The organism is Micromonospora sp. NBC_00421 (genome assembly GCF_036017915.1).
GTDB lineage: Bacteria > Actinomycetota > Actinomycetes > Mycobacteriales > Micromonosporaceae > Micromonospora.
In genome coordinates, this window is the sequence record NZ_CP107929.1 from 5,861,834 (window position 1) to 5,976,276 (window position 114,443).

General features: G+C 71.9%; 101 protein-coding genes and 3 pseudogenes (2 of these 104 running past the window's edge). 41 read left to right on the forward strand and 63 right to left on the reverse strand.

Annotated elements, in window-relative coordinates; genetic code table 11:
• Positions 1-2,133, forward strand: partial view of a transglycosylase domain-containing protein gene (locus OHQ87_RS25070; protein ID WP_328341742.1) — the 3' portion only. Its footprint begins 822 nt before the window's first position; the window shows 2,133 of its 2,955 coding nt (coding positions 823-2,955); its start codon lies off the left edge, out of view; the stop codon is at positions 2,131-2,133.
• Between the two features lie 178 nt (positions 2,134-2,311).
• Entirely contained in the window at positions 2,312-3,820 is a 1,509-nt protein-coding gene (locus OHQ87_RS25075) for a glycosyltransferase family 87 protein (RefSeq protein WP_328341744.1), read from the forward strand.
• Between the two features lie 196 nt (positions 3,821-4,016).
• Here OHQ87_RS25075 and OHQ87_RS25080 read toward each other — a convergent pair whose 3' ends face one another.
• Together OHQ87_RS25080 and OHQ87_RS25085 are read right to left on the reverse strand one after the other, a co-directional pair.
• Complete coding sequence (locus tag OHQ87_RS25080) at positions 4,017-6,257, reverse strand: hypothetical protein (RefSeq protein WP_328341746.1); 2,241 nt, start codon at positions 6,255-6,257, stop codon at positions 4,017-4,019.
• Positions 6,258-6,263: 6 nt separating this feature from the next.
• The gene (locus OHQ87_RS25085) at positions 6,264-7,046 is read right to left on the reverse strand and encodes a deoxyribonuclease IV (protein ID WP_328341748.1); all 783 of its coding nucleotides are present in this window, start codon (positions 7,044-7,046) and stop codon (positions 6,264-6,266) included.
• Between the two features lie 642 nt (positions 7,047-7,688).
• Here OHQ87_RS25085 and rpsF point away from each other — a divergent pair.
• The 4 genes from rpsF (at position 7,689) to rplI (ending at position 9,337) form a co-directional block, all read left to right on the forward strand.
• Positions 7,689-7,979 (forward strand): 30S ribosomal protein S6, encoded by a 291-nt coding sequence (gene rpsF, locus OHQ87_RS25090; protein WP_067301247.1) that lies wholly within the window; start codon positions 7,689-7,691, stop codon positions 7,977-7,979.
• A 79-nt stretch (positions 7,980-8,058) separates the two neighbouring features.
• Complete coding sequence (locus tag OHQ87_RS25095) at positions 8,059-8,595, forward strand: single-stranded DNA-binding protein (RefSeq protein ID WP_176739072.1); 537 nt, start codon at positions 8,059-8,061, stop codon at positions 8,593-8,595.
• Positions 8,595-8,876: a 30S ribosomal protein S18 gene (gene rpsR, locus OHQ87_RS25100; protein WP_328341755.1), complete on the forward strand. Its 282-nt coding sequence runs from the start codon at positions 8,595-8,597 to the stop codon at positions 8,874-8,876. Before OHQ87_RS25095 ends, rpsR begins: the two co-directional genes overlap by 1 nt.
• Positions 8,877-8,890: 14 nt before the next feature.
• On the forward strand, positions 8,891-9,337 hold the full coding sequence (rplI, locus tag OHQ87_RS25105; RefSeq protein WP_328341757.1) for a 50S ribosomal protein L9: 447 nt from the start codon (positions 8,891-8,893) through the stop codon (positions 9,335-9,337).
• A 205-nt stretch (positions 9,338-9,542) separates the two neighbouring features.
• Here rplI and OHQ87_RS25110 read toward each other — a convergent pair whose 3' ends face one another.
• Positions 9,543-11,207: a hypothetical protein gene (locus OHQ87_RS25110; RefSeq protein WP_328341759.1), complete on the reverse strand. Its 1,665-nt coding sequence runs from the start codon at positions 11,205-11,207 to the stop codon at positions 9,543-9,545.
• A 399-nt stretch (positions 11,208-11,606) separates the two neighbouring features.
• Between OHQ87_RS25110 and dnaB the strand changes: the two genes are divergently transcribed.
• A complete protein-coding gene (gene dnaB / locus OHQ87_RS25115) occupies positions 11,607-13,955 on the forward strand; it encodes a replicative DNA helicase (RefSeq protein ID WP_442930596.1) in 2,349 nt (782 codons plus the stop codon).
• A gap of 150 nt (positions 13,956-14,105) precedes the next feature.
• Here the strand turns inward: dnaB and OHQ87_RS25120 are convergent, their stop codons facing one another.
• The 4 genes and pseudogenes from OHQ87_RS25120 to OHQ87_RS25135 form a co-directional block, all read right to left on the reverse strand.
• On the reverse strand, positions 14,106-14,537 hold the full coding sequence (locus OHQ87_RS25120; RefSeq protein WP_328341761.1) for a TFIIB-type zinc ribbon-containing protein: 432 nt from the start codon (positions 14,535-14,537) through the stop codon (positions 14,106-14,108).
• A gap of 29 nt (positions 14,538-14,566) precedes the next feature.
• Complete coding sequence (locus OHQ87_RS25125) at positions 14,567-15,199, reverse strand: phosphoribosyltransferase (protein ID WP_328348991.1); 633 nt, start codon at positions 15,197-15,199, stop codon at positions 14,567-14,569.
• A 66-nt stretch (positions 15,200-15,265) separates the two neighbouring features.
• A pseudogene (locus OHQ87_RS25130) lies at positions 15,266-16,513 on the reverse strand (glycosyltransferase 87 family protein); the annotation flags it as partial.
• On the reverse strand, positions 16,510-19,038 hold the full coding sequence (locus tag OHQ87_RS25135) for a putative bifunctional diguanylate cyclase/phosphodiesterase (RefSeq protein WP_328341763.1): 2,529 nt from the start codon (positions 19,036-19,038) through the stop codon (positions 16,510-16,512). The pseudogene OHQ87_RS25130 and the gene OHQ87_RS25135, both read right to left, overlap by 4 nt.
• Positions 19,039-19,748: 710 nt before the next feature.
• On the opposite strand from OHQ87_RS25135, the gene moaC reads away from it, so the two are divergent.
• The 4 genes from moaC (at position 19,749) to OHQ87_RS25155 (ending at position 22,471) form a co-directional block, all read left to right on the forward strand.
• The gene (moaC, locus tag OHQ87_RS25140; RefSeq protein ID WP_328341765.1) at positions 19,749-20,240 is read left to right on the forward strand and encodes a cyclic pyranopterin monophosphate synthase MoaC; all 492 of its coding nucleotides are present in this window, start codon (positions 19,749-19,751) and stop codon (positions 20,238-20,240) included.
• A complete protein-coding gene (locus OHQ87_RS25145; RefSeq protein ID WP_328341768.1) occupies positions 20,237-20,707 on the forward strand; it encodes a MogA/MoaB family molybdenum cofactor biosynthesis protein in 471 nt (156 codons plus the stop codon). Before moaC ends, OHQ87_RS25145 begins: the two co-directional genes overlap by 4 nt.
• A gap of 79 nt (positions 20,708-20,786) precedes the next feature.
• A complete protein-coding gene (locus OHQ87_RS25150; protein WP_328341770.1) occupies positions 20,787-22,043 on the forward strand; it encodes a molybdopterin molybdotransferase MoeA in 1,257 nt (418 codons plus the stop codon).
• Positions 22,040-22,471, forward strand: coding sequence for a molybdenum cofactor biosynthesis protein MoaE (locus tag OHQ87_RS25155; protein WP_328348992.1), 432 nt, complete (start codon positions 22,040-22,042; stop codon positions 22,469-22,471). The genes OHQ87_RS25150 and OHQ87_RS25155 overlap by 4 nt, the downstream gene beginning before the upstream one ends.
• Here the strand turns inward: OHQ87_RS25155 and OHQ87_RS25160 are convergent.
• Together OHQ87_RS25160 and OHQ87_RS25165 are read right to left on the reverse strand one after the other, a co-directional pair.
• Positions 22,458-23,900 carry a glycosyltransferase 87 family protein gene (locus OHQ87_RS25160; RefSeq protein ID WP_328341772.1) on the reverse strand — a complete coding sequence of 481 codons (1,443 nt, stop codon included), beginning with the start codon at positions 23,898-23,900 and terminating at the stop codon, positions 22,458-22,460. The genes OHQ87_RS25155 and OHQ87_RS25160 overlap by 14 nt on opposite strands.
• Before the next feature lie 204 nt (positions 23,901-24,104).
• Complete coding sequence (locus OHQ87_RS25165; RefSeq protein WP_328341774.1) at positions 24,105-24,650, reverse strand: DoxX family protein; 546 nt, start codon at positions 24,648-24,650, stop codon at positions 24,105-24,107.
• A 252-nt stretch (positions 24,651-24,902) separates the two neighbouring features.
• Between OHQ87_RS25165 and OHQ87_RS25170 the strand changes: the two genes are divergently transcribed.
• Positions 24,903-25,448: a GNAT family N-acetyltransferase gene (locus tag OHQ87_RS25170; RefSeq protein ID WP_328341776.1), complete on the forward strand. Its 546-nt coding sequence runs from the start codon at positions 24,903-24,905 to the stop codon at positions 25,446-25,448.
• Between the two features lie 77 nt (positions 25,449-25,525).
• Here the strand turns inward: OHQ87_RS25170 and OHQ87_RS25175 are convergent, their stop codons facing one another.
• The 3 genes and pseudogenes from OHQ87_RS25175 to OHQ87_RS25185 form a co-directional block, all read right to left on the reverse strand.
• Positions 25,526-26,770 (reverse strand): ATP-binding protein, encoded by a 1,245-nt coding sequence (locus OHQ87_RS25175; RefSeq protein ID WP_328341778.1) that lies wholly within the window; start codon positions 26,768-26,770, stop codon positions 25,526-25,528.
• A 148-nt stretch (positions 26,771-26,918) separates the two neighbouring features.
• Positions 26,919-27,137 (reverse strand): annotated as a pseudogene (locus tag OHQ87_RS31460) (LppU/SCO3897 family protein); the annotation flags it as partial.
• A 1,355-nt stretch (positions 27,138-28,492) separates the two neighbouring features.
• On the reverse strand, positions 28,493-28,966 hold the full coding sequence (locus tag OHQ87_RS25185) for an LppU/SCO3897 family protein (RefSeq protein WP_328341782.1): 474 nt from the start codon (positions 28,964-28,966) through the stop codon (positions 28,493-28,495).
• 309 nt (positions 28,967-29,275) lie between these two features.
• Between OHQ87_RS25185 and OHQ87_RS25190 the strand changes: the two genes are divergently transcribed.
• Both OHQ87_RS25190 and OHQ87_RS25195 read left to right on the forward strand, forming a co-directional pair.
• The gene (locus OHQ87_RS25190; RefSeq protein WP_328341784.1) at positions 29,276-30,217 is read left to right on the forward strand and encodes an EamA family transporter; all 942 of its coding nucleotides are present in this window, start codon (positions 29,276-29,278) and stop codon (positions 30,215-30,217) included.
• A gap of 2 nt (positions 30,218-30,219) precedes the next feature.
• Positions 30,220-30,867, forward strand: a complete 648-nt coding sequence (locus OHQ87_RS25195) for an A24 family peptidase (protein WP_328341786.1) — start codon at positions 30,220-30,222, stop codon at positions 30,865-30,867.
• Positions 30,868-30,884: 17 nt separating this feature from the next.
• Here OHQ87_RS25195 and OHQ87_RS25200 read toward each other — a convergent pair whose 3' ends face one another.
• From OHQ87_RS25200 to OHQ87_RS25220, 5 genes are all read right to left on the reverse strand, one after another.
• Positions 30,885-34,079, reverse strand: a complete 3,195-nt coding sequence (locus OHQ87_RS25200; protein WP_328341788.1) for a UvrD-helicase domain-containing protein — start codon at positions 34,077-34,079, stop codon at positions 30,885-30,887.
• A 127-nt stretch (positions 34,080-34,206) separates the two neighbouring features.
• Positions 34,207-35,454: a metallophosphoesterase gene (locus tag OHQ87_RS25205; RefSeq protein ID WP_328341790.1), complete on the reverse strand. Its 1,248-nt coding sequence runs from the start codon at positions 35,452-35,454 to the stop codon at positions 34,207-34,209.
• Positions 35,455-35,466: 12 nt separating this feature from the next.
• The gene (locus tag OHQ87_RS25210) at positions 35,467-35,715 is read right to left on the reverse strand and encodes a MoaD/ThiS family protein (RefSeq protein ID WP_328341792.1); all 249 of its coding nucleotides are present in this window, start codon (positions 35,713-35,715) and stop codon (positions 35,467-35,469) included.
• 1 nt (position 35,716) lies between these two features.
• On the reverse strand, positions 35,717-36,730 hold the full coding sequence (gene moaA, locus OHQ87_RS25215; protein WP_328341794.1) for a GTP 3',8-cyclase MoaA: 1,014 nt from the start codon (positions 36,728-36,730) through the stop codon (positions 35,717-35,719).
• On the reverse strand, positions 36,727-37,641 hold the full coding sequence (locus OHQ87_RS25220) for a fructosamine kinase family protein (protein ID WP_328341796.1): 915 nt from the start codon (positions 37,639-37,641) through the stop codon (positions 36,727-36,729). The genes moaA and OHQ87_RS25220 overlap by 4 nt, the downstream gene beginning before the upstream one ends.
• A gap of 154 nt (positions 37,642-37,795) precedes the next feature.
• Here OHQ87_RS25220 and OHQ87_RS25225 point away from each other — a divergent pair, with 154 nt between their 5' ends.
• From OHQ87_RS25225 to OHQ87_RS25235, 3 genes are all read left to right on the forward strand, one after another.
• The gene (locus OHQ87_RS25225; protein ID WP_328341798.1) at positions 37,796-38,842 is read left to right on the forward strand and encodes a DUF4192 domain-containing protein; all 1,047 of its coding nucleotides are present in this window, start codon (positions 37,796-37,798) and stop codon (positions 38,840-38,842) included.
• A 323-nt stretch (positions 38,843-39,165) separates the two neighbouring features.
• A complete protein-coding gene (locus tag OHQ87_RS25230; RefSeq protein ID WP_328341799.1) occupies positions 39,166-40,371 on the forward strand; it encodes a sensor histidine kinase in 1,206 nt (401 codons plus the stop codon).
• Complete coding sequence (locus tag OHQ87_RS25235; RefSeq protein ID WP_328341801.1) at positions 40,346-40,954, forward strand: response regulator transcription factor; 609 nt, start codon at positions 40,346-40,348, stop codon at positions 40,952-40,954. Before OHQ87_RS25230 ends, OHQ87_RS25235 begins: the two co-directional genes overlap by 26 nt.
• 385 nt (positions 40,955-41,339) lie before the next feature.
• Here the strand turns inward: OHQ87_RS25235 and OHQ87_RS25240 are convergent, their stop codons facing one another.
• The 22 genes from OHQ87_RS25240 to OHQ87_RS25345 all read right to left on the reverse strand — a co-directional run bounded on the left by OHQ87_RS25240 (position 41,340) and on the right by OHQ87_RS25345 (position 66,341).
• Entirely contained in the window at positions 41,340-43,838 is a 2,499-nt protein-coding gene (locus OHQ87_RS25240; RefSeq protein WP_328341803.1) for a class III lanthionine synthetase LanKC N-terminal domain-containing protein, read from the reverse strand.
• Positions 43,839-43,888: 50 nt separating this feature from the next.
• Positions 43,889-45,316: a DHA2 family efflux MFS transporter permease subunit gene (locus OHQ87_RS25245; RefSeq protein ID WP_328341805.1), complete on the reverse strand. Its 1,428-nt coding sequence runs from the start codon at positions 45,314-45,316 to the stop codon at positions 43,889-43,891.
• A 155-nt stretch (positions 45,317-45,471) separates the two neighbouring features.
• Positions 45,472-46,623, reverse strand: coding sequence for a hypothetical protein (locus tag OHQ87_RS25250; RefSeq protein WP_328341807.1), 1,152 nt, complete (start codon positions 46,621-46,623; stop codon positions 45,472-45,474).
• Complete coding sequence (locus OHQ87_RS25255) at positions 46,620-47,276, reverse strand: hypothetical protein (RefSeq protein WP_328341809.1); 657 nt, start codon at positions 47,274-47,276, stop codon at positions 46,620-46,622. Before OHQ87_RS25255 ends, OHQ87_RS25250 begins: the two co-directional genes overlap by 4 nt.
• Positions 47,273-49,603 carry a beta-ketoacyl-[acyl-carrier-protein] synthase family protein gene (locus tag OHQ87_RS25260; RefSeq protein WP_328341811.1) on the reverse strand — a complete coding sequence of 777 codons (2,331 nt, stop codon included), beginning with the start codon at positions 49,601-49,603 and terminating at the stop codon, positions 47,273-47,275. Before OHQ87_RS25260 ends, OHQ87_RS25255 begins: the two co-directional genes overlap by 4 nt.
• Entirely contained in the window at positions 49,603-50,643 is a 1,041-nt protein-coding gene (locus tag OHQ87_RS25265) for a hypothetical protein (protein ID WP_328341813.1), read from the reverse strand. The genes OHQ87_RS25260 and OHQ87_RS25265 overlap by 1 nt, the downstream gene beginning before the upstream one ends.
• A 96-nt stretch (positions 50,644-50,739) precedes the next feature.
• Positions 50,740-52,770 (reverse strand): GNAT family N-acetyltransferase, encoded by a 2,031-nt coding sequence (locus OHQ87_RS25270; RefSeq protein WP_328341815.1) that lies wholly within the window; start codon positions 52,768-52,770, stop codon positions 50,740-50,742.
• Between the two features lie 10 nt (positions 52,771-52,780).
• Complete coding sequence (fabZ, locus tag OHQ87_RS25275) at positions 52,781-53,323, reverse strand: 3-hydroxyacyl-ACP dehydratase FabZ (protein WP_328341817.1); 543 nt, start codon at positions 53,321-53,323, stop codon at positions 52,781-52,783.
• A 1-nt stretch (position 53,324) separates the two neighbouring features.
• The gene (locus OHQ87_RS25280; RefSeq protein WP_328341818.1) at positions 53,325-53,615 is read right to left on the reverse strand and encodes an acyl carrier protein; all 291 of its coding nucleotides are present in this window, start codon (positions 53,613-53,615) and stop codon (positions 53,325-53,327) included.
• A 38-nt stretch (positions 53,616-53,653) separates the two neighbouring features.
• The gene (gene fabG / locus OHQ87_RS25285; protein ID WP_328341820.1) at positions 53,654-54,406 is read right to left on the reverse strand and encodes a 3-oxoacyl-ACP reductase FabG; all 753 of its coding nucleotides are present in this window, start codon (positions 54,404-54,406) and stop codon (positions 53,654-53,656) included.
• Positions 54,403-55,434 carry a 2,3-diaminopropionate biosynthesis protein SbnB gene (gene sbnB, locus OHQ87_RS25290; protein WP_328341821.1) on the reverse strand — a complete coding sequence of 344 codons (1,032 nt, stop codon included), beginning with the start codon at positions 55,432-55,434 and terminating at the stop codon, positions 54,403-54,405. Before sbnB ends, fabG begins: the two co-directional genes overlap by 4 nt.
• On the reverse strand, positions 55,431-56,477 hold the full coding sequence (sbnA, locus tag OHQ87_RS25295; protein ID WP_328341822.1) for a 2,3-diaminopropionate biosynthesis protein SbnA: 1,047 nt from the start codon (positions 56,475-56,477) through the stop codon (positions 55,431-55,433). The genes sbnB and sbnA overlap by 4 nt, the downstream gene beginning before the upstream one ends.
• Positions 56,474-58,795, reverse strand: a complete 2,322-nt coding sequence (locus OHQ87_RS25300) for a lantibiotic dehydratase (RefSeq protein ID WP_328341824.1) — start codon at positions 58,793-58,795, stop codon at positions 56,474-56,476. The genes sbnA and OHQ87_RS25300 overlap by 4 nt, the downstream gene beginning before the upstream one ends.
• Positions 58,792-59,985, reverse strand: coding sequence for an aminotransferase-like domain-containing protein (locus OHQ87_RS25305; RefSeq protein WP_328341825.1), 1,194 nt, complete (start codon positions 59,983-59,985; stop codon positions 58,792-58,794). The genes OHQ87_RS25300 and OHQ87_RS25305 overlap by 4 nt, the downstream gene beginning before the upstream one ends.
• Before the next feature lie 25 nt (positions 59,986-60,010).
• Positions 60,011-60,247 (reverse strand): acyl carrier protein, encoded by a 237-nt coding sequence (locus OHQ87_RS25310; protein WP_328341827.1) that lies wholly within the window; start codon positions 60,245-60,247, stop codon positions 60,011-60,013.
• Positions 60,228-61,700, reverse strand: coding sequence for a class I adenylate-forming enzyme family protein (locus OHQ87_RS25315; protein WP_328341829.1), 1,473 nt, complete (start codon positions 61,698-61,700; stop codon positions 60,228-60,230). Before OHQ87_RS25315 ends, OHQ87_RS25310 begins: the two co-directional genes overlap by 20 nt.
• Complete coding sequence (locus OHQ87_RS25320; protein WP_328341831.1) at positions 61,687-62,622, reverse strand: ACP S-malonyltransferase; 936 nt, start codon at positions 62,620-62,622, stop codon at positions 61,687-61,689. The genes OHQ87_RS25315 and OHQ87_RS25320 overlap by 14 nt, the downstream gene beginning before the upstream one ends.
• Positions 62,623-62,781: 159 nt before the next feature.
• On the reverse strand, positions 62,782-63,576 hold the full coding sequence (locus OHQ87_RS25325) for an ABC transporter permease (protein WP_328341833.1): 795 nt from the start codon (positions 63,574-63,576) through the stop codon (positions 62,782-62,784).
• Positions 63,573-64,526 (reverse strand): ABC transporter ATP-binding protein, encoded by a 954-nt coding sequence (locus OHQ87_RS25330; protein ID WP_328341835.1) that lies wholly within the window; start codon positions 64,524-64,526, stop codon positions 63,573-63,575. The genes OHQ87_RS25325 and OHQ87_RS25330 overlap by 4 nt, the downstream gene beginning before the upstream one ends.
• 208 nt (positions 64,527-64,734) lie before the next feature.
• Positions 64,735-64,896, reverse strand: coding sequence for a hypothetical protein (locus OHQ87_RS25335; RefSeq protein WP_328341837.1), 162 nt, complete (start codon positions 64,894-64,896; stop codon positions 64,735-64,737).
• A 516-nt stretch (positions 64,897-65,412) separates the two neighbouring features.
• Positions 65,413-65,607: a DUF397 domain-containing protein gene (locus OHQ87_RS25340; protein WP_328341839.1), complete on the reverse strand. Its 195-nt coding sequence runs from the start codon at positions 65,605-65,607 to the stop codon at positions 65,413-65,415.
• Entirely contained in the window at positions 65,595-66,341 is a 747-nt protein-coding gene (locus tag OHQ87_RS25345; RefSeq protein WP_328341841.1) for a helix-turn-helix transcriptional regulator, read from the reverse strand. The genes OHQ87_RS25340 and OHQ87_RS25345 overlap by 13 nt, the downstream gene beginning before the upstream one ends.
• Before the next feature lie 491 nt (positions 66,342-66,832).
• Between OHQ87_RS25345 and OHQ87_RS25350 the strand changes: the two are divergent.
• Positions 66,833-67,022 (forward strand): annotated as a pseudogene (locus OHQ87_RS25350) (hypothetical protein); the annotation flags it as partial.
• Between the two features lie 265 nt (positions 67,023-67,287).
• Positions 67,288-67,542, forward strand: coding sequence for a flavin reductase (locus tag OHQ87_RS25355; RefSeq protein ID WP_328341843.1), 255 nt, complete (start codon positions 67,288-67,290; stop codon positions 67,540-67,542).
• 105 nt (positions 67,543-67,647) lie between these two features.
• On the opposite strand, the gene fdhD is transcribed toward OHQ87_RS25355, so the two are convergent.
• The gene (gene fdhD, locus OHQ87_RS25360; protein WP_328341845.1) at positions 67,648-68,502 is read right to left on the reverse strand and encodes a formate dehydrogenase accessory sulfurtransferase FdhD; all 855 of its coding nucleotides are present in this window, start codon (positions 68,500-68,502) and stop codon (positions 67,648-67,650) included.
• A gap of 79 nt (positions 68,503-68,581) precedes the next feature.
• On the opposite strand from fdhD, the gene mobA reads away from it, so the two are divergent.
• From mobA to OHQ87_RS25375, 3 genes are all read left to right on the forward strand, one after another.
• The gene (gene mobA, locus OHQ87_RS25365) at positions 68,582-69,265 is read left to right on the forward strand and encodes a molybdenum cofactor guanylyltransferase (RefSeq protein WP_328341847.1); all 684 of its coding nucleotides are present in this window, start codon (positions 68,582-68,584) and stop codon (positions 69,263-69,265) included.
• On the forward strand, positions 69,262-69,567 hold the full coding sequence (locus OHQ87_RS25370) for a DUF6457 domain-containing protein (protein ID WP_328341849.1): 306 nt from the start codon (positions 69,262-69,264) through the stop codon (positions 69,565-69,567). Before mobA ends, OHQ87_RS25370 begins: the two co-directional genes overlap by 4 nt.
• A gap of 168 nt (positions 69,568-69,735) precedes the next feature.
• Positions 69,736-70,848: a T3SS (YopN, CesT) and YbjN peptide-binding chaperone 1 gene (locus tag OHQ87_RS25375; protein WP_328341851.1), complete on the forward strand. Its 1,113-nt coding sequence runs from the start codon at positions 69,736-69,738 to the stop codon at positions 70,846-70,848.
• Positions 70,849-70,952: 104 nt separating this feature from the next.
• Here the strand turns inward: OHQ87_RS25375 and OHQ87_RS25380 are convergent, their stop codons facing one another.
• The gene (locus tag OHQ87_RS25380; RefSeq protein WP_328341853.1) at positions 70,953-71,411 is read right to left on the reverse strand and encodes an Lrp/AsnC family transcriptional regulator; all 459 of its coding nucleotides are present in this window, start codon (positions 71,409-71,411) and stop codon (positions 70,953-70,955) included.
• A 59-nt stretch (positions 71,412-71,470) separates the two neighbouring features.
• Here OHQ87_RS25380 and ddaH point away from each other — a divergent pair, with 59 nt between their 5' ends.
• Positions 71,471-72,304 carry a dimethylargininase gene (gene ddaH / locus OHQ87_RS25385; RefSeq protein ID WP_442930597.1) on the forward strand — a complete coding sequence of 278 codons (834 nt, stop codon included), beginning with the start codon at positions 71,471-71,473 and terminating at the stop codon, positions 72,302-72,304.
• A gap of 69 nt (positions 72,305-72,373) precedes the next feature.
• Here ddaH and OHQ87_RS25390 read toward each other — a convergent pair whose 3' ends face one another.
• A complete protein-coding gene (locus tag OHQ87_RS25390) occupies positions 72,374-73,588 on the reverse strand; it encodes an ABC transporter substrate-binding protein (RefSeq protein WP_328341855.1) in 1,215 nt (404 codons plus the stop codon).
• A 29-nt stretch (positions 73,589-73,617) separates the two neighbouring features.
• Entirely contained in the window at positions 73,618-74,463 is an 846-nt protein-coding gene (locus OHQ87_RS25395) for an alpha/beta hydrolase family protein (RefSeq protein WP_328341857.1), read from the reverse strand.
• 150 nt (positions 74,464-74,613) lie between these two features.
• Between OHQ87_RS25395 and OHQ87_RS25400 the strand changes: the two genes are divergently transcribed.
• Positions 74,614-75,213 carry a bacterial proteasome activator family protein gene (locus OHQ87_RS25400; RefSeq protein ID WP_328341858.1) on the forward strand — a complete coding sequence of 200 codons (600 nt, stop codon included), beginning with the start codon at positions 74,614-74,616 and terminating at the stop codon, positions 75,211-75,213.
• 110 nt (positions 75,214-75,323) lie between these two features.
• Here OHQ87_RS25400 and OHQ87_RS25405 read toward each other — a convergent pair whose 3' ends face one another.
• The 3 genes from OHQ87_RS25405 to OHQ87_RS25415 all read right to left on the reverse strand — a co-directional run bounded on the left by OHQ87_RS25405 (position 75,324) and on the right by OHQ87_RS25415 (position 77,843).
• Positions 75,324-76,136 (reverse strand): HAD family hydrolase, encoded by an 813-nt coding sequence (locus OHQ87_RS25405; protein WP_328341860.1) that lies wholly within the window; start codon positions 76,134-76,136, stop codon positions 75,324-75,326.
• Positions 76,136-76,957 carry an HAD family hydrolase gene (locus OHQ87_RS25410; RefSeq protein ID WP_328341862.1) on the reverse strand — a complete coding sequence of 274 codons (822 nt, stop codon included), beginning with the start codon at positions 76,955-76,957 and terminating at the stop codon, positions 76,136-76,138. The genes OHQ87_RS25405 and OHQ87_RS25410 overlap by 1 nt, the downstream gene beginning before the upstream one ends.
• A 226-nt stretch (positions 76,958-77,183) precedes the next feature.
• Positions 77,184-77,843, reverse strand: a complete 660-nt coding sequence (locus OHQ87_RS25415; RefSeq protein WP_442930598.1) for a hypothetical protein — start codon at positions 77,841-77,843, stop codon at positions 77,184-77,186.
• A gap of 206 nt (positions 77,844-78,049) precedes the next feature.
• Here OHQ87_RS25415 and OHQ87_RS25420 point away from each other — a divergent pair, with 206 nt between their 5' ends.
• The 3 genes from OHQ87_RS25420 (at position 78,050) to OHQ87_RS25430 (ending at position 80,152) form a co-directional block, all read left to right on the forward strand.
• Positions 78,050-78,481 carry an OsmC family protein gene (locus OHQ87_RS25420; RefSeq protein WP_328341864.1) on the forward strand — a complete coding sequence of 144 codons (432 nt, stop codon included), beginning with the start codon at positions 78,050-78,052 and terminating at the stop codon, positions 78,479-78,481.
• 521 nt (positions 78,482-79,002) lie between these two features.
• Positions 79,003-79,347: a metallopeptidase family protein gene (locus OHQ87_RS25425; protein ID WP_208565790.1), complete on the forward strand. Its 345-nt coding sequence runs from the start codon at positions 79,003-79,005 to the stop codon at positions 79,345-79,347.
• 82 nt (positions 79,348-79,429) lie between these two features.
• Complete coding sequence (locus OHQ87_RS25430; RefSeq protein WP_328341865.1) at positions 79,430-80,152, forward strand: AIM24 family protein; 723 nt, start codon at positions 79,430-79,432, stop codon at positions 80,150-80,152.
• A 362-nt stretch (positions 80,153-80,514) separates the two neighbouring features.
• Here the strand turns inward: OHQ87_RS25430 and pheA are convergent, their stop codons facing one another.
• From pheA to OHQ87_RS25450, 4 genes are all read right to left on the reverse strand, one after another.
• Complete coding sequence (pheA, locus tag OHQ87_RS25435; protein WP_328341867.1) at positions 80,515-81,471, reverse strand: prephenate dehydratase; 957 nt, start codon at positions 81,469-81,471, stop codon at positions 80,515-80,517.
• A 10-nt stretch (positions 81,472-81,481) separates the two neighbouring features.
• The gene (locus OHQ87_RS25440; RefSeq protein WP_328341869.1) at positions 81,482-82,033 is read right to left on the reverse strand and encodes a hypothetical protein; all 552 of its coding nucleotides are present in this window, start codon (positions 82,031-82,033) and stop codon (positions 81,482-81,484) included.
• Positions 82,034-82,310: 277 nt separating this feature from the next.
• On the reverse strand, positions 82,311-82,769 hold the full coding sequence (locus OHQ87_RS25445; protein ID WP_328341871.1) for a hypothetical protein: 459 nt from the start codon (positions 82,767-82,769) through the stop codon (positions 82,311-82,313).
• 176 nt (positions 82,770-82,945) lie between these two features.
• The gene (locus OHQ87_RS25450) at positions 82,946-83,683 is read right to left on the reverse strand and encodes a hypothetical protein (protein WP_328341872.1); all 738 of its coding nucleotides are present in this window, start codon (positions 83,681-83,683) and stop codon (positions 82,946-82,948) included.
• Positions 83,684-83,847: 164 nt separating this feature from the next.
• On the opposite strand from OHQ87_RS25450, the gene OHQ87_RS25455 reads away from it, so the two are divergent.
• Positions 83,848-85,065: an arginine deiminase gene (locus tag OHQ87_RS25455; protein ID WP_328341874.1), complete on the forward strand. Its 1,218-nt coding sequence runs from the start codon at positions 83,848-83,850 to the stop codon at positions 85,063-85,065.
• 20 nt (positions 85,066-85,085) lie between these two features.
• Here the strand turns inward: OHQ87_RS25455 and OHQ87_RS25460 are convergent, their stop codons facing one another.
• The 12 genes from OHQ87_RS25460 to OHQ87_RS25515 form a co-directional block, all read right to left on the reverse strand.
• Positions 85,086-85,967, reverse strand: a complete 882-nt coding sequence (locus tag OHQ87_RS25460; RefSeq protein WP_328341876.1) for a DUF5926 family protein — start codon at positions 85,965-85,967, stop codon at positions 85,086-85,088.
• A 153-nt stretch (positions 85,968-86,120) separates the two neighbouring features.
• Positions 86,121-86,534: an ATP-binding protein gene (locus OHQ87_RS25465; protein ID WP_328348994.1), complete on the reverse strand. Its 414-nt coding sequence runs from the start codon at positions 86,532-86,534 to the stop codon at positions 86,121-86,123.
• Positions 86,535-86,650: 116 nt separating this feature from the next.
• Positions 86,651-88,108: a sensor histidine kinase gene (locus OHQ87_RS25470; RefSeq protein WP_328341877.1), complete on the reverse strand. Its 1,458-nt coding sequence runs from the start codon at positions 88,106-88,108 to the stop codon at positions 86,651-86,653.
• A 116-nt stretch (positions 88,109-88,224) separates the two neighbouring features.
• A complete protein-coding gene (locus OHQ87_RS25475) occupies positions 88,225-89,016 on the reverse strand; it encodes a glycerophosphodiester phosphodiesterase (protein WP_328341879.1) in 792 nt (263 codons plus the stop codon).
• 10 nt (positions 89,017-89,026) lie between these two features.
• On the reverse strand, positions 89,027-89,362 hold the full coding sequence (locus OHQ87_RS25480) for a rhodanese-like domain-containing protein (protein ID WP_328341880.1): 336 nt from the start codon (positions 89,360-89,362) through the stop codon (positions 89,027-89,029).
• 102 nt (positions 89,363-89,464) lie between these two features.
• Positions 89,465-90,406 (reverse strand): LCP family protein, encoded by a 942-nt coding sequence (locus OHQ87_RS25485; RefSeq protein WP_328341881.1) that lies wholly within the window; start codon positions 90,404-90,406, stop codon positions 89,465-89,467.
• Positions 90,407-90,603: 197 nt separating this feature from the next.
• Complete coding sequence (locus tag OHQ87_RS25490) at positions 90,604-91,812, reverse strand: LCP family protein (RefSeq protein WP_328341883.1); 1,209 nt, start codon at positions 91,810-91,812, stop codon at positions 90,604-90,606.
• A 260-nt stretch (positions 91,813-92,072) separates the two neighbouring features.
• Positions 92,073-93,296, reverse strand: coding sequence for an LCP family protein (locus OHQ87_RS25495; protein ID WP_328341885.1), 1,224 nt, complete (start codon positions 93,294-93,296; stop codon positions 92,073-92,075).
• A gap of 77 nt (positions 93,297-93,373) precedes the next feature.
• A complete protein-coding gene (locus OHQ87_RS25500; RefSeq protein WP_328341887.1) occupies positions 93,374-94,351 on the reverse strand; it encodes an NAD-dependent epimerase/dehydratase family protein in 978 nt (325 codons plus the stop codon).
• A 171-nt stretch (positions 94,352-94,522) separates the two neighbouring features.
• A complete protein-coding gene (locus tag OHQ87_RS25505; protein ID WP_328341889.1) occupies positions 94,523-96,196 on the reverse strand; it encodes a solute symporter family protein in 1,674 nt (557 codons plus the stop codon).
• On the reverse strand, positions 96,174-96,545 hold the full coding sequence (locus OHQ87_RS25510; RefSeq protein WP_328341891.1) for a DUF485 domain-containing protein: 372 nt from the start codon (positions 96,543-96,545) through the stop codon (positions 96,174-96,176). The genes OHQ87_RS25505 and OHQ87_RS25510 overlap by 23 nt, the downstream gene beginning before the upstream one ends.
• A gap of 180 nt (positions 96,546-96,725) precedes the next feature.
• Entirely contained in the window at positions 96,726-97,313 is a 588-nt protein-coding gene (locus tag OHQ87_RS25515) for a flavin reductase family protein (protein ID WP_328341893.1), read from the reverse strand.
• Positions 97,314-97,507: 194 nt separating this feature from the next.
• On the opposite strand from OHQ87_RS25515, the gene queC reads away from it, so the two are divergent.
• The 4 genes from queC to OHQ87_RS25535 all read left to right on the forward strand — a co-directional run bounded on the left by queC (position 97,508) and on the right by OHQ87_RS25535 (position 100,779).
• Positions 97,508-98,212: a 7-cyano-7-deazaguanine synthase QueC gene (gene queC / locus OHQ87_RS25520; protein WP_328341895.1), complete on the forward strand. Its 705-nt coding sequence runs from the start codon at positions 97,508-97,510 to the stop codon at positions 98,210-98,212.
• 5 nt (positions 98,213-98,217) lie between these two features.
• Positions 98,218-98,856 (forward strand): 7-carboxy-7-deazaguanine synthase, encoded by a 639-nt coding sequence (gene queE / locus OHQ87_RS25525; RefSeq protein WP_328341897.1) that lies wholly within the window; start codon positions 98,218-98,220, stop codon positions 98,854-98,856.
• Complete coding sequence (queD, locus tag OHQ87_RS25530; RefSeq protein WP_328341899.1) at positions 98,856-99,212, forward strand: 6-carboxytetrahydropterin synthase QueD; 357 nt, start codon at positions 98,856-98,858, stop codon at positions 99,210-99,212. The genes queE and queD overlap by 1 nt, the downstream gene beginning before the upstream one ends.
• A gap of 244 nt (positions 99,213-99,456) precedes the next feature.
• A complete protein-coding gene (locus OHQ87_RS25535; protein ID WP_328341901.1) occupies positions 99,457-100,779 on the forward strand; it encodes an ATP-grasp domain-containing protein in 1,323 nt (440 codons plus the stop codon).
• Positions 100,780-100,827: 48 nt separating this feature from the next.
• On the opposite strand, the gene OHQ87_RS25540 is transcribed toward OHQ87_RS25535, so the two are convergent.
• Complete coding sequence (locus OHQ87_RS25540; RefSeq protein ID WP_328341903.1) at positions 100,828-101,610, reverse strand: thioesterase II family protein; 783 nt, start codon at positions 101,608-101,610, stop codon at positions 100,828-100,830.
• A 503-nt stretch (positions 101,611-102,113) separates the two neighbouring features.
• Here OHQ87_RS25540 and OHQ87_RS25545 point away from each other — a divergent pair.
• The 9 genes from OHQ87_RS25545 to OHQ87_RS25585 all read left to right on the forward strand — a co-directional run.
• Complete coding sequence (locus tag OHQ87_RS25545; RefSeq protein WP_328348995.1) at positions 102,114-105,191, forward strand: AMP-binding protein; 3,078 nt, start codon at positions 102,114-102,116, stop codon at positions 105,189-105,191.
• Positions 105,178-106,980, forward strand: a complete 1,803-nt coding sequence (locus tag OHQ87_RS25550) for a 2-isopropylmalate synthase (protein ID WP_328341905.1) — start codon at positions 105,178-105,180, stop codon at positions 106,978-106,980. Before OHQ87_RS25545 ends, OHQ87_RS25550 begins: the two co-directional genes overlap by 14 nt.
• A 122-nt stretch (positions 106,981-107,102) precedes the next feature.
• The gene (locus tag OHQ87_RS25555; RefSeq protein ID WP_328341906.1) at positions 107,103-107,336 is read left to right on the forward strand and encodes a phosphopantetheine-binding protein; all 234 of its coding nucleotides are present in this window, start codon (positions 107,103-107,105) and stop codon (positions 107,334-107,336) included.
• Positions 107,337-107,338: 2 nt separating this feature from the next.
• On the forward strand, positions 107,339-108,544 hold the full coding sequence (locus OHQ87_RS25560) for a hypothetical protein (RefSeq protein ID WP_328341908.1): 1,206 nt from the start codon (positions 107,339-107,341) through the stop codon (positions 108,542-108,544).
• Positions 108,541-109,719, forward strand: coding sequence for an acyl-CoA dehydrogenase family protein (locus OHQ87_RS25565; RefSeq protein ID WP_328341910.1), 1,179 nt, complete (start codon positions 108,541-108,543; stop codon positions 109,717-109,719). Before OHQ87_RS25560 ends, OHQ87_RS25565 begins: the two co-directional genes overlap by 4 nt.
• A gap of 5 nt (positions 109,720-109,724) precedes the next feature.
• Positions 109,725-110,855 (forward strand): arginine deiminase family protein, encoded by a 1,131-nt coding sequence (locus tag OHQ87_RS25570; protein WP_328341912.1) that lies wholly within the window; start codon positions 109,725-109,727, stop codon positions 110,853-110,855.
• A gap of 4 nt (positions 110,856-110,859) precedes the next feature.
• Entirely contained in the window at positions 110,860-112,566 is a 1,707-nt protein-coding gene (locus OHQ87_RS25575; protein WP_328341914.1) for a carbamoyltransferase family protein, read from the forward strand.
• A 19-nt stretch (positions 112,567-112,585) separates the two neighbouring features.
• Positions 112,586-113,611 (forward strand): tRNA-guanine transglycosylase, encoded by a 1,026-nt coding sequence (locus OHQ87_RS25580; RefSeq protein WP_328341916.1) that lies wholly within the window; start codon positions 112,586-112,588, stop codon positions 113,609-113,611.
• Positions 113,604-114,443, forward strand: the 5' portion of a protein-coding gene (locus OHQ87_RS25585) for a hypothetical protein (protein ID WP_328341918.1). Its footprint extends 69 nt past the window's final position; the window shows 840 of its 909 coding nt (coding positions 1-840); its start codon is at positions 113,604-113,606; its stop codon lies beyond the right edge, outside the window. Before OHQ87_RS25580 ends, OHQ87_RS25585 begins: the two co-directional genes overlap by 8 nt.

Consider the following 114,443-nt stretch of genomic DNA (forward strand, 5'->3'; position numbering starts at 1 on the left):
CACATGCGGGACGCGGTCGCGGCGGCGGAGGACAAGAACTTCTACGAGCACGCCGGCGTCGACTACAAGGGCATCGCCCGTGCCGCCTGGAACAACCTCTCCAACGGCGACAAGCAGGGTGCCTCGACGATCACCCAGCAGTACGCCCGCAACGCCTACGAGAACCTCCAGGACGACTCGTACGCGCGGAAGGTGAAGGAGGCGATCGTGGCCTCCAAGCTCAACGATCAGTTCACCAAGGAACAGATCATGGAGCACTACCTCAACACCATCTACTTCGGTCGCAACGCGTACGGCATCGAGGCGGCGGCGCAGACGTACTTCGGCAAGTCGGTCTCGAAGATCGACGTGGCCGAGGCCGCCGTGCTCGCCGCCCTGATCAAGCAGCCGGAGCCGAGCGCCACCCACAAGGGTTACGACCCGGCGCTCAACCCCGCCGAGGCCAAGGAGCGGTGGGACTACGTCGTCAAGAACATGATCGAGATGCACTGGGTCGACGCACCGAACCGGCCGGCCCATCCGACGGAGTACCCGACCAAGACGTTGCAGACCCCGAAGGAGTCCCGGTCCGGCGTCAAGTTCGGGGTCAACACCCCGATCGGCAACGTGATCAACTACGTCTCGGCGGAGATGCGGGAGAAGAAACTCTGCACCGACAACGACGCCGAGGCGACCGAGCGTAAGCCGCGCTGCTCGGCGATGCTCCGCGAGGGTGGTTACCGGATCCGGACCACCATCGACAACAAGGTGCAGAAGGCCGTCACCGGCGCCGCCCAGCGCAGCACCAAGGGTTCCGAGTTGGACGGCTCCCGGAAGAACCTGATGGCCGCCGTGGTCTCCATCGACCCGCGCAACGGCCGGGTGCTCGGCTACTACGGTGGCGACGACGGCACCGGCACCGACTACGCCGGCACGAACACCGACACCAACGGCAACATCACAGGCGGCCACTCGCCCGGCTCCAGTTTCAAGATCTACACCCTGGCGGCGGCGCTGGAGGCCGGCAAGTCGGTCGAGTCGCGTTGGAAGGGCCGGGCGTTCACCCCGGAGGGCGTGAAGTTCCGGGTCAGCAATGCCGGTACCGACAATCCCACTTGCGGTGACTCGTGCACGCTGCGGGAGTCGACGTTGAAGTCGCTGAACGTGCCCTTCTACCACGTCAGCCTGGACATCGGGCCCGACAAGATCGTCGACATGGCGGCCAAGGCCGGGGTCGGCATGATGTGGCAGACCAACGTGAGCCCGCCCAAGGGGCACGACCTGACCAAGGAGAAGGCCACCGACCTGGCGCCCGACCCCTTCTACCACGTGGTCGCCTACGGCCAGTACCCGATCACCGTGCTCGACCACGCCAACGGCATCGCCACCTTCGCCAACAAGGGCATCTACAACAAGGCCCACTTCCTGATCTCCGCCGAGAAGCAGAACAAGGAGACCGGCAAGTGGGAGAAGCTCGGCGGCGAGCAGCTCAAGCCGCAGAAGCGGATCAACCCGGACGTGGTCGCCGACGTGACCGACGTGCTGAAGGACTACCCGGGCCGGATCAACCACACCCTTGCGGACGGCCGGAAGGCGACCGCCAAGACCGGTACCTGGGAGCTCAAGGAGGGCACCGACCAGAACGGTGACGCCTGGACCATCGGGTACACCCCGCAGCTCGCCACCGCCGTCTGGGTGGGCAACAAGGGCAAGCGGGAAGCGATCAAGCTGAACGACGGCACCAAGATCAGCGGTGCGACCATGCCCGGCGAGATCTGGGAACGGGTCATGAACGGCGCGCTCAAGGGCGAGGACAAGCTGGACTTCCCGCCGGCCGCGAACGTCGGCGACCCGGAGTCCGGCAACGGAACCCCGCCTCCGCCGCCTCCGCCGCCGCCCACGGCGCCGAACACGCCGAACTGTAACCCCGGCGACCTGCTCTGCCAGCTCGGCGGCGGCAACCAGGGCGGCAACCAGGGCGGCAACCAAGGTGGCAATCAGGGTGGGAACCAAGGCGGGAACCAAGGCGGGAACCAGGGCGGCAATCCGGGTGGCAATCCGCTGAACCCGCCCAACCCGAACCTGCCCGGTGGTCCGAACAACGGTGGCGGAAACGGCGGCGGCATCCTGCCGACCCCGCGCACCCGGGACTGACCGGAACTTCGTACCGACGACCATCGATGCTGCTGCCGGCGACCCGCGAACCTGCGGTCGCCGGCGGCGGCGTTCCCGGCCAGTCCGGCGGCTCCGGACGGTCGTTGCCGGCGAACGGGGCACCCGACCGGAACCTGCTCCTCGTCCGCAAGCCATTCATAGGGCAGGATGCTTTCTCATGAGCAACCAGCCGACGGCCGGCATCGACGACGCCGGGACCAGCGACCACCCGTCCCGCTCGGACGGCTTCGTCCGGGGCGCCGCCGAGGCGATCGGCGGGCCGCTCGGCGACCACGCCGTCGCCCTCGACCGGCCCGCCGGCCGGGAGAGTCGGTTCTGGACGGCGGCCCGGATCGTGCTGGCCCTGGCCTGCCTGACCCTCGCCCTGCACTGGGTGCAGAAGGCGCCCTGTCAGAATGGCGCCTGGCAGAACAACATCCAGTACACCCGGATGTGCTACACCGACGTGCTGGCCCTCTATTACGCCGAGGGCCTGAACGAGGGCAAGGTCCCGTACCGCGACCACCCGGTCGAGTATCCGGTGCTCACCGGCTACATGATGGGCGCGCTCGGCCTGCCGGTGCACGCCCTCGGCGTCGACGACCCGACGATCAACCAGGGGCGGTGGTTCTACAACGCCAACGCGTTGGCCCTCAGCGCGCTCGCCGTCGCCACCGCCGCGGTGATCCTCTCCCTACGCCGCCGACGACCCTGGGACGCGGCACTCTTCGCCCTGGCCCCGGCGCTGTTCCTCACCGCCACCGTCAACTGGGACTTCCTCGCCATCGGGCTGGCCGCGCTCGGGCTGGCCGCCTGGGCGAGACGACAACCCGTCCTGGCCGGCGTGCTGCTCGGCCTGGGTGGCGCGGCGAAGATGTGGCCGCTGTTCCTGTTCGGCCCGATCCTGATCCTCGCCCTGCGTGCGGGTCGGCTGCGGCCCGCGCTCACCGCCGTCGCCACCGGCCTGGTCGCGCTGGTCGCGGTGAACCTGCCCACGGCGATCCGGCACCCGGACAACTGGGGTCGGTTCTTCGAGCTGAACACCACCCGGCCCATCGACTGGGGCACGCTCTGGTATATCGGGCGGTACCTGGACGGCAAGGTGAACGCCGGCAACCCGGGGGACCAGGGTCCGTTCCAGTGGCTGAACGCCAACATCCCGACCCTCAACAACCTGTCGTACGCCCTGTTCGGGCTGGCCTGCATCGGGGTGGCCGTGCTGACCCTGCGGGCACCCCGCCGGCCCCGGCTGGCCCAGCTCGCCTTCCTGGTGGTGGCCGCCTTCCTGATCTTCAGCAAGGTCTGGTCCCAGCAGTTCGTGCTCTGGCTGCTGCCGCTCGCGGTGCTCGCCCGACCGCGCTGGGGGGCCTTCCTCGCCTGGCAACTCGCCGAGGTGTGCTACTTCGCCGCCTTCTACGGCGAACTGCTCGGCTCGGCCACCAGCCGCCCGATCTTCCCCGAGGGAGTCTTCGTGCTCGCCTCGTCGCTGCGGCTCGGCACGGTGGTCGTGCTGTGCGTCCTGATCGTCAAGGACATCCTGCACCCGGAGCGCGACGCCGTCCGCCGGACCTATCCCGACGACCCCGACGGCGGCGTCCTCGACGGCGCCCCCGACACCCCCTGGCTCACCAAACTGCGCCGCAAAACCCCCACCCCCGAACCAGCACCAGCCCCCACCCCCGCCTGACACCCCACCCCAGACGCGCAATTCCAAGACGGCAAGCGCCCGTCAGTCAGACGCGCAAGTCCAAGACGGCCGTGCGCCCGTCAGGTCTGCGGGGAGCCCAGCCGGCGCAGGGATCAAGCCTGACCGCCCGGAGCCGGCTGGGCTCCCCGCAGACCCCACCGCAACCCATCTCAGCGACGAACACCCGCAACCCAGCTCAGAGACGAAACACCACGGCGTTGCCGACCTGCTGGCGGGTGATGCCCAACTGGTCGACCGGGGCGTCCACTGTCACCTCCCACGGCGTACCGACGATCTGGTCCCGCAGCACCACCACGTCGCGGACGCCGAGGGTGCGCAGGTAGTCGACGCTTGTCTGGTCGGGGAAGGCGGCAGTCACCCGGCGTACGTCGTCGAGCTGTTTCGGGGTGAACCCGCTGCCACCGTTGACCACCTGCTGGAAGCGGCTGGTCGACCAGAGCATCACCGGCTGGTCCTGGTTCTGGCCGCTGGGCAGCACCAGCAGCGGACCGTCCACAGTGCGCATCGCCGCCGGTTGCTCCGGCACCACCGGGTGCGGCGTGCTGTTCAGCCCCTCCACGGTCACCAGCAGCAGCGGTAGCAGGGTGGCCGCCCGCAACCACGGCGACGGCCGGGAGGGCACCCGCCCGGCGCTGAGTTCGCGTACCCGTTCGGCGAAGGCGCTCACCGCGCCGGCCGCCAGCAGGCAGAGCAGCAGCGTCGTCCAGAGCATCATCCGGCCCGGCGTGCGCAGCCCGTTGAAGCCCGGCAGGTACTCGAAGAGTGGTGCATAGGTGAAGGTGCCGTCGAAGAACCGGGTGCCCATCGCCAGCACCATGGTGACCAGCACCCCGGCGAGCAGCAGCAGCCGGTGCCGCAACCGCCACACCGAGAAGAACAGCCCGCCGGCCGCCAGCGCGTACAGCACGAAGCCGGGCAGCAGGGTCATCTCCGGGTGCCAGGGCAGCGCCGCCCGCGCCCCCTCGTGCAGCCCGCCCCAGATCCACGACTCGGCGGGTGCGGTGAAGAAGCCGCTCGCCGGCGGCGAGTAGACGCCGACGTCGCCGAGCGTCCGTTCCGCGTTCGGGTGCAGCTCGGCCACCTTGAAGTACGGCACCGCCAGCAGCGCGCCGATGGCGGCGAAGAGCAGCCCACCGACCAGGTCGGCGACGAACAGCCGGCGACCGAAGGGCCGGCGCACACGCCGCCGTCGCCAGAACCACACCGCCGCCGAGACCAGCAGGGTCACCGCGAGGACGTAGGCGAACACCAGGCCGATGCCGAAGCCCAGGCTGAGCTGCCAGGCGGCCACCACCCACCCGGCGTACGCCCAACCGACCCGGCGGCGTTCGGGGCGGTAACCGTGCCGTAGTGACCAACCGTGCCCCCGGGCGAGCATGGCCAGCGCGAGCGGAATGCCACCGTTGGAGACGATGTGCAGGTGGCCGGCCTGGGCGAGCAGCCAGGGTGCGTAGGTGTAGGCGACCCCGGCGACCGCCGAACCGATCCGGCCCGCGCCCATCTGCCGGGCCAGCACGTACGCCCCGAACGTGGCCATCGCGTGGGCGAGCACGAACATGATGTTGTAGCGGAGCACGGCGGCGTCCGGGCCGGTGCCGAGCAGTCCGGCCGGGGCGTATCCGAGCAGCATGTCGGAGAAGGCGAAGCTCCACGGCTCCGGGAAGAACGTGTTGGACTGGAACAACTGCCCCGGGTCCGTCCGCAGTGCGTGCCCCGACCAGGCCATCTGCCAGGCCTGGAGGCTCGGGTCCCAGTAGTCCTGCGGCAACGTGTAGAGCGGGTAACGCAGGGTCGGCCAGGTCATCCCCACGGCGAGGGCGAGCGAGGCGAGGACGGCGAGCGTCCACTCGTGCACCAGGAACCGGCCGGTGGCGTGGGCCGCCCGCCGGGGGCGACCGGGCACCGGCTCCGGTTCGGGCGCGAACGAGGTCCACGGGTCGGCCTCGGCGGGCGGGTCCTTCCGGTCCGCCCTGTCCGCGCCGTCCCCGGCCGTATCCGCCGTGCCGGGCTCTGCCTTGCCCGTGCCGGGCGCTGGCTCGTCCTTGCCGACCTCGGCCGTGGCCTTGCCGGGTTCCGCTCCGCCCTCGTCGGGCTCGCTCCCGGCCTTGTCAGGCTTCGCCCCGGGCCTGTCTGTCCCGGCTGTGACCTTGTCGGCCCCGGTTCCAGCAGCCTTGTCGGTCCCGGTTCCAGCCTTGTCGGCCCCGACGTTGGCCTTGTCGGGTTCGGTGCCGTTCTGGTCGGGCTTCGGTTTCTGGGCGGGCTCGGCCGGTGCGGGCCGGGCGGTCTCCGTCCTGTCCGCCGCATCCGGTACGAGCCGGTCGTCCTTCGGCGGCTCCGCCCCACCCTCGGGGGTGACGTCCGTCCCGCCGGTCTGCGGCGGCGGCTGGCTGCCGCCGCCGGTCGCGTTGGTGGTCATCGGCGCTCAGGCCCCGGTGCCGAGCTGTTCGCGGAGGAACGCGATGTCCGCGCCCTGACCGGTCACGCCGCCGGGGGTCTCCACGATGACCGGGGCGTCGGCCGCCCGGATCACCGCCACCAGCAGTTCCGGGTCGATGACGCCGCCGTCGAGGTTGTCGTGCCGGTCCTGCCCGGAGTTGAACCCGCCCTTGGAGTTGTTGGCGTGCACCAGGTCGATCCGCCCGGTGATCGCCTTGACCCGGTCGACCAGGTCGAGCAACTCCTCGCCGCCGGCGTAGGCGTGACAGGTGTCGAGGCAGAAGCCCACCTCGTAGTCACCGAGGGCGTCCCAGAGCCGGGCCAGCGCGTCGAGCCGTCGGGCACACGCGTTGTCGCCGCCGGCGGTGTTCTCGATCAGGACCGGGACGGGAAAGCCACCGGAGTCGGCCGCGTACGCGAAGGTCTTGCGCCAGTTGTCGAACCCGACCGCGAGGTCGTCGCCGGCGTTGACGTGCCCGCCGTGCACGATCAGCCCTCGGGCGTCGAGCTGCGCGGCCGCGGTGGCGTGGCCGAGCAGCAGCTTGCGGCTGGGGATGCGGATCCGGTTGTTCAGGGTGGCCACGTTGATCACGTACGGGGCGTGGACGTAGAGGTCCACGTCGGCGGCGCGCAGCCGGTCGGCGTCCTCCCGGGGTTTCGGGGCCTTCCAGCCCTGCGGGTCGGAGAGGAAGAACTGCACCGCCTCGGCGGCGCGGTCGGCCGCCTCCGCCAGCGGGTCGGCCTGGTCGACGTGGGCTCCGATACGCATGCAGGCGAGCCTACGTCCCGCCTCCGACGACGGCGGGGTGCCGGTCGCGGGCAAGTCGCGCCGTCCGCGCCCGCACGCCCGCGTCACCCGCCGGCCCCGGCGGTCGTTGAACGCAGTGGAACAGCAGGTCGGCTTCGCGGCACGACGAGCGTTACGGACGAGCGTTACGGATGGCCGGCAGCGCCCCGGAACATTCCGCGCGGTAGCACCGGGCCCTCTGTGGAGTTGCCGCACGGGTCGTGTCGCCAAGCAGTGAATCCCGGACTAATAGTTTGAATCCGGCTATACCGTGACGATCGCCGTTGTACGGTCGGACAACAACATGATGAAGCTCCGCGGGGTGTCCTCGATCCAACCTCATCGGTGTGGTCGTTCCTCCCCAGGTCCCACCCAAGGAATGCGGACGGGACGCCCCGCGGCCTCGTGGACAGGGTCCGCCGCCGGCCTTCGGGTGTCGCGGCGGGCCCTGTCACCCGTTCCCGGCCTGCCGGGTCGACCTGCGCGGGCATGATCGTCGTGACCGGGTATCCTGGTCCGGTTGTCCGCGTCCGGTCGGGTTCCCCCGACACCGGGCGGGCACGACGCACGACCTCCTGCCACGGAAGGACCGTGGCCGCCTAGCCCACAGGAGGTGAGCACGTCTTGCGTCATTACGAAGTAATGGTGATCCTCGACTCCAGCCTCGAGGAACGCACCGTCGCACCCTCGCTCGACACGTACCTGAACGTGATCCGGACCGCGGGTGGCTCGGTCGAGAAGACCGACGTGTGGGGCCGCCGGCGCCTCGCGTACGAGATCAACAAGAAGGCCGAGGGCATCTACGCCGTCATCGACCTTCAGGCGACGCCGGAGGCGGTGGCCGAACTCGACCGCCAGCTGCGGCTCAACGAGTCCGTGCTGCGCACCAAGGTCATCCGGCCGGAGATGCGCTAAGCATTCAACCCCGGTTCGCCCGGATCAGCCTCATCGGTGATGTCGGAGGGTTCTGAGAGCCTGTACGACGCAACGATGAGTGCGCGAGGAGATGGTCATGGCAGGAGACACCACCATCACGGTCATCGGCAATCTGACCGATGACCCCGAGTTGCGGTTCACCCCGTCGGGTGCGGCGGTCGCCAAGTTCCGGGTCGCTTCGACGCCCCGGTTCATGGACAAGACCACCAATGAATGGAAGGACGGCGAGCCGCTCTTCCTGGCCTGCACGGTGTGGCGGCAGGCGGCGGAGCACGTCGCCGAGTCGCTCCAGCGGGGCGCCCGCGTGATCGTCTCGGGCCGGCTGCGTCAGCGGTCGTACGAGACCCGCGAGGGTGAGAAGCGCACAGTCATCGAGCTCGAGGTCGACGAGATCGGCCCGTCTCTGCGCTACGCCACGGCGAAGGTGCAGAAGATGTCGCGTTCCGGTGGCGGCGGCGGTGGCTTCGGTTCCGGTGGCGGTGGCAATCAGGGTGGCGGCGGAGGCAACTTCGACGACCCCTGGGCCTCTGCTGCTCCGGCCCCCTCTTCGCGCGGTGGTTCGGGCGCCAATTTTGATGAGGAGCCACCGTTCTAATGGCGCCGAGCGCCCGCGATCGCAAACCAGGAGCACGTGCAACGGCCAAGGCTGCGGCACTGCGCAAGCCCAAGAAGAAGGTGAACCCGCTCGACAAGGACGGGATCACCTATATCGATTACAAGGACACCGCACTGCTGCGTAAGTTCATCTCCGACCGCGGCAAGATCCGCGCTCGGCGGGTGACCGGGGTCACCTCGCAGCAGCAGCGGCAGATCGCCCGTGCGGTCAAGAACGCCCGTGAGATGGCGCTTCTGCCGTACACCGCCACGGCCCGCTGAGAGGAGGCACCGACATGAAGATCATCCTGACCCAGGAAGTTTCCGGTCTCGGTGCCCCCGGCGACATCGTCGAGGTCAAGAACGGCTACGGCCGTAACTACCTGCTGCCGCAGGGCTTCGCGATCAGCTGGACCAAGGGTGCGGAGAAGCAGGTCACGGTCATCAAGCGGGCCCGTTCGGCCCGTGAGATCCGCGACCTGGGCCACGCCACCGAGGTCAAGGACCAGCTCGAGGGTCTGAAGGTCAGCCTGAAGGTCCGCGCCGGCGACGGTGGTCGGCTCTTCGGCTCGGTCACCCCGGCCGAGGTCGTCGACGCCGTCAAGGCGGCCGGCGGCCCGACCCTCGACCGTCGTCGGCTGGAACTGCCCGGTCACATCAAGTCGACCGGCTCCTACCCGGTGCGGGTCAAGCTGCACCCCGAGGTGGCCGCCAAGTTCGACCTCAACGTCGTCCAGGGCTGACACCGCAGCACAGCAACACCCGAAACGGCCCGTACCGGCACCCGGTGCGGGCCGTTTCGCGCTGGCCACCGGAGCCGTCGAGCGCTGCGGCCGTCACCGTGCAGCCGTCACGTGCAGGCCGTCAGCGCATTGGCCGTCGGGGTGGCATCGTGCACGGGTGCCCCTGCGCCACGCGGCCGGCACCGGGAGGGGCACCGCGGACCGGTCAGCCGATCGGCTGACCGGTGACCGCACTGATCATCACGGTGGACAGGCCACCACCGACCACCGCCGCCGCCACCGCCACCGTCGCCGACCGCCAGGTCGTCCCGACCCGGCGCAGCAGCACCGCCACCACCAGGCTGCTCAGCAACGCCAGACCGAACCGGGGCGCGCCCGCGACCAGGGAACCGAAGGCATGCGCCCGGGGCGGTTCGCACCCGCCCCCGCTGATGTCGGTGACACAGCCGGCCGGTGGCTGACCGTCAAGGGTCAGCAGCCAGAGAAACACCAGCACCGCCGGCACCAGGTAACACGCGGCGGTGTAGACCAACGGGCGCAGTGGACCACCCGGGTCCGGGTCGAGCAGGTCGTCCTCCAGGCGACGGTTCCACGACCCGCCGCCCACCGACCCGATGCGGTCCCGCAGCGAAGACGCCGCCACCGCCCGGCCGGATACCGGCTCGGCCCGACGCCGGGGAGCGGCCCGTGGCCTCGGCGCCGTGTAACCCACCACCGGGGAGCGGGGCGCCGAGGTCGGCGGGTCCATCCAGCGGGGATCGTCACCGGCCAACCGGGTGCCGGACCAGAACCCCTCCGGCTGCTCACCCCACGGCCAGCCCTCGCCCGTCATCGGCTGCGCCGACCGGGGCGGTACCGACCGCTCCCATCGGCCGCCCTCGCCACGGTCCTTCTCGCTGCGGTCCCGGCGGTCGAAGCCGCCCCGGTCCCACGGGCCGATGTCGTCCTGGGTCAGGCGGTCCACGCCGCCGGTATCCCGGCGGCCCACCTCGTCGCGATCCGCGGTCACCGGGCCCCACCGGCCGACGTCCGTCCGGTCCCACTGCCCGGTGTCGGTGAACCGGTCCCACTGGCCGGTGTCGTCGCTCTGCTCCCACCGGGACGCCCCGCTGGGACGGTCCCACCGTTCGCCGGCGGTCGGGCTCTGCCAGGTGTGCAGGCCGGAGGCGTCCCACGGGTCCACCGCAGGCCGGTACTCCGGCTCCGGCTCGGCGAGACGGCTCCACGGGTCGGTCGCCGGACGACTCTCCGGGCCGGTCAGCGGACGGGCCCACGACTCGTCGGTGTTACGTCGCCGACGGCGGGGCGGCTGCTCGGGCACCGCCTCCACGGGCAGGTCGGAGTCGTCACCGCCGGACCAGATCACCTCCGGACGACGGGACGGGGACCGGCGCGGGCGGGCCGTCGGGGCGGCCCCGGAGACCGGCTCACCCTCGTCGGAGTCCGCCCGCCGGCTGCCGACGTACCCCTGATCCTGGGGGCGATCGAAGGTCCACTCCCGGGTGTGGTCGGACTCGGGGGCAGCCCCGATCGCCCGGGTTTCCCGACGCTCACTCTCCCGCCGCCGCCTGGCCGCACGCCGGCCCACCCCGGAGACCGGGCGGGCGTCGTCGTCCTCATCGTCCGGGGCGGCGTGCCGACCCCGGCCGTCGGCATGCGCGATCCCCGACTCGACCGCCCAGCGGGGCAGGTAGGCGTCGACGGGCTCCTGCTGGCCACGCTCGACCGCCCGGCGGCGACTCGGCGTGCGGTAGCGGTCCGTCGAGGAGTACGAAGCTGACGGGACCGGGTCGCCGAGGTCGTCCCACGGGGCGGTCGGCTGACGCTCGCGCGGGCTGCCCTCCCCGCGCTCCCAGTCCCGGTAACTCACGGCCGGAGCGTGACCCTTCTCAACCGAAAGTGCAATCCGCTGTCCAGGTGTAGCCGTTTCGCAGAGATAGTACGGGACGACCGACCCAAGAGCCTTACCGGAAATTTTTTGTCCACAGGGTGTGGATAGTGAAACACCAGGTCAGGTGCCTGTGACCCAAAAAACCTCCACAGTTTTCCACAGGCTGTGCACACGCTGCGCACATGGTTGTCCACCCGCATCCACAGGTTGTCCCGAGGCTCGTCCACCGCGTCGGTTGAGGGGCTGAGCTCGGGGTCCGTATCGTGGGGCACCGACCGGTCGCGCGATGGCCCCCGATCGACCCGGCCGGTCAGGTCGGGAGGTGTCGCACCGCCGCCGTACTGCCGTAACCAGCTCAGACGTCGTGGAGGGGGAACCGTGTCGGTCACCGACGACATGCGGGCGGAGCCCCGGGTCGCGGGGCAGTCGTCCGCCCCGCCGCCCCGCGACGGTCAGTTCGACAAGACCCCACCCCAGGACGTCGCCGCCGAGCAGTGCGTCCTCGGCGGCATGCTGCTCTCCAAGGACGCCATCGCCGACGTCGTCGAGATCCTCAAGTCCACCGACTTCTACCGGCCTGTCCACGCCACCATCTTCGACGCCATCCTCGACATCTACGGTCGGGGCGAACCGGCCGACGGGATCACGGTCGCGGCGGCCCTGGCCGACTCCGGTGACCTCGCCCGGGTCGGCGGCGCCCCCTACCTGCACACCTGCATGGCGGCCGTGCCGACGGCGGCGAACGCCTCCTACTACGCCCGCATCGTGGGCGAACGCGCGGTGCTGCGCCGGCTGGTCGAGGCGGGCACCCGGATCGTCCAGCTCGGCTACGGCACCGCCGCCGGCGGCAGCCGGGACGTCGACGACGTCGTCGACCTGGCCCAGCAGGCGGTCTACGAGATCACCGAACGGCGGGTCAGCGAGGACTTCGCGGTGCTCGCCGACATGCTCCAGCCCACCCTGGACGAGATCGAGGCGGTCGGCGCGCAGGGCGGCGTGATGACCGGCGTGCCGACCGGCTTCACCGACCTGGACCGGCTGCTCAACGGCCTGCACCCCGGGCAGCTCATCATCGTGGCCGGCCGGCCCGGTCTCGGCAAGGCGCTCGCGCTGGACACGCCGCTGCCCACCCCGCACGGCTGGACCACCATGGGTGAGGTAGAGGTCGGCGACCGGTTGCTCGCCGCGGACGGTACGCCGACCACGATCACCGCCGCCTTCGACGTGCTGAACGGCCGGCCCTGCTACGAGGTCGAGTTCTCGGACGGCAGCGTGATCGTCGCCGACGCCGAGCACCTGTGGCAGACCACCACCCGGGCGCGGACCCTCGAACCGGCCGGCGCGGAAGCCGGCGGAACGGGTCGGATCCCCGCCGACGCGCGACACGACGGCGTGGTCACCACCGCGCAGATCGCGGCGACGCTGCGTACCGGCCCGCACCATGCCGTCGTCAACTGTGCCCCCCTGCAACTACCCGAGCGGGAGTTGCCGATTCCGCCGTACGGCCTGGGTGGCTGGCTCGGCGACGGCCAGCCCGACGCGGGCCCTCTCACCGGGTCCCTCCTCGCGGCCCTCCGCCACCTCGGGGTCTCTCCGGTCAAGCACATCCCCCGGGAATACCTGCGTGCCTCCGAGGCACAGCGTCGGGCGCTTCTCGCCGGGCTGCTGGACGCCGCTGGCACAGTCGGCCCCACCGGCGACCTCCGGTACACCTCGACCTCGGGTCGGCTGGCCGGGGACGTCCGGGAACTCGTGGTGAGTCTCGGCTACCGCTGCACGCTCAGCGAGCGGGCGCTACCCGGTCGTACCAAGGGGTCGTCCGTGGCGTACACGATCAGCTTCTCCGCTCCGGACGTCTTGTTCCGGCAGGAGCGCAAGGCGTCCGCGCACGCTGCCCGCCGACGGACCGGTACGGACGGACGGCCAGGCGTCAGGTACGTGGTGGATGTCCGGCCGGTGGCCAGCGTGCCGGTCCGTTGTGTGACAGTGGACAATCCGGAGCACCTCTACCTGGCCGGTCGGTCGATGATCCCGACCCACAACAGCACGGCCAGCATGGACTTCGCCCGCAATGCCGCAATCCGCGCCAATCAGGCCGCCGCCATCTTCTCGCTGGAGATGAGCAAGGTCGAGATCGTCATGCGGCTCCTCTCGGCCGAGGCGCGGGTCCCACTGCACGTGCTGCGCAGCGGCCAGCTCTCCGACGACGACTGGACCAAGTTGGCCCGCTGCATGGGGGAGATCAGCGAGGCACCCCTCTTCGTGGACGACACCCCGAGCATGAACCTGATGGAGATCCGGGCGAAGGCCCGCCGGCTCAAGCAGAAGCACGACCTGAAGATGATCGTGGTCGACTACCTCCAGCTGATGACCTCGCCGAAGCGTACCGAGAGCCGTCAGCAGGAGGTCGCGGACCTGTCCCGTGGGCTGAAGCTGCTGGCCAAGGAGGTCGAGTGCCCGGTGATCGCGGTCAGTCAGCTGAACCGTGGCCCCGAGCAACGCACCGACAAGCGCCCGCAATTGTCCGATCTGCGCGAATCCGGGTCTATTGAGCAAGATGCCGATGTTGTTATACTTTTGCATCGCGACGATTACTATGACAAGGAATCGCCGCGCGCCGGGGAGGCGGATTTCATAATTGCCAAGCACAGGAATGGCCCGACCGATAGCATAACGGTCGCAGCGCAGCTCCATCTCTCTCGGTTCGTAGATATGGCCATCGGGTGAGCGGGCTTGAGACGCGATTAACCACTGAGCGGCGGAGCGACTGACGATCACGCCTGCGCAGATGGACCGGGCGGTACTCACTGGGCGGATCGGACGACGTCGGATCGGGCCGGGCGAGGAAACGCCCGACCCGATCACCGACGGGTTCGCTCAGCCGAACATCTCGTCGAGGAAGCCCTTGTGCTTCTTGCGCTTGTAGTGGCCGTGGTAGCCGTGGTGCTGCTGCGGATGCCCGTACCCACCGTGGGTGCCGTACGCGGGCTGCTGCGGGTAGCCCGGCGGGGGCGGGGGCGGCGGTACGGCACCGTAGCCCGGCTGGTGACTCGGGGCGGGCGGCGGCGGAGGCGGCGGGTAGCCGCCAGGCGTCTGGACGTGCTGCTGACCAGGGACGGACCCCGGTTGACCGGGTGCGGGTGCGGGTGCGCCGCGCTGCTGGTTCCAGTTCGCCTCGGCCTCGAACAGCTTCTCGAGTTCGCCGCGGTCCAGGAAGATCCCCCGGCACTCGCCGCACTGGTCGATGACGACTCCGCTGCGCTCGTACTGGCGCATATCTCCACGACACTTGGGACAGGTGAGCTGCATCGTTCGACGGTACCCGGTCGGCGCAGCATTCAGGCGGTGGCGATCAGCGCCTCGGTCACTTCGTCGTCGTCGACCTCGTGGAAGTCGTCGTAGTAGGCGCTGACCGCCCCGAAGTCGGCGGGGTGCTGGGCGCAGACCACCTCGTCCGCCTCGGCGGCCAGCATCTCGTAGGCATCCTGCGCGCCGACCGGCACCGCGACGACGACCCGTCGGGCACCGAGCTGGCGGGCCACCTGTACGGCGGCGCGGGCGGTGGCGCCGGTGGCCAGGCCGTCGTCGACGATCAGGGCGGTCCGTCCGGTCAGGTCGAGCGGGGGGCGACCGGTGCGGTAGCGAGCCTCCCGGCGGTCCAGTTCGGCCTGCTCGCGGCGTTGCACGTCGATGCCGTCGGCCGGGTCGAGTCGGGCGGTGACCTGGTCGTTGAGGACCCGGACGCCCCCGGGGCCGAGGGCGCCGAAGGCCACCTCGGGGGCCCAGGGCAGGCCGAGCTTGCGGACCACCAGCACGTCGAGCGGTGCGCCGAGCCGGTCGGCGACCACCCGGGCCACCGGGACGCCGCCGCGTACCAGGCCCAGCACGACGACGTCGGGTTGGCCGACCAGCGCGGTGAGTCGGGCGGCGAGTTGCCGGCCGGCGTCGGCGCGATCGCGGTAGCTGCTCATGCTCTCAGGTCTACGCCCTGCGGGCGGGGCGCGCCGGGGACTCGGCGGAACCGGTGCCGCAGAGGCGGCCAGGGCGGGGGCCCAGACCAGCAGGGCGAGCGGATAGAGCAGGTAACCGAAGCGGGTGGTGGGCATCAACCCGATCGCGGCGAGCAGGCCGTACCCGCAGATCAGTGCGGTGGTGGTGGCGCTGTGCGGCGGGCGGCGGACGAGCCGGACGGCGATCGCGGCACCGACGGCGACGAGCAGTGTGGCGGCGACGAACCGGCCACCGGGCAGGGCGGTGGCGATCAGGTGGCCGGGGAACGGTGACTGGGCGGGGCTGGTGACCTGGCCGTGGCCGAGCGGGAAGCGGAGCACGTTCTCCACCAGCGCGTCCCGGTCGACCAGCAGGGCGGGGAGCAGGGCGAGCGCGGGTAGGCCGAGCGCGCCGGCGGCGACCCGCAGCCCCGCCCGCCGGGTCGTCCCCCAGAAGATCAGGACCAGCGCGACCGGCCAGGCGAAGAGCTTCAAGGCGCCGGCCAACCCGACCGCGACCCCGGCCGGGCCGGGTCGGCCGCCGGCGGCGAGGGCCAACGCCAACAGGCAGAGCGCGAGTACGGGCAGGTCGTCGCCGCCGGTGGCGAGGGTGAGCGCGCAGATCGGCAGGACGGTTGCCGCCTGTACGCCGCGCAGCACCGCCGGGGCCTCGGCCCACCGGCCGGTCGGGCGGGTGCGGCGGCGTAGCGCACCCACGGCGAGCGTGAGGGCCACTGCGGTGACCAGGGCGAACCAGATGCGGGAGTCGGTCCACCAGGTGTCGACGACGGCCCGGGGCAGCCCGAACAACGCCATCCCCGGCTGGTAGGGGGTGTAGCCGAGCAGCCGTTCGTCGGCAGGCAGCGCGGCGATGGCGTCCGGGCCGAGGTAGGGGGTGCCGTGCTCGGCGAGCCGGCTGCCGGCGTGTTCGACCACCACCACCTCCTCCTGGGCCCGGTCGGTGCGCCCGGCTGCCCGCTGCCCGGCCTGGAGGATCAGGGGAAGCAGGGCGGTGGTGACCCAGGTGAGGCCGGTGACCATCGCGCGGGCGGTGGTGCCGGCCAGCCCCGGGTGCCGGCGTCGGGTGAGGAGTTGGGCGGCGACCAGGAGGGTCGCGGCGAGGTAGCCGACGGCGGCGACGTCCCCCCAGGCCCGGTGCGGTGCCAGGGTGGAGGTGGCTGCGGTGACGGCGGCGAAGGCGGCGGAGACCGCGTAGAGGCCGAGGTCGAGGGCGAGCCCACCGGCGGCCGTGTCGACGGCCCGCCAGCTGCGGGCGGCTCGGTCGGCAGCGGTCACGCCGGCAAGTGTGGCAGACCCGTCGGACGGTTCCGGGCGGGCTGCCGGCGACCGGGGGTGCTGAGTCGGATGACCGCGCCGGTGTCGTGCAGTGGGGTGGCGAGGGTGCCGGGTCGGCCGCCGGATCCGCGCTGGAGGGCGGCGAGGAGCGCGCCGGCCGGCAGTGGGCGGGCGAAGAGGTGTCCCTGGCCGGCGGCGCAGCCCAGGGACCACAGGGCCCGTCGTTGGGGTTCGCTCTCCACGCCTTCGGCGACGACCTTCAGGTCGAGGCTGCGGCCGAGGTCGAGGGTGGAGCGGATGACGGCCGCCGCCTCCGCGGAGCTCTCCATCGCGGTGACGAAGCTGCGGTCGATCTTCAGCTCGTGGACCGGGATGCGGGAGAGCAGGGAGAGCGAGGAGTAACCGGTGCCGAAGTCGTCCAGGGCGAGCCGGATGCCGGAGTCGCGCAGTCGGCTGAGCACCCGGTCGACCACGTCGAGCTGGCTGAGGGTGAGCGTCTCGGTGAGTTCCAGGACCAGCCGGTCGGGGGGGAAGTCGTGGGCCTGGAGGCGGGCCAGCACCGCGCCGGGGAACCGGGCGTCGAGCAGGCTGCGGGGGGAGACGTTGACCGAGACCGGCAGGTCGAAGCCGGCGGTCCGCCAGGTGACGGCGGCGACGAGTGCCTGGTCGAGGATCGCCTCGGCGAACGCGGGGAGCATGCCGGAGCGTTCCACCGCCTCGATGAAGCGCAGCGGGTCGATCACCCCGTGCCGGGGGTGGTGCCAGCGGGCCAGCGCCTCGGCGCCGGTCACCGCGCCGCTGCCGAGGTCGACGATCGGCTGGAAGTTGACGGTGAACTCGTGGTCGGCGACCGCGCGGGGCAGTTCCCCGCCGAGGGTGAGCCGGCGCAGGTCGGCGGTGTCCCGGGCCGGCGCGTAGGTGGCGATCCGCTGACCTGCCCGTTTGGCCTGGTACATGGCGACGTCGGCGCGGCGCAGCAGCTCCGGTACGCCGCCGCTGGCGGGGGCCGCCGCGATGCCGCCGCTGGCCTCCACGCTGATCCGCATGCCGTCCACGTCGAGCGGCTCGTGCAGCGCGCCGAGCAGGGTCTCGGCCCGGTGGGCGGCGATGGCGGGGGCGGGCAGCGCGCGCATCAGCACGGCGAACTCGTCGCCGCCGAGGCGGGCGACCAGGTCCTCGTCGCGGGCGGCGGCGCGCAGTCGGTCGGCGACCTGGATGAGCACCTGGTCGCCGGCGGCGTGGCCGAGGGTGTCGTTGACCTCCTTGAAGTGGTTGAGGTCGATCAGGACGAGCGCGGTCACCCCCTCGGCGTGCCGGGCGTTGAGCTGCTCGGTGCCCCGGTCGAGCAGTTGTCGGCGGTTGGCCAGGCCGGTGAGTGCGTCGTGGCTGGCGGCGTGGGCGTGTTCCTTGGCCGCCCGGGCCAGTTCGGCGTAGGCCTGGGCGTTGCGGACGGCGGTGCACAGGGCGGAGGCGAAGGTGCGCAGGGTGTACTGCTCGCGTTCGTTGAGTCGGACCGGGCCGCGGAACCGTAACCGCAGCATTCCGACGTCGGCCGTCCGGTCGTGGCCTTCGAGGCGGGCGGGCAGGACGGTGCCCTCGATGTCGCTCGGTGTGCCGGAAGGGCCGTCGTAGGTGATGGTGCCGCTGGTGCCCCGTACGGTGCGACAGGCGTCGCGCAGCTCGATCTCGACCTCGTCGGCGGAGAAGAGTTCGGTGGCCCGGGTGACGGCGGTGGTGAGGACCTCGTCCAGGTCGACCACGTTGAGCGCGTCGGTGGTGCGGGCGAGGCGCTGCCAGGCCTGCTGCTCGGTCCGGGACTTGACCTGGTTGGAGTAGAGCAGGTGGAGGCTGAGCACCAGGGGTGGCACGGCCAGCAGCAGCCGTGGGTCGGCCTGGAGGATGGCCAGGGTGACGGCGATGAGGACGAACCGGGCCAGCGCGCTGGTCAGCCGGAGGCCGAGGTCGTCGGCGAAGAGCCGGGGCAGGGGGGTGCCGGTGGCCATGGCGATGACCGGCAGGGTGAGTAGCTCGTCGAGGACCACCGCGACGACGTAGGCGATCCCGATCATGCCGATGGCGTTTCCGAGGTCGGTGTCCTGTGGTGACCAGCCGAGGCCGTGCAGGGCGACACCGCCGGCGGCGGCCAGCAACATGCTCTTGGCGATGCCGAAGGCGGTTTTCAGGGGCGACCGTTTCAGGGACAGCAGGGCGATCGCGACGCCGGTGCCGGTGGTCAGGACGACCAGGGGCGCCGGGGCGACGGCCAGGCCGAGGACGATCGCCGTCTCGCTCCAGGAGACCGCGTGGACCGTTGCCCGGATGCGGATCTGCCAGTTGATCCGGACGCCGAGTGCGGCCATGAAGGCCAGCGCGACGGACCGGGTGAGGTCGTCGCCGGTGAGGTCGAGGCGGACCAGTTGGTAGAGGGCGACGACCGCTGCTGCGAGGGCCACCACGCAGACGAGGCCGACGTGCAGCGTCAGCTGCCGCTCGGCCTCCGTCTTGCCTTCGTCCGGTCGTGCCATCGTGTCCTCGACAACCACTCCGTGTCGCTGAGCAGAGGCCAAGGCTACGTGGGGTCACGCCGCCACCACAATCGTCTACAGCCACTCGTGTGCGGACATCGCGTTCGCCCTCCCCTGCTCGGTGCGCCGACCTTCCGGTCGGGATCTGACAGGGGACAGCCTAAGGGCGGTTAGGCCGATTTTGGAGGTATAAATGTAACTATGAGCGATAGATGAGAATTGGGCGGAGGTTGGTGACTTTCCGTTTCCACGGGGAAACGGAGTGCTGAGTGCCCCCGCCGGTTCTGGTTAACGCTAGATAATGGTGCAGCGACCTGGTTTGCGGCATCGGGTGAGGGGTGCCGGTTGCGGTTCCTCCGAGTTGGACGGCGCGCGAGTGCGACGGATCACCCGATTGCGGAACGCAGCGTAGTCGTGTCGGCGCGGTGGTGCCACCGTTGTCGAAGTGGCCCCGGTAGCGATTCGCGGTCGCGGTGCGACGTAGGGTTTCCCCGTGGTGACGTTCCCGTGTCGGGTCGCGGATGCGATGGCGTGTTTCCCGCTCTCCCGGCGGTCGGAGAACCTATTAGTGGCGGCCGATCAAATCGACGATGAACTATCGATCACGAATCATCCCGCACGACGTCGAGGCACTTGTTCCCCATCGGCCGGTGCGATCCTCCCGAACCGGACGTACGCCCCGGGCCGGCTCTGGCCGTTAGGCTCGTGAAGTGATCGATCCCGTGCAGCTCAGCCACGTCGATGCCGCGGGTGCGGCCCGCATGGTCGACGTCTCCGCCAAACCGGTGTCCGGCCGGGCCGCCGTGGCCGCCGGTCGCCTGCGCACCACCGCCGAGGTGGTGGAGCTGCTGCGCCGCGACGGGCTGCCCAAGGGCGACGCGTTGGCCGTCGGCCGGCTCGCCGGCATCATGGGCGCCAAACGCACCCCGGACCTGATCCCGCTCTGCCACCCGATCGCGCTGCACGGCGTCACCGTCGACCTGCGACTCACCGAGGACACCGTCGAGATCACCGCCACCGCACGCACCGCCGACCGGACCGGGGTGGAGATGGAGGCGCTGACCGCGGTGGCCGTCGCCGGGCTGGCCCTGGTCGACATGGTGAAGGCGGTCGACCCGGCCGCCGCCGTGGACGCGGTCCGGGTGCTGCGTAAGTCCGGTGGCAAGACCGGTGAGTGGGTCCGCCCGCAGGACCGGCCGTGATCCGGGCCCGGGTGGTCGTGGCCTCCAACCGGGCCGCCGCCGGGGTGTACGCCGACACCAGCGGCCCGCTGCTCGTCGCCGGCCTGCGCGAGCTGGGCTGTCAGGTAGACGAACCGGTGGTGGTGCCCGACGGCGAGCCGGTCGCCGAGGCGCTGCGCGCCGCCCACGCCGACCGGGTCGACGTGGTGCTGACCAGCGGCGGCACCGGCATCACCCCCACCGACCGGACGCCGGAGGTGACCCGGGCGCTGCTCGACCACGAGATTCCCGGCATCGCCGAGGCGATCCGCGCCTACAGCCGGGACCGGGTGCCCACGTCGGCGCTGTCCCGGGGGCTGGCCGGCGTGCTGGGCCGGATGCTGGTGGTCAACCTGCCCGGCTCGCGGGGCGGCGCGAAGGACGGGCTGGCCGTGCTCGGGCCGATCCTCGTCCACGCCGTCGACCAGTTGCGCGGCGGCGACCACTGACCGCGTGGCCATCGCGGCGGCGATAGGCTCGCAGCGGTGGACGCGTACCCCCGCGTCCCGTCCGAACGGAGGCCGACCGGTGAGCACGGAAACCGCCGCCGCGGCGCAGGTCGCCACGCCACCGCCGGCCGGCTGGGAAGAGGCCCGCTCCCGGGTGTACGCGGTCGGCCTGGCCGCCGCCCTGCCCACTGTCAACCGGGCACTGGCCGACGCCGACGGGCACACCCTGGCCGAGCCGTTGACCACCCGGACCGACCTGCCCGCCTTCCCCACCTCCAGCGTCGACGGTTGGGCGGTGCGTGGGGCCGGCCCGTGGGACGTCGTGGGGCGGGTGCTGGCGGGGCACGTCCCGGGCGCGTTGACCGCCGACGGCACCACCGTCGAGATCGCCACCGGGGCCATGGTGCCTGCCGGGGCGACCGCCATCCTGCGGATCGAGGATTCGAGCCGTACCCCGGACGGACGGGTGACGGGTACCCCCCGCCCCCACCCGGAGTGGCGCGAGCCGGGTGAGGAGGCGGTGGCCGGTGAGGAGCTGCTGCCGGCCGGCACCCCTGTCGATCCGGCGTTGCTCGGGCTGGCCGCCTCCTGCGGGCAAGACCACCTGCGGGTACGCCGCCAGCCCCGGGCCGCGCTCCTGGTCTTCGGCGACGAGTTGCTCACCGCCGGCCCGCCCGGGTCGGGCCGGGTCCGCGACGCGCTCGGTCCCGCCGTGCCGTCCTGGCTGCGCCGTTACGGCTGCCAGGTGCGCCCCTCCGACGTGGTCGGCCCGGTGGCGGACACCCTGCCCGCCCACGTGGCCGCTCTGCGCGGGGCGCTGGCCGGGGCCGACCTGGTCTGCACCACGGGCGGCACCATGCACGGCCCGGTCGACCACCTGCACCCCGCGTTGGAGGCGCTCGGCGCCGACCACGTGGTCAACACGGTCGCCGTCCGACCCGGCTTTCCGATGCTGCTGGCCCGGCTGGTCGACGCCGACGGGCGGGTGCGTTTCGTCGCCGGGCTGCCCGGCAACCCGCAGTCCGCGATCGTCGCGCTGGTGTCGCTCGTCGCGCCGCTGCTCGCCGGCCTGCAGGGCCGGGCGCTGCCGGCGCTGCCGCAGGCCACCCTCGCCGAGCCGGTACCCGGCCGGGGCGACCACACCCATCTGGCCCTGGTCCGGCTGGACCGGGCCGCCGGGACCGCCCACCCGGTCCGGCACGTCGGGTCGGCGATGCTGCGCGGGCTGGCTGGCGCGGACGGGTTCGCGGTGATCCGGCCCGGCACCTCCGGCGAGGTCGGAGCCCGGGTGCCGGTGGTGCCGCTGCCGTTGCTGCCCGGGGAACGTACGTGGTGACGGCCGGCCCGACGACGGCGTTGCTCACCGTCACCGACCAGCCGCTGGACCTGGCCGCGCACGAGGCGGCGGTCGCCGACCGGCGGGCCGGTGCGGTGGTCTCCTTCCAGGGCGTGGTGCGCGACCACGATCACGGCAGACCGGTCGTCCTGCTGGAGTACGAGGGGCACCCGAGCGCCGTCGAGACGCTGCGCGCGGTGGCCGCAGAGATCGCCGCCGACCCGGACGTCTACGCGGTGGCCGTGTCGCACCGGGTCGGCCGGCTCGACATCGGTGACGTGGCGCTGGTGGCGGCGGTCAGCACGGCGCACCGGGCGGCGGCGTTCGCGGCCTGCGCCCGGCTGGTCGACGAGGTGAAGGCCCGACTGCCGATCTGGAAGCGGCAGGTCTTCGCCGACGGCACCGAGGAGTGGGTCAACTGCCCCTGACCGAGGCGGTGGCGCGGGTCAGCCGGTCGGAATAGAAGGCGGGCTCGGCACCGGGCCGCCACGGCAGGGCGGCGACCAGCACGATCAGCGCCAGCGCGAGCGAGTTCTCCATCAGGGCGCCGAAGAGGCCGTCCTGGTAGTGGGACACCTCGGGGAGCTTGTGCTCGTACGGCCAGATCGGCGAGATGAGGAAGAGCAGGTACAACCCGAGCGCCGCGACCCCGTGCCGGAACCCGGTCAGCGTCGGGTACCAGATCGGCGGGCGCAGCCCACTCACCCCGGGCGGCCCGCCGAACGTCTGCTGGCCGGTACGCACCGACAGCCCCCGGCTCGCCTCGCGGCGGCGTACGGCGGCGTCGGCGAGCACGATGATCGCCGGGATGACCCAGACCAGGTGGTGCGACCAGGAGATCGGGCTGATCACGTTGGCGGTCAGCCCGACCAGGGTGAACGCGGTCAACTCGTCGCCGTCGGCGCGGGCGTTGGCGGCCCGGGACAGCCCGAGGGCCAGGATCAGCACCGAGAACGCCAGCCAGAGCAGGCCGGGCGTCTCGATCGAGTCGTAGAGCCGGGCCAGCAGGCCGGCCAAAGACTGGTTGGGCGTCATGTCGGCGGCCCCGACCCGCTCGGTCTGCCACAGCACCCCGCCGAAGTAGGCCCGCGACTCGGTGCCGACCAGGGCGAAGCTGCCCAGGGTGACGCCGATGGTGGTGCCGACGGCGGTGGCGGCGACCCGCCACTGCCGGGTGATCAGCAGGTAGGCGATGAACAGCGCCGGGGTGAGCTTGACGGCGGTGGCCAGGCCGATGCCCACGCCCGCCCAGGACCCGCTGTAGAGCAGTCGCAGGAACGGGCCGTCGCTGGCTCGCCCGTGGGTGCCCCGCCGGGAGCGCCAGCGCAGACCCACCAGGTCGGCCATGATCAATGCGAACAGGAGCAGGTTGACCTGCCCGTACCCCAGGGTTTCCCGGACCGGCTCGATGGCCGCGGCCATCGGCGTGGCGATGGCGACCGTGTACCACAGGGGCCAGCGGAGCCGGTCGACGATCGGTCGTAGCAACGCGGCCAGGATCACGGCCAGGGCGGCGATGCTGCCGGCCGCGTTGATCCACCCGGCCGCCTCGATCGGCAGGCGGGCCATCGGCAGCATGGCCAGCGCGGCGAAGGGCGGGTAGGTGAAGCCCAGCGTGGTGGTGGGCGCGATGAACTCGTACAACTCGTGCCCGCTCGCCCACCACACCACCGCGCCGTGGTAGATCTTCATGTCGAAGAAGTTGTACGGCCGCCCGAAAGCACCGATGGCGAGCCATGCGGCATAGGCGACGGCGGCCACGATGCCGGTCCGTACGACTGTCCTACGATCGATCCCACGCGTTGCGCGACGGACTGGGGCGAGGCGGTCCGCACGTCTACCGACGGTCGTCGGCATGGCGTGGCCACCCCCATACCAAGGTCGTCCTACCCGTCCAGGTCCGGTAGGGAGCCTAGAACGGCGCCTCACGTTGCTGCCTCCCGCGTTATCCGACCGTGTCCGATCCCACACCAGTTTTTGACATTTCCACCGCGTTAACGGGTGTCGGGTGGTTCAGGTAATTCGCGGCCTTACGGGGGGTGGTGGCCGAATCGATGCAGGTCAGCCAGGAAGTCGGCGGGCTGCGGCGGCGGACCGGACGGCGATCCGGGCCTCCCGCCGGGCGGTACGCACCGCACGACCGACCGAGCGTCGTGAGTGGCCGATCCGGTGACCGGTCCGCCACCGCAGGCCCGGCTTCCCCTCGGTGTCGGCGGCGGCGAGCAACAGGCCACCGAAGAGCCCGAGGTTCTTCAGGAAGTGGACCTGGTTGTTGTTCCGCGTCGCCGGGTCGTCGTCGTCCCAGAACGAGTGGCCGGCGGCGGTGGTGGGCACCAGCGTGCCGGCGAGGACCAACGCGGCCGGCCGGGTGAACTTTCCGGTGGCCAGCATCAGGCCGGCGGCGAGCTGCACGGCGGCGTTGGCCCGGATCAGCGTCTCGGTGTCGGTCGGAAGCTGCGGCGCGGCCCGCTGGATCAGCGGGGCGACCCGGTCGGTGACCGGCTTGGCCGCCGGCACGAGCCGCTCGGGGTGTTGGAAGTTGCGGGCGCCGCTGACCACGAAGATGCCGCTCAACATGACACGGGCGAGGGAGCGCACGGGTTTCATGGATCAGTCATACCCCGTTTGATGCGCCACTATCCGGGCAACGGCCGATCCGGCCCGGCCCGCGTGTCGATGTCCGGCCGGTCGGCGTGTCGATGGTCCTACCGGCCCGCGTCGCCGGGTCCGGTCCGTGTCGTCCGGCCCCGAGCCGGCCGCCCCTCCGGCGCGGAGCGGCGGACGTGGGCGTCGCGCCACGCCACGCCGAACGGAGCGACAGTCGCGGATGGACCGGTCACGACCGGTAACGTCGCGCGGATGACGACCCTGCGGTTGCGTCCCGAGGGCCCGGCCGACGCCGGTCAGGTGCGTCGGGTGCTGGCTGCCGCCTTCGCCCGTCCCGACCGCACCACCCCCGGTGAGGTCGCACTCGTGGACGAGCTGCGCGGCGGCCCTGCCTGGCTGCCGGAGCTGGCGATGGTCGCCGAGTACGGCGGCGAGGTGGTCGGCTACGCGCTGCTCACCCGGGTCCGGGTCGAGGCCGACCGGGCCCGCGTTCCGGCGTTGGTGCTCGGCCCGGTGGCGGTGGCCCCGCACCGGCAGCGGGTCGGACACGGCACGGCGGTGGTGCAGGCCGCCCTGGAAGCTGCCACCGAGCTGGGCGAACGGCTGGTGGTGGTGCTCGGCGACCCGGCGTACTACAGGCGTTTCGGCTTTGCCCGGGCGGACCGGATGGGGTTGGTCAGCCCCTGGTCCGGGTTGGGGGAGCCGTGGCAGGCGCTGGTCCTGCCGCCGGAGACCAGCGACGCGCCACCGCCCCCGCGCGGCGAGGTGGTCTTCCCTCCACCCTGGTCCCGGGTCTGACCCGACCTGACCGGTGGTTCGGACCGGCGGTCGACCGGCGTCAGCCCACCCGACCGGCGTCAGCCCACCCTGGGCGGTCAGGCTGGCTGGGTGCGCAGATAGCGGCCGAAGTGCGGGACGGTGAAGGCGACCGTGCCGCGTTCCCCGGAGTAGATCAGCCCCTTCTTGATCAGCGCGTCCCGGGCCGGGGAGAGGCTCGCCGGCTTGCGCCCCAGCGCGCGGGCGATCTCAGCGGTCGGCACCGCGGCGTCCATGTCGTCCCGACCACCGCCGTCGGCCTCCCCCGCCACCTGGGAGAGGGTCGCCATCGCCCGCATGTACTCGCGTTCGGCCGGAGTGGCCCGTTCGAACCGGGAACCGAAGAAGCCGACCGCCAGTTCCGCCTCCGCCTCGGGCGCGGCGACCCGGACGTCCGCGTCGGTGACAGGTGACCGGGGAGCATGGTCCCAGGTCGCCTTCCCGTACGCCTGGACGAAGTACGGATAGCCGCCGGAGGCCTCGTAGAGCAGGTCGAGGGCCTTCTGCTCGTACTCGACCTGCTCCCGCTCGGCCGGCGCGCACAGTGCCCGGTCGGCGGCGATCCGGTCCAGCCGGTCGATCCGCAGATAACGGAACAGCCGCTCGGAGTACGACTTGGCGGCGCTGAGCACCGCCGGCAGGTGCGGCAGACCCGCGCCGACCACGATCAGCGGTGCCCCCAACTGGGACAGCTCGTGGCAGGCGGCGCAGAGCGCCGAGACGTCCTCCGCGCCGAGATCCTGCATCTCGTCGATGAAGACGGCGATGCCGGTGCCCACGTCCCCGGCGATCGCCGCGGCATCGGTGAGCAACTCCACCAGGTCGATCTCGATGTCACCGGAGTCGGCCCGGCCGCTGCTGGCCGGCACGTCGATGCCGGGCTGCCAGCGGTCGCGCAGCCGGGGGGCCGCACCGGCCCGCCCGGTCGTCGGCGCACTGCGCTGCGCGAACGCCTTGAGTACGCCGAGGAAGGCGTCGATCCGGTCCGGGGCGCGGTGCCGGGGGGCCAGCTCGCGGACCGCCATGTGCAGCGCGGCGGCGATCGGTCGGCGCAGCGACTGGTCCGGCCGGGCCTCGATCTTGCCGGTGCCCCAGAGTTGGTTGATCGCCTGTGAGCGCAGCGTGTTCAACAGGACGGTCTTGCCGACGCCACGCAATCCGGTGAGCATCAGGCTGCGTTCCGGGCGGCCCCGGGCGATCCGTTCCAGCACCACGTCGAAGACGTCCAGCTCCCGCCCCCGCCCGGCGAGTTCGGGCGGGCGCTGACCGGCGCCCGGGGCGTACGGGTTGCGGACCGGATCCACGCCTCGCACAGTATCGGGCGCTCTAGCCTGCGGACTAGAGATGCGTAGACGGGGCTACCGGCGTGTTGCCGGCCCGACCCGGCTGCGGCTCTCGATGCGAGTATGGGGCTGTCTAGCATCCACGCTAGACAGCCCCATATTTGCCTGTTCAGCTGCGTTTACGCAGGCAGAGCACGTAGTCGAAGAGGTCCACCGAGTTGTCGTGCACGTAGTTGGCGTTCGACTGCGGTGCCAACGACTTGCACCGGTCCCCGTTGGTGGAGGCCGGAATCCGCAACAGCACCTCGTAGGTGTTCGGACCGCACGGCACCTTGCGCAGGTCGGCATCGCTGGCCGTGCCGTCGTTGACCACGCAGTCACCCTTGGCGATCTGCTCCCCCCGGGTCGGCGTCGAGGTCGGCTCGGCCGTCGTCGGCTCGACGGTCGGCTCGTTCTCAGTCGGCCCGTTCTCGGTCGGCCCGTTCTCGGTCGGCCCGTTCTCGGTCGGCCCGTTCTCGGTCGGCGTGGCGGACACGCTGGTCACGGGTGCCGGGTCGTCGCCGTCATCCGATGCCAGGACGAACCAGCCGGCCACCCCGAGGCATGAGCAGAGCAGCAGGATCACCACCAGTCCGAGGATCAGCGCGATCCGGCCACCCCGGCCCTTTGCCGGTGGCGCTCCCGGGGGCGGGAAACCCGGCGTGGGCTGCCCTGGATATCCCGGCGGCGGCGCGGGCTGCCCCGGGAAGCCGGCCGAGGGTGCGGCCTGGCCCGGATAGCCGGGTGGCGGCGCAGGCTGCCCCGGGAAGCCGGACGACGGTGCCGCCTGGCCCAGGTAGCCGGCTGCCGGGGGCGGCGTGGACTGGCCGGGGTAGCCGGTCGGTGGCGGTGACGCAGGTGCGCCGAACGCGCCGGCTGCCGGTGCGGCGGTCGGCCCGGCGGGCGGGAAGGGACCCGGCGGTGGGTAGCCGGCCCCCGAGGACGACACCGGCTGGCCGGTCGGCGGGAGGTAGGTGTCCGGCGGTGGATAACCCGCTCCGGACGACGGCGGCGGATAGCCCGCCCCCGAGGACGGTGGGAGGTGGTCGGCCCCCGTCGCGGGCATCTGGGTGGTCGGGGAGTAGCCGCCTCCCGACGCGGGCAGCTGGGTGGTGGCTGGCTGCCCGGCTCCCGACACCGGCAGCCGGGTGGTCGGAGGCTCCGGTGGCGTGGAGATCGGGGCGGTCGCTGCGCCGGCTGCGAACGGTGCGGTCGGTGGTTCGGTCGGGGCTGCCCGGATCGGTGCCGTCGGCGGTTCGGTCGGGGCTGCCCGGATCGGTGCGGTCGGTGGTTCGGCCGGGACGGCCCGGATCGGTGCGGTCGGTGGTTCCGGCGGTGCTGCCGAGAGCGGTGCGGTCGGTGGCTCGAACTCCTCCGACCTGATCGGTGCGGTCGCTGGCTCGGCCTCTTCCGACCGGATGGGTTCGGTGGCTGGTTCGGCCGGCCGGGCGGAGATGGGGGCGGTCGGTTGGTCGTCCGACCCGCGCGGGAGCTGTGCCGTCGGTGGTTCCGCGTCGGACGGGATTCCCACGGTGGGTGGCTCCGGCTCGGCGCGGACGATGGGCTTCGTCGCCGGCTCCGGGTCGGGGCGCCCGAGGGGTGCCGTGGGTGGCTCGGGGTCGGGGTTCGGGGGCCGGTGTTCCTCGTCGGGGCGGCCGGAGTCGGGTGGGCCGAAGGTTGACAATCTCTCCCCCAGGGGTGGGCTCAGCGCTGCTTCAGGCAGAGGACGAAGTCGAGGGTGTCCAGCTCGCTGTCGAAGAAGTACCAGTTGGTGTAGCCCTCCACCTTGCCGCACTTCGCCTCGGCGTCACTTTCACCACTGGTCGCCCCGTCGAAACGACGTAGCACCTCGTACGTCCTCGGGGCGCAGGCGGTGACCAGCAGCTTGGGCTTGCCGCCGGCCGGGCCCTCGTTGCGGACGCACTGCCCCGCCTTGACGAAGCGAGGGTCGGCTGACGAGGCGGGAGCGGGGGTGGTGGCTGTCGGCCCGGCCGGGTCGGCAGTGGCCGCGTCCGGCTCGACCGGTGCCGTCGGCAGCGCGGCACCGGTCCTGGTCGGTGTTGCGTCGTCGTCGCCCAGCAGGTACCACAGGGTGCCACCGCCGACGACCAGCACCGCGAGCACGACCAGCACCGCGATCAGCGGACCACGACCGCGCCCCGACGTCGGGTTACCCACGTACGCCCCCGGCAGGGACGTTGCGGACCCGGATACCGGATACCGCTCCGTCGGCCCGTGGGGCTCCGGCGGGAGCTGGTCGTACGACGGGTGGTGGGGCTGCCCACCCGCTGGCTGAGCCGGCACGGTCGGGGATCGGGGCTGGTCCGGGGCGGGCTGGCCCCAGCGGTCGTCCGGGCGTCGCCCACCCCACGGTTCCGGGGAACCGCCCGGTGGTCCGTAGTTCGCCATGCCCGTCCTCCCGCGTGCCGAGATGCCGGTCGTCCGGGAAGGACACCACCGACGTGGTCACCGTAGCGTGGTCCTGCGATGACCTCACCTTCCTCGGCCGCGACACCCGCCCGCCCAGCCCTGATCTGGACCGCGCTGATCCTGGTCTACGTGCTGTGGGGCTCCACGTACCTCGGTATCCGGGTCGTGGTGGAGTCGATGCCGCCGCTCGGCTCGGCGGCCGTCCGCTTCGGTGGCGCGGCGCTGGTGCTCGCGGCCGTCCTGCGGCTGCGGCGGGGTGCGGGCGCGCTGCGGGTCGATCGGCGGCAGCTCGGCTCGGCCGCGCTGGTCGGGGTGCTGCTGCTCGCCGGCGGCAACGGTCTGGTGGTGCTCGCCGAGTCCGGCCCGTCCGGTGTGGCGGTGCCGTCGGGGATCGCCGCGCTGCTGGTGGCCACCGTCCCGCTGCTGGTGGTGCTGCTCCGTACGGTCACCGGGGACCGGCCGCCGGGGTGGACGTTCGCCGGGGTGACCGTGGGCTTTCTCGGGCTGGTGCTGCTGGTGCTCCCCCGGGGCGGGTCCGGGGTGGTGCCGTTGGTCGGGGCGCTCACCGTGGTCGCGGCGGCCACCTGCTGGTCGGTGGGGTCGTTCCTGTCCAACCGGCTGCGGATGCCCGCCGACCCGTTCGTCGCCACCGTCTACGAGATGGTCGCCGGGGCTGCGGCGCTCGTCGTGCTGTCCCTGGCCCGGGGCGAGCTGCGCGGGTTCACCTTGGCACAGGTGACGACCCGTTCCTGGCTCGCCCTGACCTATCTCATGGTGGCCGGGTCGCTTGTCGCCTTCACCGCGTACGTCTGGCTGCTGGCCCACGCTCCCATCTCGCTGGCCTCCACCTACGCCTATGTCAACCCGGTGGTGGCGGTGGCCCTCGGCGCGCTGCTGGTCGCCGAACCGATCACCGGCCAGGTGCTGCTCGGTGGTGCGGTGATCGTGGCCGGCGTGGCGTTGGTGGTGACCACCGAGCGGCCCCGGCGGGGACCGTAGCCGTGACGCCCGTCGGTCTGGTGACCGCGGCGGCGGTGCTCGGTGCCCTGGTCGGCCTCGCCGCGCCCCGGGTCGCCCGCGCCTTCCCGCCTACCACCCCACCTGCCACCGGTGCACCGCTCTCCGCCGGGCCGGTCGGGGTCGCGGTGGTGGGGGCGGTGGTCTTCGGCGGGTTGGCCGCCGCGCGGGGGCCGGATCCGGCGTTACCGGCGTTGCTCCTGGTGGCGGCCGTGGGGCTGGTGCTGGTGGTGGTGGACCTGACCAGCCTGCGGCTGCCCGACCCGCTGGTCGGCGCGGCGGCCCTCGGCGGCGGCACCGCCCTGACCGGTGCGGCCGTCGCCGCCGGCACTCCGGGCCGCCTGCCCCTCGCGCTGGCCGGGTCCGCGCTCTCCTTCCTCCTGTACGTGGTGCTGGCGCTGCTGCCCCGGTCCCGGCTCGGCTTCGGCGACGTGAAGCTGGCGGCGGCGCTCGGCCTGCCGCTGGGCTGGCTGGGCTGGCCCACCCTCTGGCTCGGCCTGTTCCTGCCGCACCTGCTCAACGGGGTGCTGGTGCTGGCGCTGCTGACCGCCGGGCGGGTACGCCGGGACACCGCCCTGCCCTTCGGCCCCGCCCTGCTCACCGGCGCCTGGCTGGCCACCCTGCTCGCCTGATCGGGCCAGCCCGACCGTCAGATCAGGCGGAGTTGGCGATCCTTGGGGCGGCGCGGCTCTGCCTCGCCGAACCGTTCGAACAGTCCCGGGTCGACGACGTCCAGGAACGGCGACGGTCGACAGTCGCGTTCCGAGCCGTGCCGCACCCGGCGGGCGGCGTGGCTGACGTAGAGGCGGTCCTGGGCGCGGGTGAGTCCGACGAAGAAGAGCCGGCGCTCCTCGGCGATCGCGTCGTCGTCCGGCGTCGAGCCGGGCCAGCGCAGCGGCAGCAGGCCGTCCTCGACGCCGACCAGGAAGACCACCGGGAACTCCAGTCCCTTCGCCGCGTGCAGGGTGAGCAGGGTGACCGCCTCGGCGCGCGGGTCCAACGCGTCCACCTCGGCCCCGGTGGCGAGTTGGGAGAGGAAGAGTTCCAGGTCGTCGCCGCAGCGTCGGGCCAGCGGGGTGAGCAGGTCGACCGCCGTGCGGACGTCTTCGGGGCGTACCGTGCCGGCGGCGTCCAGGGTGGGGGCGGCGAACCGCTCGGCGAGCACCTGGCCGACGGCCCGGACCCGGTCGGGTAGCCCACCGGTGAGACCGTCGGCGTGCCGCAGTTCGCGGGCGATCGCGAGCACACCGGGCCGGTCCCGGAGCCGGTCGTGGGACCGCTTCTGCACCGGGATGTTGGCCCTGGCCAGGGCGTCCACGATCGGGGCGGCCTGCGCGTCGGTGCGGTAGAGCACCGCGATGTCGGAGAAGGACAGGCTGGTGGCCCGACCGTCGATGCGGCCGGAGTCCAGCGACCGGTGGGAGAGGCCGCCGACCAGGTCGTCGACGGTGCGTACCACGAAGTCGGCCTCGTCGGCGACGGAAGCCGCCGGGTAGCGGCCGACCAGCGGGGCCTCCGGGTCGAGCCGGGCCGGGTCGAGCCGGCGGCCCCGGACCAGCGACGACGGCGCGATGGCCTGGACGGCGGCGGCCAGGATCGGCGCGGACGAGCGGTAGTTGCGGTTGAGCCGGACCAGCCGGGCGTCGGTGAAGTCCTCGGAGAAGCGCAGGAAGTAGCCGACGTCCGCGCCCCGGAACGAGTAGATCGCCTGGTCCGGGTCGCCGATCGCGCAGAGGTTGCCGTCGGCGGGGCTGAGCAGCCGCAGCAGGTCGTACTGCACCGGGTCGACGTCCTGGTACTCGTCGACGAAGATCCACCGCCAACGTTCCCGGTACTCCCGGACCAGCTTCTTGTCGCCCTTGAGCAGCGCGACCGGCAGGGTCAGCAGCTCGTCCAGGTCGACCAGGTCCTGCTTGCGCAGCAGCGCGGTGTAGCGGGCCGGATCGTCGCCGGCCTCCGCCCGCGCCGTGGCCCGCTCGGTGTCGTCGGCGATCCGGAAGCCCTCGGGTAGCCCGGCCGCGCCGGCGTTCTCCCGCAGGATGCTCAGCCCCAGCGAGTGGAAGGTGCCGACGGTGACGTCCTCGGCGACCGGGCCGAGCAGCGCGTCGAGCCGGTGTCGCAGCTCCTCGGCGGCCCGGCGGGTGAAGGTGATCGCCAGGCACTGCTCGGGGAAGACGTTCAGCTCCGCGCAGAGGTAGGCGATCCGGTGGGTCAGCGTCCGGGTCTTGCCGGTGCCCGGACCGGCCACGATAAGCAGTGGGCCGCCCGGAGCTGAGGCGGCCACCCGCTGCATCGCGTCCAACCGGTCCAGCAGGCCGGTGCCGACCTCCTCCATCCCGGCGAGCATCGGCTCGAACGGCTCGTGCGGCGAGGGAGTCGAGGCGATCGGTGGCGGCGGCGGGGCCGGCACGGGCTTCGGCTTCGGTTCGGCCTTGGCCGCCGCCGGTCGTCTGGCCTTCGGTTTCGCCGCCGGCTCCATCGGCCTGCGCTGCGCCGGCACCGGTACGTCGAAGAGCGTCTCCTGCCCCGAGCCACCCGACCCGCCCAGCTCGGCGGGGTCGAAGAGGGTGATCACGCCGTACTCGCCGTCGTAGCCGGGGACCCGGCGCACGTCGCCCCGGCGCAACCGGCCGATGCCCTCGGCGAGCAACTCCCCGCCGACCCGGCCGATCTCGTCGACCGGGGTGCGGGTGAGGATCTCCAGCTCCGGGCCGAGCGCCGCGACCAGCTCGTTGAGCTTCCCCTCGACCCGCTTGGACCGGGCACCGACCTTGTTGATCTCACCGAGGATCTCGGCCAGCGGCACCAGGTGGGTCACCTCGCGGGCGTGTTCCGGGCGGTGCCCCTCGGGCCGGTCGGCCAGCTCCTCGACCCGGCTGAGCACCCCCACGGTCAGCGGCTTGCCGCACTCCGGGCAGCGCCCGCCGGCCGCCCGGGTCTGCTCCGGCGACCAGTTGACGCCGCAGAGCCGGTGCCCGTCGGCGTGGTACTTGCCCTCCTCGGGGAAGAACTCGATGGTCCCGGCCAGCCCGTCGCCGGTGCGCAGCGCGTCCCGGATGGCGAAGTAGTCCCGGGCCGACGAGAAGACGGTTGCCTCCCGGGCCAGCGCCGGCGGGGAGTGCGCGTCGGAGTTGGAGACCAGCCGGTAACGGTCCAGGCTGCCGACCCGCCAGTTCATCGCCGGGTCGGAGGAGAGCCCGGTCTCCACCGCGAAGACGTGTTCGGCCAGGTCGGCGTAGCAGTCGGCGATCGCGTCGAAGCCGGACTTCGAGCCGAGCGCGGAGAACCACGGTGTCCAGATGTGGGCCGGCACCAGGTAGCCGTCCGGGCTGGCGTCGAGGGTGATCTCCAGCAGGTCCCGGGAGTCCAGGCCGAGGATCGGCCGACCGTCCGAGCCGAGGTTGCCGATCCGGCCCAGCGCGGTGTTGAACCGGGCCACCGCGTCCAGGTCGGGCAGGTAGATCAGGTGGTGCACCTTGCGGGTCCGGTCGTCCCGCTTGTAGATGGTGGAGATCTCCACGCTGAGCATGAACCGGACCGGGTCCGCCTCCGCCGCGTCGGCCAGCCGGGGCGGCAGTCGCCGGGCGATGTCCGCCTCGGCCTCCGGGCCGAGCCGGTACAGGCCGGGCTCGGCCGGTTGCAACGTCTCGCGCAGGTGGTCGTACCAGGCGGGATGGGTGAAGTCCCCGGTGCCGAGCACGCCGATGCCCTTGCGTCGGGCCCACCAACCGAGGTTGGGCAGGGTGAGATCGCGGCTGCACGCGCGGGAGTACTTCGAGTGGATGTGCAGGTCCGCGACGAACGGCGGGACGCCACCAGGGGGAGCGGCGTTGAACGGAGGCACGCCGCATCCTGTCACGGCCGGTCCACTACCCGCCCGCCGCCACGCGTACGCGTGAGAAGAGCAATCCGGTGCTGGACTCCGCCGGCCGGGCACGCTATGTGCGGCCCTCTCCGCCCACCCGGCCAGGTCACGGGGCGCGCAGCTCGACCAGGGTCACCTGTGGCGGTGCGCCGACCCGGACCGGTGGCCCCCAGAAACCGGCCCCGTTGGTGACGTAGACCTTGGTGCCGTCGACCTCGCCGAGGCCCGAGACCACCGGCTGCTGGAGCTTGACGGCCAGGTTGAACGGGGCCAACTGGCCGCCGTGGGTGTGCCCGGACAGTTGCAGGTCGACGCCGAACTTCGCCGCCTCGTGCGCGGCGACCGGCTGGTGGGCGAGCAGCACCACCGGGCGGCTGACGTCCCGCCCGCCGAGCGCGGCGGTGAAGTCGGCAGGGCCCGCCAGGCCGGTGCCGTCGGCGGTGACGTCGTTGATCCCGGCCAGGTCGAGGACCCCGCCCCGGGCCCGGATCTCCTGCCGTTCGTTCTGGAGCACCCGCAGGCCGAGCCGGTCGACCTCGCGGACCCACTCCTCCACGCCGGAGTAGTACTCGTGGTTGCCGGTGACGAAGAAGCTGCCGTAGCGGGAGCGCAGGTCACGCAGCGGTTCGGCGGCCTCGCCCAACTCGGCGACCGAGCCGTCGACCAGGTCACCGACGACCGCGACCAGGTCGGCGTCCAACCGGTTGATCATCTCGACGATCCGCTCGGTGTGCGCCCGGCCGCGCAGCGGACCGAGGTGGATGTCGGAGACGGTGGCGATGCGCAGGCCGTCCATGCTGCGGGGGAGCTTGGCCAGCGGAATGCGTACCCGGTCGAGCTGTGGCGGGCCCAGGGCGGTGCGGACGCCGTACCCGGTGATGCCGGCGGCGGTGAGGCCGGCGAAGATCGCTGCCCCCCTCGCGAGCAGCAACCGACGGGATTCGTCGTGGTCGGGGCGGTCCACCGCCTCGGCGGCCGGCGGGTCGGCGCTGCCGGCCGCACCGACAAGCGCCGGTTCCGGGGCGGCGGTGGTCGCCTCGGCGGCGGCGCTGCGGCGGCGCAGCGCCAGCCGGGCGACCGCCATCGGCACCTCCAGCACCAGCAGCACGATCAGCAGGTAGAACATCACCGCGAGCCAGAGGTAACCGGGCCAGGCCAGCCAGAACGCCCCGGCGATCTGGGTGCCGGCCATGGTGGCCGGGACGAGCAGCGCCAGCACCGCCGCGACGACCGTGCCGACCCGCCGCAGCCGGCCCGGCCCGATGGTGTCCTTGATCAGCCGCTTCCACAGGTAGAAGTGGATCAGGCCGACGACCAGCGCGAGCGTGCCCACGAACCCCAGAATCGCCAACACGGCAGCCCTTCCTCAGCCGCCCGCGAAGGGAGGCAGCACGTCGATCGTGGCCCCGGCCGGCAACGGTGTCTGACGATCATGGCAGGCCACCCCGTCGACCAGGAAACTCGCCACCTGGAGCACGGCGGCCAGCCGGGGGCCGTGCCGGTGCGCGAGTTCACCGAGCAGTTCGTCGAGGGGCCGGCCGGCGGATGCGGTCTCCTCGCTGCGGCCGGCGGCGGCCCGCGCCCCGGCGAAGTACCGGACGGTGAGGGCGTCCACCTCAGCCTCCGATCGCCGACATGGGGCGGACAGGCTGCAGGAAGGTCGGATCGTCGATGCCGTGCCCGGCCCGCTTGACCACCGTGGCGGCCTGCCAGCGCCGGGCCAGTTCGGTGTCGTCCGCGCCGGCCCGCAGCGCGCCGCGCAGGTCGGACTCCTCGGTGGCGAACAGGCAGTTGCGGAGCTGACCGTCGGCGGTGAGCCTGGTCCGGTCGCAGTCGCCGCAGAACGGCCGGGTGACCGAGCCGATCACCCCGACCCGGGCCGGCCCGCCGCCGACCAGCCAGGTCTCGGCCGGGGCGGCGCCCCGCTCGGCCGGGTCGGCGGTGAGGGCGAACCCGGCGGCCAGCGAGGTCAGGATCTCGTCGGCGGTGACCATGGTGGCCCGGTCCCAGCCGTGCTGGGCGTCCAGCGGCATCTGCTCGATGAACCGCAGCTCGTAGCCGTGGTCGAGGGCGAACCGCAGCAGCGCGGGCGCCTCGTCGTCGTTCACCCCGCGGATCAGCACCGAGTTGATCTTCACCGGGGTGAGCCCGGCGGCGGCGGCCCCGGCCAGGCCGGCGAGCACGTCGGCCAGCCGGTCCCGCCGGGTCAACGCGGCGAACCGGGCCGGGTCCAGGGTGTCCAGCGACACGTTCACCCGGTCCAGCCCGGCGTCGCGCAGCGCCGGGGCGAGCCGGTCCAGCCCGAGGCCGTTTGTGGTCACCGAGATCCGGGGCCGGGGGGTGAGCGCGGCCACGGCGGCGACGATGCCGACCAGCCCCGGCCGGATCAGCGGCTCGCCGCCGGTGAACCGCACCTCGGTCACCCCGAGCCGCTGCACCGCGACCCCGACCAGCCGGACGATCTCCTGGTCGGTGAGCAACTGCGGCCCGGCCAGCCAGGGCAGCCCTTCCGCCGGCATGCAGTAGGTGCAGCGCAGGTTGCACTTGTCGGTGAGCGACACGCGCAGGTCCCGGGCGATCCGGCCGTACCGGTCGGCGAGGACGCCGGCGGTCGTCGGGGCGGCGGTCACCCGTCGACCGTAGCGCGGCCGACGCCCCGCAGCGCCGCGTGGGTCGCATCGACTACCGCGTCGCGGTACGCCCCGCCGAACAGGGCGGTGTGCACGAGCAGTAGATGCAGTTGGTGTAGCGGCACCCGGTCCCGCCAACCGTCGGCCAGTGGCCACACCTCCCGGTAGCCGGTCATGATCCGATCGTGGTGCGGTGGGCCACCGAAGAGCGCCAGTTGGGCCAGGTCCGTCTCCCGGTGACCGCCGTGTGCCGCCGGGTCCACCAGCCAGACCCGGTCGTCCGCGCCCCAGAGCAGGTTGCCCGGCCAGAGGTCGCCGTGCAGCCGGGCCGGCGGCTCGTCACCGCCGAACTCGCCGACCCGCGCCACCACCTGCTCGACCAGCGCGGCGTCCGGGCCGTCGAGCGCACCGCCGTCGACCGACATCCGCAGGTACGGCAGGAGTCGCCGCCGGGCGAACCAGTCCGGCCACGGCCCGTCGTCGGGCGTGTTGTCCTGCGTGAGGGTGCCGATGAACCCCGGCCAGGCCGCCCCGAACCCGGCAGCGCCGGCCCGGTGGGTGGCGGCCAACTCCCGACCGAACCGCTCGGCCGTCTGAGGCGTCGGCTCGCCCGGCTCGACCCAGTCGAGCGCCAACAGCTCCGGCAACGCCACCACCACCTCCGGTACGGCCACCGCGCCGGCCTCCCGCAGCCAGCGCAGCCCGGCGGCCTCGGTGGCGAAGAAGCCCTCCGGCACAAGTCGCCCGGCCCGTTCCGGCCAGGTCTTGGCGAAGACCGAGTGGCCGTCGTCAAGGGTCAACCGGGAGGCCGCACAGCTGTCCCCGCCGGCCACCGGGGTCTCCCGGATGCGTTGGTGGGTCAGGAAGGTGGGCAGGTGCTCCGGGTGCGCCCGCAGGTACGCCAGGTCCATCAGCGCAAGGTAGCCGCTCGGACCGACGCGGGTGGGCCGCGTCGCCTGCTGAAACGCGGGTGACCTGCAGAACTACCCTGCGTATCTGTGGATAACCCGGGTGTCGTCCACAGGGCCTGTCGGGGGCGTTCCCACTCGCCGCAGGCTGCCGGACATGAACGCGACCGACCGCCCCCGGCTCACCGTCCGCTCTCCCGCCGACCTGATCACCGCCGTGCCGTACCTGCTCGGCTTCCATCCCACCGACAGCATCGTCGTGGTGGCGATGCACGGCCGGCGGATCGTCTTCGCCGCCCGCGCCGACCTGCCAGGGCCCGGCACCGACCCGCTGCTGCCGGCGCGCCACCTCGGTGACGTCCTCGCCCGGCAGGACGCCGATTCGGCCACCCTCATCGGGTTCGGTCCACCCGAACGGGTCACCCCTGCGCTGGACGCCGTCCGGTCGGCGCTGGCCGAACTCGGACTGCCCGTGCTCGACGCGCTGCGGGTCACCGGCCGCCGATACTGGTCGTACCTGTGCGAAGCGCCGGACTGCTGCCCACCCGACGGCACCCCGTACGACCCGGATGCCAGTCAGGTCGCCGCCGCCGCCGTCTACGCCGGTCAGGTGGCGCTCCCCGACCGGGCGGCGCTCACCGCCCAGGCCGCCCCCGCCGAGGGCGTCGACCGGGTCGCGCTGCGCCGGGCCGGCGACCGGGCCGAACGACGCCTGCTCCAGCTGCTGGAGGCCGCGCCCGCCACCGACCAGTTCGGCGAGCGGGCGATCCGGCGGGCCGGCGTGGCGGCGGTACGCCAGGCCCAGCGTCGACACCGACGCGGCGAGCGGCTCACCGACGACGAGGTGGCCTGGCTGACCCTGCTCCTGACCCACCTGCCGGTACGCGACCACGCGTGGGAACGCACCGACGGGCGGGAGGAGGACATCGCGCTGTGGGGTGAGGTGCTGCGCCGTGCCGAGGAGGAGCTGGTCCCGGCCCCGGCCTGCCTGCTCGCCTTCGCCGCCTGGCGGGCCGGCCAGGGCGCGCTCGCCGCGGTGGCGCTGGAACGGGCGCTGACCCTCCGCCCCGACTACACCCTCGCGCTGCTCCTGGACGACCTGCTCCGGCGCGGTGTGCCACCGTCCGACCTGGACGGCTGGCCCGCCGTGACCGAACCGGGAGTGCTCCGCCGTCGCCGTCGCCGACCCCGCCGCCATCGCTGACCGGCCGAGTGGGCGGGCCGGGACAGGTTGAAGTCGATCGGCTGACCGGCCGCCGTCAGCTGTCCGTTTCGGAATGGCAGCTCCGGTCGCTTACAAATAGGCGCCGACACGGTCGGTATTGACGACGTGACATGTGCGGCATACCCGCGCACCTTCTGTCACATTCGCCGGCACGGCCGGGTGGGGAACCGACCCGACAACGATCTACAAAGGAGACATCTCTCTTCTATGCCCCTATTGTCGACGGGGAGTATGGTGCGGCCCGTCAAGATGACTGCTGGGATAGTCTGCGCGCTGAGGGTGGCTGAATAGGGGGTGTGACGGTGGATCGGCGCGGCAGCGCGACGGAGGCACTCCCCGAGAGCACCGACGGACCGCCCCGGTTCATGCAACCGGTGCGGGTCGCCTCCTGGCTGGTGCTCGCCTTCCTCTGCCTGCTCGCCTTCGGGTCGCTGACCACCCAGGTCGACGCCACCCTGACGCCGACCGTACGGGTGCTCGGCACGTTGATGAGCGTGGTCGTCGCCCTCGGCTTCCTCGTCGTGCAACGTCACGTGCTACGCCGCGGGTGGAGCCGTCGCACCACGCTCACCGCCGTGGTCGTCGTCGTTCTCGGCCTGGTCAACGAGGAGCTCAGCGACACCTGGCCGCTGGTCGGCGTGGCCGTGGCCGCAGCCGCGCTGGCCGTGCCGGTGCGCTGGTCGCTGCTCACCGGTCTGGCCGTCTGGCTGACCAGCATCGGTGAGGTGGAGTTGAGCGACGCCACCCTGGCCGGCCGGATCGGCATCCCGCTCACCACCCTGCTCACGGCGGTGGTCCTGTTCACGCTGACCCGCCTGGCGGTGGCCCTGACCGAGGCGCACTACAGCCGGGAACACCTGGCCCGCACGCACGTCGACACGGAACGCCACCGGATCTCCCGGGATCTGCACGACATCCTCGGCCGCACCCTGGTCGCCGCGTCCCTGCGCAACCAGGCCGCCCTGGCCCTGCTCGACGTGAATCCGGCGAAGGCCCGGGAGCAGTTGGAGCAGGTGCACGAGACGATCACCCGTGGTCAGGCCAGCCTGCGCCGGCTCACCTCCGGCGCGGTGATCGTCGACCTGCCGGACGAACTCAGCACCGGCGGCGCGCTCTGTGCCCGGCTCGGCATCAGCTACGAGGTGACCGCGGACGAGGTCGCCCCCGGCCCGCTCTCCTTCCTGGCCGCCCAGGTGGTCCGCGAGTCGATCACCAACATGCTCCGGCACGCCAGCCCGCAGGTCTGCGAGATCACCATCCGGGACCGGGACGGGCTGCTGACGGTCGAGGTGGTCAACGACGGTGCCGCGCGGACCACGGCGCTGCCGACCGGCCAGCCGGCCTCTCCCGGCACCGGGCTTGCCGATCTGTGCAGGCGTGCGGTGGCGGCGGGCGGGTCGTTGGAGGCGGGGCCGGTCGAGGGTGAGCGTTTCCGGGTCCTCGCGCGACTGCCGCACGACAGCGGGGAACTGGGAGGAAACCGTGAACCTGCGCATCCTGATCGCTGAGGACATCGAGCTGGTGGCCGAGGCGTTCGAGGCCCTGCTGAGCACGAAGCCGACCTTCGACGTGGTGGGCCGGGTGCGTACCGGGGCGGACCTGCTCGGCGCGGTACGCACCTACCGGCCGGACGTGGCCGTGGTGGACGTCGAGATGCCCGGGATGACCGGCATCGAGGCGACCGCCGAGCTGCGCGCCAACGGCGAGGACTGCAAGGTGCTGCTGTTGACCGCGCTGCCCGGCAGCGGGCACCTGCACAGCGCGCTGGCCGCCGGCGCCAACGGCTACCTCCTCAAATCGACCACCGGCACCCGGCTGATCGAGGCGATCGAGACGATCCACCAGGGCCGGACGGTGATCGACCCGGAGTTGGCCGCCGATGCGCTCCGGGCCGGGCCGAACCCGCTCACCGCTCGGGAGCAGGACATCCTGCGGCTGGTGCACGCGGGCCACGGGACCGGGGAGATCGCCAGCAGGATGTTCCTCTCCACCGGGACGGTCCGCAACTACCTGTCGAGCGCGATGAACAAGCTGCAGGCGGGTGGCCGCATCGAGGCGGTGAACACGGCCCGGCAGAGCGGTTGGATCTGACACCACGGTAAAGGCGGCCGATGCCACAGTGAAAGGGGCCTTCGGGAATCCCCCAAAAGCCCCTTTCCCGGATGTTGTCGGTCAGAGGCAGGCCGACCAGACCGAGACGAAGCTCGTTGTCAGTGCCAGCGTGTCCCCGTCAATCTCGGCGATCGAAAGCTCGTGCAGTTCGGCCAGCGTCATATCGATTCCCCCGTCGCTCGGTGGCGCATTGTGTGGTGCGTGGCGAGAACAGCATTTCGCAGCACCGGGCGCTGCCGTAGTAGGCGTTGTCAGGAACTCGGGGTGACAGATCGCTGCGATTTTCCGATGACAGACCACGGCTGGGTCGATGACACCCGGACCCGAAATCGATGACATCGACCCACGGAACGGGGCTGCGCGGTCAGCGGCGTTCTGCTAGGCACCCCGGGGCGAGACCGAGCAGGTCCAGCAGCAGCGCGCCGGGGCGGGGAGCCACCGCGACCAGCATGCCGGCGGCACCGGTGGCCAGGTCGGCTGCGCAACGCAGGTTGTGGTCGCCGAGCACACCGAGCCAGGGCTCCCCTCCCGGGGATCGCCGGGGGACCGTGTGCCAGGCCAGCCGGCTTCGGTGCTCGGCGAGCATCGGGTGGTCTCCGGCGCTCAGCGCGTCCAGGACGGCGAGCAGGCCGCCGCGCCCGGTCAGCAGGCCGGCGAAGACCGCCACCGGCTGCGCGCAGGTCGCGCGTACGCCTTCGACCACCTGCTCAAGGTGGGACAGCCGGAGCCCGTCCGACCCCGGTTCGACGCGCAACCGCATGGCCAGCAGGCCCGCAGCGGCACTTCCCCGACCCAGGTACGGCAGCAGCGTCGATCCTTCCCGGGTCAACAGCTGCCCACCGCGGTGGGTGGCCGCGGTCAGCTCCCGGTCCAGCGCGATCTGTGCGGCCCCGCCCGGGTCGCCGGGCACCCCCGCGTCCCGCAGCGCGAGCAGGGCCAGACCCAGCCCGCTCCAGCCGTGGCTCAGGCCCGGCCGGTATCCGGCCGGGGTGTCCCCGGCACGCACCACGTCGACCACCCGCCCGGTCTCGGCAGCCGCCTGCCGGATCAGGTCGTCACGGTTCAACAGTCGCCCCAGGCCGGCGAGGGCCAGCGCCCGGCCCGCGCCGCCGTGGTGCCACCAGGGCACCGGGGCGGCTGCGGTGGCGGCGGTGCCGAGCAGGACCCGGTCCACCAGTTCTGTGGCGGCCCCGGTCGCGCCGAGCCGGGCCAGTGTCCAGGCCACGCCGTCCGCCCCGGTCGCCAGCCCGCGCGGGAACGGCCCGTCGGCCAGCGCCCGGCGTACCAACCAGGCGGTCCACTCCGGGTCGGGCCGGTGACCGCGGCGGGAGAGCGCGAGCAGCACGCCGGCCGCGCCGTACAGCAGACCCAGGCCACCCCGGGGCCCGGAGAACTGCTCGACGTCGCCGGGGAAGAGCCGGTCGGCGCGCTCCGGCGTGGCCACCGCCCGGATGCCCGCGACGAGCTGGTCCTCCCCCGGCACCCCGGTCGGCGCGGGTGCCTCCCCCCGGCCCAGGTCGGCGTGCCCCACCTGGCTGAGGTGGCTCTCCAGGTCGGGGCGGTGCTCCAGCACCGGGGTCATCGGGTTGATCAGCATGCTGTGCACGCGGCGCAGGCCGACCAGGTCGGCTGCCGGGTCGCCCGGGGTCAGGCGTTCGCTGCCGGTGCTGAAGCCCGGGGTGGCCACTCCCCTGGCGACCGCCACGCCGTCGATCGCGCACGACTCCAGGTCGATCACGACCACCCGGTCGCCGGTGTCGATCAGGTTGGCCGGCTGCACGTCGCGGTGCACCACCCCCCGGCTGTGAAGTGCGGTGAGCGCGGCCCGGGACCGGGTGACCACCCGGTCCACCCAGGCGAGGTATCCGTCGACGCGGCCGGGGGTGCGGTCACCGTGGACCACCGGGTGCCGCCGGGACACCGCGGCGGCCAGCGACACCCCCTCGATCCACTCCAGCACCAGGAAGTCGCTGTCGCCGACGGTCAGGTGGTCGACGGGCTCCGGGGTCACCCCACTGCCGGAGGTACGCCGCAGCGCGTCCCACTCGTGCCGCAGCCGGACCGCCGCCGTCGAGCCGCCCGCGTCCAGGCCGGCGTGGTGCCGGGCCTCCTTGAGCAGCACCGTCCGGCCGTCCCTGCGGAGCGCCTGGTAGACGCCGCCGGCGTTGGACCGGTGCACCACTCTGATGTCGGTGAAGTCGAGGACGGCCGCGCTCGGGGCGGTGCCGGAGGCGGCCCGCAGCTCGGTCACGTACGACGGCTCGTCCGGGGTCGGTCCGTTGTCCCGCCGCCCTCGCACGTCGGGCCGGTCTCCGCCGACCGCAGGCACCAGGCGTCCGTCGGCACCGGTGGTCCACTGCTCGTGGAACGCGCCGTGGCGCAGGAACACCGGCGAGTCCGGCACCTGCAACTCGCCGATGATCCGCGGCGCGGCGCGCCCACGCAACGCCCCGGCCAGCGCCTCGCACAGCTTGCGCAGCCGCTGGGGGCTCGGGTAACAGGTGACCACCTTGCCGCTGGCCGCCGGGTCCGCATATTTCTGCTGGCTCGCCAGCACCAGGCCACGGCTGCGCAGGAGCTTGACCGGGACGCCCAGCTCGCGGCAGATCTCCCAGCAGACTCCGGCGACGGCGGCGGCGTCCCAGGGGAGGGCGGCGACGTGGACCTTCCAGCCGTCGGCCGCCTCCACCGGGCCGGGCATGAGGTGCAGCCAGGGGCCGTGCTCGATCCGCAGCCATCCGCTACCGGCCGTCCGCGTCGCCGGCAGGGTCTCCTCGTCGAGCAGCGGGGAGCCGGGTGACCAGGGCGCGTCGAGGTACGGCCCGGGCCGGAACGTCAACTGCTGGTATCGATGATCGAACATGTCCGGACTCTAATGTGGAGCTGATCACCGCCGGGTCGGCCGGACAGCCGTCACCCGGCCACGTTCCGCCTGGTTTCGCGCCGTTCGGCGACCAGCAGGCCCACCGCCGGCAGCATGGTGACCGCCGAGGTGGCCAGCAACCAGACGCAGGCGTGCGCGAAGGCCGCCGGCACCAGGCCGTGTTGCTGGACCGCCTGCCGTTGCAGCACCACGGTCACCAGGGCGGCGGCGGCCGTACCGCCGAGCCGTTGCAGCAGGTTGAGCTGCGGAGAGGCGTCCGCGATCGACCGTGCCGGGATCGACTCGTAGGCCCGCGTCATCGCCGGGACGACGGTCAGGCCGGTGCCGACGCCCCGGACCGCGAGGCTGGCGCAGAGCAGCAGGTAGGACGTGTCGGCGGTGAGCCTGATCAGCGGCAGGGTGGCCAACAGGGTCAGCGAGATGCCGATCAGCATGGTCCGCCCGCCACCGAGCCGCCTGAGCAGCTTGCGGCAGAGGAAACCGGCGACGACCACACCGATGCCGGAGGTGGACAGCAGCAGGCCGGTGACGACCGCCGTCTCACCGCGCGCCGCCTGGAAGTACAGCGGAATGATCACCATCGGGCCGTAGAGCACGAAGCCGAGGAAGAAGATGTTCAGGGCGGCCGTCGCGTACACGCCGTGGCGGAACAGGCGCAGGTCGAGCAGCGGGCTCGGGGTGCGGAGCTGGCGCAGCACGAACAGGCCCAGGCCGGCCACCGCGATTCCGGCGGGCAGCCACACCACCCGCGACGACCAGCTGCCGCCGTCGGCGAACCCGTGGATCGCCATTACCGCGCTGACGGTGCCGGTGGCCCCGAGCAGCAGGCCGAGCACGTCGAGTCTGCGGCGCGGGCGGTCTGCGGCGAGGTCGTCCGGGGCGACCCGGCGGGCGGTGACGATCAGGATGGCCAGGCAGATCGGGATGTTGATCGCGTAGACCGCGGGCCAGCCCCAGGCCTGCACCAGCAGACCGCCGACGCTCGGGCCGAGCAGCGGGCCGATCAGCATCACGCTGCCGTTGAGCATCTGCACCTTGGCCAGTTGCTCGCGCGGCACCCCGCGGGTGAGCAGCACGGTGGAGATCGGGGTGAGCACGCCGGCGGCAGCACCGGCCACCCCGCGCGCGGCGATCAGCGAGATAAGCGTGGGGCTTGCCGCACAGGCGGCCGAGCCGACCAGGAACAGACCGACGGCGGCGAGGAAGACCCGCTTCGGGCCGAACCGGTCGGCCAGCCAGGCGGTCACCGGCATGGTCGCGGCCAGGGCCAGCAGGTACGCGGTGAGCACCCACTGCACCCGGTCGAGCCCGCCGAAGCTGGCCTGGGTGTCGTGCAGGGAGACGTTGACGATGGTGGTGTCGAGCAGGGCCAGGAAGGCACCGGCGATGGACACCACCATGGCGACTATCGCGCCGGACGACGGTGTCGTCGGCTCGGGCGGTTGCTCGGTCGTCACCGGAGTGTCGGCCGGCCCGGTTTCCGGCTCGCGGAGGGCGGGCGATTGCGCGGTAATGGTCATTTCATTCCTTGCATCATGATTTAGGAAGATAAAACCCACGGCTGCGAGCAGGAGGAAACGTCGGCAGAAGAGCGAAGGACGAACCGCGTACGTCAGGAGATTTCGGTGAGCAGCCCGGCCGCGTCGTCGAGGATCGCCTCGGCGGCCTCCCGCGCGCCGATCCGGTCCCGGCAGGACAGGGTCAGCTCGGTCCCGTCCCCGGTCTGGCAGGAGCTGACGAACATCTCGGCGTACGGCACGAGCATCGGCAACGTGTAGAACCGCACCGGCCGGAACCCTGGCGCGTGGTACCGCTCCAGGTGCACCGGCCCGTGGTCCGAGACGATCGCCGTGCACGGGAACCGGTCGTCGGTGTGCTCCTGCGCCTCGGCCAGGGTGTTCGCGAAGGGATTGCTCCGGCGGAAGTCGCCGGCGAGGCGGGCCACCTCCCGCTTGCGCAGCATCGCACCGAGCAACTCCCGGTGCACCCGCCGCCAGTCGTCGCCCCGGCGCAGGTCGAGCAGGAGTTGGGCGCTGAGGTTGGCGGTGGAGCGCACCGTCCGGTCGTGCCGCCTCAGGTCCACCGGCACGATCAGCCGGCCCGCGTCGCCCCGCAGGTGGCGGGAGATGGCGGCGGCCACCCGCGCGGTGACCCCGGACGGACTGCCCGGCACCGTACGGCGTACCCACAGCGGCGTGGGGCCGGACGGCCCGGCACCGAGGATCGCGGGGAAACCGGCGACCCTGGCCGGCGCGGGCGCCGGTGGCACGGTGCCTGCGGCGGCCCGGAAGTGCGTGTCGTCGACGACCGCCGGTGCGCCGACCGGCTCCTCGCCGCGCAGCACCCGGAACACGTCGGCCAGCCACTGCTGCAGGCCCCGGCCGTCGGTGACGACGTGGCTGACCCGGACGACCAGCCGGGTCACCGGCCCGGGCACCAGGTGCACCTCGCACACCGGCCCACGGACCACGTCGATGTCCGATCCGAGGGCGCCCGACGGCAACCCGCTGCCGGCCGGATGGACCACCACGGCCGGCAGCGGCCCGCCGGCGCGCCACACCGGCCCCCGCCGGACCACCGCCAGACCGGGACTGGCCGCCGTGGCGATCCGGATCGCCTCCCGCACCGCGACCGGGTCGATCTCGCCGACGCCCTCGACCACGGTCTGGATCAGTTGGTGGGTGCCCTGCGACGCGGCGTTCAGATAGCCGCGTTCGATCTGGGAGACCTTGCGGGCGTACGTCCGCTCGATCGTCGTCGTCATGCCCTCACCTCTGCCGGGTCGTTGATCCGGCGCGGACCGGCCTGCCCACGCCGCTGCCACCACCAGCGCACCGGAACCGCTTCCCGGGCCGCGATCGCGACCTGCATGTCGACGCCCAGCTCGGTGCTGAGTAGCTGGTAGCCGACCTGCGCGGGACGCCAGCCGTACCGCCACCCGGGCAGCCGGACCCCGGCGAAGGTCTCCTTGGTCAGGTGCGAGGCCTTGATCAGGGCCTCGCACTCGACGAAGTCGCGGATCGTGGCCGGCCGCCCGGCCGGGTGACCGAGCAGGTCACCCAGCCAGGCCAGGGCGAGCGGACGGTCCCGCTCGTCCTGCACGTCCACCCCGACCTCGGTGGCCGTGGTCAGGGCCACCACGCTGTACTGCCCGCAGTGCGCCACCGAGAGGTGCATCCCGTGCTCGGGCACCTGCCAGCGGTGGTGCTCGTCGCGGGTCAGCCGGCCGCGGAGGTCCGTGCCGTACAGGTCGGCGGCGGCGGTGGTGACCAGCCAGCGGCCGGCGTCGGAGATGCGGTTGCCCAACGCGTCCCGGGGGGTGTTGCCGCGGTGGACGATCAGACAGTCGATGGCCGTGCCGGTCGCCGCCCCTGCGGGCACCGGGGTGACCGGTGCCGGCAGGGTCGCGACACTCACCGGGACCGCCCGTCGGGCACGTCCAGCACCGCGGCGGCGTAGCTGCCGCCGTAGGCGAAGCTGGACAGCAGCACGGTCCCCGCCGACGGCACACCGCTGAGCACGGCCACCAGACCGAGCGCGGCGGCGCTCCCGTAGGACTCGCCGAACACGGCCTTGGGCGTGACAGTCGGCCGTCCGGCCAGGCCGGCCAGGCGCAACGCCCGGGACTCGGCCCGGTCCACCAGCCCGAAGCCGGACGCCGCCGACACCACGGTCCCCACCTGCTCCGGCGCGACCTCCGCCTCGTCCAGGGCGACCCGCATGGCTCGGGCCCAGGCGTGGCCGCCGGTGCCGATCCGACCGATCCCGGCCGGCTCTCCGGAGGCGCCGAACCCACGGATCCGGGCCAGCGCCCGCGCGCCGCGTGCCGCTGCCGCCGCCTCACTCTCCAGCACGATCGCGGCGGCGCCCTCGCTCAGCACCATTCCGGTACGACCACCCGGCCGCACCTGCCCGTCCACCGTGTACCCGGGCAGGCTGGCCTGGGTACGGACGGCGAGCTCGGGGAACTCGTCGGCGATGACCACCACGATCCGTTCCGCCGCGCCACGCGCGATGACCCGGGACGCGAGCTGCAGGGCGAGCACGGCGCTCGTGCCGCCGTTCGCGATCGTGGCGGTGTACCCCCGGTAGCGGTACTGCATCGCGACGTGCCCGGCTGCGGCGTTGACCACGGTGTTCGGGAAGATCAGCGGGTTCGCGCCGGTGATGCCGCTGTCCAGCACCCCCCGGTGGAACTGGCTGACCGAGGTGACCGGGCCGTACCCGGTGGCGAACACGATGCCCGTGGACTCGGCCTCCGCCCGCGACGGCTTGCCGTGCCGGGCGTACAGGTCGCCGACCACGGAGGCCGAGAGGATGCTCAGCGGGTCCATCCGCCGGGCCTTGGCCGGGTTCAGCTTCTTCACCAGCGAGCGGGTGTCCACCCGGCCGACCGGCACCCGGCCCCGGCCGGGGACCTCCTCGGTGGCCCCGAAGCAGATCTCACCGTCGGTGAACGCCCGGACCAGGGCGGCCGTGTCACCTGCCGAACCGGCCAGACCGGCCACCCCGGTCACCACGACCGCGTGCACCGGGTCGGTGCCCCGGGGGCCGACCGGCGGGTGACCCGGGCGGGTGTAGACGACCGAGGCGTTGTTGCCGCCGAACGCGAACGAGTTCGACAGCACCACCGCCGGGGCGGCCGGGCGGCCGGTGTCCGGGATGATGTCCAGGCCGGACGGGGCCGGCAGACCCCTGGTGTTGATCGTCGGAGGCATCGTGCCCCGGCTGATCGCCAGGGTGCTGACGATGCCCTCGACCGCGCCGGCGGCACCGAGGGTGTGGCCCACCATCGACTTGGTCGAGCTGGCCGGCGGCAGCGGTGTGGTGCCGTAGAGCAGCTTCAGCGCCTTGGGTTCGGACACGTCGTTGGCCGGGGTGCCGGTGCCGTGCAGGTTGACGTAGTCGACGTCCTCGGCACGCAGGCCGGCCGTGCCGAGCGCCTGCGCCATCGACGCGGCGGCGCCCTTGCCACCCGGGTCCGGGGCGGTCTGGTGGTACCCGTCGCAGGAGAGGCCGTACCCGCCCACCTCGGCGAGCACCTGGGCGCCCCGCTCCCGGGCCGCGTCCGCCGCCTCCAGCACCAGGAAGCCGGCCCCCTCGCCGAGGGTCAACCCGGTCGAGGCGGAGAGCGGGGAGCACGGCTCCGGGTCCAGCGCGCCCAGGGCGGTGAAGCCGTACGCCGAGAGCGTCGCGAGCGGGTCCACACCGCCACACACCACGTAGTCGACGTCGCCGCGCCAGAGCAGCTCGGCGGCGTACCCGATGGCGACCGCGCTGGCCGCGCAGGCGTTGGAGAGCACCACCCGGGGGCCGCGCAGGTCGAACTCGGTGGCGACGAAGTCGCCGACGCAGGGCAGTTGCGAGCCGGCGGCGCCGACGGCGTCCAGCTCGCCGGTCTCGACCAACCTGCGGTGCACCCCCTCCAGCGTGGGCATGGCGCCCAGGCTGGACCCGACCACCACGGCGATCCGGTCCCGGTCGACGGTGTCCAGGTCCAGCCCGCTGTGCCGGAGCGCCTCGCGGACCGCCGTGGCCGCCAGGCTGTAGCAGCGGTCCAGGTCCTCCCGCTGCGGGCTGGTGACCAGGCCGGCCCAGCTCGTCAGCAGCTCGCTGGTGTCGAAGAGGGTGTTCTCCCGGATTCCGGTGACCCCGGCGACGATCCCCGCCCAGTTCTTGTCGGCCTCCTCGCCGACACCGGTGATCAGGCCGATCCCGGTGACGGCGACCACTGCGGCCGACATCAGCCGATCCGGGTGTGCGACGAGGCGGCGAAGACCCGGGGCAGGGTGACAGTGGTCAGCGGCACGACGGTGCCGTCCGTGGCCTCGGCCCGCAGCGGCAGGCCCGGCACCCAGAACGGGGCGTCGAGCACGCCCATGACCAGCTCCTCGTTCGGGTTCGCCGAGGGGGTCTGCCAGGAGACCGTGCCGACCTGCACCGCACCGGCCAGGATCGCGGTGCCGGTGGCGAAGGTCGTGCCGGACGGGCTGGCGAGGGCGGTGAGCTTGGCCGACCCGGCGGTCGGCGGCTCCAGGTCGGCCGAGCCGAGGAAGTCGCCGATCCGGTCCCAGCTGATCATCCAGGCCAGGTCGGCGTCGTTGACCGACAGGCCGGCGAGACCGCGGTGGTAGACCGCCATCCCTGCCTCGGCCTGCACCCGGGCCAGGCCCTCGTCGCCGACCGCGCCACCGCCGATGCCGGACGCCGAGGAGAGCACCACGTCCTGGGCCGTCTCCGGGGCCTCGGAGACCAGCAGGTAGCCGTACTCGCCGGTGGTGCCGACCCGGGCCAGGAACGCCGCGCCGTCGGATTCCGGCACCTGCACCTCGGTGACCGCGTGCAGGGTCAGGCCGGAGATGTCGTAGTCGACGAACTGCGCCGCCACCGACCAGGCCTGCGGGCCCTCGAACGCGGTGGCCCCCCAGCCCGCCGGCGCGACCTCGACGGTCACCTCGTCGGGGACCTCCAGCGCCGCCAGGTAGTCCCGCAGCGCGCCGACCTCGACCGGGTTGCGGGCCAGCAGCCAGCTCTCCTCGTTGAGCTCCAGGTGCAGGAAGATCGCGAACGGGTCGCCTCCGGCGGTCAGGGCCAGGACCTCCCGCACGGTCTCCGGCTCGACGAAGTCGCTCGACTTGGAGAGGAACGAGTCCAGCAGGGCCAGCCGGTCGTCGCCGGTGATCCGGACCAACGGGGTGGTGACCTGGTAGACGCCGACGGTGCTGCGAACGGTGTGGTAGTCGCGGGCCGCGGTGGTCGGCTGGGCGATGTCGAGCATGGTCATGACGAGTGCCTTTCGGATGAGGGATGGTGTGCTGAGGGACAGCGATGGTGCGATGAGGGACAGCGATGGTGCGATGAGGGTCAGGGGGCAGGATCGTCAGGAGTGCACGGTCAACTGCCAGGTGTTGCGGGTCTCCTCGATGCCGCCGGCCTGCGCGACACAGCCGAGGAGCAGGCCACCCGGCGCGGACCGGACGACGATCTCCACGTCGTCGGCCGCTCCGGGGCCGGGCCGGCAGTGCAGCCGGCGGCCACCCGGAAGGGGAACGGTGACCTCCCGGGTCCAGATCTGCCAGACGTCGGCCGGGTCGAGCTGCCAGACGCCACCTGTCGGATCCGGCACCGTCACCCGGCCCCGGGGCACGACGTTCGGGGTCAGCCAGAGCACCACCTCCTCGGCGCTGGCGGGGGCACGGACGTCGACAAGCACCGCGCCGGCCGGGTCCGCCGGGACCATCACCTGCCAGTCCAGGCCCTGGTCGACGGCGACCAGGCGTAGCGGCTCCTTCTCCTCCCAGCCGGTGTCCGACGCGACGCCCCAGCCCACCCCGCTGTCCCGGCTGAACCGGTCCCGCTCGGTGGTCACCCACATGCCGGCCGACCAGCGCGGGTTGTGGGCGAAGGGCCTCCTGCGGGGGTACGGGCTGCGCAGCACCTTGGTGCTGCCGTCCAGCCAGGAGACGATTCCGCCGGCCCGGGCGTCCGCCCTGATCCGCCGGGACGGCCCGACCGCCGGTGCGGGGGTGCCGGCGGGCTGCGGCGACGGCGGCGCACCGAAGTCGGCGTGCAGCCGCGCCACCCCGTCCGGGCCCGGTTCGAGGCCGCGTTCCAGCAGGCAGGAGTGGACCACTCCGGTGTGCTCGTCGACCCGGATGCGCACCCTGACGAGGGCCGAATCCCAGGTCAGCTCGCTGCCGGCGGCCGGTCGCTGGGCGGCGGCGACCAGCTCCGAGGCGTCCCGGACCCCGAGTCCGAGCCCGATCGGGTGCCGTCGGGTGGCCCCGGTGCCCGCGTCGTGGACGGTGAAGGTGCCGCGCCGCAGGCCGACCGTCTGGAACACCCGGCCGAGCGGGCCGGTGGAGTGGAACCGCTGGTCGAGGCGGCCGTCGACGAGGGTGACCGTGCTGGTCAGGGCGCCGGTGCCGATCCGCTCGACGATGCGTACGCCGTCGTCGATGGGGGTGATCTCCAGGTCGCAGGGCTGGCTCTCCCGCCACCCGGCGGCCCGGTCGGGGCGGCCTCCCGGCCAGGTGGAGACCAGCAGCGGCCCGACGTGGCCGGCGCAGAACACCCGTACCGTGCCGTCCGAGCCGTCGACCAGCCCGAAGATCCGGCCGGTGCCGAACCGGTGGGAACGGGCCGGCTTCGGCGGCTCCAGGTGGTACGGCGGCTGGGTGACCCGCAACGCCCGCCCGGAACCGTCCGGGTGGGCGATCCGGGCCCGGAGCAGGGTGCCGCGGTCCACGTCTACCACCGCGGTCACCTCGAACGGGCCCAACACGAGCCGGTAGGTGACCGTCCGCACCCCGCCGACGACCTCCACGTCGTTGCGCAGGTCGTCGGTGCGGGCGCCGGTCACCCCACCGAAGGCGGTGATGCTGCCCAACTCGGCCAGCACTGCCTGGTCGAGGTCGTCCAGTACGCCGCGCAGGATCAGCGGGATGTAGTTGTAGAGCTCGACGTTGCCGTCCTCGCCGGGGATCGCCTGCCCCACCGAGACGCAGCCGACCCGGCGGTACAGGCGGAACGCGACGGCGTTGGCGGGGTTGACGGTCAGCCGCAGCACCAGGCACCGCGACCTGATCATCCACTCGATCGCCTCGGTGAACAACCGGCCGGTGAGCAGGCCGTTGCGGTACGCCGGGGCGACGAAGAACATGTCGGCGATCAGCTCGCCGTCCCGGGCCGAGCGGCGACCGGTGCTGCGGAACAGGCCGAAGGTGCCCACCACGTCCTCGTCGTCGACCGCGACGAAGAACGCCGCCGTGTGCCGCCCGGCGAGTTCACGCTCGACGTGGCCGGCGCTGATGCCTCCGGGCACCGGGTTCGGATTGTCGGGATACCGGCTGTAGAGCTCCGCGATGTCGTGCGCGTCGCCGGGCTGGTAGGGGCGGACCGTGATGGACACCTTGCACCTCCTATCCGCGTCGTTCGGTGGTGACGATGAGCGATCCGGCGGCGGCGAGTTCCGTGCCGACGCTGGCCCGGACCTGCACCGACCGCAGGCCCTGCAACCGCTGACCCAGCCGGGCCTCCAGGGTGAGCTGGTCACCCGGCACCACCAGCCGGTTGAACTTCATCGAGCTGATCGAGCCGAGGTAACCGACCGACTGCGAGGCGTCGGCGGTCGCGGCGGACGCGTCGGCCTCGACGATCTCGGCGACGTAGACGACCGCGACGAGCTGCGCCATCGCCTCGACGATCAGCACGCCCGGCATGATCGAGTGGTCCGGGTAGTGGCCGGCGAAGAACGGTTCGTTCACCGAGACGCTCTTGATGCCCTTGCCGGAGACGCCGGGGACGACGTCGTACGCCCGGTCGATCAGCAACATCGGCCAGCGGTGCGGGAGCATCCGCTTGATCTGGTCGGAGGAGTACGCGTACCTCCCGGTGGCCTCCGCGCCGCGGCGGGGGGCCGGCACCGGCCGGCGGGCGGCCGGTGCCTCCTGCACGATGGTCATCTCACGCCTCGTTGGCTTCGATGAAGTCGAGCAGGGCGTTGACCGAGCCGAAGGCCTGGGCGTCGTCGTCGCTGATCGACACGCCGAACTCGTTGTTGACCATGACGACGACCTCGAGGGTGTCCAGCGAGTCCATCTCCAGGCCGCGGCCGAACAGCGGCTGGTTGTCGGAGACGACCTCGGGGCTGATCTCCAGCCCGAGGCGGTCGATGATCATCGTCTTGACCTTCAGGTTCTTGGCGAGCCGACGCTCGCCCTGGGTACGGATCTCGTCGTAGGTGGCGACAGTCATCTCATGGGTCCTTTCGGGATTGGTGGGTTGGTGCGAATTCAGCCGGTGATCATGCCGCCGTCGACGGTGAGCACCTTTCCGGTGATGTACGAGGCCGCCGGTGAGGCGAGGAAGGTCGCCGCCTGGGCCACCTCGGCGGCCGTGCCCATGCGTCCCAGCGGGATCGCCTGGCAGGCCTCCTTGAGCACCGCCCGGGGCACCTTCTTGACCATGTCGGTGTCGATGAACCCGGGGGCGACCAGGTTGACCCGGATGCCCCGCGGGGCCACCTCGTAGGCCAACGACCGGGCCATCGCGATCACGCCGCCCTTGCTCGCCGAGTAGTTGCCCTGCCCCGGGCGGCCGGCGATGCCACTTGTGGACGAGATCAGGACCAGGGCGCCGCCGGAGGTGTACATCTGTTTGACGGCCTCCCGGGCGGTGTAGAACGTTCCGGTCAGGTTGGTGGCGATCACGTCGCCCCACTTCTGCCCGCTCATCGCGGCCAGGTGCCCGTCCGCGGTGACGCCGGAGTTCAGCACCGCCACCTGCACGCCGCCCCACTCCGCGCGGATCTGCTTGAACATCGCGATGACCTGCTGCTCGTCGGCGACGTCGGCGCCCACGACCAGGGCCCGCCGCCCCAGCTCGCGGATCTTCTCGGCGACCGCTTCGGCCTGGGCCACCTGTGACCGGTAGTTGACGACCACGTCGCAGCCCTGTTCGGCGAGGGCGACCGCGATCGCGGCACCGATGCCACGGGACGCCCCGGTCACCAGCGCGATCGTGCCGGGGACGAACTGGGTGCTCATGCCTTTCCTCCGGTGAGTTGACTGGTGATCTGGTGGCTTCCCGGCTCGAAGCCGTCGACGGTGATGCCGGTTCCGCCGGCTTCGGCGGCCCGGACCACCTCGACGGAGACCGCGAGGTCGAGCACGCCGAGACCGAACGGGGAGAAGATGGTGTTCGCGCTGGTCGGCTTGGCGATCGGATCGCCGCTGAGCAGGCCGCCGATGGTGGCGTGGATGAAACCGCGGTGGCCGAGCTCCAACTCGGTCCGGTGCAGCGAGGTCTGCTCCCGGCAGACGTGGTCCACGTCGTCGACCACGTTGTAACCGCGCAGGATCGAGGCCACGTCCAGGTCGCGCAGCGACAGGTGCAGGACGACCTGGTCCGGCGGCCGGTCCGGGTGGTCGCCCAGGCTCAACCAGTACGACGAGTCGGTGGTGGCGATGCTCACCGTCTGCGCCCGCAGGGCCGAGGTCAGGTCGCCGGGGGTGAGGTCGATGCCGGGGAACTGCTCGGCCCACCGCTCGGCGGCCAGCTTCGCGTGCTCGTCGACCGCGTCGAAGAGCGCCACCTCGCGGATTCCGGGGTGCACCCTGGTCAGGTAGGCAAGCGTGCGGTGGTTGATGGTGCCGCAGCCGATCAGCCCGACGGTCCGCACCGCGGTGCCGCCGTGCAGCACCTCGCTGGCGACCGCCGCGCCCGCGGCCGTCCGGGCCGCCGAGATCTGGCTGCTCTCCAGGACCGCCACCGGGTAGCCGGTCTCCAGGTCGTTGAGGATGGAGACCGCCGAGGCCCGTTGCAGGCCGCGTTCCAGGTTCGTCGGGAACGAGGAGATCCACTTGACCCCGATCACCGGGTCCGTGCCGCCCAGGTAGGCGGGGAGGCAGATGATCCGGGAACCGGGTCGGCCCGGCGGCCGCAGGAAACTGGAGAAGGGGATCTCGGACTGCCCCGCGCGGTGCAGCAGGTAGGCGTTGCGCACGGCGTCCAGCACGGCCCCCTCCCGGCCGTCCAGGGCCGCCCGTACGTCGTCCCGGCCCAGAACCCTCATCGCATGTCCCTTCCGCTGTCGCTCAGCTCGATGTGCTCCCGGACCCATCGGTCGGAGTAGATGGTGTTCAGGTAGCGGTCCCCGCCGTCGGGGAGGATCGCGACGCAGACCGCGCCCGGTTCGATCCACTCCGCGGCGCTCTGCAGGGCCGCGATCGCCGCCCCCGAGGAGCCGCCGGCCAGCACCGATTCCTGGGCCAACAACTCCCGGCAGGCCCGTACGCAGTCGGCGTCGGTCACCTTGATCAGCCGGTCGGCCAGCCCGGCCCGCAGCAACGGCGGCACCATCGCGGCCCCGTGCCCCGGGATCAGCCGCCGGTGCGACCGCTCCCACGGTGCCGGCGGCCCGAAGATCGCGCTGTTCACCGCGTCCACCGCGACGATCGTCACGTCGAGCTGGTGGTCCCGGACGAACTCCGCGCAGCCGCGCAACGTGCCGCAGGTGCCGGCGGTGCAGAAGAGGTAGTCGAGCCGGTCGGGGAGTGCCTCGTGGATCTCCCGCATGGTGGTGTGGTGCGCCTGGCTGTTGCGCTCGTTCGCGTACTGGTTGAGCCAGTACGCGTCCGGCACCGAGGCGAGCAGTTCCCGGACCCGGCGCAGCCGGGTGGGCAGGTACTCGCCGGTCTGCGGGTCAGGCTGGTCGACCAGCTCCAGCCGCGCTCCGTAGGCCCGCATGATTGCCGCGTTCTGCGCCGTCGTCTTCGGGTCGATCACGCAGATCAGGCCGACCCGGTAGAAGTTGCAGAGCTGGGCCAGGGCGACCCCGAGGTTGCCCGAGGTGGACTCGACCACAGTGGAGCGGCCGGGCACGATCGCGCCGGTCTTCAGCGCCTGCTCGATCATGGACCGGGCGGACCGGTCCTTGATGCTGCCGCCCGGGTTGAACCGCTCGCACTTGCCGTACACCTGGAAGCGGTCCGGGTCGAAGAGCCGGTCCAGGGCGATAAGCGGGGTGCCGCCGATCGTCGAGATCACGTCGGTCTCGGTACGGCCGCGACGGGTCGGCCCGCCGGGCAGGGAGCTGGGGAAGGCCACGGAGGTCATGCCCGTACCTCCCGGCTGAGCTGTATCCGCAGCTCGCTGACGTAGCGCCCGCCCGCCGAGTCCGGCAGCCAGGACCGTCGCGGGTCGGGCAGCGGCTCGCTGATGTTCAGCACCGTTGCCGGGTCCCGTCGGCGGGCCGCGCGCACCAGGTTCACGAACGCGATCACCAGGGTCGGGCTGGTCAGGTCGAACAGCGCCGGTTTCGTCTCCTCCGGGAACTTGACGAAGACCTGGTCGGGCAGGCCGTGCCCGGTGGCCCAGCGGCGCACCTCCGCGTAGTCGCGTTGCCTGTTGGTCGCGCGCTCGGAGAGGCCGAGCGACGCCACAGGCAGCCGCCAGGTCTCCCGGAACAGCACCATGCCGTCGACCGCCAGGCGCGGCGTGTGCGGACCTTCCAGCCCGATCTTGAAGGCGTCCGCGGCGACCATCGACATCAGTACGCCGAGCAGCTCCGGAATCCGCCACCGCCGCCCGTCCCGGGTCCGGGCGGTGACCACCCCGTCCGCGTCGGTGAAGGTGATCGACACCGCCGGATCGACACGGTGGCGGCCGTCGACCGGCCCACGGGCGAAGCCGATCAGCCGCTCCCCGGCGCCCACTGTGGTGGGAACGAAGCGACCGGTGTTGCGCCGCCAACCGGGCGGGAACAGCGGCACCATGCGGGGGGTGCCGATCCCGGCGTTGACCATGTCCCGCAGCGAGGCCTCGGTGCCGGTGGTCCAGTTCAGGAAGATCAGGTCCAGCGAGGAGAGGCAGGCGTGCAGCTCACCGAGGACCACCTGGTAGTCGCCGGCGTTCACGGCGTCCACGCTGTCCGCCACGATCTGCAGGTCGGGACTGTGCACCGCGAGATGCGGCCAGCGCGGTCCGGCCGTACCGAAGACGGCTCGGGCGCGCTGCGCCAGCTCGCCCGAGGTGAGGTCGACACGGTGCCCGGCCGAAGCCGGGTCGAGGTCGAGGACCTCGCGCCACTTCGCGGCCAGTTCACCGATCGCGGCCCGCACCGGGCGCGGGTCGTCGCCCCAGAAGAGCCCGAGCACCTGCGCCCAGACGTCGGCCAGGGTGACCGGCCGCCGGGACTTCGCCGCGACCGCCCGGACCTGAGCGGACACCTCTTCCTCGACGAGTTCGGCGAGCCGGTTGCCGAACCAGTCCGCGGCACCGGCCACGAGCGCCAGCGGGCGGGCGATCCGGTCCAGGAAGTCACGGCCCAGCTCCATCCGGGTGTCCCGGAGGGTGTCCTCGTAGCAGAGGCTGCGCCCGGCGTACGCCTTCCCGCCCTCCCGCGTCGCGGCCTGCCCGGTGACCTCGACGAACAGCGCGCCGAGCGCATCCAGCGCGGCGCGTAGCCCGGCGGTGCCGGTGGCCTCGGCGACCCGTTGCCGGGCGGCGGTGAAGCCGGTGAGGACCTCGTCGAAGCGGACGAACAGCGCGGGGTCGCCGATCCGGTCCACCCGTCGGCGCAGCGTGCGCTCGGCCCGCTCGTCGATCGGGATGTTGCCGTCCCAGGTCAGCAGCCGCTGCCGCTGCCAGCGCAGCAGCACCTTCTCCACCCGGTCGCGGGTGGTCGCGGGAGCCCAGCCGGCGTCGGCCACCAGGCGGTCGACGAGATCCTCGGCGTGCCGCTCGCCGTCGGTCAGGGCGAGCACGGCGGCCTCGTCCGGGCGCAGCCGCATCGGGCCACGACCGGGCACCAGCAGCTGCTCGCCGTCGAGGTGCACGTCCGGGCGCAGCATCGGCGGGAACCACCAGCGTGCTCCCGGCTGGGCGACCATCCAGTCGGCCAGCTCGGCGACCATCCAGCGTTCGAGGAACACCCGACGGTCGCCGACCAGGCCGGGACCGGTCTCGACGGTGAGCGCCCGGTCGCTGCGCCCGACGCCGAACCAGCCGGCGGGGCCGAAGAAGCCGATGGTCTCGGCCTTGGCGCAGTAGCGCAGCCAGTACATCGCCAGCACCCGCTCGCGCTCGCGGCGCTTGGTGCCCCGGCCGGGGTCGTCGGTCGCGAGCCGGGCGAGCAGCGCGAACGCCGCCGGGTTCTGCCAGACCACCGCCCGGCTGAGGGTCTCGTCCGTGGCCAGCGCGGCCAGCGCGGCGGACTCGGCTGCGGCAGCCCGGTCGTACGCCACGACGAACTCGTCGCCGTCGACGGCGGCAGCCGCCTCCTTCCCGCCCAGCAGGTGCAGCCCGGACGCCGGGAAACCGGCGCTGCGCAGCATCCCGACCGACCAGACCCGCCAGTCGGTGTCACCCATCGGGCAGTGCGGGCCGAAGGTGGACCAGTCCACCTCGCGGACCCGCTCCAGCGCCCCGGTCATCGGGCCACCTGCGCAAGGTCACGCCGGCCGGAGAGGGCCTGCGCCAACCGGGCCACCCCCTCGGTGATCTTCGCGGGTGCCGGGTAGCTGAAGCAGAGCCGCAGCCCGTCGGCGTGCTCCCCGTCGATGCTGAAGTGCCGGCCGGGCACGTACGACACCCCGCGCTGCGCGGCAGCTGCCGCGAACCCGCTGGTGTCGGCCCCGGCCCGGTGCCGCAGCCAGACGTAGAACCCGCCGCTCGGGGTGCCCCAGCTCCAGTCGCCGTCCAGACCGAATTCGTGTTCCAGCGCCGAGGTCATCAGCGCGGCCCGCTCCCGGTAGCTCTCCCGGTAGCCGGCGAGCAGGTCGTCCCAGCCCTGGCCGGTGTAGAACGCGGCCAGGGCGGCCTGGGCGAACGCCGACGGGGACAGCGACATGACCTCGGTGGTGGCGCGCAGCGCGCCGGCCAGGTGCCGGGGAGCGGCGATCCAGCCGCAGCGCAGTCCGGGGGCGAAGATCTTGGAGAAGGTGCCCAGGTAGACCACCCGGTCCGGGTCCAGCGCCCGGCACGCGGTGACGTGCTCGCCGGTGAAGGAGAGCAGGCCGTACGGGTTGTCCTCGATCATCAACAGGTCCAGGTCCCGGCAGACCCGCAGGATCCCGGCGCGGCGGTCGAGGCCGAGGGTCGCACCTGTCGGGTTGGAGAAGGTCGGGTTGACGTAGAGCAGCCGTGCCGTCGTGCCACCGGCCCGGAGGCCGAGCACGGTGTCCCGCAGCGCCTGCGGGTCGAGCCCTTCGGCGTCGGCCGGCACGCCGACCGCGGTCAGACCGGCGAGCCGGAAGGCGGCGAGCGCACCCGGGTACGCCGGGGTCTGGCAGAGCACTGCCTCGCCGGGCCGGGCCAGACCCAGCGCCACGGCGGTCAGGCCCAGCTGCGAGCCGCCGGTCGGCACCAACTCGTCGGCCTCGGCGGTGGTGCCCTCCCGGGCCATCAGGTCGTTGATCGCCGGCAGCAGGCTGCGGGCCACGTGCGGGGTGCTGTACTGCAGGGCCGTCCGGCCGCCCAGCCGGGTCAGCCGGGACAGCTGACCGGCCAGGTCACCGAGTGGCAGCCGGCTCAGGTCCGGCAGCCCCCCGGCGAAGGAGATCAGATCGCCGCCACGCTCGAACAGCTGGGGCATCTCCACGGCCGGGGCGTTGGTTGTCCACATGGTCTTCTCCTTCCTCTGCCTCGGGCTAGACGGGCATCCGGGTCTGTTCCTCGGCGAACCGCCAGAGCCCGGCGGGGCTGGCCAGGGCCTCGTCGGCCAGCAGGTCCGGGTCGATCTCGAAGCCGTACCGCTGCTCGACGGCGAGCACCAGGTTGAGATATCCGAGGGAGTCGACGCCCAGGTCGACCAGGGGCTTCTCCGGGTCGCTCACCGCGACCTCGCACACGGACTCGACGAGCTGGTCAAACTGCGACTGGTTCATGGGTCTGCCATTTCTGTGGGGAGGATTCGGGTCGGAGAAGCCGCTCCACCGCCTTGCGGTCCGGCTTTCCGTTGGGAGTCAGGGGCACCTCGTCGAGGTGGGTGATGCGGTCCGGCATCCGCGCCCGGTCCAGGTGCTCGGCGAGCAGGTCGCGCAGTTCCGGCTCGGTCAGCTCGCTCAGCACCGCGAGCACCAGCGGGGCGTCGTCGGCGGCCGGTCGCAGGGCCACCGCGGCGACGATCCCGGCGACCCTCTCGGCGGCGTTCTCGACCTCGGTGAGGCTCATCCGGACGCCGCGCCGCTTGATCATGTCGTCGTCGCGGCCGACGAAGTAGAGCCGGCCCTGCTGGTCCAGGTATCCCTGGTCACCTGTGTGCAGTTCGAGCGCACCGTCCGGCCCGCGCAGGTAGCGCTGCTGCTGGTCCATCGGGATCTGCCAGTAACCGGCCATCACGGTGGCTCCCCCGACGACGATCTCGCCGACCGTGCCGGGCGGGACCGCACGCTTGTCGGCGTCCACGATCCGGATGACGTCGCCGGGAATCGCCGGGCCGACCGAGTCGGGGTGGTCCGCGTACTCGGCGGGGTCCAGGATGGAGATCCGCTTGCACTCGGTCATCCCGTACATCGAGGCGTACGCCGCCCCGGGGAAGCAGTCGAGCAGTTCGGCCACGGTGTCCCGCCCGAGCCGGGCCCCCGTGTTGGTGAACAGCCGCACCCGGGTCGGCACCTTCCGGCGTTGTTGCAGCACGGTGAGCATCTGGGCCAGGGACGGCACCAGCGGCACCACGGTGATCCCGTGCTGCTCGATCAACCTGAGCAGTGCGGCGTCCCGGTTGCGGGCGGTCAGCACCAGGGTGGCGCCGACCGTCGCGCAGAGCAGCGCCTGGTAGAGGCCGTAGTCGAAGGAGAGCGGGAGCCGGCAGAGCACCACGTCCTCGGCGCGGTAGCCGAGCCGGGCGTTGACGGCCCCGACCGCGGCGACCATCGGGCGGTGCGGACAGACCACGCCCTTCGGGTCGCCGGTCGAGCCGGAGGTGTAGATCAGCAGGGCCACGTCGTCCGGTGCGGTGTCCGCGACGTACGGGTCCGGGGCGGTGTCGCGCACCTCCTGCCAGGCCTGCGCCAGCGGCCCGGTGCCGTGCAGCACGACCGTGGCGGCGCAGTTCCCGGCGAGGTAACCGAGCTGGGCGCCGGTGAGCTCCGGGTGGGCCGGCACGAAGATCGCGCCGAGCCGGAGGGTCGCGTAGAGGAAGGCGAGGAAGCGGTGGTCGGCGTCGCCGCCGTAGACCACCCGCTGCCCGGCGGTGACCCCCTGGCCGCGCAGCCAGCCCACCGACCTGTCGACCAGCCGGCCCAGTTCGGCGTACGTCAGGCGACCCTCGCCGTCGATCACCGCGGGATGGTGGGGGCGCTCGGCGCGGGCCTGCGCGAAGAGCTCATGCACCAGCACCGATCAGCCCTCCCCGTACCCGGCGGCGCACCGCGTCGAGATCGCGTTCGTGGTGCACCGGCAGCACGTCCAGGTGCGGAAGCTGCCGCTTCAACACGCCGGCCAGGGTCCTGGCCGGTGGGAGCGCCACGCTCAGCGTGGGTGCCAGCGCGTCCAGGGCGGTCAGGCAGCGGTCCCAACGCACCGGCCGGACGAGCTGGCCGACCAGGCGCTCGCGGGCCTGCTCACCGGTCCTGATCGGCAGGCCGTCCGCGTTGGACAGCAGGAGCTGACGCGGATCGGCGAACGGGACCTCGGCGACCGCCGCGGCGAACGTCGCGCGGGCCGGCTCCATGTGCCGGGTGTGGAACGCCCCGGCCACCGCGAGTGGCTTCACCGCGGCACCCGGCGGAGGGGAGGCCGCCAGCCGGTCCAGGTCCGCGATCAGCCCGGCGGCCACGATCTGCCCTGGCCCGTTGAAGGTGGCCGGGCTCAGACCCAGCTCCGCGATCCGGTCGAGCACGACCGGCTCCTCGCCACCGACCACCGCCAACATCGAGGTCGGCGCGTCGGCACAGGCCGCGGCCATGGCCCGGCCACGGATCCCGGCCAGCCGGATCGCGTCGGTCGGGGTGAGCACCCCGGCGTACGCCGCGGCGGTGAGTTCGCCGACCGAGTGCCCGGCCACCGCTGCCACCCCGTCGTCGGCCAGCAGGTCGGCCAGCTCTGCCAGGGCCAGCAGGCCGGCCGCCACAAGCAGTGGCTGGGTGTGCTCGGTACGGGCGATCTCCGCAGCCGGAGCCCGGGTGCCCAGCTGGATCAGGTCGCATCCGGCGGCTTCCGACCAGCTCTGCACCAGCTCGGCCCGCTCCGGACGACGCAGCCAACCGGCGAGCATGCCGGGCGTCTGCGCACCCTGACCGGGGGCCATGATGACGAACATGTGAGGTCCTCCTCTCCTTGTCACGCGCTGCTCCGGACCTGTTTCTGGGCAGGTTGGATCAGCTTCTGGGCAGGGTTGGTCAGCCGGACGGCACCCGTACGGCGGGAAGTCTCTTGCGGGGGCCGGCCGGCGTCGTGGGGTCCGACGCCGGCCGGCGGGTCAGACGCGGCCCGTGCTGTCGGCGAAGCGGCGGGCGGCGGCGACGGTGAAGACAGCGAGCCAGGCGGCCAGGTTGATCAGCGCGCCGAGCAGGCTGGAGTGCTCACCGTGGAAGTTGTATCCGTCGGTGAGCGGGTAGCGGGCCAGGGTGGCCACGCCGTACATCGGGGTGAACTGCGAGATGGTCAGCATCACGCCGGAGAGCGGGATGAACAGGTTGCCGAGGAAGGCGAGCACGGTCATGGTGAGACCGGGCATGTGCATCACGATCTCCGGCTTCAGGGCCAGTCCGAGGGCGATGCCGAGGGCGGCGAAGACCGCCGAGCCCAGCCACGCCACGGCCAGGCTGATCACCCAGACCTGCGGCTTCGCCTCGGCGCCGGTGAGGGCGCCGAGCACGCCCACCACGCCGACCGGCAGGGCCGCGACGATCACCGAGCAGAGCACCTTGATCAGGACGTACGCGGTGGACGACAGTGGGCTCAGCCGGATCGTCCGCAACCACCCGACGGATCGTTCGATCGAGACGGTGGCGGCCGAACTGGTGCTCGCCGTGGCGGCCCCGTAGATCGCCATCCCGATCATCATCCAGGCGGCGAAGTTGCCGTGCGGCAGCTCGGCGTCGGTGCCGCCGGTGCGGAACAGTGCCAGGTAGAGGGCCGCCGGCAGAAGCAGCGTGAAGATCAGCGTCTGTCGGTTCAGCCGGCGGCTCAGCTCGTAGCGAATGAAGATCGGGTTGATCGGCCCGAGGGCCGAGCGCGTGCGGCGGGGAGGCGGCAGGGTCGCGGTGCTCATCGGTCTCCTCCGGTACGCCGGGTGATGGTCAGGAAGGCGTCCTCCAGGCTGCGTGGGGTGACCTCGATCTGCTCGGCCGTGGTGTCCCGTACCAGGTGGCGCAAGAGCAGGTCGGAGTCGGTGCTGTCGAAGTAGATCCGCTCGCCGCGGACCTCGGTCACGGTGGCGCCGGTGGCCTCGGCCAGCATGTCGGCCTGGTGGCGCGGCAGCACCGCGGAGACCACCCGGCCGCTGGCGGCGGCCCGGATCGACGACGCCGAGCCGTCGGCGACCACTTCGCCGCGGTTCAGCAGGACGATCCGGTCGGCGAACTGGTCGGCCTCCTCCAGGTAGTGAGTGGCGAACATGACGGTCATGCCCTGCCCGGCGTCCTGCCGGACGGCCGTCCAGAAGTCTCGACGGGCCGCCACGTCCATGCCGGCGGTCGGCTCGTCGAGGATCAGGAAGTCCGGCGCGGACAGCAGTGCCAGGGCGAAGCGCAGCCGCTGCTGCTCGCCGCCGGAGCAGGCGGCGACCTTGCGGTTGCGCAGCTCGTGCAGGTTGGCGCGGGCCATGCAGCGCTCCGGGTCGGCACCCGGGTGCAGCGACGCCAACATGCGTACGGTGGCCTCGACGGTGAGCTCGGGCAGTAGGCCGCCGGACTGCATCACCGCGGCCACCCGGCCGGCCCGCACCGCCTGCGCGGGCGGCTGGCCGAAGAGCCGGATCTCGCCGGCGTCCGGGCGGGTCAGGCCGAGGATCATGTCGACAGTGGTGGTCTTGCCAGCCCCGTTGGGGCCGAGGAAGGCGACCACCTCGCCACGGCGGATGCGCAGGTCGAGCCCGTGCACCGCAGTGAATTCGACGCCGTCGGTGTTGGTGAAGCGCTTGGTCACCCCTTGCAGGAGGGCGGCGTCTACCTCGCTGGTGCTCGCCTCCTCCCGCGGCACGAGAGCGGATCTTCGGTTCATCGGTCACCTTCCTTGCGTCGGCGGACGTAGCCTGCTCCGGCGACCTCTCCGTTCCGGCCGCTGAGTACACAATGCCCGCCATTTGCATTTCCCAGCAAGGCCCCGAGGGTATTTCCGGAGAAGTGCTGCGTACTGTCACACGCACCGGATGACAGGTGTCATATTCCTGCGGTTACACCCGTGACGTCGCTCGGCCGCGCGCGTCATATCAGCAGCTCAGCAGGTTTTCTGTGTGCGCCGTGCCCGCGACGCGCTCCAGCCGTTTCCCGACCTCGTCGCCCCTCTGGAGACGGCGGTAATCGCGGTGCCGGCCGGAGCGGTATTCGATGGTGGCGGCGAACCGTTCGGTAGCCGGCACGAATATCCGCATCGAGCTTTCAGTAATTCTGCACCTGCCCTGAATAGGGGTGATCAATTCTGCCGACGCTCGACGCACCGGCCACGCCGTCCAGCAGTCGGGTCGGTGGTGGGGTCGGTGGCCGGGCCGTAGCCCACGGTGGGTCGGGGTGCCGTGGCCGGTCGGTGGATCGGTCGGCGTGGGGCACAGGTGGTAGAAGGTCACTGTCGGTGAGGTGATCGGGGCAATGTTGTGTCCCGAGTGAGTATGCCCAGCTGTCATATTCATGCCTGAGAGGCATAAGGGTGTCAGCGACATGGTTCTCGGTCGGCACGACTCAGCACCGGGGAGACGGAGCCCGCTGGTTCACCGGCCAGGGTCGGACACGCTCCCGGCCCCGTTTCCTCGGTCGGCCCCGTTTCCTCGGTCGGCCCTGTGTCCTCGGTCGGCACCGGTCCGGGTCGATACGGTGTGGGCCCGGTATTTCGTCCTCAACGCGAAGCGCCTGCCCCCGAGACTCAGGGCAGGCGCTTCGTCGGGACAGGTCGTTCAGGCGCGTTCGGCCAACCCGGCGACGAACGTGCGCCATGCGGTCGGCGCAAACGTCAGGGCCGGCCCGTCCGGGTCCTTGGAGTCACGCACCGCGACCGCGCCGGGAAGGTCGTCGGCGACCTCGACGCAAGCTCCGCCATTGGAACTGCTGCGGCTACTCTTGCGCCAGCGCGCGCCGGTCAGCTCATCCATGATCGTGCCCTCAGGAAATCGATGGTCTGGTCGCGCGGCAACGCTACCGACCTGACTGTATCCCAGACTGCCCAGAGCGAGGAGACGTCCTTTGTGATGCGTCCTGCCGCCTGATCGTCCAGGTAGCCGACCTCTTCGCCCTCCGATGTGCTGGCGATGATGAAGGGCCCGGCCTGACCCGGGTGCAGCCCGGCATGTAACGGCAGGACGTGAACCATCAGATGTGGTCGCTGGGCAAGCTCCACCAGATGGTCCAACTGGGGAGTCATGACATCCGGGTTACCCCGTCGTAACGCAGCCTCGTCGATCACGAACACGAGCAAAGGTGGCCGGGGGCGGTCCAGCACCGCGGCCTGCCGTCGTAGGCGAGAGTCGACATGATCCTCGGCATCGGCGGCGAGGGGGCCGCTGGCGATGATGGCGCGCGCATAGTCGGGGGTCTGGAGCACACCCGGCAGGACGGCGTTCTCGAACCACCGCAGGCCGGATGCCTCCCGCTCGATCTCGGCCCAAGGTCTGAACCATGCGGGCTCGCGCTTGTTCAGGATGTCCGGCCACAGTTCCTCAATGTCCTTACGCAGGATCTCGGCAACCTTGGCACGGTGTCGAGTCTGAGGAATCCGTCCCTGGTTCACCCATCGGGCCGCCGTCTTCGGATCGACTCCAATTTGAGCTGCAAGGCTTTCGGCGGTCTCGCCAACCTCAGCCATCGCCCGCTGGACTGTCCGATTCATTCACACTCCTCCGAGCGAACGTCCCGAATGTCTTCGATACAGAGTGCTACGCGGTGTCATCGTTCCGCAACCCTGGGCAAGGTCGAGTTGGGGCGGCGCTGTCGGTAGTTGTCGAAAGCTGGCGGTGGTGTCTGCCGGAGGGGCCGTCCCGTGGAAGGGCGGGACGGCCCCTCTTCCATGCCGACGGACAGGAGGGGCCGCGTGCCCAAGGACAAGCCGAAGCCCGAAAACCAGAAGCCCGCGCCCAGCAGTGAGGCCGCGCCCAGCAGTGAGGCCGCGCCCAGCAGCGAGGCCGCGCCCAGCAGTGAGGCCGCGCCCAGCAGTGAGGCCGCGCCCAGCACTGAGGCTGCGTCCGACCCTGGGCCGTCCGCGCACCCGATCGTGCCCGGACCGATCGGGACGGTCGTTCCGCCGTACCGGGGGGCGGAGCGGATGACGGGCATCGTGCCGGCGCACCGGTGGGCGTCCGGCCGGAACCAGGGGCCCCGGTGATCGCGCCGGAGGTCAGGTCGGGAGAGGTACTGCACCTGTCGCGTGCCGCCAGTGTGCAGTTCATCCGGCCGATCACGGTCCGGGTCATCCGGGTGTTGACCGACTGGCACACGTACGACGGTTGGGTGTGGATCGACGCGTACGAGCTGAATGCCGTCGGCGACGCGGTCCGGCGGCGGACCCTGTTCCTGATGCCGGCGGGCGCTCGGCGGCTTACCCCGCAGCCCGACCCGACGAAACCCGAGCCCACGCCAGCCTCGTCGCAGCGTCGGGCGGCAACCCCACGGCCCGCAACGGCGGACCCGCAGCGGAGGACGACGACACCACGGACCCGGGGGGTCACGTCCCCGCAGCCGGACCGGCAGGGCCGGGTGACGGTCTCTCGGCGGGGAGCGACGGTCCCACCGGGCGTTCGACCCGGTCGGGGACGGGGGTCCAGGTCGGCGGGGACGCCGTGACCGGTCCGCTGCCGGGCCGGCACACGCCGGTGCGGCCGATCTGGCTGTGCCGGGTCGACGCGAACCCGTGGCCGTGCGGCGAGGCGAAACTCGCCCTCCTCGCCAGGTACGACGGCGACCGGCCGGGCCTGCTCGCCCTGCTGGCCGGGTTGTCGGTGGAGGCGACCGAGCACCTGACGCAGCTCGACAACGGTCGCCGGACCGACCTGACCGACCGCTTCCTGACCTGGGCCCGCCCGCAGGACCGCTGATCTCTTCCCGCAGCCCCAGGGCGGCGCAGCGGGTCGGTGGATTGTGGAGAGTTACTGCGGCCCTGGCGACAAGAACTCTCCACAATCCACGCAGGCCGAGCCGGTTCAGGGGGTGACGCGCTGCGCTCCGGTGTAGACGTTCATCGTCCGGCCGCGCAGGAAGCCGACCAGGGTCAGGCCCGCCTCGTCGGCCAGGTCGGCGGCGAGGGTGCTCGGCGCGGAGACCGCCGCCAGCAGCGGCACCCCGGCCATCCACGCCTTCTGGGTCAGCTCGAAACTCGCCCGTCCGGACACCAGCAGCAGGTGCCCGGCGAGCGGCAGCCGCCGTTGCCGGACCGCCCAGCCAACCACCTTGTCGACGGCGTTGTGCCGGCCGACGTCCTCGCGCAGCACCACCAGCTCGCCGTCGGGGGTGAACAGGCCCGCCGCGTGCAGGCCGCCGGTGCGGTCGAAGGCGCGTTGTGCCGCGCGCAGCCGGTCGGGCAGTTCGGCAAGTAGCTTCGCCGGCACGGTGAGCGGGTCGTCCGCGACGGTGAAGCGGGACCGGGTGCGGATGGCGTCGATGCTGGCCTTGCCGCACACCCCGCAGGAACTGGTCGTGTAGAAGTTGCGCGCGGGATCGGTAGCCGGTTCCGGCACGCCGGGGGCGAGCACCACGTCGACCACGTTGTACGTGTTGGGTGTCTCCACCCCGGAGCAGAGCTGGGCGGTGTGCACGTCGGCGTCCGTGCGGATCAGGCCCTCGGTCAGCAGGAAGCCGATGGCCAGGTCGAGGTCGTCACCGGGGGTACGCATGGTCACCGCCAGCGGGCGGCGTCGACCCGGGCCGCCGGGGCCGACCCGGATCTCCAGCGGTTCCTCCACGGCGAGCGTGTCCGGCCGGCGCAGCGCCACCCGGGCGTCGTCCGCCGCGTCGAGGTCGATCCGGAGCACGCTCCGCCGGTCAGTGGCCCGTCCCATCCCGCCATCCTGCCCCGCCCACCCGACCCTCCGCACGGCGACGGCCCCGCCGGGGAGACCGGGCGGCTACCGTGGCCGGATGACGGCGTACGCGGCGGTGGTGCTGGCCGGTGGGGCGGCCCGCCGGATGGGCGGGCGGGACAAGCCGGTGGTGCCGGTGCACGGGCGGCCGATGCGGGACCGGGTGCTGGCCGCAGTCGCCGATGCCGTTCCCCGGGTGCTGGTCGGGCCGGGCGGGTCGCTCCCGGCCGACGTGCTGGTGACCCGGGAGGAGCCGGCCGGCGGTGGTCCGGTGGCCGCCACGGCGGCGGGGCTGGCCCTGCTCGATTCCGGTACGACAGTGGTCGCCCTGCTCGCCGCCGACCTGCCGCTGCTCACCCGCCCGGCCGTCGGCGTGCTGCTCGACGCACTGGCCGCCGAGTCCGGCCCGGAGGCGGCGGACGGTGTCTGCCTCCTCGACGACCGGGGGAGGCGGCAGTCGCTGTGCGGGGTGTGGCGGGTGCCGCCGCTGTGCGCCGCACTCGGCCGCGTGGCCGCCCGTCGGGCCGAGGTGGTCGAGCAGGCCGAGGGGATCGAGCGGGCCGAGGGGATTGAGCAGGCCGTGAGAGTCGAGGGGGGCGCTGCGCTGGCCGGGGCGTCGATGCGGGAACTGCTGGGCGAGCTGACCGTGCGCGAGTTGGCCTGGTCTGCTGCCGGCCCCCCACCGTGGTTCGACTGCGACACTGCCTCCGACGTACGCCGGGCAGAGGAGTGGACGCGATGACGGTGCTTGACGACTGGGTGACGGCGGCCTGCGCCGAGCTGGAGCTCGACCCGGCCGAGGTGTCGGTGCCGACCGTGCTGGACCTGGCCCGGGACGTCGCCCACCAGGTGCTGCGGCCGGGTGCGCCGGTCACCGCGTACCTGCTCGGGGTGGCGGTCGGGCGCGGCGCGGACCCGGCTGCTGCGGCGGCGCGGCTCAGCGGGTTGGCTGCGCAGTGGCCGGTCGAGTTGGGCGGCGAGCGCCCCGACCGGCCGGCGGACGGGCCGTCGGACTCCGGCCCGGAGGCACCGCCGGCAGGGTGACCGGCCCGGCAGGGTGACCGGCCCGGCTGGCCGGGCGGCTGGCGCTCCCGTCGTGCCGTGCCCGCTCCGCGGGGACCGGGGGTGGCGGCAGCGGTGTCCGATGCCGGTCGCGGTGGATTCGTTCTCCGGCCCGCCTGGGTAGGGTGACCTTGACGGACGGAGGCGATCATGACGGCAGACCACCCCTCGAAGCCGACAGGTGATCAGCCCGGCACCCCGCCGGAGCACCGCGAGCACCACGAGTCGATCCTGCTGGACGAGCCGAGCACGGCCGACCTGCGGGCCAAGGTCACCGAGGCGTGGCGGGAGTTCGCCCGGGCGCTGGCCGCCCGGCTGCGGGAGCTGCCCGCCGGGGCGCAGCTGGAGCTGACCCTGGACCCGACCGCCTCCGGGACTGGCGACGCGGTCTACTCGATCAGCGTGGCCGTCGGCGAGCAGGGCCGGCTCTCCGCGCGGGCGGTCGGCAACGCCACCCTGCCGCAGGGTTTCCGGCTGGACCGCGCCGCGGTGGCCGACATGATCGCGCTCGGCTGGTCGCCGCCCGGCGTGGTGGCGGGTTCCGGCGAGCACTTCGGCCTGGACGGGACGGCCGACGACGCCAGCAAGCTGGCCGGGCTGCTCTCCCGCACCCTGCGGGACGTGTACGGCGCACCGCACCCGGCCTTCCTGGTCTACCTCAGCCAGGACGCCGACGGCGAGTCGTTGCCGATCGAGGCGCTCGGCACCGCGCGCAGCGAGTTCGGCCCCGACCAGGACGTCGAGGCCGACCTGGACGAGGCGCTGGCCGCGGCGGCGAGCGCCCAGAGCGGCGAGCAGGAGGTGCTGGACCTGCCGGAACAGGTCCGGACGGTGGTCTCGACCATGCTGAAGTCGACGTCCGATCACCTCCAGGTCGACTCGGACGGGGACATCAACATCCGGGCCGGTTCGGCGATGGTCTTCGTCCGGGTCCGCGACAATCCGCCGCTGGTCGACGTCTTCTCGCCGGTGCTGACCGAGGTCGAGCCGACCGAGCGGCTGTACGTGAAGCTCTCCGAGCTGACCAACCGGATGCCGATCGGCCGGCTGTACTGCGCCGACGACACCGTCTGGGCGTCCATCCCGGTCTTCGGGCGCAACTTCCAGGCCACCCACCTGATGCTTGCGGTGCAGGTGATGACCGGGCTCGCCGACGAACTGGACGACCGGCTGCACGGCGAGTTCGGCGGGAAGCGGTTCTTCGGCGAGGGCGACAAGCCGAGCCGGGGCGACACCGAGCACCGCACCGGCATGTACCTCTGATCGCCCCACCCCAGGCCGTCTGGATGCCGCCGGCCGCGATCCGTGCCGCCGGGGCGGGGCGGGGCCGGGGGTGTCAGGGGCGGAGGGCGTCAGGGGCGGGGCGGTCAAGGGGTGGACGGGCCGACGCCGGGCGACTCGACCAGCCGGGAGAGCACGATGGTGCTCCGGGTGGAGGTGACGAACGGTTCCGCCCGGAGCCGTTCCAGCGCGTCCTCCAGGTGGGAGATGTCGGCGGCGCGCAGGTGTACGAGCGCGTCGGCCTCGCCGGAGACGGTGTAGGCGCCCACCACCTCGGGATGCCGCCGGGCGGCCAGCGCCAGTTGGGTGGGGGTGGTCCGGCCGGCACAGAACAGCTCGACGAACGCCTCGGTGGTCCAGCCGACGGCGGCCGGGTCCACCACGGCGGTGAAGCCCCTGATCACCCCGGTGGCCCGGAGCCGGTCCACCCGTCGCTTGACCGCCGGCGCGGACAGTGACACCCGGGAGCCGATGTCCGCGTACGAGGTCCGGGCGTCCGCCACGAGCAACGCAATGATTCGCTGGTCTACCGCGTCTATCTGCAACGTTCCGCCCCTGGGAAGCAATATTTCTGGCTGTTACCAAAGTTCTACGCTACCTACCCTTGGTCACCGTGGACCAGCAGCGCTTGCCGCGAAAGCGGACATATCTCATGTGCTCCCCGGAGCGCTTCGCGGTGGAGTACGCGATCAACCCGTGGATGGACGTCACCACCGACGTCGACACGGCGTTAGCGGTCGCGCAGTGGGACCGGCTGCGGGACACGCTCGTCGGTCTCGGCCACCAGGTGCACCTGCTCACCCCGCAGGCGGGGCTGCCGGACATGGTCTTCGCGGCCAACGGCGCCTTCGTGGTGGACGGGACGGTCTACGGCGCGCAGTTCAAGCACGCGCAGCGGGCCGCCGAGGCCGTCGCGCACCGGGCGTTCTACCAGGAGCAGGGCTGGCACTTCATCGCACCGAGCGAGACCAACGAGGGTGAGGGCGACTTCGCCTACCTGCCGGAGGCGCACGGTGGGCTGATCCTCGCCGGGCACGGCTTCCGCACCGAGCTGCCGGCGCACGCCGAGGCACAGGAGGCGCTGGGCCGCCCGGTGGTGTCGCTCCGCCTGGTCGACCCGCGCTTCTACCACCTGGACGTGGCGCTCGCCTCGATCGACGACCGCAACGTCGCGTACTTCCCGGGGGCCTTCTCGGCGGCCAGCCAGCGGGTCCTCACCCAGCTCTTCCCGGATGCCGTGCTCGCCGACGACGACGACGCGCTGGCCTTCGGCCTGAACCTGGTCAGCGACGGGGCGAACGTGGTGCTCAACAGCGACGCGGCCCGACTGGCCGGGAAGCTCAAGGCGGCCGGGTACACCCCGGTGCCGGTGGACCTGGCTGAGCTGAAGAAGGGCGGCGGCAGCGTCAAGTGCTGCATCGCCGAGCTGCGCCCCTGACCGACCCGCGTACCGCCTTCGACCAACCCGCACGCCGGCCCCGTACGAAGGGCCGACCCTTCGTACGGCTCAGCCGAGCGTGGCGATCTCGTTGATCAGGACGTTGGAGAGCAGCCGGCCGTCGAACTGCACCTTGCGCAGGTACCACTTCTGCTGCGGGGTACGCGGCTGGTTGAACTGCCACGGCCCACGCGGACTGTCGATCTGGCCGATCTTGCCCAGCGCCAGGTTGACCTGCTGCGGGTTGGGCTCCGCACCGGCCAGCCGGATCGCCTTGTCGAGCACCTGGGCGGCGTCGTACGAGGCCATCGCGTAGGTGGTGGGGGAGACGTTGAAGGTCTTGCGGTACGCCGAGGCGAAGATCCGGTTGGCGTTGTTGTTCAGGTCGGCGGAGTAGTTCAGCGAGGTCTGGATGGTGCCGGCCTTGAGGCTGTCGTCCGCGTTGACCAGGGTCGGGCGCAGGTCGGTGAGGATGTTGCCCTCGGTCAGGAAACCGGGCGCGTAGATGTCACCGAACCAGCGGCTCCGCCGCAGTTGCCGGATGAACTGCTCACCCGCGGTGCCGGAGTAGAAGCAGAAGATCCCGTCCGGCTGGCGGCCGAGCGCCTCGTCGATCTGCGCGCCGAACTCGTCCTCGCCCGGATTGGAGCTGGCGGTGGTGAGGATCGGCTCGCCGATGATCCGGGGGTCGTCGGCGCCGAAGCCGTCGCGGAAGCCCTTGATCACGTCCAGGCTGGCGGTGCCCTCCGGCGCGACGATGGCGAGCCGGCTGTCGGTGGGCAGCGTCCGCCGCAGGTAGGACCCGAGCGCCCGGCCCGGCTCGTCCAGCACGTACGACGTCCGCCAGATGTAGACGACGCTCTGCAGGCTGGGCGGGGAGGCGTTGGAGCCGATCAGCGGCACCCGGGCCTTCTCCACCGCGTCCCGGATCCCTGACATCACCGTCGAGTTGACCACGCCGGTCATGGCGAGCACGTTCTGCGCGAGCAACTGGTCGACGGCGGCCTGCCCGCTCTTGGCGTTGTCGCCCTCGTCGACGGTCACCACGGTCGCCGGGTGCCCACCGAGCTGTTGGCCGTTCGTCGCCAGGAAGAGCTGGAAGCCGTTCTCGATGTCCTCGCCGATCGCCTTGCCGTCACCGCTCTCCGGCCTGATCAGCCCGATCTTGATCGGATTGCCCGGGGCCGGCGTCTCGGGGTCGTCCGTGCCGCAGGCGGCGGCCAGTCCGGTCGTACCGAGCGCGGCCAGCAGTTGGAGGGCCCGCCTGCGGTTCATCTGCGACACCGAAATCCTTCCGGGAGCATTGCCGGGCGTCACCGCCCCTCCGGCGTTCTACCTGGTGGGCGACCCTGCGTCAATGGATCTTGATCTTCAAGCAGCGACTGCAACGCAGCTCTTACCTGTGGCCAGGCCGCCGAGAGCGGGTCGATCAACCCGAAGTGCTCGCATTCCGGCAGCTCAACGAGGGTGACCGGGGCGCCGGCGGCTCGTGCGGTGGCAGCATATGACCTGCTCAGAGCGACAGGCACCTGGCGGTCCTCGGTGCCGTGCAAAATCACCGTCCGTGTCCGCGTCGGTACCGAAATCCGAGGGTCCGCCGCCGCGTACCGCTCCGGGTGGTCGACCGGGCCGCCGCCGAGCAGCGCGGCCACCGCACCCGAATCCAGATCCAGCCGGTACGCCTCGGCGAGGTCGGCGACAGGTGCCAGCGCCAGCACCCCGGCCACGTCCTGCGGGGCGTGCGCCGCCACGTGCAGGGCGAGCTGCCCACCGGCCGAGTGCCCCAGCAGCACCGGCGGCCCCGAGGCGACCCGCCCCGGCAGGGCGTGCGCCGCCAACCCGGGCAGCGCCGCCACCCCGGCCCGGACGTCGGTGAGCGTGTTCGGCCAGCCGCCGTCGGGCTGACCGGTGCGCCGGTACTCCAGTTGGGCCACCGGCCAACCCAGGTCGGCCAGCGCGGCGGCGAGCGGGCCGGTGTGGGTGCGGTCGTACCCGGCCCGCCAGAAACCGCCGTGCAGCACCGCGACCAGCGGGCGGACCGGACCGCCCCCGACCGGCCGGCGCAGGTCGACGAGCTGCTCCGGCCGGTCGCCGTAGCGGACTGTCACATCCGGCGGCGGGGCGGGCCGGGTGAGCACGGCACGCGGGTCGGTGGTCATGCCGGCGACGGTAGCGCGGCAGCCCGCCCGACGGCGTCCCCCGCCGGCACCGGCCCGCGCGCGACCTTACGGCGGCGTCCCCGCTGCCCGGCGACGGTGGTCGGGGCTGGTCCCGGTCCGGGCGCGTGCGGCCGGAGCGGGTGGGTAAGGATGGGTGTCATGACCGAAGCGCACTCCACTGGACAAGATGACGAATCGGGCCGCGCGGACGGGCACCCGGGCACCGTGGTGGTGGTCGGCCCGGACGGCCGCCCGGTCGGCACCGTGCAGACCGACGAGGCCGGCGAGGACCCGACCCGCCTGGTCGAGCAGCCGGCCAAGGTGATGCGGATCGGCAGCATGATCAAACAGCTGCTGGAGGAGGTCAAGGCCGCCCCGCTCGACGACGCCAGCCGGCACCGGATGAGGGAGATCCACGAACGGTCGATCGTCGAGCTGAAGGACGGTCTCGCTCCCGAGCTGCGCGAGGAGCTGGAACGGCTCTCGCTGCCGTTCTCCGAGGACCAGGCCCCCAGCGAGGGCGAGCTGCGGATCGCCCACGCCCAGCTGGTCGGCTGGCTGGAGGGGCTCTTCCACGGCATCCAGGCCACCCTGGTGGCCCAGCAGATGGCCGCCCGGGTGCAGTTGGAGCAGATGCGCTCCGGTGGCCGCCCCGCCCTGCCCAGTGGCCCGGCCGGGATGATCCCCGGGATGCCCGGCATGGGTCAGCAGCCAGGCGGCGAGGGCCACAACACCGGCCAGTACCTCTGATCCCCGGCCGTCGGCCTTGAGCCGGCTGCGGCCCTGAGCCGTGCGCCGGGTCGCCGCCGGGAGCGCCGAGCGCGCGCCGGGGTGCCACCGCGCGGTGGCACCCCGGCGGCTCAGGCCACCCCGAAGATCTTCTCCAGGTACGCCGCCACGCCGTCGGCGGTGTTCGCCCCGGTCACCTCGTCGGCGATCGCCAGCACGGCGGGGTGCGCGTTGGCCACCGCCACCGCCCGCCCCGCCCAGGTGAGCATGGGCACGTCGTTGGGCATGTCACCGAAGGCGAGCACGTCGGACTGGCGTACGCCGATCCGGTCCGCGTACCAGGCCAGCCCGGCCGCCTTGGTCACCCCGGCGGCGGAGATCTCCACCAGCCCGCTGTACGACGAGTGGGTCGCCTCGGCCAGCCCCTCCAGCGCACCGGCCACCACCTGCACGAAGGCGTCCGGGTCCTGTGCGCCGGCCCGGGCCAGCAACTTCACCGCCGGCATCGAAGCCAGTTCCTCAGGCGACTCGACCGCCCGGATGGCCTCGTGGTCGGCGTCCCAGCGCAGCGGGTAGTGCGCCTCGTGCCGCATCTCCCGGCTGTCCACGATCTCCACCGCGAGGCTGACCTCCGGCACCGCCGCCCGCAGCCGGCGGGCCACCTCGGCGAGCAGTTCCGGGGCGAGCGGGTCGGCCCGCAGCACCTGGTCGTTGTCCGGGTCGTACACCACCGCGCCGTTGGCGCAGATCGCCGGCAGCGGCGCGGAGAGCTGGTCGTACACCAGCTGGAGCCAGCGGATCGGGCGGCCGGTGACCAGCACGACGGGCGTGCCCGCCGCGGCGATCCGCTTCAGCACGGCAGCGGTGCGGGCGCTGAGCCGCCGCTCGTCGCCGAGCAGGGTGCCGTCGATGTCGGTGGCGACCAGCCGTGGTGTCTCTCCCATCACCGGGAGAGTAGTCGGTCCAGGTAGACCGCCACCCCGTCGTCGTCGTTGCGCAGGGTCACCTCGTCGGCGGCGGCCCGCACCAGCGGGTGGGCGTTCGACACGGCCACCCGGGACCAGCCGGCCCAGGCGAACATCGGTAGGTCGTTGGGCATGTCCCCGAAGACCAGCACGTCCGCCGGGTCGACCCCGAGCCGCTCGGCGACCACGGTCAGGCCGCTGGCCTTGTCCACCCCCGGCGGGCAGATCTCGACGAAGCCGAGGCCGGCCTGGGTGAGACTGGCCACCTCCGGCCCGACGATTCGGCGGGCGGTGTCCAGCAACTCGTCCACGTGGTGGTCGGCGGTCCGGACGAACGCCTTGACCACGTCGAGGGAGAGACATTCGGCCCGGCTGCGCGCCTCGAACCGGTCCGGGTACGGCCAGGCCGGGTGGTAGTCGCCCCAGAGCGGCGCGTCGTGCTCGTCGGACGCCTCCACCATGACGGTGAGCGGGCCGACGGCGGCCTCCAGGTCGGCCAGCAGCCGGGCCAGCACCTCGCCGGACAGCCGCTCGTCGCGCAGCACCACCGGGCCGGCCGGGTCGCTCTGGTCGACCACGCAACCGCCACCCGCCATCACCAGGTAGTCGGCGGCCCGGATGTCGTTGCGGGTGAGCTCCTTCAACCGGGGGCCACGACCGGTGGCGCCGACCACCGGAATGCCGGCGGCCCGCACCCGGTCGAGCACCCCGTGGGTGTACGCCGAGACGGTGTCGTCGCTGCGCACCAGCGTGCCGTCGAGGTCGGTGGCGATGAGTTTGGGCAGTCCCGGGCGGGTCATCGTTCCTCCTTGCCCGCCGCCGTCCGTACCGGTCGTCCGACCCGGTGTGACGGCGGGCAGCAACCGTACCTCGCCGAACAGGTCGTCACCATGGCTTTCCGGCGAATCGGGCGCCAACGCCCGATGGCCGACACACCGCCGCCCGATCGCCCCGTCCCGAGGTCGGCGTCGGTTCATCGGGGCCGGCGGGTCGGCGGCGTAGCCGGCGGGTCGGGCCGCTGCCTTCTCAGGCGTCGCGCTCGCGGCGGGCGAACGGGACCGTCGGAGTGACGGTCAGGTCGGCGGGTGCGGCCGGTCGATCGTCGTCCGCACCGGGATCGACCCCGACCGGCCCGGTCTCGGCCCCGGCACCGTCCGCCAGCCGATCGTCCGGTTGGCGGACGATGGTGAGCAGGGCCGCCCCGACCAGTACGACGGCGACGAAGGCCATCACCAGCCCCCGGCCGTAGTCCACCCGGAACCCGTCCTCCGGGGAGTAGAACAGCGCCCGCTGCCCGGAGTCGTCCAACGAGAAGGCGGTGACGACGAGCAGGACCAGCAGGACGCCGGCCATGGCCAGACCGGCCACCCGGGCGTCGTGCCGGGTGGCCGGGCGCCCGCGCAGGGCCATCGCCACCGCCACACTGAGCAGTAACAATCCCACCAGGTACGCGATCCCGAAGCCACCCACCTCGGCCACCCCACCGGGCACCCGGATGGTGCCGCTGCCCTCCGGGCCGCCGTTCGGCACGGTCATCACCAGCCACTCCCCGGCCATCGACGCCGTGGCGGCGACCGCGCCGAGCAGGACCAGCACCGGGGGTAGCCGTCGGTCCCGACGCAGCGCGGCGGGCCAGTGGCCGAACCGTCGGCCGGCCGGTCGTTCGGTGGCACCCCACTCCAGCATGGAGCTGTCATCCGAGCGATCGTCCTGTCTCGGGATGGGGAGATCCTGGGACATCGGCCACCTTCCGCGTCGCGGGCCTGACCCGCATCATCCCACGGCGGTACGCCCCCGGCCGGGAGCGTGGAGCCCGGAAGGTCGCTCTCGACCGGGAGCGGGTGACGCACGGAAGGTCGGCAGCGGCGTGGGGGTTCGACTAGCGTTCGGGTATGCCTATCCGTACCGCATCCGCACGTTGGCAGGGCAACCTCACCGAGGGCGCCGGGACCGTTCGCACCGGCAAGGGTGGCCTGGAGGGGAACTACTCCTTCAAGTCGCGCTTCGAGGAAGGTGAGGGCACCAATCCGGAGGAGCTGATCGGTGCCGCCCACGCGGGCTGCTTCTCGATGGCGCTCTCCAAGCAGCTCGCCGACGCCGGCGTCTCCGGCACCTCGGTGGAGACCACCGCCAAGGTGCACTTCGACAAGACCGACGCGGGAATGACCGTCACCCGGATCGACCTGGAGACCGTCGGCCAGGCCCCGGGCCTGGCCGAGGCCCAGTTCACCAAGCTGGCCGAGGCCGCCAAGGAGAACTGCCCGATCTCCCGGCTGCTTTCCCCCGGCGCGCAGATCAGCCTCACCGCCCGCCTCGCTTCCTGATCCCTTCGGCCCCGATCCCCGCCCGGCCTTCGCAGAGGTCGGGCGGGCTTCCCCCGGGCAGCGGCCCCCCGGTCGCTCCCGTGTCCGGGCGACCGCCCGGTCGTCCCCCCGCCCGGTCGTCCCAACGGGGCGAATCGGGTCCGCGTCGGCCTGCATGATCGTGCTCGATCCTGGTTGTAGTGGCATCCGAGCGATTCGAGGCCACTACAACCAGGACAACACCGTTGCGTTAGGTGGAACGGCTGCTCGTCGACCACCGCCGCCTCGCCGATCATGGAGTTGTGGTGGGTAACAGAACGCCCGTAAACCCCCAAAGTCGGCACCACCACTCCATGATCGCCAAGCGGGCCCACCCCGCTCCCCGATCGGGCACTTCCTGTCCCGGGTTGACCAGCCACCCACGGCGTTAACGCAACGGTGTGGACAACCAGGATCGAGCATGATGTTGGTGCCGGTGGGGGCGGCCGGTCGGCGTAGGGAGTGGGCGGGGCGGCGAGTCGGGCACAATCGGTGAGGTGCCTGTGGAGATGAGCCGTGAACGTTTCGAGGAACTGGTCGGCGAGGCCCTCGACGAGGTGCCCGAGGAACTGCTCCGGCTGATGAGCAACGTGGTCATCCTGGTCGAGGACGACCCGCCCGCCGGAGAGAACCTGCTCGGCCTCTACGAGGGGCATGCGCTTACCGAACGCGGTTGGAGCTACTCGGGCGTACTGCCGGATCGGATCTTCATCTACCGCCGGCCGATCCTGCACATCTGCGCCACCGAGGACGACGTGGTCGACGAGGTGGCGGTGACCGTGGTGCACGAGATCGCCCATCATTTCGGAATCGACGACGAGCGGTTGCACGCGTTGGGCTGGGGCTGAGCGCGCCGCTCGGCCGATGCGGCCGGTTGCGGGGGCTGCCTACCGTGGGGCGAGCACATCCCCGATCAGGAGGAAGACCCCCATGCGCAGCGCGCTGTTCTCGGCAGAAAACCTGGAGAAGGAGTCCGCCCAGCCCGGCATGCGGCTGCAGAACTCCAAGATGTTGAAGATCGAACTCAACGGTGAGGCGATGGCCCGGGTCGGGTCGATGGTCGCCTACCAGGGGCAGGTGCAGTTCCAGGCGCTCGGCTCGGGCGGCATCGGCAAGTTCATCAAGCAGCGGCTCACCGGCGAGGGAGTGCCGCTGATGAAGCTCAGCGGCCACGGGGACGTCTTCCTCGCCGAGCTGGCCAAGGACGTGCACATCATCGACCTGGAGCCGGGCGACGCCCTGTCGATCAACGGGTCGAGCGTGCTGGCCTTCGACTCGTCCCTGTCGTACGACATCAAGATGGTCGGCGGCGCGGGGATGGCCTCGTCCGGCCTGTTCAACTGCGTGTTCAGCGGGCACGGGCGGATCGCCATCACCACCAAGGGCACCCCGGTCGTGCTCAACGTCGACGCGCCCACCTATGTCGACCCGCAGGCCGCCGTCTGCTGGTCGGCCAACCTCCAGACCGGCTACCACCGGGCGGAGCAGCTCGGCCTGGGCACCCTGCTCGGCCGCAGCACCGGTGAGGCGTTCACCATGAGCTTCGCCGGCCAGGGCTTCGTCGTGGTCCAGCCGTCGGAGGAGCCGCCGGTCCAGGGCAGCGGCACTCAGCAGCAGCAACAGGGCGGCCTGCTCGGCGGCCTGCTCAGCTGACCTCGGCGGTGGGGGGCGGTCCCGGCTGGGGCCGCCCCGCACCCCGACTCGTCGCCGGCCGATCGTGGAGTCGTCGGCCGACCCAGGCCGGTTCGGCTCCGTTCGGCCTCGGCCGGGGCCGGCACCGTTCTTGGCCGTGCCGGCTCGGTCTTGGCCGATTCGGCTCGGTCTTAGCCGATTCGGCTCTGTCTGGCCGATTCGGCTCGGTCTGGCCGATTCGGGTCGGGGGTGGGCGGGGCGGTTCGGGCCTCGTCGGACGGCGCTGGCGGCGTGACCGGGTCGGGTCGGCCCGGACTCCGTGGGATTCGTGGGTGCGGTTCAGGCTCGCTGCCGCTGCCGTGGCGGATACCGGGATAGGGCAGTCAGTTCAGCTCACCGGAGCGCAGCCGGGCCAGCCAGGCCGCCGCGTCGGTGTAGTCGGTGTCCGACAGGCCGGCTGGTGCCGGGACCGGCCGATCACCCGCCGCGTCGGTCCACCGGTGCCGGGGGTACGACCCGAGGAAGCGCACCTCGGCGCAGACCCGACGCAACCCCTGCAACGCCTCGCCGAGCCGGGCGTCCGCGACGTGACCGGTGCAGTCGAGGAAGAAGACGTACCGGCCGAGCGCCTCACCGGTGGGGCGGGACTCGATCCGGGTCAGGTTGACCCCCCGGACGGCCAACTCCATCAGCACCGACAGCAGGGCGCCCACCCGGTCGTGGGCGATGTAGACGACCAGCGAGGTGACGTCGTCACCGGTGGGCGGCGGGGGCGGGCCGGGGCGGGACAGCAGTGCGAAGCGGGTCACCGCGTCCGGGTGATCGGCGATCTTGTCGGCGAGCAGCGTCAACCGGTGCCGGGCCGCCCCGATCGGGGCGCAGATCGCCGCGTCGTACTCGCCGTTCGCCGCGCCGGCCGCCGCTGCACCGTTGGAGAGCACGTCGATCACCGTGGCGTCGGGCAGGTGGGCGCGCAGCCAGTTGCGGCACTGGGTGGACGCCTGCGGATGGGCTGCCACACTGCTTACCCGGTGGAGATCGGTGCCGGGCCGCGCGCCGAGCACGAACTCCACCGGCAGGATCACCTCCCTGGTGATCACCAGCGGGTTCCCCTCTGCCAACTCGTCCAGGGTCACCCCGACCGCGCCGCCGATCGAGTTCTCCATCGGCACCAGCGCCGCGTCCGCCTCACCGGCCCGTACGCTCTCCAGCGCCTCGCCGACGCTGCGGGCGGGCGTACGACTGCCGTGCTCGGCGGCCGGGACGGTACGCAACGCCTGTTCGGCGAAGGTGCCCTCGGGGCCCAAGAAGACGTATCGGGTCGGTGGTGTTCCGGGCATGTCGACCAGCCTACGCACCCGGTGGCACCCCGGTCCCGGCGTCGCAGGCCAACGTCCGGATGGCGGGCGGCGCAACGGCCTTCACCTCGATCGAGCAGACGTCCGTACCGGCCGTGACCAGCCGCAGCGCGTCCGGTTCCCCCCGGCTCACCGCCTGGAGCTCCTCGTGCCCACTGACCGCCAACACGGTGTACTGCCAGCCGTCGGCGCAGAGCGGCCCCTCGACGGCCCGCACCGACACGTTCCGGGGCAGCACGTCACTGCGGAGCAGCCCGATCACCCGGTCGGCGGAGGGGCGGCCGGCGCAGGCCACGGCGACCGCCGCGACGGTGGGGGTGGGCGGGGCGGAGGTCGGTGGCAGGGTGGGTGTCACCGGCAGGATGGTGGGCGACGTGGTCGGCGGCGTGGTCACGGTCGGCGTCGGCGGGGCGACGGGGACCGCCACACCGCGTTCCGGCGGGGCGGCGCAGCCGGTGGACGGCAGCACGGCGAGCAGGGCCACCGTGAGTAGGGCGGTGACCGGCCGTCGGTACGGGGGACGCGATACGGGGTCAGGCGGCACGGGCCGGTCCTCGGGGGAGTCGCGCGCGGGGGCGTCGGGACGGGCACCGGCCGTTACGGATCGGCTGGAGAGGGCCGGTCGCGGTGGCCGGTGGGGGTGAGCCCATCGTAGGAGGATCGGCCCGCACGGTGAAGGCCGGCGCGACACCGACGCTGCCGTCGGAACAGGCCGAGAGGGCGCTGAACGCCGGTCGAGGGAGCCTTGCTCGGGCGGACGGCCGACGCGGCGCTGTCCGGCGGTCGAAGGGCGGAGCCGGACGGACGGCCGGGTAGGACGGTCAGATCGCGGAGAAGAAGGTGAGCGAGCCGGCGACCGAACCGTCGGTGAGGACCGGCGTGGAGATGGCGTCGACTGTCGCGTAGGTGCTGTCGTCACCGGCGGGCTGCACCCTCAGCAGACCCCGGGCGAGTCGCCCGGAGTGCAGGGCCAGCAGCGGGGGGATCTTGTCGGTCTCCTGCTCGGGCAACTCGTGCCGGGCTGCGGTGAAGTCGAGCAGCCGCAGGCCTCCTTCGAGCAGCGGCAGCCCGACCACGGCCTCGGGGGCGCCGAGGCAGAGCAGTTCGCAACCGGCGGCGGAGATGGCCACCACCTGGGTGTCGGCGTCGATCAGGAGGCAGGGCTCCTCGGCGCGCGAGACGGTGGCCGACCACTTCCCGACGTTGTCGCACCCCGGCTCTGTCGGCGTCCGTGCCGCCGGCACGAACACGTCCGAGAGCGAGAGTTCGACGTGGGCCACCGTGCCTCCTAGGTACACCGACGGTCTGTCCACGCTAGCCGGTCTTCGTGACGGTCGCCGACCGCGCTGGAGTCACCAGCCGCCGGTGGATGGATCGGGTGCCCTGGTGGGCGGCCGGCGACGGCGCGGACCGGGATGTCGCGGAAAACCGGTGCCGCGGGGCGTCGTCGGTGACGTTACCGGCGACCCGCCGGCTTGTCAGCGGCCGTTCGGCCCTCGTCGTACCACCGGTAGTCGCCGGCGGGACGGTAGGTGCCGTTGTGCCAGGTCTGTGGTGCCTGGGCGACCCGGGACAGCTTCTCGGCGGTGGCCGGGCTGATCCGGTTGCCACCGGCGACGAGGAGCCGGTCCAGCTCCCGGTGGGTCGCCATCATGCAGTCCTTGGGCAGGCCGTAGACGCTGATGACGCCGGAGCCGACGAAGGTCAGCACCGGTGTCACCGGGATCGGCAGCCCGACCGCCCCGGTAAGCGCCTTGCTCGCCCGCTTGGCGTCCCGCCGGGCCTCGGTCACGTACGGCGGGCGCTTGCCGTTGATCTGCACCACGTCCCCGGCGACCAGCACCCGGGCCCGGCCGTGGTCGACGATGCTGACCGCGAAGAGCCCGCTGGGGCCGATGGCGAGGAACCCGGCGCGTTCGTCCTGGCCGTGGTCGCGCAGCATGTCCGAGACGTCGGTGCGGGGCCACTCGATCACGTGCCAGGCGGGGCCCAGGTGGTCGAGCTGACCGAGCGCCCGCGCCCCGGCGGCCTCCAGCCGACGGGCACCCCGCTCGGCTCGACGTCGACGCGCCCACTCCAGCGGGGTCGGACGAGCCGGGTCCAGTGCCGCGGACCCGTCGGGACGGGGCTGCGGCACCGCCACGGGCGGCAGTGCCCGGGTGGGTACGGCTCGACGAGCGGGAAAGACAGTCATCGCGACCTCCGGCAAAAGGTCTCTCGAAAGTTATGGTCTCACTACCCTACGTCGCCACTGTGGGGGTACGGCAAGTTGGAGCGCCGGAATGAGTGCGGATGAATGCCATATTCATCCGCAGTTCTTCCGCTGAACATCGATCAGCACTGTCCTACGCTGCGGGGGTGACCCACTACGTGGACAGCGAGGTCGGTCGACTCGGCACGGTGCTGTTGCACCGGCCGGGTCCGGAACTGGCCCGCCTCACCCCCCGCAACAACGACTCGTTGCTTTTCGACGCTATCCCATGGGTGGGCCGGGCCCAGGAGGAGCACGATGCCTTCGCCGCCGAGCTGCGCGACCGGGGCGTGGAGGTGCTCTACCTGGCCACCCTGCTCGCCGAGACCCTCGCCGTCGCAGAGGCCCGCGCCGAGCTCACCGAGCAGGTGCTCAGCTCGCCCCGACTGGGCGACACCCTGCGCCGTCGGGTCGCCGACCACCTCGCCTACCTCGACCCTGCCGCCCTCGCCGACGTGCTCACCGCCGGCCTCGCCCACGAGGAGGTACGGATCAGCGCCGAGCGCCCCGGTGGTCTGGTCTGGACGCTGATGGACCGGCACGACTTCGTCATCGACCCGCTGCCCAACCTGCTCTTCACCCGGGACTCGTCACTGTGGATCGGCGACCGGGTCGGGGTCACCAGCCTCGCCATGCCGGCCCGCCGCCGGGAGACCACACTCACCGACGCGATCTACCGCTACCACCCGAGATTCGTCGGCACCCGGGCCGTCTACCATCCCGGCCTGGAACACCTAGAGGGCGGCGACGTGCTGCTGCTCGCCCCCGGGGTGCTCGCCGTCGGGGTGGGCGAGCGGACCACCCCGGCCGGCGCCGAACGGCTGGCCCGGCAGGTCTTCGCCGCCGGCCTGGCGCACACCATGCTGGTGGTGCCGATCGCCCAGGAACGGGCCACCATGCACCTCGACACCGTCTGCACCATGGTCGACGTCGACGCGGTGCTGATGTACCCCAACGTGGCCAGCACGCTGTCGGCGTACACGGTGATCGTCGGACCGGACGGCGAGCCCCGGGTGGACGGCCCCGCGCCGTTCCTGCGCGCGGCTGCCGACGCGATGGACCTCGACCAGCTCCGGGTGATCGACACCGGCCTGGACCCGGTGACCGCCGAACGCGAGCAGTGGGACGACGGCAACAACACCCTCGCCCTGGCCCCCCGGCTCTGCGTCGGCTACGAACGCAACGTGGAGACCAACGCCCAGCTGGAACGCGCCGGCATCGAGGTCATCCCGATCGCCGGTTCGGAGCTGGGCTCCGGCCGGGGCGGCCCCCGCTGCATGTCCTGTCCACTGGTCCGCGAACCACTGCACCCGACCGCCGCCTGAGCCGCCCCGGGCGGGTGGGCTCAGCGGAGGGTGAGCTGGCGGCCGAGCAGACCCTGGCGGGCCCGGCGGCCGGCGGCGTCCAGCGGCTCCTTCTCGGCCAGCGCGTCGGCGTACCGCTTGGCGAACGCGGTGACCGGCTCCTCCCACTCGGCGGCCGGGACGTCCTCCGGCAGGTCCCAGACCGGCGCCAGCCGGCCGTGTGCCCGGAACATGCCGGCGAACTTCGTACCCTCGCCCAGGGTGAGGGCACCGGCGGCGGAGAGCCGGGAGAGCGTGTCCAGCGCGGCATCCTCGTCGTCGCCGAGCACCCAGCGCACGTGCGCCTTCTCCGGCACCCGGCACCAGTAGGCGGCCCGGGCGGCGGCCAGCTTCACGGTCGGGTAGATCGCCGCGTTCGCCCGCTCCAGGGACGCCTGCACGGTCGGGTCGTCTGCCGCACCGGGATCGAGCCAGAACTCGAAGCCCTCGTGCATCGTGATGTCCAGCGGGCCGTCCACCAGGATGTCCTGGAGCCGGGGGCCGGGGCCCGGCAGTGGCGGCACCGTCACCTGCCCGCCCGGCTCGGTACGCAGGGCGCAGAGCAGCGCCTCGGCCAGGTCCCGGGAGACGTCGCCGGACTGCTGGTGCCGCTGGAGACCGATGAACACCCGGCCGTCCGGCTTGGTCATCGCCGGGGCGGCCATCGGCAGCACGGTGGCCAGGGTGACCGGACGGTCACCGTGCTCCTCGACCAGCCCGGGGGTGAGCCGCAGCGGCGCGGAGGCGGCCGGCACGAGTTCGCGCAGGGCGATCCACTCCGGTTCGTCGGCCAACCCTTCGAACGGACGGGGGACGAAGACGTCCCGGATCTTCTCCCGGCGGGGAGCGGCCTCGACGCGCTGGTTCTTTCGACGCTTGCTCACGGCGAGACAGCCTAGAGCCCGCCGGGCGACGGCGGGGGCAGGACCCGCCACGCTGCGCCGGCTCGGCCGCCACGCTGCGCCGCACCGAGGCGCCGGGTCACCCGCTGCGTCGCCCCGCTGCGTCGGCCGACCCGGATCTGGCCCGACCCCGCGTCAGCCGGTGGGAACCAGGCCGGGCCGGCAGTCGGCCGGGTGGAACTCGGCCCAGACGCTCTGCCCCAGGCCGTCGCGGTCGACCCCCCAACAGCTGGCCAGCCCGGCGACGATGTGCAGGCCCCGGCCGTCGACGGCGTCCGTTCCGGCGGCCCGCATCAGGGGCCCGGCCTCGGCGCCGCCGTCGGTCACCCGGACCGACAGCACCGGCCCGGTCCGGGTCGGCCGTAGCCGCCAGGCGACCCGGACCACCCCGCCGGGCAGCGGGTCGGCGTGCCGGACCGCGTTGCCGACCAGTTCGGCCAGGACGGCCACCAGGTCCGCGAGGAGCGTCGGGGGCACCAGGTCGGCCAGTTCGTCGGCGAGCCGGTGCCGGGCCAGCCGCGCTCCGGTGACATGGTGGGGAACCACCACGCACCACGAACGATCGACTCGTCCCGTCGACACCCCGGCTCCTTCCCGTGCCCGCCGGTGCGGCGGTGCGCCCCGGCCCACCCGTGCCGGCTCGTCTCCGGCCCGCCGGTGCGGGATCATCCCCGCGGCAGCCGCACCTCTGCGACCGTACCGCCCCCGTCCCGTGGACGTAGGGATACCCATCCATTCTGCTGTTCAACGATCCGACGGACGAGATAGAGGCCGAGCCCGGCACCCGGATAACCCCGACGGTCCCCGGACTCGCCCTGCCAGAACCGGTCGAAGGCGCGTTCCACGTGCTCCGGCCGGATTCCCATCCCCCGGTCGGCCACCCGGAACGACACCGTCTGCCCGTCGGCCGTCGCGATCACCTCGATGGGGGAGTCCGTCGGCGACCACTTCCCCGCGTTGGTGCACAGCTCGGTCAGCACGGTGGTCAGCCGGTGCCGGTCCCCGAGTGTCTTGGGCAGGTCGACCGGGACGTGCAGGAGCAGCCGACGACGCAGGTCGCCGGGGAGGTCAAGCACCGCGGCGCGGAGCGCCTCACCGAGGTCGAACGGGACGGCCGGCTCGTCGCTGGGGCGTACGTCGGTGGCCGAGGTGAGCAGCCGGTCGACCAGTCGGGCCAGTTCGTTGGCCCGCTGACCGATCACCCGGGCCGCCTGCCGTCGATCGTGGTCGGTCAGCGACTCCCAGTGGTCGGTGAGGGTGTCCGCGTACCCCTTGATGACGGTGACCGGGGTACGCAGCTCGTGGCTGGTGACCGCGACGAACAGGTCCCGGTCGGAGTCGCGGCGTTGCTGGTCGGTGATGTCGCGGAAGGTGACCACCCGGAGCGTGCCCGGACCGACCAGCTCGCCGGAGGTGATCCGTAGCCACTGCCCGCCCGGCAGTTGGTGGTCGAGCACCTGGCCGGCCGCCGGGAGCGGGAACGGCAGCGGTCGGTTCATCGCCTCGGCGGCGGTGCGGCCGGTGACCTCGACGGCCGCCGGGTTCCACAGCCGGACCCGGCCGTCCCGGTCCACCACGGCCAGGCCGTCGGCGAGCGCCGCGACGACCGGGCCGTCGCCGTGCACCGGCAGGCCGCTCTGGTCGCCGTACATGTGGGCGATGCAGGAGGCGAAGTAACCGATGGTGGCGTGCTGGATCCGGTCCTCGGACTCCTCGTCGTCGGGATAGAGGGCGTGCAGGCTGCCGACGGTGAGCCCGTTGAGTTCGGCGCGGGCGACGATCATGCGGCGCAGACCGCGCTCGGCCAGTTCCCCGGCGAGCGGGCCGTCGAGACGGTCCAGCCGGGTCTGCCGGACCCGGGGGCCGGTGAGCAGGCAGACGGTGGCCGGGTCGGAGGCGGGCAGCGGACGGCCGATGGTCCACTCGGCGTTGCCGCTGGCGGCGATCACCCGTCCGCCGGTCGGGGCGAACTCGACGAAGGCCACGCAGGCCGCGCCGAGCGCGGGCCGGGCCGCCCGCAGCAGCGCGGTGAGCACCGGCAGCCCGGCCTCACCCGCATTGATCATCTCGATCACCGCGCCGTGGTCGGCGATGAGGGTGGCGAGATCGGTGCGCTCCGGCATGCCCCGAGTGTGCCCCGTGCGACGGCCTTCGGGCACCCCCGGGGAGTCGGGCCGGTCCGGCACCCGGTGCCGGCCCGAACGGTCGGCGTCGGCCCGGGGCAGGTGGGAGGCGGACGTCATCGACCGAGCCGGGCCAGGGTGTGCGCCGGCCGGTCGGTGATCACCCCGTCCACCCCGGCGTCGAGGACCAGGTCCAGGTCGGTCGGCTCGTTGACCGTCCAGACGTACACCTGGTGGCCGGCGGCCCGGAGTGCGGGCACCAGTTCCGGGCGGGCCCGGACCAGCCCGATGCCCGGCCCGGCGATCCGGGCCCCGAACGGCAGCCGGTCGAGCCGCAGCCAGCGGGGCAACACCTCCAGCAGCAGCACCGTCGGCAGCGCCGGGGCCAGCTCGCGGACCCGGCGGACCGCCAGCGGGGAGAAGGACATCACGGTGACCTGGACCGGATCGTCGGGGGCCGGCTCGGCCAGCCCGTGCCGTCGCAGCAGGGTGACCAGCCGGCGCTCGACGTCCCCCCGGTAGCGGGACGGGTGTTTGGTCTCCACCAGCAGCCGGACCGGGCGGCCGGCGGCCCGGACGGCGGCCAGCAGCCGGTCCAGGGTGAGCAGCCGGGTGCGCGTGTCGTCAAGCGCCTCGTCGCCGTCGGCCGGCGGGCACCCGGGGTGCCAGGAGCCGAAGTCCAGCGTCTCCAACTCGGCCAGGGTGCGGGCGCTGACCAGACCGTGGCCGTTGCTGGTCCGGTTCAACCGCCGATCGTGTACGCAGACCAGGTGCCCGTCGCGGGTCAGCCGGACGTCGCACTCCAGCCCGTCGGCGCCCTCGTCGAGGGCCCGCAGGTAGGCCGCCAGGGTGTGTTCGGGGAGGTCGGCCGACGCGCCACGGTGCGCGAAGACAAGTGGATCGCCCATCCTCCGACGCTCAGATGACCTGGCCGGGTTGCCCGTCCCCGGTGACCACCGGTTTGCCGACGGCCACCCACTGCCGCATCCCACCGTCGGCGTTGCGCACCTGCTCCCAGCCGTTGCCGAGCAGGTAACCGACCACCTGCGCGGAGCGCCCGCCGGAGCGGCAGATCACCGCGACGTCGCGGTCGGTGGGCACCTCGGCGAGCCGGGCCGGCAGCTCCATCATCGGTACGTGGTGGGCGCCGGGCGCGTGGCCCGCCGCCCACTCGTCGTCCTCACGGACGTCGAGCAGGTAGGTGTCGTCGTCGATCGCGGTCACGGGGACGCTGGGAACCTGGGATCCGAACACGGTCACCAAGCCTAGATCCTCGGTGCCGGGAACGGCACCTCGACGGTCGGCGTGGCGGCCCCGGGCTGCCGGTGATCCGGGTGCCGGCGGCCGGCTGCCGGGTCACAGCCGGTTGACCCAGCGTGGGTTGGCCTGCGCCCAGTCGGGCAGCCGGTCGGTGCGGACGGCGTCGAAGAGCCCGCCGCCACCGTGGTCGAGCACCACGTACGAGATGCCGTCGATGGTCTGCGGGTACGAGGGCAACTGCACCCCGTGCAACGCGTCGGCGGGCAGCGCGCGCAACGCGAACACCAGGTCGTCCAGGGGCACGCCGTTGGTGTCGACGGTGAGCGAACCGCCTACCGCCCGCAGCACCCGGTCCAGTTGCACCGGGTCGCTGCGCAGGTGGGCCTGGGCGGCCCGGTCCATCATCGCCCGCAGCATCTGCTGCTGGTGTCGTTGCCTGTCGTAGTCGCCACCCGGGAGGCCGTAGCGCTGCCGGGCGTAGTCCAGCGCCTTCGCGCCGTCCATCTGCTGGCAGCCGACCGGGAAGAGGGCCCCGGTGTGGATCGACCGGACCTCGGTGTCGACGCACATCCGGATGCCGCCCAACAGGTCGATGACCTGCCGGAAACCGGCGAAGTCGACGAGTGCCGCGCCGTCGAAGCGGATGCCGGTGAGCTGGGTGAGGGTGGCCGAGAGCAGTCGGGTGCCGCCCTCGCCGCCGCCGCCGTGCTCGTACGCAGCGTTGATCTTGTCTTGCCCCCCGCCGTAGCCGATGCCGTCGGGTGGGATCGCGACCAGCAGGTCGCGGGGAACGGAAATCAGGTACGCCTGTCGCAGGCCGGGTGGGACGTGCACGATCAGGATGGTGTCCGATCGCTGGTCCGGCCCCTGCGCGCCGGCTCGTCGGTCGGAGCCGACGATCAGGTAGTTCAGGCCGTCGTCCAGCTCGGTGCGGGCCTGTCGGGCGTCCGGGGCGAGCAGTTGTTCCCGGCTGACCGTCCGGTCGTAGCGCTGGGTGAGCATCCGCACCCCGACCACGGCCAGCCCGGCGAGCAGCACCAGGGTCAGGCCGACGCCGAGCAGGACCCGCGACCCGCGGGCCGTACGCCGGGCGGGGGACGGTCTGCCCCGCCCCCGGTCGGATCGCGCTGACCTGGCCGTGACGTCCTCCCCGTGGCCGTAACGTGAATGTCTCTCACATCAGGCTAGGGCGGGACGGTGGGGCTCCGGGCCGGTTCCCCGCTATTTCCGGCGGGTCACTTGCGGGTGGACAGCACGCTCGGGTTGGCGTAGACGAATTCGCCGAGCTTGTCTTCCTTGATCGCCTGGAACATGTCCAGGGTCTGCGGGCTGAGCGCCTCGCGGTTGTTGGCGTTGCCGTTGAACGTGCCGCCGTTGGTGCGCAGCATGGTCAACTCGTTGGCGGTGACCCCGCGCATGGTGAAGACCAGGTCCGCGACCGGCACGCCGCCGGTGTCCAGGATGAACGCCTTACCGGCCGCCTTGATCAGCTGGTTGACCTTCACCGGGTTGGTCAGCATGCCCTTGTCGGTGGCCTTGCGGGCCATCGCCTTGATCAGCTGCTGCTGGTTCTGCTGCCTGTCGTAGTCGCTGTTCGGCAGGCCGTAGCGCTGCCGCGAGTAGTCGAGCGCCTGGAGGCCGCTCATCTCCCGGCAGCCCTTCTTGTAGACCACGGGCGTCATCGGCCGGCCGGTCTTCTTGGCGTCCGCGTTCCACATCTGCTTGCCGTCCACGATCATCATGTGGTGCGACTTCACCTCGTGGCTGACGCAGATGCGCACCGAGCCGAGGGTGTCGATGACGTTCTTGAAACCGCCGAAGTTGATGATCGCGGCGCCGTCGAAGCTGACCCCGGTCATGTTCTTGATGGTTTGGGCCATCAGCTGGGCGCCGCCCTCCCAGCCGCCACCGTTGCGTGCGCCGGCCTGGAACGCCGCGTTGATCTTGTCGGTGCCGCCCTTGAACCCGCTCTTCTTGAACGCGGGGATCTGCGCCTCGGTGTCCCGGGGGATCGAGATCAGGTACGCCTGGTCGTGGCTGGCCGGGATGTGCAGCACGATGATGCTGTCCGACCGGACGTCGTCGGCGGCCCAGCGCTCCCGGGCGTCCACCCCGAGCAGCAGCATGTCGATCGGGCCGTCCAGGTTGGCGCCGCCCTCGGCCTCGGTCTTGCCCGCCCCGCCGAGCAGGTTGCGCTGTGCGATGTTGCCGGTGGCCTGGCTGATCAGCACCTTGCTGCCGACGATCGCGACGCCACTGGTCAGCATCAGCACGGCGCCGAAGACCACTGTCAGCCGCGCCCAGAGCGGGTCCTTGCGCTTGGCACGCTTGCGGACCGTGCCGGTGCGCCGACCGCCGCGACCACCCGGTGACGGGACGGCGGCCGATGCCCGGTAGGGGTCGGCGCTCAGCGACGAGGGGCGGGGACTGGTCTGAACCGGCATGCGTGCTCCAGCTCGCGTGATCGGGGGGCGGGACCACTGTACGTACCGCTTCCCGGCAAGGCGAGGTCGTCACACGCACAAATCCCAGAAAACCTGACCTTTGCCCCCGCAATTCATCCGTTCGGACGAATTGATGAGACCGGACGGCCGTTGGCGTTCGATGATCAAGCGGTCGGCAAACGACCTCTGATGACGGTTGTCGAAATCTGCCCGACACATCGGGGCAGGCCGCGACGGCCCGCCCCGCGCCGGCGGGACCGTCAGTTGCCGTTGCCCGCCTTCTTGTCGGCCGCCACCCAGTCCGCCATCGTGTCGGCGGACATCGCCTTGTACATCGCCAGCGCCTTCTCCCGGTCGGAGACCACCACCGACTCCCCGTCGATGGTGTCGCTGCCGGTGTTCGGGCTGGTGAGGAAGGTCAGGTTCTCGCCGCGCAGATTACGGAACTGAATGGCCATGTCACCGAGGGAGAAGCCGTTGTCCACGGTCGCCGCGTCGGTCACCGACTGGAGGAACGCGTTCAGCTTCTTCGGGTTGGTAAGCGTGCCGGTGCTGGCCGCCTTGTCCATCAGCGCCCGCAGGAACTCCTGCTGGTGACGCATCCGGGCGAAGTCACCCTGGGGGAACTGCTTGCGCTGCCGGATCCAGTCCAGCGCCGTGGCGCCGTCCATGTGCATGGTGCCCTTGGTGAACTTCCGGTACGGCTTGTGGATCGAGGTGATGCTCTGCTCCACCTTCAGGTCGACCCCGCCGACCGCGTCGGTGACCTCCTTGAAGCCGCCGAAGTCGATCGCCATCACGTTGTCGATCCGGACGTCGGTGAAGCACTCCACGGTGCGTACCGCCAGCGGCAGGCCACCGAAGGCGAACGCCGCGTTGATCTTCGCCCGCCGGCCGGAGGAGCAGTCCGCGCCGGCGCTCTCCGGGATCGGCACGTACAGGTCACGCGGGACGGAGACCAGGTAGGCCGACTGGTGGTCGGCCGGGATGTGCATGACGATCAGCGTGTCCGCGCGCCACTCGCCCGGCTTGTCGACCGCTGCGTCCGGGTCCCGCGAGTCCGTGCCCACCAGCAGGATGTTGAGCGCCCCGTCGACCGGCTTGGCGGGCCGACCGCCGGTGATCTCGGAGAACGGGTCGGTGCGGGCCAGGTCCTTGTCGAGGCTGCGGGTGTAGAAGAAGGCCCCGATCCCGCCGAGCAGCGCCACCACCAGCACCGTCACGCCGGCCACCAGGGCGATCCGCCCCCAGCGCGGTCGCGGCCCGCGCCTGCCGTAGTTCCCCGGCCCGCCTGGCCCGGCGGGGGTGCCTGGGCCGCCCGGTCCGCCGGAGCGGGGCTGGCCCTCCTGGTACGACGGGTACCACTGCGCGTCGGACTGGCGGGAGCGCCCGGTGGTGCCCCGGTCGGCACCGGGCACCGGGGCACGGCCCGCGCCGCGGTGCAGGTACGGGAGCGAGGCGCCGGCTGACGAGGTCGCTGACATGCGTTTCAGCGTACGTAGGCCGGTCGAGCGTCGGCGGAACGCGAAGCCCGCCGGCCGTCCCGCGTGGCGCGGGGGAGCTACCCTAACCGGTCGCGGAAATGGTCGATGGTGCGCCGGAGGCCCTCCTCGGGCGAGACCGCCGCCTGGTATCCCAGCAGGTCCCGGGCCAGGGTGAGGTCGGGGCGGCGCATCTCCGGGTCGTCCGAGCTGCGAGTGACGTAGGTCACCTGTGACTGGCTGCCGGAGAGTGACGCGATGGTCTCGGCGAGTTGCCGCATGGTCAGCTCGTGCTCGGTGCCGCAGTTGATCGGGCCGGTCTCCGTCGAGTCGAGCAGCAGCAGGATTCCCCGCACCAGGTCGTCGACATAACAGATCGACCGGGTCTGTCCACCCGTGCCGTGCACGGTGATCGGCTCGCCGCGCAGCGCCTGGGAGATGAAGGTCGGGATGGCCCGGCCGTCGTCCGGGCGCATCCGTGGGCCGTACGTGTTGAAGATCCGGACGATCGCCGCGTCCAGCCCCCGACTGCGGTGGTAGGCCATGGTGGCCGCCTCGGAGAAGCGCTTCGCCTCGTCGTAGACGCTGCGCACCCCGATCGGGTTGACGTTGCCCCAGTACGTCTCCCGTTGCGGGTGCTCCTTCGGATCCCCGTACGCCTCGGAGGTGGAGGCCATCAGGAACCGGGCGCCGTCGGCGACCGCGCGGTCGAGCAGGTGCAGGGTGCCCACCGAACCGACCCGCAGGATCTCCACCGGCAACTTCTCGAAGTCGGTCGGGCTGGCCGGGGACGCCATGTGCAGGATCGCGTCGAACCGCTGGGTCAGGGCCGGGTGGTGGGTGGGCAGGCCCTCGGAGATGTCCGCCTCGACCAGGGTGAAACGGGGGTCGTCCGCCAGGTGCGCGACGTTGTCCTTGGAACCGGTGACGAAGTTGTCAAGCGCGACCACCGTGCACCCGCGGTCGATCAGGGCGTCCACCAGGTGCGACGGCACGAACCCGGCGCCGCCGGTGACGAGGACGCGGTGACCGTTTCCGAACCGCTGGGCAACCTTCATGGCGGTCAGCCTACCCAGCACGGCACCCGCACACTCTTTGGACCTGGAAGATCCCGGTGTCCCGTACGCTGCCCGTCCCTGTCGCTGTGGCCGGTCGACCCCGACGGACCCGGTGCACGGCGGAGGCCCCCGCCGCGGGCGTCGCGGCGGGGGCCTCGTGGTGCCGGTCGGTCAGTGCGCTCCCGCGCCGGTGAGGGCACGCACCTCCAGCTCGGCGTACTTGTCCTCGTCGTGCTCCTTGGAGATGATCGTGCCGATCCAGCCGCAGAGGAAGCCGAACGGGATGGACAGCAGGCCCGGGTTCGACAGCGGGAACCACTGCCAGTCGTGCTCCGGGAACATCGAGGTCGGCGCGCCGGAGACGACAGGCGAGAAGAACACCAGGAACACGGCGGAGAGCAGACCGCCGTAGATGGCCCAGACCGCGCCCGAGGTGTTGAACCGCTTCCAGAACAGGCTGTAGAGGATCGCCGGCAGGTTGCCCGAGGCGGCCACCGCGAACGCCAGCGCCACCAGGAAGGCCACGTTCAGGCTCTGCGCGTAGATCGACAGGGCGATCGAGACCGCGCCGATGACCAGGGCCGAGATCCGGGCCACCCGGACCTCCTGCCGTTCGGAGGTCTGCCCCTTCTTGACCACGTTGGCATAGAAGTCGTGCGCCAGGCTGGACGACGACGCCAGGGTCAACCCGGCGACCACCGCCAGGATGGTCGCGAAGGCCACCGCCGCGATGATCGCCAACAGGGTCGCCCCGCCCAGGTCACCGCCGAGGAAGGTCTTGCCCAACTCCTCGGCGAGCTGCGGCGCGGCGGTGTTGCCGGCCTTGTCCTGCGCGACGATCGCCTTGCCGCCGACCAGCGCCGCCGCACCGAAGCCGAGGGCGAGGGTCAGCAGGTAGAAGGTGCCGATGATGCCGATCGCCCAGAGCACGCTCTTGCGGGCCGCCTTGGCGGTCGGCACGGTGTAGAAGCGGATCAGGATGTGCGGCAGGCCGGCCGTGCCGAGCACCAGGGCGATACCAAGCGACAGCAGGTCCATCTTGTTGTAGAAGGTCTGGGTCGAGTTGCCGGCCACCTCGACGCCGTAGCGGAGCCCGGGTTCGAGGAACGCGTTGCCCTTGCCCGACGTGGCGGCGGCGTCACCCAGCAGCGCCGAGAGGTTGAAGTTGTACTTCGCCAGCACCAGCACGGTCATCACCAGCGCGCCGGTCATCAGCAGGAACGCCTTGACGATCTGGACGTACGTGGTGCCCTTCATGCCACCCACGGTCACGTAGATGATCATGAGGGCACCGACCATGATGATGGTGGCGATCTTGGCGGTGTCGGCGTCCATGCCGAGGAAGGTCGTGCCCGGCTTGATCCCGAGCAGCAGCGCGACCAGGGCGCCCGCGCCTACCATCTGGGCCAGCAGGTAGAAGATCGACACGGTGATGGTGGAGACCGCCGCCGCCGTACGCACCGGGCGCTGGCGCATCCGGAAGGCCAGCACGTCGGCCATCGTGTACCGGCCCGAGTTGCGCAGCAGCTCCGCCACCAGCAGCAGTGCCACCAGCCAGGCGACCAGGAAGCCGATGGAGTAGAGGAAGCCGTCGTAGCCGTACAGCGCGATGATGCCGGCGATGCCGAGGAACGACGCGGCCGACATGTAGTCGCCGCCGATCGCCATGCCGTTCTGGAAGCCGGAGAAGGACCGGCCGCCGGCGTAGAAGTCGGTGGCCGTCTTGGTCTGCCGGCTGGCCCAGATGGTGATGGCCAGGGTCACCGCCACGAAGACCAGGAACAGGGTGATGGTGAGGTTGCGGGCGGTGCCGCCACCCGCCTCAACCGCGAGGACCGGATTCATGGGTCACCTCCCCGATCTCGGCGCGGATGCGGTCGGCGACCGGGTCGAGCTTCCGGTCGGCGTACCGGGAGTAGAGCCAGGCGATGAGGAACGTCGAGACGAACTGGAGCAGACCGAAGACCAGCGCCACGTTGATGTTGCTGCCGAAGAGCTTCGTGCCCATGAAGTCCCGCGCGTAGGCGGAGAGGATCACGTAGAGCGCGTACCACAGGAAGAACGCGACGGTCATCGGGAAGACGAAGCTGCGCAGCGCGCGGCGCAACCCGACGAACTCGTCCGACCGTTGTACGGCCAGATAACGCTCCGCCGCCGACTCGGCCGGGGCGGGCGTGGGTGTGTCCGTGGACATTCTGTGGATCACCACCTTCACAGGCGTTGGGGTTTCGCGCACCGTAGAGAGCCCGCTGCCTGCCGGGAAAGGCCGGGATCGATCCCGGCAGCCACCTGCGCCGAACGGTCCCCCACCTGCGCCCAGTGACCCGCGTCACCCCGCTCACCGGCCGTGGGCCGGCTCTCGGGGTGGGGCGGGTCAGGGAAGTTGGTGGTAGCGGCCCCGGTAGTGCAGGAGCGGAGGGGTGTCGGTGCCGATCTCGACCGTCTCGATGGTGGCCTCGACCAGGAGGGCCCAGCCGCACTCCCGGGCGGTGTCCAGGCGGCAGCCGGCCCAGCTCCCGGCGTCGGCGGGCACCGGCCCGTAGCGGGTGTCGGTCCACGAGTCCGTGGCGAAGAGGCCGCCCGGGGAGGGGAAGAGGCCGGCGAACCGGTCGGCGAGCTGCCGGTGTGCCGGGCCCAGCGGGGCGACCGCGAACCGACCGGACTCCTCGACCGCCGCCCACAGGTCCGACTCCGGGTCGACCAGCCCGAGCAGGCGGTCCGGCTCCCCCTCGACGACCAGGGTTGACGACACGGTCAGCCCGGCCGGGCCGGGAGCCGTCCAGAGGGTCACCGGTGCGGCCAGCCTGCCCCGCAGTCGGCGTACCGGCGAGCGCTGACCGGTCGGCACCGCGAACGGGTCGGTGTGGTGGATCTCGGCACCCGGTTCTGGATTCACGTGAAACATTGTGACTCCCGCCCCACCGGGTACGGGGGACCGTCCCCACCTGACCGTTCCCGACATGCCTGGTCGGGGCCGGTGCCGGCGGGCCGGCGGCCGGTGCCGGTCGGAGCGGTCGCGCTGACCTGAGCCCAGTACCCTTTCCTGTGGTCAGTTGCGTAGAGTAGCCGAGTTCAGGGGCTGCCGAGCCGCGACTGGGCTTCGGAGTGGGGCGGCACGGTGTCGCCGACGCGAGTGGGGAAGGCGGAGGCCGGCAGATGTCTGCGGTGAGGCGCAAGGCTGTGGTGCTGCTCAGTGGGGGGCTCGACTCGGCCACGGTGCTCGCGATGGCGGTGCACGAGGGGTACGAGGCCTACGCGTTGAGCTTCCGTTACGGTCAGCGACACACGGTGGAGCTCGACGCCGCGCGTCGGGTGGCGGAGGGGCTCGGCGCCGCCCGGCACGTGGTCGCCGACATCGATCTCCGGGTCTTCGGTGGCTCGGCGCTGACCGACGACGCGCTCGCGGTGCCGCACCACGACAGCGCGGACGATCTCGGCTCGGACATCCCGATCACCTACGTGCCGGCCCGGAACACCATCTTTCTGTCCTTCGCGCTGGCGTGGGCGGAGACCCTGGACGCCTCGGACGTGTTCATCGGCGTCAGTGCCCTCGACTACAGCGGCTACCCCGACTGCCGGCCCGAGTACATCGCCGCGTACGAGCAGATGGCCAACCTGGCGACCAAGGCGGGTGTCGAGGGCCGGCAGCGGCTGCGCGTGCACACCCCCCTGATCGAGCTGACCAAGGCCGACACGATCCGTCGGGGCCTGGAGTTGGGCGTGGACTACGCCTGGACGCACAGCTGCTACGACCCGGTCGAGGGGCGCGCGTGCGGGACGTGTGACTCGTGCCTGCTGCGGGCCCGTGGGTTCGCCGAGCTCGGTCTCGTCGATCCGGCGCTGACGTCGGCGGGCGGGTGAGCCCGGTGTACCGGGTCAAGGAGATCTTCTACACCCTGCAGGGCGAGGGCACCCACGCAGGTCGGCCGGCGGTGTTCTGCCGGTTCACCAGCTGCAACCTCTGGACGGGGCGGGAACAGGACAGGCACCGCGCCATCTGCCAGTTCTGCGACACGGACTTCGTCGGCACGGACGGCCCCGGCGGGGGCCGTTTCCGTACGGCGGTCGAGTTGGCCGGCGCGGTGGCCGCGGCGTGGCAGGGGCAGGAGCATCCGCGGAGCCGCCCGTACGTGGTGTGCACCGGCGGCGAGCCGCTGTTGCAGCTGGACGACGCGGCTGTCCGGGCCCTGCACGACGAGGGTTTCGAGGTGGCGGTGGAGACCAACGGCACCCGGCCTGCCCCGGCCGGACTCGACTGGATCTGCGTGAGCCCCAAGGCGGGCGCCGAGGTGGTGCTCACCCGTGGGCACGACCTCAAGCTGGTCTATCCGCAGGCCGGGGCCGAGCCGACCCGGTTCGAGGAGCTCGACTTCGAGCACTTTCTGTTGCAGCCCATGGACGGTCCGGACCGGGTGGCCAACACCGAGGCCACGGTCCGGTACTGCCTCGACCATCCGCAGTGGCAGTTGAGTCTGCAGACACACAAGTACCTAGGAATCGCCTGATGGAAATCTTCCGGGAGTTCACCTTCGAGGCCGCGCACCGGCTGCCCAATGTGCCAGCCGGGCACAAGTGCGCCCGGCTGCACGGCCACTCGTACCGGGTGCAGGTGCACGTCGAGGGTGACGTCGACCCCGAGGCAGGCTGGGTGATGGACTTCGGCGACCTGAAGCGGGCCTGCCAGCCGCTGCGCGACCAGCTCGACCACTACTACCTCAACGAGGTGCCCGGTCTGGAGAACCCGACGAGCGAGGTGCTGGCCCGCTGGATCTGGGACCGGCTGGTCGACCAGCTGCCGCTCTCGGCGGTCATGGTCCGTGAGACGTGCACCTCCGGCTGCGTCTACCGGGGAGAGCGCTGACGCCTCCGGCCTGCCGGCACCGCCCGTCGATCATCGATGATGACGGGCCGAGGTGGGCGGAGTAGGCTCGTCGCGAACGGGGAACGGCGGCGGTGCCGCATCGATGTCGTACGCACATCTCTTCCCGCCCTGTCTTCCACGCCTGTGCCCGGTGCCGCCGACGACTCGTTCACGCCACGCCGCCGATCCCTCGCCGCAGTGTCCGGCGGGCGGGTTCGTGACTGTTCGTTGAGAGGTGACCTCAGTGCCTGCGGATACCAGCGCGCCGCGCTACTACGTCGAACTCACTCTTCCCGGCCTGGAGATGTGGCCGGAACTTCACCTGCGGATGCAGCAGATGCGAAAGCTGGGGCACCGGATCCTGGTGCTCTCGACCGCCGAAGCCGCGCCCCTGCTCGCCGACGCGGCGGACAAGGTGGTCGTCTGCGACGACGTGTTCTCCGCGGACTCGCTCGCCGAGGCGCTCGCGCCGTACGCGGCGGACGGTCTGCGCTTCTCGATCATCGGGGACCGGACGTGGTCGGCGCAGTTCGGTGCCGCGAAGCGGCTGGGCCTGCCGTTCCCCGGGATGGTGGGCCAGCTGAACTGCCGCATCAAGCCGAGACTGCGCCGGGTGCTGGCCGACAGCATGCCGCTGCGTGCCAGGGTGTTCTCGGCGGACGAGGCCACTCCGGAGCGGATCGACGCGCTGGTGACGGAGATCGGTCTTCCCTTCGTGGTGAAGCCGATCTGGGGTGCGGCAAGCAGCTACGTCGAGTTCGTCCACGACCGGGAGGCCGCGCACGAGCTCATCGGCAGCACCTTCGCGGCGCTCGCCGAGGACCAGGACCTCAATCCCGTCGACGACGGCGACCAGGTGTGGGACCCGAAGCGGCAGATCCTGATCGAGGAGTTCATCACCGAGGGTCGGGAGCTGTCGTACGAGGCCTTCGTCCAGCACGGCCGGCTGGTGCCCCTGCTGATCCAGGAGAAGTACAAGTTCAACCGGGAGGGCAACTTCCACTTCGAGACGGCGAACCTGTGCCCCACGCCGTTCGTGACCGCCGAGGAGGAGGCGGAGATCCATCGCCAGCTCCAGGAGGCGATGACGAAGCTGGAGGTGGACGACACCTTCGTCCACGTCGAGTGCAAGTGGGACGGGGCACGGATCCGGATCATCGAGGTGAACTCCCGCATCGGCGGTGGCAGCGTGCCGAAGATGCTCAACCTGTTCCTCGGCATCGACCCACGGGAGATGACGCTCAAGCTCGCGCTGGGCGAGACCCTGCCGACGGAGTACCCACGAAAGGGTGGCTTCCTGCTCGGCGTGTTCGTCAACGCGCACGAGTCGGGGGAGTTCGTCGGCTTCGAGGGCCTCGACTGGGGCCGTGAGCGGCCCGAGTTCTCGTTCGACCTCGAATATCTCCAGCCCGGGACGGTCGTGCCGCCGCGTGACGTCAAGAGCGGTCGGGAGCGCTGGCTGTTCTGCTACGACGTCTTCTACCACTGCGGCGACCAGGCCGAGATCCCCTACCTCTACGAGGAGACGCTGCGCCGGGTCCGGTTGCGGTTCGCCGAAGCCGGCTGACCGCGGGAGCGGGACGCTGGTCGGTGCGGGCGCACCAGGCGGCGATCGTCAGCTCGGCGAGGGCAGGTCGAGCAGGCGGCCCCGCACGAGGTCGGCGATCGTCGCCTGGTGGCCCGGATCCGAGAAGTAGAAGTGCCCGCCGGGCATCTCCCGCAACTCGAACGGGCCGGAGGTCACCTCCGCCCACGCCTGTGCGGCCGACCGGTCGACCCAGTGGTCGTCGGCCCCGTGGATGGCGGTCACCGGAACGCTCAGCGGCGTGCGGGGGCGCTGCCGGTAGAGCTCCACGGCCCGGCTGTCCGACCGGAGGATCGGCAGGAGGAGCTCCCGCATCCCCGGGTCGTCGAGCAGTGCGGTGTCGGTGCCGCCCAGCATCTTCAGGTCGGCGATGATGGTGTCGTCGGTCGTCCGCACCGCGGCCGTGCCGTGCAGGGTGCTGGGTGCCCGGCAGGACGAGGCGAAGAACTGCCGCGCCGGATGGCCCTTGCCCGCCAGGAGGCTCGCCGTCTCGTAGCCGACGAGGGACCCCATGCTGTGGCCGAAGAACGCGAGTGGCAGTTCGGTGAGCTCGTGCTCGACCAGCGCCGCGGTGAGCTGCCTGGCCAACTCCTCGATGTCACCGACGAGCGGCTCGGCATGCCGTTCCATCCGGCCGGGGTATTGCACGGTGAGCACGTCGATGTCGCCCGCGAGGAGCTGCGAGAAGCCGTGGAAGTAACTTGCCGAACCGCCCGCGTGGGGCAGCAGCAGCAGTCGGCAGGCCGGACGGTCTGATCCACTGTGGTAGCGCCGCAGCCATCGGCCGGCGGGCGTCCTGACGAATGCGCTCACGCCGATTCCCGACCAATTCCAGGGGCGGACAACGGCATGGACAAGAACATCGCTTCCCCCATGTGATGTCTGCCGACAGCGCAGATGTCGTCACTTTCCACGGTGGCGATACCAGATCCGCCGTGCCGGTCCGCCGCCGTGGCCGACGCCGCTCGAACGTACAGCGCGACGACTGGCGCTGCAACCGGTCGGATCATGTTCCGCAGCCTGCGTCGTACCGCTGACCTGCGCAGTATGCGGTCGGCACCGACCGGCCGGGAGCCGGCCGGCCTCCCGGCACCGGCCGTCCGCCGACCCCGCAGCACCGATTGACACTCCTCTGCGGGCTGTGGCATCGTCCAGTTGGTTCGCAGATGAAAGATCTTCGTCCACGCATAGCTGGTCATCATGCCGCCGTCGTGGTTCCGCAGCCGCTGCTGTGAGTGCCTCTCGACCCCCGCAGGGGGTGGATTGGGGGAGTCTCCACTGTGAGGTATGGGGGAACGCCTCTCGTGGACGGTGCCGTGTGGGGCCGTCCGGAGACAAATGCCGACATTGTTAGCGGGTCGGTCCATCTCGATATGACCGAGGCTCGCCGGCGGGCCCGTGCACTGGCCGGCACGTTGCTGGCCCGGGGCCTGGATCCGGCCGCCGAGTCTCCGGTGGCCGTCTGCCTGCCCCGGTCGGCCGACCTGGCCGTCGCCTATCTGGCGGTCGCGATGGCCGGCGGTGTCATCGCGCCGATCGACCCGACGCTTCCCGAACTCCGTCGGCGTGACATCCTGCGCCAGTTGCGACCGGCCTTCGCGATCGCCGCGCCGACCGTGGCGGACGCCTTCGCCGTCGACTGCACGGTCCTCGCGCCTGATGCCTGGTCCGGGGTGACCGCGACGGACGTCGAGGCCGCGCAGCCCGCGCTGGAGCTCCCCGCTCCCGACGACCGCGCCCTCTACATGATCTTCACGTCCGGCACGACGGGCGTGCCGAAAGGTGTCGTCTGCACGGCGGCGAACCTCGAACACCTGCTGCGCTGGAGCCTCGACGACCACGACTTCGGCGACGGCGCGCGGATCTCGGTTACCGTCTCGCCCGGCTTCGACGTCTCCATCTGGGAGCACTTCGTGGCGTTCGCCGCGGACGCCTCGCTGCACGTCGTCGACGACGAGCTGCGACTCGACCCGCCGGCGCTGCGGGCGGCCTGGGCCCGGCACGACGTGACGCACTCGTTCGTGTCGCCGCAGCTGGCCGAGGAGCTCGTCGCACTTGACTGGACCGGGCAGCCGACCGCCCTGCGCGAGCTCTACGCCGGCGGGGACCGGCTCCGCAAGCGCCCCCCGCCTGACCTGCCGTTCCCCCTGGTGAACCTCTACGGGCCGACCGAGTGCACGGTGATCTCGACAGGTGGCGTGGTGCAGCCCGCCGACGACACGAACGCCGACACCTATCCCGACATCGGTGTCGGGCTGCCCGGTCTGTCCATCGCCGTCGTCGACGACGGGCTACGGCCGGTGCCGGTGGGCACCCGTGGCCAGTTGTGCATCGGTGGGCCGCAGGTGACCCGGGGCTATCTCCACGACGATGCGCTGACCGCCGAGAAGTTCCGGATGCTCGCCGGGCCGGACGGTGTCACCCGGCGGTACTACTGCACCGGTGACCAGGTCACCGAGAATCCGGACGGCACACTCCAGTTCCACGGCCGCAACGACGGGCAGATCAAGGTCGGTGGCGTCCGGCTCGAGATCGGCGAGATCGAGGCCGCGCTCATGGCACACCCCGCCGTGGACCGCGCCGTGGCGCTGACGGTCACCCACCCCAAGTCGGGCAACCTGCGGGTCGCGTCCACCATCGTCACCGGTACCGGTATCACGGCGCGGGAGATCAAGGACTGGGTCGCGGCCCGGTTGCCGCGGGCCGCGGTGCCCGCCTCGGTGCTGTTCCGCGAGCGGATGCCGCTGACGCACAACGGCAAGACCGACATGCGCGCGTTGCGCGCCGAGCACGAGGCCGCCCTGCGGGAGACGGTGGCGACGTTCGACGAGGCGGTCGACGGTGAGACCGACACCGACGACCACGCCTACGTCTTCACCGTCAATCAGGAGCAGCGCAGCCTGTGGTTCCTCTGGCACGTCGCGCCGAGGTCGCCCCGGTACAACGTCACGGCCGCGTTCGTGGTCGAGGGCGGCATCGACGAGTCGCGGCTGCGGACGGCCGTCGGGTCCGTGGTGCGGGCGCACCCCTCGGTCGTCGCGTCGTTCCGGGAGGGCCGGGACGGGGTGCTCGAGCTGGTCGCCGAGGCGAAGGCCCGGCACGCCGGCGGTGACCTGGTGCAGGTATTCGACCCGGTGGCCAACCTGGCGGCGGCGATGCGCACCGCGGACGAGCAGTACAACGAGCCGTTCGACCTGCTCAGCGGGCCGTTGATGCGGGTGGCGTGGATCCCGGTGGCGGAGGCCGACACCGCGGTCATGCAGCTCGTGCTGCACCACACGGTCGCCGACGGGGTGTCGATCCAGGGCCTGCTGGAGAAGATCACCGAGAGCTACCACGGTCGGGCCCTGGCCCCTCGGCCGGCGCGGGCCGGTGGGCACCCGGCAGGTGTCGACACCCCGCCCGCCGTCGTCGCGTTCTGGGAGAGCCGGCGCGACACCTACCAGCCGCTCGAACTGCGTCGCGAGTTCGACCCCGAGCTGGCAGACGGCAGCGCCGTCGAGATCCGGAGCACCGACCGGCTGGGCGCGCGGCTCCGGGACGCGGCGGCCCGCGCGCACACCACTCCGTTCCGTCTCATGCTGACGGCCTGGATGATCGCGGCCGGCCGGTGGACCGGTCAGGACGCGCTGACCGTCGGCGTGCCGGCGCACGGACGATCCAGCGACGACGCCTCGTCGGTCGGCATGTACGTCAACACGCTGCCGGTGACCGTGCCGCTGCGGGACCTGGACTTCGCCGACGTCCTGGCGGCGGTCGAGACCGAGTTGGCGGTGACCGACGAACACAGCGCGCCGTTCAGCGTGATCGCCCGCGCGGGACGCAGTTCGTCGGCGCTCGCGTTGGACATCGTGAACAGCACGTTCAGTCTGGAGCTTCCGCTGCGGCTGGGTATCGGCGACCGGGCCACCCGGATGCAGCCGCGCCTCGACTCGTGCCCGTACCCGTTGAGCGTCTTCGCCGATCCCCTCAGCGGCGACGAGGTGAATGTGTTCGCGCAGTTCGGCCGGGGCTGCATCGACGCGGCGGACGTGCGGGGAATGGTCTCGGCATTCCTGGCGCAGCTCGCCCACCAGGCCGACGTGACGCCCGACCGCCTCGGCGCGCCGGCGCGCGAACGGCGGCGCGCCGACGACGCCGTGGCGGCGGCACCGGCGCGACCGGCGAGCGCGGCCCTCGCCGCGGTAACCCAGACCTGGGAGAACGTGCTCGGGTTGGCCAACCTGCCGCCGGATGCGGACTTCTTCGAGTTGGGCGGCGACTCGCTGGCCGCGTTGAAGATCGTCGGTCAGCTCTCCGCCGCAGGCTATCCGCTGTCGCTCGCCGACTTCTTCCGTTGTCCGAGCATCGCCGAGCAGGCCGCGACGATGGGAGCAAACGATGGGGACCGGTGACATGGTGGCCGCCGGGGACCACGGCGCGACGGCCACCGGAAGGCCGTTCTGGCAGCGACAGCAGCCCAGCGGCATGCCCCATCAGAAGTACCGGGCCGGTGGCGACCCCGGGGTGCGGCTGGGGGTGGGGCGTTCCTGGCCGGACCGCGAGATCGACGAGGCGCCGCTGTGGGTGCCTGTCGATCTGCGCGACGGCAACCAGGCTCTCGTCGAGCCCATGACGCCGGAACGCAAGCTCCGGATGTTCCAGCTCATGGTGCAGATGGGCTACAAGGAGATCGAGGTCGGCTACCCGGCGGCGAGCGAGCTGGACTTCCGGTTCGTCCGGTTGCTGGCGGAGCGCGACCTGATCCCGGACGACGTCACGATCGTGGTGTTCACGCCGGCGCGGGAGGACGCGATCGACCGGACGATCGACTCGCTGGAGGGCATCGGGTCGGCCGTCGTGCACCTCTGTGTGGCGACCGCGCCGCTGTGGCGCGAGATCGTGCTGCGCCGCGACCGCGCGGAACTGCTCGAACTGATCGCGACCTCGGCCCACCAGGTGCAGAAGCGTTCCGGGGGTCGGCACCGTTTCCAGTTCTCGCCCGAGGCGTTCACCTCCACCGAGGTCGACTTCTCGGTCGAGGTGTGCAACCTGGTGACCGACATCTGGGAGGCGTCGCCGGACCGGCCGGTCGTGCTGAACCTGCCCGCGACGATCGAGACGACCGGGCCGAACCGCTTCGCCGACCAGATCGAGTACGTGCACCGGGCGATCGAGCGGCGGGACGGGGTGATCCTCTCGGTCCACCCGCACAACGACCGTGGCACCGGCGTCGCCGCCGCGGAGCTGGGCATCCTCGCTGGCGCCCAGCGGGTGGAGGGCTGCCTCTTCGGCAACGGGGAGCGGACAGGCAACGTCTGTCTGGTCACCCTGGCGCTCAACCTCTTCGCCCGGGGCATCGATCCGATGATCGACTTCTCCGATCTGGACCGTGCGCGGCGCGTCGTCGAGGAGTGCACGGGCATTCCGGTGCACCCGCGCCACCCGTACGGCGGCGACCTCGTCTTCACCGCGTTCTCCGGCACCCACCAGGACGCGATCCGCAAGGGTCTCGACGCGCAGTCGGCGCCGGCCGAGCCGGGGCAGGTCAAGCGGTGGCAGGTGCCGTACGTCCCGGTCGACCCGGCTGACCTCGGCCGACCGTACGACCGCCTGATCCGGGTGAACAGCCAGTCGGGCAAGTCCGGCATCGCGCACGTGCTCCGGTCGGTCAGCGGGCTGTTTCCCCCGGTCGAGCTGCAACGCGAGTTCTCCGCGGCGGTGCAGGGGGTCGCCGAGGCGTACGGTGAGATCCCGCCGCCGGTGCTGTGGACGGCCTTCCGGGAGTTGTACTTCTTCGACGAGCCGGACAACCGCGTCGAGGAATGGGTGGTGGGCGGCGACGGGGCCTACGAGGTCCGGCTGCGGCTCGGCGGCACCCCGGTCACCACCCGGGTGCCCCCCACCGACCCGGCAGCCGTCGCCGTCGCGCTGATCACGCAGGCCACCGGGTCGGTGTGCCAGGTCCGGCGGACCGTGCACCAGGTCGCCGAGGCGGGTGGCCGTACGGCGCAGGCGTGCTTCGCCGAGGTCGCGGTCGGTGACCGGACCGGGTGGGGCAGCGCCACCGGGGAGGACTCCGTACAGTCGACCTTCCTGGCCGTCCTCGCCGCACACCGGACGCTGCAACGGGCCGACGACGCAGTCGTCAGCGACGTCGACGTGGTCGCCGCAGCGTTGCGCCGGCAGCCTGGCCGGGGCTGAGCCTCGCCGGGACCGTCGACGGTGCAGCCGCCCTCCGCGTACCGCAGCGGGTACGAACTGTCAGAGGCGAACCCGCAGGCGTGCCTGCGGGCGGCCGCCGGATTCCACATCGGGAGAGATGCGTGGATCGCACAGCCCAGATTCGCCAGTTCCTGGCCGAGCACATCGCCGAGCCGGTGGCCGACGAGGACGACATCTTCGCCCGGGGGTTGGTGAACTCGATGTTCGTCGTGCAGCTCGTGGCGTTCATCGAGGAGACCTTCGACCTCCAGATCGACGGCGATGATCTCGTGTTCGAGAACTTCCGGTCGGTGAAGGACATCGACGCACTCGTGCTCCGCCTGTCCGGCTCGTGACCGTGACGCAGCCGGCCGTGGCGGACCCGAGGGTTCGCGTTCCGCTGTCCCGACCGCTTCCGGTGCGGCTCGAGGCCGAGCTGGGCAAACGGATCCACTTCATCAGTCCGGACGTCCGGGACTTCGAGTTCGTACGCGGCGACGAGGGCATCGAAGCGCTGGAGCTGACGCTCGTGCCGGATCCGACGGACAGCGTCGCGCACCTCACCGACAAGATCAACCGGGTGGTGGAGCGGGAGGTACGGGTCCAGCGCAGTTGGCGGCCCAAGGTGCTGTGGACCTCCGCGCGCCGCAGCGAGCAGTGGTCGGACCCGTTGCCCGAGATGGAGCGGGCCGGTCTGGTCCACGCGCCGGGTCCCGGCACGATGACCTTCGGCGACCTGATGATCAGGCTGGTCGACCACCTGGACCGGCAGGTACGGGCCATCGCGCTGGGCATGCCGGACAGCACCGAGTACCGGTACCCGACGCTGCTGCCGATGGACGTGCTCGAACGGCAGCACTACTTCGAGTCGTTCCCGCACTTCGTCATGTTCGTATCCCGCCTGCACAACGACGCGGACAACTACGAGACGTTCCTGCGTCGCTACCGCGAGGCCGGGCGGCGGATCACGCCGGAGATCTTCAGCCTCTGCCGGGACGACAGGTACTGCCTGCCGCCGACGATGTGTTACCACACCTTCAACCAACTGGCCGGCACCTCGGTGGACCGGCGGGTGGTGACCTCGCGCGGCAAGAGCTTCCGGTTCGAGTCCCGCTACGAGTCGGGTCTGGACCGGCTCTGGGACTTCACCATCCGCGAGACCGTCTTCCTCGGCCCCGAGGAGTACGTCGTCGACGCCCGCCGGCGGTTCCTCGAAGCGGCGTTCGCGCTTGTCGACCAGTGGGGGCTCGCCGCCCGCTGCGAGGTCGCCAACGACCACTTCTTCGGTGACGCCTCGAAGGACAGCGTGCTCTCGCAGCGGCTGATGGAACTCAAGTACGAGTTGGTCGTCGACGTCGCCGAGGGGCGCAGCATCGCGGTGGGCTCGTTCAACCTGCACGGCAGCCACTTCGGCGAGGTGTTCGACATCTCGCGCGACACCGGGCCCAGTCACACCGGGTGCGTCGGCTTCGGTCTCGAGCGCCTGGCGTACGCGTTCGTCACGCAGCACGGGACCGATGAGCGGAACTGGCCGGAGGCGGTCCGGGTGGGGGTGGCGCGGTGAGTGTCGACGGGCCGGAAGCCGACGTCCTGCGGCAGAGCCGGGAGCTGCTGGAACGGGCGGTGACGCCGAACGCCGGCGCGTGGGACCGGGCGCAGGAGATGGACGAGAAGGTCGCCGGGCTGCTCGGCGCCCAGGGCCTGCTCGTGCCGTCGCTGCCGGAGCAGGCCGGCGGCCGGGGCTTCGACATGGAGCTTCTCGGCCGCTTCAACGAGCAGGCGGGTCGCGCCTGCGGCTCCGTGCGCAACCTGGTCGGGGTGCAGGGCATGGTGGCGCACGCCCTGCACCGGTGGGCGAAACCGCCGCTGCGGGACCGCTGGGTGCCGCGCCTGGCCGCCGGTGACGTCTACGGGTCGTTCGCCCTCACCGAGCCGCTCTCCGGCAGCGACGCCCGCGCGGCGGCGACGGTCGCCGAACGGCGGGGCGGATCGGTCGTGCTCAACGGTGAGAAGTCGTGGATCAGCTTCGCCGCCCGCGCGGGCGTCTTCCTGGTCTTCGCCCGGTTGGACGGGCACGTGGCGGCGATCCTGGTGGAACGCGACACCCCCGGGGTGCACGTCACGCCGCAGGTCGACCTGCTCGGCCTGCGCGCCTCGCACCTCGCGGCCGTCCGCTTCGACGACTGCGAGGTCCCGGCCGAGCACGTCGTCGCGCAGGGGGCGCTGGCCTTCGACGCGGTGGCGACCGCGGCGTTGGACCACGGTCGGTTCAGTACGGCCTGGGGCAGCGTCGGACTGGCGGCGGCCTGCCTGGACGCCTCCCTCGACCGGGCGGTCACCCGGCAGCAGTTCGGGGCGCCCATCGGCGACCACCAGCTCGTCGCCCGCATGGTCACCCGGATGGTGTGCGCTGTCGACGCCGCGCGCATGCAGTGCGAGGCGGCGACCCGGGCGCGGGGCTCGGGCGACCGGGACGCCGTACGCCGGACGCTTATCGCCAAGTACGTCGCGTCGGAGAACGCCTTCGCGGTGGCCTCCGACGCGGTGCAGGTGCACGGTGCCTACGGGTGCTCGGCGCAGAGCAGCGTCGAGCGGCACCTCCGGGACGCCAAGATCCAGTGCGTCATCGAGGGCACCTCGCAGATTCAGGAGACACAGATCAGCCAGCTGACACTGACGTCCTGGCGGGCCGCCCAGCGCCGATCGGAAGCCCTGGGGCCCTCGGACAACGGAAGGTGACAGTCATGACCGCAGCAGTTCCCTCGCTGGTGAACGCCTGGAACGAGTGGGATCCGCTGGAGGAGATCATCGTCGGTCGCGCCGACGGGGCCGCCTTCGAGCCCGTGGAGCCCGGTTCCCGCCCCCAGCTGCGCGACGGTTCGGGTGGTCCCTTCCCCACCGGGCCGAAGCCCGACGGCATGGTCGAGGGCGCGAACGAGGAGCTCGACAACCTGGCCCAGGTGCTCAAGGGGTACGGCGTGACGGTCCGCCGCCCCGAGGCGTACGACTACACGACCTCGGTGAAGGCACCGACCTTCGAGGTGTCCAACCAGTACTGCGGGGTCTGCCCCCGGGACGTGCTGATCACCATCGGCAACGAGATCATCGAGGCCACCATGTCCCGCCGGGCGCGGTTCTTCGAGTACCTGCCGTACCGGCCGCTGATCTACCACTACTGGAACAACGACCCGAACATGGTGTGGACGGCGGCGCCGAAGCCGTCGATGGCCGACGACATGTACCGGCAGGAGTTCTGGGACTGGCCGCTGGAGAAGCGGCACGCCGAGATGCACAACTTCGAGTTCTGCGTGACCCAGGACGAGGTCATCTTCGACGCCGCGGACATGAGCCGGTTCGGCCGGGACGTGGTCGTCCAGGAGTCGATGACGACGAACCGGCAGGGCATCAACTGGCTCCGCCGGCACTTGGAGCCCAAGGGTCTGCGGGTGCACACCGTGCACTTCCCGTTGGACTTCTTCCCGTCCCACATCGACTGTACGTTCGTGCCGCTGCGGCCCGGACTGATCCTGACCAACCCGGACCGCCCGCTGCGCGACGGCGAGGAGCGACTGTTCCTGGACAACGGTTGGGAGCTGTTGGACGCGCCCACGCCGAGCACCGACAACCACGAGATGCCGCTGTACTGCCAGTCGTCGAAGTGGTTGTCGATGAACGTGCTGAGCATCGCGCCGGACGTGGTGGTGTGCGAGGAGCAGGAGAAGCCCATGCACGACCTGCTCGAGGAGCGCGGCTTCGAGGTGGTCAAGGTGCCGTTCCGCAAGGTCTACGAGTACGGCGGCTCGCTGCACTGCGCGACCTGGGACGTGCGGCGCAGCGGGGCAGCCGAGGACTACTTCCCGAACCTGAAGGGGTGAGACCGTGTACATACTCGGTGTCAACAGCGTCTACCACGAGTCGTCCGCGGCCCTGCTGAAGGACGGCGTGCTGCTGGCCACCGCCGAGGAGGAACGTTTCAACCGGGTCAAGCACGGCAAGCAGGCCCGGTCGGACAACCCGCACGAGTTGCCGATGCAGGCGATCGGCTACGTCCTCGGCCACGCCGGCATCACCCTCGCCGACGTCGAGATGGCGACCTGCGCGGCCGACCTCGACGAGATGCGGCGCGTCCACGAGGAGGGGCTGCCCTCTGCCTGGAACGACGCCGGGGACCGGGAACGGTTCCTGGCGAACGTCCCGAAGATCCCGCAGGTGCTCGCCGAGCACGGATTCCGTGGTGACTTCCGCTGGGTGCCGCACCACACCGCGCACGCCGCGTCGACGTTCCTCGCCTCGCCGTACCAGGAGGCGGCCGTCCTGGTGGTGGACGCGTTGGGCGACGACGCCTGGTCGACCCGGCTCTACCACGGGCGGGACCGCTCCCTGGAGTCGCTGCTCGACGTGCGGTACCCGGCGTCGCTCGGCTACCTGTGGGAGACCATCTCGGTCCTGCTCGGCTTCGGGGTGTACGACGCCGCGAAGGTGATGGGGCTGGCCGCGTACGGTGACCCCGCCGTGTTCAGGGACGCCTTCGACCGGCTGGCCTGGCCGACGCCGGACGGCGGGTTCGAGATGGACGCCGACGCCCTGCGCTTCGCCGAGATCATGTACTACCCGCCGAGCGCCTACCACGACCGGCTCGTCGAGCTGTTCGGGATCCCGGCGCGCCGGCCGGGCGACGACATCGCGCCGGTGCACGAGCACATCGCGGCGGCGCTCCAGGCCAAGACCAACGAGATCATGCTGCACCTGGCCGCCCACCTGCGGCGGCGTACCGGCTCGGCGAACCTCTGCCTGGCCGGCGGGGTGGCGCTCAACTGCGTGACCAACACGCTGCTGCTCGCCGAGTCCGGTTTCGAGAGCGTCTACGTGCAGCCGGCGGCGAACGACGCCGGGCTGGCGGTGGGTTCGGCGCTGTACGTGTGGAACGGCGAACTCGACAGGCCCCGGACCGAGCCGATGACGCACGCGTACTGGGGGCCGGAGTTCTCGGACGACGAGATCCGGGCGGAGCTGGACCGGCGTGAGCTGTCCTACACGGTCCCGGACGACATCGACGCGACGGTGGCGCGGCTCGTCGCCGAGGGCAGGGTGGTCGGTTACTTCCAGGGTCGGATGGAGCTGGGACCGCGCGCGCTGGGCTGTCGCAGCATCGTGGCCGACCCACGGGACCGCGCGATGCGCGAGATCCTCAACCAGAAGGTGAAGCACCGCGAGTACTTCCGGCCGCTGGCGCCGAGCGTGCTCGCGGAGGACGTCGCCGACTGGATGGAGGTTCCCGGTGACACCCTGGCTGCCGACATGATGCTGGTGACCTACCGGGCAAAGGACGACAAGAAGCCACAGATGGGGGCGGTTCTCCACGTCGACGACACCTGTCGGCTCCAGGCGGTGAGCGCTGCCACCAACCCCCGCTTCCACCGGATGATCTCCGAATTCAAGAAGATCACCGGGGTGCCGATGGTGCTCAACACGTCGTTCAACGACCAGGAGCCCATCATCTGCACGCCCGCGGACGCCATTGCCACGTTCGAGAAGACCCAGATCGACTATCTGGCTGCTGGTAGCTTTCTGGTCGCCAAGGTGTGAGGCCGACGAAGGTGACTTGATGTTCTCGCGTGAGCTTGTGATCAACAACGGGCGGAAGTTCGAGTTGCCGATCTTTCTCCCGGTCTATCAGCCACACCGGATGCAGGCCCTGCGGTCGGCGTGGACGGAGGGCCCGGAGATCGAGGGTTGCATCGTCAACTCGTACTTCCTCTACAAGCAGCGCGAGCTCCGGCAACAGCTCGTCGAGGGCCCCGGGCTGCACGACTACCTGGGCTTCGACGGGCTGGTCACCACCGACTCCGGTGCGTTCCAGGGCCTGACCAGGCAGCTCTATCTCAACAACGCGGACATCGTCCGGTTCCAGGACCGGATCGGCAGCGACATCGTCTCCCCGCTGGACCTCATCACCCCGCCCGGCGACAAGAAGGCCGTCGCCGAGGCCAAGCTCGTCTCGACCGAGAAGCGCATCGTCAAGGCGTTGGGCCTCGTCGAGCGGGGCATCCTGGTCGGGGTCCAGCAGGGGGGACGCTACGCCGACCTGCGCAAACGCAGTGTCGAGTTCCTGCGGGACCTCGGCGTGCGGTATCTCGCCCTGGGCTCGCTCGTGCCCTTCTTCAACCGCAACCACGACCTGCGGTTCGTCGGCAGGACGTCGGCGGAGGCGCGCGAGATCATCGGGCCCGACGTCCCGATGCACGTCTACGGCGCCGGTGACCCGGTGGAGCTGCCCTTCCTGGTCGCCTGCGGGGTGAACGTCTTCGACTCCGCCTCGTACGGGCACTACGCCCAGGCCGGGTGGTACATGACCCCGTACGGCGCACTCCAGGACCTGGACAAGCTCGCGGCCGGCGAGTTCGTCTGCGCCTGCCCGGTCTGCCAGGGTGAGCCGCCCCGGACGATGCCCGACACCGAGCAGCTCATCGTGCACAACCTGTGGACCATCCTGGTCACGATCCAGACGATCCGGGCCCACCTCGCCGCCGGCACCCTGCCCGGACACCTCGACGACGTGCTCAAGCTGCACGACGAGTGGTTCCCCACCAGCGCCCTGCACCGCTCGTGGCGGGAGATCGACCTTGTCTGAGCAGGGCACCCGGATCCTGGCGGAACTCGCGACGGACCTCGCCGGGGACGTGGTCCGGCGCTACCGGATCGACGAGAAGCGGGCGGTCGAGGTCATCCTCGACGAGTGGAGCCGCAACCCGAAGCTCCTCGCCGTGGCGGACGCCGCCGGCTCGGCCAAGGAGGCGCAGCGCACCCGGGTATACAAGGACGCGGCCACGCTCACCAAGAAGACGATCTACAACCGGTTGCGGGCCTACCGGTCCGAGCCGGCCACCTTCGAGACCGCGCTACGGACCCTGGTGGACCTGCCCGGGGACGCGTCGGCCGAGCAGGTCGACCAGGCCGCGACGGCGATCGCCGCCGCCCACGTCAGCACGGCCGAGCGGATGGGCCACCGCGCCGAGTTCCTCCGGGTGATCGAGGCGGCCAACCCGCCCGGCAGCCGGGTCGTCGTCGACGTCGGCGCCGGTGTGCTGCCCACCCTGCTCGGTGCCGACTGGCTCCACCGGCAGGGCATCACCCAGTACTGGGCCCCCGACAAGGACGCCAGGGCGGTGGCCGCCGTCGAGGCGTACGCGGCGAGGCTGCCGGCGGGGCTCGTCCGGCCGGCGCAGTGGAACGTGGCCGACGGCTGGGCGGCCCTGCACCAGTTGGGGCTGCCCGCGACGTGTGACGTGGCGTGGCTGCTCAAGGTGGTCCCGGTCGTCCTCCGGCAGGAGCCGCAGCTCGCCCCGGTGCTCGCCGCGGCACCTGCGGACCGGCTCCTGATCAGTGGCTCCCGGGTGGCGATGGCCAAACGGCAGAACATCGAGGCGCGGGAACGGCGGGTGGTCCAGCGGTTTTGCGCCGAC

Excerpts from the sequence above, each read along its gene's own strand:
- OHQ87_RS25120 (WP_328341761.1), bottom strand. The coding sequence starts at position 14,537 with ATGCAGCTCACCTGTCCCAAGTGTCGTGGAGATATGCGCCAGTACGAG.
- OHQ87_RS25510 (WP_328341891.1), bottom strand. The coding sequence starts at position 96,545 with ATGTCCACGGACACACCCACGCCCGCCCCGGCCGAGTCGGCGGCGGAG.
- OHQ87_RS25550 (WP_328341905.1), top strand. The coding sequence starts at position 105,178 with ATGGGGACCGGTGACATGGTGGCCGCCGGGGACCACGGCGCGACGGCC.
- sbnA (WP_328341822.1), bottom strand. The coding sequence starts at position 56,477 with ATGACCTCCGTGGCCTTCCCCAGCTCCCTGCCCGGCGGGCCGACCCGT.
- OHQ87_RS25225 (WP_328341798.1), top strand. The coding sequence starts at position 37,796 with ATGAACGCGACCGACCGCCCCCGGCTCACCGTCCGCTCTCCCGCCGAC.
- OHQ87_RS25505 (WP_328341889.1), bottom strand. The coding sequence starts at position 96,196 with ATGAATCCGGTCCTCGCGGTTGAGGCGGGTGGCGGCACCGCCCGCAAC.
- OHQ87_RS25325 (WP_328341833.1), bottom strand. The coding sequence starts at position 63,576 with ATGAGCACCGCGACCCTGCCGCCTCCCCGCCGCACGCGCTCGGCCCTC.
- OHQ87_RS25165 (WP_328341774.1), bottom strand. The coding sequence starts at position 24,650 with ATGAAACCCGTGCGCTCCCTCGCCCGTGTCATGTTGAGCGGCATCTTC.
- mobA (WP_328341847.1), top strand. The coding sequence starts at position 68,582 with ATGACGGCGTACGCGGCGGTGGTGCTGGCCGGTGGGGCGGCCCGCCGG.
- OHQ87_RS25075 (WP_328341744.1), top strand. The coding sequence starts at position 2,312 with ATGAGCAACCAGCCGACGGCCGGCATCGACGACGCCGGGACCAGCGAC.
- queD (WP_328341899.1), top strand. The coding sequence starts at position 98,856 with ATGGAAATCTTCCGGGAGTTCACCTTCGAGGCCGCGCACCGGCTGCCC.
- OHQ87_RS25260 (WP_328341811.1), bottom strand. The coding sequence starts at position 49,603 with ATGTCGGCCGCAGTGGTCGCCGTCACCGGGATCGGCCTGATCACCGGT.
- rpsR (WP_328341755.1), top strand. The coding sequence starts at position 8,595 with ATGGCGCCGAGCGCCCGCGATCGCAAACCAGGAGCACGTGCAACGGCC.
- OHQ87_RS25125 (WP_328348991.1), bottom strand. The coding sequence starts at position 15,199 with ATGAGCAGCTACCGCGATCGCGCCGACGCCGGCCGGCAACTCGCCGCC.
- OHQ87_RS25500 (WP_328341887.1), bottom strand. The coding sequence starts at position 94,351 with ATGAAGGTTGCCCAGCGGTTCGGAAACGGTCACCGCGTCCTCGTCACC.
- OHQ87_RS25320 (WP_328341831.1), bottom strand. The coding sequence starts at position 62,622 with ATGTTCGTCATCATGGCCCCCGGTCAGGGTGCGCAGACGCCCGGCATG.
- OHQ87_RS25415 (WP_442930598.1), bottom strand. The coding sequence starts at position 77,843 with ATGCTGGAGTGGGGTGCCACCGAACGACCGGCCGGCCGACGGTTCGGC.
- OHQ87_RS25515 (WP_328341893.1), bottom strand. The coding sequence starts at position 97,313 with ATGTCGGGAACGGTCAGGTGGGGACGGTCCCCCGTACCCGGTGGGGCG.
- queC (WP_328341895.1), top strand. The coding sequence starts at position 97,508 with ATGTCTGCGGTGAGGCGCAAGGCTGTGGTGCTGCTCAGTGGGGGGCTC.
- OHQ87_RS25405 (WP_328341860.1), bottom strand. The coding sequence starts at position 76,136 with ATGGGAGAGACACCACGGCTGGTCGCCACCGACATCGACGGCACCCTG.
- OHQ87_RS25400 (WP_328341858.1), top strand. The coding sequence starts at position 74,614 with ATGGGTGTCATGACCGAAGCGCACTCCACTGGACAAGATGACGAATCG.
- OHQ87_RS25190 (WP_328341784.1), top strand. The coding sequence starts at position 29,276 with ATGACCTCACCTTCCTCGGCCGCGACACCCGCCCGCCCAGCCCTGATC.
- OHQ87_RS25470 (WP_328341877.1), bottom strand. The coding sequence starts at position 88,108 with ATGCCGGAGCGCACCGATCTCGCCACCCTCATCGCCGACCACGGCGCG.
- OHQ87_RS25490 (WP_328341883.1), bottom strand. The coding sequence starts at position 91,812 with ATGCCGGTTCAGACCAGTCCCCGCCCCTCGTCGCTGAGCGCCGACCCC.
- fdhD (WP_328341845.1), bottom strand. The coding sequence starts at position 68,502 with ATGGGACGGGCCACTGACCGGCGGAGCGTGCTCCGGATCGACCTCGAC.
- OHQ87_RS25450 (WP_328341872.1), bottom strand. The coding sequence starts at position 83,683 with ATGACTGTCTTTCCCGCTCGTCGAGCCGTACCCACCCGGGCACTGCCG.
- OHQ87_RS25395 (WP_328341857.1), bottom strand. The coding sequence starts at position 74,463 with ATGACCACCGACCCGCGTGCCGTGCTCACCCGGCCCGCCCCGCCGCCG.
- OHQ87_RS25495 (WP_328341885.1), bottom strand. The coding sequence starts at position 93,296 with ATGTCAGCGACCTCGTCAGCCGGCGCCTCGCTCCCGTACCTGCACCGC.
- OHQ87_RS25250 (WP_328341807.1), bottom strand. The coding sequence starts at position 46,623 with ATGACGACGACGATCGAGCGGACGTACGCCCGCAAGGTCTCCCAGATC.
- OHQ87_RS25080 (WP_328341746.1), bottom strand. The coding sequence starts at position 6,257 with ATGACCACCAACGCGACCGGCGGCGGCAGCCAGCCGCCGCCGCAGACC.
- OHQ87_RS25475 (WP_328341879.1), bottom strand. The coding sequence starts at position 89,016 with ATGGGCGATCCACTTGTCTTCGCGCACCGTGGCGCGTCGGCCGACCTC.
- OHQ87_RS25300 (WP_328341824.1), bottom strand. The coding sequence starts at position 58,795 with ATGACCGGGGCGCTGGAGCGGGTCCGCGAGGTGGACTGGTCCACCTTC.
- OHQ87_RS25220 (WP_328341796.1), bottom strand. The coding sequence starts at position 37,641 with ATGGACCTGGCGTACCTGCGGGCGCACCCGGAGCACCTGCCCACCTTC.
- pheA (WP_328341867.1), bottom strand. The coding sequence starts at position 81,471 with ATGCCCGGAACACCACCGACCCGATACGTCTTCTTGGGCCCCGAGGGC.
- OHQ87_RS25160 (WP_328341772.1), bottom strand. The coding sequence starts at position 23,900 with ATGCCGACGACCGTCGGTAGACGTGCGGACCGCCTCGCCCCAGTCCGT.
- rplI (WP_328341757.1), top strand. The coding sequence starts at position 8,891 with ATGAAGATCATCCTGACCCAGGAAGTTTCCGGTCTCGGTGCCCCCGGC.
- OHQ87_RS25170 (WP_328341776.1), top strand. The coding sequence starts at position 24,903 with ATGACGACCCTGCGGTTGCGTCCCGAGGGCCCGGCCGACGCCGGTCAG.
- OHQ87_RS25330 (WP_328341835.1), bottom strand. The coding sequence starts at position 64,526 with ATGAACCGAAGATCCGCTCTCGTGCCGCGGGAGGAGGCGAGCACCAGC.
- OHQ87_RS25375 (WP_328341851.1), top strand. The coding sequence starts at position 69,736 with ATGACGGCAGACCACCCCTCGAAGCCGACAGGTGATCAGCCCGGCACC.
- OHQ87_RS25580 (WP_328341916.1), top strand. The coding sequence starts at position 112,586 with ATGTTCTCGCGTGAGCTTGTGATCAACAACGGGCGGAAGTTCGAGTTG.
- OHQ87_RS25240 (WP_328341803.1), bottom strand. The coding sequence starts at position 43,838 with ATGTTCGATCATCGATACCAGCAGTTGACGTTCCGGCCCGGGCCGTAC.
- OHQ87_RS25305 (WP_328341825.1), bottom strand. The coding sequence starts at position 59,985 with ATGTGGACAACCAACGCCCCGGCCGTGGAGATGCCCCAGCTGTTCGAG.
- OHQ87_RS25265 (WP_328341813.1), bottom strand. The coding sequence starts at position 50,643 with ATGACCATGCTCGACATCGCCCAGCCGACCACCGCGGCCCGCGACTAC.
- fabG (WP_328341820.1), bottom strand. The coding sequence starts at position 54,406 with ATGAGCACCCAGTTCGTCCCCGGCACGATCGCGCTGGTGACCGGGGCG.
- OHQ87_RS25135 (WP_328341763.1), bottom strand. The coding sequence starts at position 19,038 with ATGGCACGACCGGACGAAGGCAAGACGGAGGCCGAGCGGCAGCTGACG.
- OHQ87_RS25310 (WP_328341827.1), bottom strand. The coding sequence starts at position 60,247 with ATGAACCAGTCGCAGTTTGACCAGCTCGTCGAGTCCGTGTGCGAGGTC.
- OHQ87_RS25085 (WP_328341748.1), bottom strand. The coding sequence starts at position 7,046 with ATGCGTATCGGAGCCCACGTCGACCAGGCCGACCCGCTGGCGGAGGCG.
- OHQ87_RS25570 (WP_328341912.1), top strand. The coding sequence starts at position 109,725 with ATGACCGCAGCAGTTCCCTCGCTGGTGAACGCCTGGAACGAGTGGGAT.
- fabZ (WP_328341817.1), bottom strand. The coding sequence starts at position 53,323 with ATGACCATCGTGCAGGAGGCACCGGCCGCCCGCCGGCCGGTGCCGGCC.
- OHQ87_RS25430 (WP_328341865.1), top strand. The coding sequence starts at position 79,430 with ATGCGCAGCGCGCTGTTCTCGGCAGAAAACCTGGAGAAGGAGTCCGCC.
- OHQ87_RS25280 (WP_328341818.1), bottom strand. The coding sequence starts at position 53,615 with ATGACTGTCGCCACCTACGACGAGATCCGTACCCAGGGCGAGCGTCGG.
- OHQ87_RS25335 (WP_328341837.1), bottom strand. The coding sequence starts at position 64,896 with ATGCGGATATTCGTGCCGGCTACCGAACGGTTCGCCGCCACCATCGAA.
- OHQ87_RS25370 (WP_328341849.1), top strand. The coding sequence starts at position 69,262 with ATGACGGTGCTTGACGACTGGGTGACGGCGGCCTGCGCCGAGCTGGAG.
- OHQ87_RS25420 (WP_328341864.1), top strand. The coding sequence starts at position 78,050 with ATGCCTATCCGTACCGCATCCGCACGTTGGCAGGGCAACCTCACCGAG.
- OHQ87_RS25340 (WP_328341839.1), bottom strand. The coding sequence starts at position 65,607 with ATGGATGAGCTGACCGGCGCGCGCTGGCGCAAGAGTAGCCGCAGCAGT.
- sbnB (WP_328341821.1), bottom strand. The coding sequence starts at position 55,434 with ATGAGGGTTCTGGGCCGGGACGACGTACGGGCGGCCCTGGACGGCCGG.
- OHQ87_RS25345 (WP_328341841.1), bottom strand. The coding sequence starts at position 66,341 with ATGAATCGGACAGTCCAGCGGGCGATGGCTGAGGTTGGCGAGACCGCC.
- OHQ87_RS25410 (WP_328341862.1), bottom strand. The coding sequence starts at position 76,957 with ATGACCCGCCCGGGACTGCCCAAACTCATCGCCACCGACCTCGACGGC.